Annotated in this window: 88 protein-coding genes, 1 tRNA gene and 1 rRNA gene; 61 read left to right on the top strand and 29 right to left on the bottom strand. The window is 71.5% G+C overall.

What is annotated here, in order from left to right; translation table 11 throughout:
• The 3 genes from rrf to ACIRVH_RS28265 form a co-directional block, all read left to right on the top strand.
• A 5S ribosomal RNA gene (gene rrf, locus ACIRVH_RS28275) occupies positions 1-95 on the top strand; the annotation flags it as partial.
• Between the two features lie 114 nt (positions 96-209).
• Positions 210-872 (top strand): DegT/DnrJ/EryC1/StrS family aminotransferase, encoded by a 663-nt coding sequence (locus tag ACIRVH_RS28270; RefSeq protein ID WP_403958587.1) that lies wholly within the window; start codon positions 210-212, stop codon positions 870-872.
• Between the two features lie 84 nt (positions 873-956).
• A tRNA-Thr gene (locus tag ACIRVH_RS28265) sits at positions 957-1,029 on the top strand.
• A 73-nt stretch (positions 1,030-1,102) separates the two neighbouring features.
• On the opposite strand, the gene ACIRVH_RS28260 is transcribed toward ACIRVH_RS28265, so the two are convergent.
• Positions 1,103-3,859, bottom strand: coding sequence for a SpoIIE family protein phosphatase (locus tag ACIRVH_RS28260; RefSeq protein ID WP_403958562.1), 2,757 nt, complete (start codon positions 3,857-3,859; stop codon positions 1,103-1,105).
• A 410-nt stretch (positions 3,860-4,269) separates the two neighbouring features.
• On the opposite strand from ACIRVH_RS28260, the gene ACIRVH_RS28255 reads away from it, so the two are divergent.
• The 9 genes from ACIRVH_RS28255 (at position 4,270) to ACIRVH_RS28215 (ending at position 18,694) form a co-directional block, all read left to right on the top strand.
• Positions 4,270-9,726, top strand: coding sequence for a HAMP domain-containing protein (locus ACIRVH_RS28255; protein WP_403958559.1), 5,457 nt, complete (start codon positions 4,270-4,272; stop codon positions 9,724-9,726).
• Positions 9,727-9,999: 273 nt separating this feature from the next.
• Positions 10,000-10,680, top strand: coding sequence for a two-component system response regulator (locus ACIRVH_RS28250; RefSeq protein ID WP_403958556.1), 681 nt, complete (start codon positions 10,000-10,002; stop codon positions 10,678-10,680).
• 124 nt (positions 10,681-10,804) lie between these two features.
• Positions 10,805-13,549 (top strand): DNA translocase FtsK, encoded by a 2,745-nt coding sequence (locus tag ACIRVH_RS28245; RefSeq protein WP_403958553.1) that lies wholly within the window; start codon positions 10,805-10,807, stop codon positions 13,547-13,549.
• Positions 13,550-13,827: 278 nt separating this feature from the next.
• The gene (locus ACIRVH_RS28240; protein ID WP_403958550.1) at positions 13,828-14,673 is read left to right on the top strand and encodes a helix-turn-helix domain-containing protein; all 846 of its coding nucleotides are present in this window, start codon (positions 13,828-13,830) and stop codon (positions 14,671-14,673) included.
• 93 nt (positions 14,674-14,766) lie between these two features.
• Positions 14,767-16,239 (top strand): 30S ribosomal protein S12 methylthiotransferase RimO, encoded by a 1,473-nt coding sequence (gene rimO, locus ACIRVH_RS28235; RefSeq protein WP_403958547.1) that lies wholly within the window; start codon positions 14,767-14,769, stop codon positions 16,237-16,239.
• A complete protein-coding gene (gene pgsA, locus ACIRVH_RS28230) occupies positions 16,236-16,997 on the top strand; it encodes a CDP-diacylglycerol--glycerol-3-phosphate 3-phosphatidyltransferase (RefSeq protein WP_403958544.1) in 762 nt (253 codons plus the stop codon). Before rimO ends, pgsA begins: the two co-directional genes overlap by 4 nt.
• A complete protein-coding gene (locus tag ACIRVH_RS28225) occupies positions 16,994-17,539 on the top strand; it encodes a CinA family protein (RefSeq protein WP_403958541.1) in 546 nt (181 codons plus the stop codon). The genes pgsA and ACIRVH_RS28225 overlap by 4 nt, the downstream gene beginning before the upstream one ends.
• A gap of 109 nt (positions 17,540-17,648) precedes the next feature.
• Positions 17,649-18,023, top strand: coding sequence for a helix-turn-helix domain-containing protein (locus ACIRVH_RS28220; protein ID WP_393480823.1), 375 nt, complete (start codon positions 17,649-17,651; stop codon positions 18,021-18,023).
• 200 nt (positions 18,024-18,223) lie between these two features.
• Positions 18,224-18,694: a Dps family protein gene (locus ACIRVH_RS28215; protein ID WP_403958537.1), complete on the top strand. Its 471-nt coding sequence runs from the start codon at positions 18,224-18,226 to the stop codon at positions 18,692-18,694.
• A 321-nt stretch (positions 18,695-19,015) separates the two neighbouring features.
• Here the strand turns inward: ACIRVH_RS28215 and ACIRVH_RS28210 are convergent, their stop codons facing one another.
• The 3 genes from ACIRVH_RS28210 to ACIRVH_RS28200 form a co-directional block, all read right to left on the bottom strand.
• On the bottom strand, positions 19,016-19,780 hold the full coding sequence (locus ACIRVH_RS28210; RefSeq protein ID WP_403958534.1) for an SDR family NAD(P)-dependent oxidoreductase: 765 nt from the start codon (positions 19,778-19,780) through the stop codon (positions 19,016-19,018).
• Positions 19,781-19,812: 32 nt separating this feature from the next.
• Positions 19,813-20,658 (bottom strand): Fpg/Nei family DNA glycosylase, encoded by an 846-nt coding sequence (locus ACIRVH_RS28205; RefSeq protein WP_403958531.1) that lies wholly within the window; start codon positions 20,656-20,658, stop codon positions 19,813-19,815.
• 74 nt (positions 20,659-20,732) lie between these two features.
• Positions 20,733-25,727 carry an ATP-dependent helicase gene (locus tag ACIRVH_RS28200; protein WP_403958528.1) on the bottom strand — a complete coding sequence of 1,665 codons (4,995 nt, stop codon included), beginning with the start codon at positions 25,725-25,727 and terminating at the stop codon, positions 20,733-20,735.
• 104 nt (positions 25,728-25,831) lie between these two features.
• Here ACIRVH_RS28200 and ACIRVH_RS28195 point away from each other — a divergent pair, with 104 nt between their 5' ends.
• Genes ACIRVH_RS28195 through ACIRVH_RS28185 form a run of 3 tightly spaced genes read left to right on the top strand, consistent with a single transcriptional unit; the run spans position 25,832 to position 27,818 of the window.
• Complete coding sequence (locus ACIRVH_RS28195; RefSeq protein ID WP_403958525.1) at positions 25,832-26,671, top strand: AraC family transcriptional regulator; 840 nt, start codon at positions 25,832-25,834, stop codon at positions 26,669-26,671.
• A 23-nt stretch (positions 26,672-26,694) separates the two neighbouring features.
• Entirely contained in the window at positions 26,695-27,513 is an 819-nt protein-coding gene (locus tag ACIRVH_RS28190; protein ID WP_403958523.1) for an AzlC family ABC transporter permease, read from the top strand.
• The gene (locus ACIRVH_RS28185; protein ID WP_393480843.1) at positions 27,510-27,818 is read left to right on the top strand and encodes an AzlD domain-containing protein; all 309 of its coding nucleotides are present in this window, start codon (positions 27,510-27,512) and stop codon (positions 27,816-27,818) included. The genes ACIRVH_RS28190 and ACIRVH_RS28185 overlap by 4 nt, the downstream gene beginning before the upstream one ends.
• Positions 27,819-27,905: 87 nt before the next feature.
• On the opposite strand, the gene ACIRVH_RS28180 is transcribed toward ACIRVH_RS28185, so the two are convergent.
• Positions 27,906-28,850 carry a hypothetical protein gene (locus ACIRVH_RS28180; RefSeq protein ID WP_403958519.1) on the bottom strand — a complete coding sequence of 315 codons (945 nt, stop codon included), beginning with the start codon at positions 28,848-28,850 and terminating at the stop codon, positions 27,906-27,908.
• Between the two features lie 80 nt (positions 28,851-28,930).
• Here ACIRVH_RS28180 and ACIRVH_RS28175 point away from each other — a divergent pair, with 80 nt between their 5' ends.
• Together ACIRVH_RS28175 and ACIRVH_RS28170 are read left to right on the top strand one after the other, a co-directional pair.
• The gene (locus tag ACIRVH_RS28175) at positions 28,931-29,125 is read left to right on the top strand and encodes a DUF3046 domain-containing protein (protein ID WP_403958516.1); all 195 of its coding nucleotides are present in this window, start codon (positions 28,931-28,933) and stop codon (positions 29,123-29,125) included.
• A 60-nt stretch (positions 29,126-29,185) separates the two neighbouring features.
• Positions 29,186-30,430: an AI-2E family transporter gene (locus ACIRVH_RS28170; RefSeq protein WP_403958513.1), complete on the top strand. Its 1,245-nt coding sequence runs from the start codon at positions 29,186-29,188 to the stop codon at positions 30,428-30,430.
• 22 nt (positions 30,431-30,452) lie between these two features.
• Here ACIRVH_RS28170 and ACIRVH_RS28165 read toward each other — a convergent pair whose 3' ends face one another.
• On the bottom strand, positions 30,453-31,196 hold the full coding sequence (locus ACIRVH_RS28165) for a hypothetical protein (protein ID WP_403958510.1): 744 nt from the start codon (positions 31,194-31,196) through the stop codon (positions 30,453-30,455).
• A 314-nt stretch (positions 31,197-31,510) separates the two neighbouring features.
• Between ACIRVH_RS28165 and recA the strand changes: the two genes are divergently transcribed.
• The 3 genes from recA to ACIRVH_RS28150 all read left to right on the top strand — a co-directional run bounded on the left by recA (position 31,511) and on the right by ACIRVH_RS28150 (position 36,084).
• Complete coding sequence (gene recA, locus ACIRVH_RS28160; RefSeq protein ID WP_403958508.1) at positions 31,511-32,626, top strand: recombinase RecA; 1,116 nt, start codon at positions 31,511-31,513, stop codon at positions 32,624-32,626.
• Positions 32,627-32,629: 3 nt separating this feature from the next.
• Positions 32,630-33,382, top strand: coding sequence for a recombination regulator RecX (gene recX, locus ACIRVH_RS28155; protein ID WP_403958504.1), 753 nt, complete (start codon positions 32,630-32,632; stop codon positions 33,380-33,382).
• Positions 33,383-33,555: 173 nt separating this feature from the next.
• Positions 33,556-36,084 (top strand): ABC transporter permease, encoded by a 2,529-nt coding sequence (locus ACIRVH_RS28150; RefSeq protein ID WP_403958501.1) that lies wholly within the window; start codon positions 33,556-33,558, stop codon positions 36,082-36,084.
• A gap of 42 nt (positions 36,085-36,126) precedes the next feature.
• Here the strand turns inward: ACIRVH_RS28150 and ACIRVH_RS28145 are convergent, their stop codons facing one another.
• From ACIRVH_RS28145 to ACIRVH_RS28110, 8 genes are all read right to left on the bottom strand, one after another.
• Entirely contained in the window at positions 36,127-36,540 is a 414-nt protein-coding gene (locus ACIRVH_RS28145; protein WP_403958498.1) for a rhodanese-like domain-containing protein, read from the bottom strand.
• Positions 36,537-37,082, bottom strand: coding sequence for a cysteine dioxygenase (locus ACIRVH_RS28140; RefSeq protein WP_403958495.1), 546 nt, complete (start codon positions 37,080-37,082; stop codon positions 36,537-36,539). The genes ACIRVH_RS28145 and ACIRVH_RS28140 overlap by 4 nt, the downstream gene beginning before the upstream one ends.
• A gap of 71 nt (positions 37,083-37,153) precedes the next feature.
• A complete protein-coding gene (locus ACIRVH_RS28135; protein WP_309506048.1) occupies positions 37,154-37,201 on the bottom strand; it encodes a hypothetical protein in 48 nt (15 codons plus the stop codon).
• 116 nt (positions 37,202-37,317) lie between these two features.
• A complete protein-coding gene (locus ACIRVH_RS28130; RefSeq protein ID WP_403958491.1) occupies positions 37,318-38,937 on the bottom strand; it encodes an FAD-dependent monooxygenase in 1,620 nt (539 codons plus the stop codon).
• A gap of 177 nt (positions 38,938-39,114) precedes the next feature.
• Positions 39,115-40,008, bottom strand: coding sequence for an amino acid ABC transporter permease (locus ACIRVH_RS28125; protein WP_403958489.1), 894 nt, complete (start codon positions 40,006-40,008; stop codon positions 39,115-39,117).
• On the bottom strand, positions 40,005-40,670 hold the full coding sequence (locus ACIRVH_RS28120; RefSeq protein ID WP_403958486.1) for an amino acid ABC transporter permease: 666 nt from the start codon (positions 40,668-40,670) through the stop codon (positions 40,005-40,007). Before ACIRVH_RS28120 ends, ACIRVH_RS28125 begins: the two co-directional genes overlap by 4 nt.
• Before the next feature lie 75 nt (positions 40,671-40,745).
• Positions 40,746-41,582: a glutamate ABC transporter substrate-binding protein gene (locus ACIRVH_RS28115; RefSeq protein ID WP_403958483.1), complete on the bottom strand. Its 837-nt coding sequence runs from the start codon at positions 41,580-41,582 to the stop codon at positions 40,746-40,748.
• A gap of 86 nt (positions 41,583-41,668) precedes the next feature.
• Positions 41,669-42,445 carry an amino acid ABC transporter ATP-binding protein gene (locus tag ACIRVH_RS28110; RefSeq protein ID WP_403958480.1) on the bottom strand — a complete coding sequence of 259 codons (777 nt, stop codon included), beginning with the start codon at positions 42,443-42,445 and terminating at the stop codon, positions 41,669-41,671.
• A 295-nt stretch (positions 42,446-42,740) separates the two neighbouring features.
• Between ACIRVH_RS28110 and ACIRVH_RS28105 the strand changes: the two genes are divergently transcribed.
• Positions 42,741-43,427: a response regulator transcription factor gene (locus tag ACIRVH_RS28105; protein WP_403958584.1), complete on the top strand. Its 687-nt coding sequence runs from the start codon at positions 42,741-42,743 to the stop codon at positions 43,425-43,427.
• A 9-nt stretch (positions 43,428-43,436) separates the two neighbouring features.
• Positions 43,437-44,843, top strand: coding sequence for an ATP-binding protein (locus tag ACIRVH_RS28100; protein WP_403958477.1), 1,407 nt, complete (start codon positions 43,437-43,439; stop codon positions 44,841-44,843).
• A gap of 54 nt (positions 44,844-44,897) precedes the next feature.
• Here ACIRVH_RS28100 and ACIRVH_RS28095 read toward each other — a convergent pair whose 3' ends face one another.
• A complete protein-coding gene (locus tag ACIRVH_RS28095; RefSeq protein WP_403958474.1) occupies positions 44,898-45,896 on the bottom strand; it encodes a TAXI family TRAP transporter solute-binding subunit in 999 nt (332 codons plus the stop codon).
• Between the two features lie 106 nt (positions 45,897-46,002).
• On the opposite strand from ACIRVH_RS28095, the gene ACIRVH_RS28090 reads away from it, so the two are divergent.
• Positions 46,003-46,410: a MazG nucleotide pyrophosphohydrolase domain-containing protein gene (locus tag ACIRVH_RS28090; RefSeq protein WP_403958472.1), complete on the top strand. Its 408-nt coding sequence runs from the start codon at positions 46,003-46,005 to the stop codon at positions 46,408-46,410.
• Positions 46,411-46,413: 3 nt separating this feature from the next.
• Here the strand turns inward: ACIRVH_RS28090 and ACIRVH_RS28085 are convergent, their stop codons facing one another.
• The 3 genes from ACIRVH_RS28085 to ACIRVH_RS28075 form a co-directional block, all read right to left on the bottom strand.
• Positions 46,414-47,844, bottom strand: a complete 1,431-nt coding sequence (locus tag ACIRVH_RS28085; protein WP_403958469.1) for a hypothetical protein — start codon at positions 47,842-47,844, stop codon at positions 46,414-46,416.
• 244 nt (positions 47,845-48,088) lie between these two features.
• Positions 48,089-48,529: a MarR family winged helix-turn-helix transcriptional regulator gene (locus tag ACIRVH_RS28080; RefSeq protein WP_403958466.1), complete on the bottom strand. Its 441-nt coding sequence runs from the start codon at positions 48,527-48,529 to the stop codon at positions 48,089-48,091.
• Between the two features lie 61 nt (positions 48,530-48,590).
• Complete coding sequence (locus ACIRVH_RS28075) at positions 48,591-48,950, bottom strand: DUF6204 family protein (RefSeq protein WP_403958465.1); 360 nt, start codon at positions 48,948-48,950, stop codon at positions 48,591-48,593.
• Between the two features lie 86 nt (positions 48,951-49,036).
• Between ACIRVH_RS28075 and ACIRVH_RS28070 the strand changes: the two genes are divergently transcribed.
• Positions 49,037-49,825 (top strand): PP2C family protein-serine/threonine phosphatase, encoded by a 789-nt coding sequence (locus ACIRVH_RS28070; protein ID WP_403958462.1) that lies wholly within the window; start codon positions 49,037-49,039, stop codon positions 49,823-49,825.
• Here the strand turns inward: ACIRVH_RS28070 and ACIRVH_RS28065 are convergent.
• On the bottom strand, positions 49,752-53,051 hold the full coding sequence (locus ACIRVH_RS28065; RefSeq protein ID WP_403958459.1) for a CHAT domain-containing protein: 3,300 nt from the start codon (positions 53,049-53,051) through the stop codon (positions 49,752-49,754). The genes ACIRVH_RS28070 and ACIRVH_RS28065 overlap by 74 nt on opposite strands.
• 234 nt (positions 53,052-53,285) lie before the next feature.
• On the opposite strand from ACIRVH_RS28065, the gene ACIRVH_RS28060 reads away from it, so the two are divergent.
• The 5 genes from ACIRVH_RS28060 (at position 53,286) to ACIRVH_RS28040 (ending at position 56,993) form a co-directional block, all read left to right on the top strand.
• Positions 53,286-53,828 (top strand): hypothetical protein, encoded by a 543-nt coding sequence (locus tag ACIRVH_RS28060; protein WP_403958456.1) that lies wholly within the window; start codon positions 53,286-53,288, stop codon positions 53,826-53,828.
• A 100-nt stretch (positions 53,829-53,928) separates the two neighbouring features.
• Positions 53,929-54,420 (top strand): hypothetical protein, encoded by a 492-nt coding sequence (locus ACIRVH_RS28055; protein ID WP_403958453.1) that lies wholly within the window; start codon positions 53,929-53,931, stop codon positions 54,418-54,420.
• Complete coding sequence (locus ACIRVH_RS28050; protein ID WP_403958450.1) at positions 54,417-55,118, top strand: hypothetical protein; 702 nt, start codon at positions 54,417-54,419, stop codon at positions 55,116-55,118. Before ACIRVH_RS28055 ends, ACIRVH_RS28050 begins: the two co-directional genes overlap by 4 nt.
• Positions 55,118-55,789, top strand: coding sequence for an RES family NAD+ phosphorylase (locus ACIRVH_RS28045; RefSeq protein ID WP_403958447.1), 672 nt, complete (start codon positions 55,118-55,120; stop codon positions 55,787-55,789). Before ACIRVH_RS28050 ends, ACIRVH_RS28045 begins: the two co-directional genes overlap by 1 nt.
• Before the next feature lie 58 nt (positions 55,790-55,847).
• Positions 55,848-56,993, top strand: coding sequence for a hypothetical protein (locus tag ACIRVH_RS28040; RefSeq protein WP_403958444.1), 1,146 nt, complete (start codon positions 55,848-55,850; stop codon positions 56,991-56,993).
• A 102-nt stretch (positions 56,994-57,095) separates the two neighbouring features.
• Here the strand turns inward: ACIRVH_RS28040 and ACIRVH_RS28035 are convergent, their stop codons facing one another.
• Positions 57,096-57,746 carry a TetR/AcrR family transcriptional regulator gene (locus ACIRVH_RS28035; RefSeq protein WP_403958441.1) on the bottom strand — a complete coding sequence of 217 codons (651 nt, stop codon included), beginning with the start codon at positions 57,744-57,746 and terminating at the stop codon, positions 57,096-57,098.
• 139 nt (positions 57,747-57,885) lie between these two features.
• Here ACIRVH_RS28035 and ACIRVH_RS28030 point away from each other — a divergent pair, with 139 nt between their 5' ends.
• The 8 genes from ACIRVH_RS28030 (at position 57,886) to ACIRVH_RS27995 (ending at position 67,046) form a co-directional block, all read left to right on the top strand.
• Positions 57,886-59,013, top strand: coding sequence for a VOC family protein (locus ACIRVH_RS28030; RefSeq protein ID WP_403958581.1), 1,128 nt, complete (start codon positions 57,886-57,888; stop codon positions 59,011-59,013).
• Complete coding sequence (locus ACIRVH_RS28025; protein WP_403958438.1) at positions 59,010-59,951, top strand: fumarylacetoacetate hydrolase family protein; 942 nt, start codon at positions 59,010-59,012, stop codon at positions 59,949-59,951. Before ACIRVH_RS28030 ends, ACIRVH_RS28025 begins: the two co-directional genes overlap by 4 nt.
• The gene (locus ACIRVH_RS28020; RefSeq protein WP_403958435.1) at positions 59,948-61,810 is read left to right on the top strand and encodes an acyl-CoA synthetase; all 1,863 of its coding nucleotides are present in this window, start codon (positions 59,948-59,950) and stop codon (positions 61,808-61,810) included. Before ACIRVH_RS28025 ends, ACIRVH_RS28020 begins: the two co-directional genes overlap by 4 nt.
• Positions 61,807-63,555, top strand: a complete 1,749-nt coding sequence (locus ACIRVH_RS28015) for an FAD-dependent monooxygenase (RefSeq protein ID WP_403958431.1) — start codon at positions 61,807-61,809, stop codon at positions 63,553-63,555. The genes ACIRVH_RS28020 and ACIRVH_RS28015 overlap by 4 nt, the downstream gene beginning before the upstream one ends.
• Positions 63,556-63,910: 355 nt before the next feature.
• Positions 63,911-64,210, top strand: coding sequence for a hypothetical protein (locus ACIRVH_RS28010; protein WP_403958428.1), 300 nt, complete (start codon positions 63,911-63,913; stop codon positions 64,208-64,210).
• Positions 64,211-64,470: 260 nt separating this feature from the next.
• A complete protein-coding gene (gene miaB, locus ACIRVH_RS28005) occupies positions 64,471-65,997 on the top strand; it encodes a tRNA (N6-isopentenyl adenosine(37)-C2)-methylthiotransferase MiaB (RefSeq protein ID WP_403958424.1) in 1,527 nt (508 codons plus the stop codon).
• 34 nt (positions 65,998-66,031) lie between these two features.
• Positions 66,032-66,322 (top strand): hypothetical protein, encoded by a 291-nt coding sequence (locus ACIRVH_RS28000; protein ID WP_403958421.1) that lies wholly within the window; start codon positions 66,032-66,034, stop codon positions 66,320-66,322.
• Positions 66,323-66,332: 10 nt separating this feature from the next.
• Positions 66,333-67,046 (top strand): class III extradiol dioxygenase subunit B-like domain-containing protein, encoded by a 714-nt coding sequence (locus ACIRVH_RS27995; RefSeq protein WP_403958418.1) that lies wholly within the window; start codon positions 66,333-66,335, stop codon positions 67,044-67,046.
• A gap of 221 nt (positions 67,047-67,267) precedes the next feature.
• Here the strand turns inward: ACIRVH_RS27995 and ACIRVH_RS27990 are convergent, their stop codons facing one another.
• Positions 67,268-67,540 carry an antitoxin gene (locus tag ACIRVH_RS27990; RefSeq protein ID WP_403958415.1) on the bottom strand — a complete coding sequence of 91 codons (273 nt, stop codon included), beginning with the start codon at positions 67,538-67,540 and terminating at the stop codon, positions 67,268-67,270.
• A 25-nt stretch (positions 67,541-67,565) separates the two neighbouring features.
• Positions 67,566-67,841 (bottom strand): hypothetical protein, encoded by a 276-nt coding sequence (locus tag ACIRVH_RS27985; RefSeq protein WP_403958412.1) that lies wholly within the window; start codon positions 67,839-67,841, stop codon positions 67,566-67,568.
• 175 nt (positions 67,842-68,016) lie between these two features.
• Between ACIRVH_RS27985 and miaA the strand changes: the two genes are divergently transcribed.
• From miaA to hflX, 6 genes are all read left to right on the top strand, one after another.
• A complete protein-coding gene (miaA, locus tag ACIRVH_RS27980) occupies positions 68,017-68,955 on the top strand; it encodes a tRNA (adenosine(37)-N6)-dimethylallyltransferase MiaA (protein WP_403958410.1) in 939 nt (312 codons plus the stop codon).
• A gap of 108 nt (positions 68,956-69,063) precedes the next feature.
• On the top strand, positions 69,064-69,576 hold the full coding sequence (locus ACIRVH_RS27975; protein ID WP_403958578.1) for a hypothetical protein: 513 nt from the start codon (positions 69,064-69,066) through the stop codon (positions 69,574-69,576).
• 94 nt (positions 69,577-69,670) lie between these two features.
• Complete coding sequence (gene dapF / locus ACIRVH_RS27970) at positions 69,671-70,570, top strand: diaminopimelate epimerase (RefSeq protein WP_403958407.1); 900 nt, start codon at positions 69,671-69,673, stop codon at positions 70,568-70,570.
• A 282-nt stretch (positions 70,571-70,852) separates the two neighbouring features.
• Entirely contained in the window at positions 70,853-73,084 is a 2,232-nt protein-coding gene (locus ACIRVH_RS27965) for a RelA/SpoT family protein (RefSeq protein ID WP_403958404.1), read from the top strand.
• A 104-nt stretch (positions 73,085-73,188) separates the two neighbouring features.
• On the top strand, positions 73,189-74,718 hold the full coding sequence (locus ACIRVH_RS27960) for a M1 family metallopeptidase (RefSeq protein WP_403958401.1): 1,530 nt from the start codon (positions 73,189-73,191) through the stop codon (positions 74,716-74,718).
• Between the two features lie 132 nt (positions 74,719-74,850).
• Entirely contained in the window at positions 74,851-76,344 is a 1,494-nt protein-coding gene (gene hflX / locus ACIRVH_RS27955; RefSeq protein WP_403958398.1) for a GTPase HflX, read from the top strand.
• 64 nt (positions 76,345-76,408) lie between these two features.
• Here hflX and ACIRVH_RS27950 read toward each other — a convergent pair whose 3' ends face one another.
• Entirely contained in the window at positions 76,409-77,608 is a 1,200-nt protein-coding gene (locus tag ACIRVH_RS27950) for a trypsin-like serine peptidase (protein WP_403958395.1), read from the bottom strand.
• A gap of 136 nt (positions 77,609-77,744) precedes the next feature.
• Complete coding sequence (locus ACIRVH_RS27945) at positions 77,745-78,977, bottom strand: trypsin-like serine peptidase (RefSeq protein ID WP_403958393.1); 1,233 nt, start codon at positions 78,975-78,977, stop codon at positions 77,745-77,747.
• A 290-nt stretch (positions 78,978-79,267) separates the two neighbouring features.
• Between ACIRVH_RS27945 and ACIRVH_RS27940 the strand changes: the two genes are divergently transcribed.
• From ACIRVH_RS27940 to ACIRVH_RS27925, 4 genes are all read left to right on the top strand, one after another.
• Positions 79,268-80,740: a diaminobutyrate--2-oxoglutarate transaminase family protein gene (locus ACIRVH_RS27940; protein WP_403958390.1), complete on the top strand. Its 1,473-nt coding sequence runs from the start codon at positions 79,268-79,270 to the stop codon at positions 80,738-80,740.
• 166 nt (positions 80,741-80,906) lie between these two features.
• A complete protein-coding gene (locus ACIRVH_RS27935; RefSeq protein WP_403958387.1) occupies positions 80,907-82,883 on the top strand; it encodes an IucA/IucC family protein in 1,977 nt (658 codons plus the stop codon).
• A gap of 67 nt (positions 82,884-82,950) precedes the next feature.
• Positions 82,951-83,745: a GNAT family N-acetyltransferase gene (locus tag ACIRVH_RS27930; RefSeq protein WP_403958384.1), complete on the top strand. Its 795-nt coding sequence runs from the start codon at positions 82,951-82,953 to the stop codon at positions 83,743-83,745.
• 209 nt (positions 83,746-83,954) lie between these two features.
• Positions 83,955-85,931 carry an ATP-dependent DNA helicase gene (locus ACIRVH_RS27925; protein WP_403958381.1) on the top strand — a complete coding sequence of 659 codons (1,977 nt, stop codon included), beginning with the start codon at positions 83,955-83,957 and terminating at the stop codon, positions 85,929-85,931.
• A gap of 141 nt (positions 85,932-86,072) precedes the next feature.
• On the opposite strand, the gene lexA is transcribed toward ACIRVH_RS27925, so the two are convergent.
• Positions 86,073-86,852: a transcriptional repressor LexA gene (gene lexA / locus ACIRVH_RS27920; protein ID WP_094216449.1), complete on the bottom strand. Its 780-nt coding sequence runs from the start codon at positions 86,850-86,852 to the stop codon at positions 86,073-86,075.
• A gap of 564 nt (positions 86,853-87,416) precedes the next feature.
• Here lexA and nrdR point away from each other — a divergent pair.
• The 3 genes from nrdR (at position 87,417) to ACIRVH_RS27905 (ending at position 91,915) form a co-directional block, all read left to right on the top strand.
• A complete protein-coding gene (nrdR, locus tag ACIRVH_RS27915; protein WP_403958377.1) occupies positions 87,417-87,968 on the top strand; it encodes a transcriptional regulator NrdR in 552 nt (183 codons plus the stop codon).
• Positions 87,969-88,129: 161 nt separating this feature from the next.
• Entirely contained in the window at positions 88,130-91,024 is a 2,895-nt protein-coding gene (locus ACIRVH_RS27910; RefSeq protein WP_403958374.1) for a vitamin B12-dependent ribonucleotide reductase, read from the top strand.
• A gap of 102 nt (positions 91,025-91,126) precedes the next feature.
• Entirely contained in the window at positions 91,127-91,915 is a 789-nt protein-coding gene (locus ACIRVH_RS27905) for a DUF2785 domain-containing protein (RefSeq protein ID WP_403958371.1), read from the top strand.
• A gap of 3 nt (positions 91,916-91,918) precedes the next feature.
• Here the strand turns inward: ACIRVH_RS27905 and ACIRVH_RS27900 are convergent, their stop codons facing one another.
• Positions 91,919-92,491: a TerD family protein gene (locus tag ACIRVH_RS27900; protein ID WP_403958368.1), complete on the bottom strand. Its 573-nt coding sequence runs from the start codon at positions 92,489-92,491 to the stop codon at positions 91,919-91,921.
• A 114-nt stretch (positions 92,492-92,605) separates the two neighbouring features.
• Here ACIRVH_RS27900 and ACIRVH_RS27895 point away from each other — a divergent pair, with 114 nt between their 5' ends.
• The 3 genes from ACIRVH_RS27895 to ACIRVH_RS27885 all read left to right on the top strand — a co-directional run bounded on the left by ACIRVH_RS27895 (position 92,606) and on the right by ACIRVH_RS27885 (position 94,917).
• Positions 92,606-93,211 (top strand): YdbC family protein, encoded by a 606-nt coding sequence (locus ACIRVH_RS27895; RefSeq protein WP_403958366.1) that lies wholly within the window; start codon positions 92,606-92,608, stop codon positions 93,209-93,211.
• A gap of 128 nt (positions 93,212-93,339) precedes the next feature.
• Complete coding sequence (locus ACIRVH_RS27890) at positions 93,340-93,999, top strand: histidine phosphatase family protein (RefSeq protein WP_403958363.1); 660 nt, start codon at positions 93,340-93,342, stop codon at positions 93,997-93,999.
• Positions 94,000-94,011: 12 nt separating this feature from the next.
• On the top strand, positions 94,012-94,917 hold the full coding sequence (locus tag ACIRVH_RS27885) for an ADP-ribosylglycohydrolase family protein (protein ID WP_403958360.1): 906 nt from the start codon (positions 94,012-94,014) through the stop codon (positions 94,915-94,917).
• A 170-nt stretch (positions 94,918-95,087) separates the two neighbouring features.
• On the opposite strand, the gene ACIRVH_RS27880 is transcribed toward ACIRVH_RS27885, so the two are convergent.
• Complete coding sequence (locus ACIRVH_RS27880) at positions 95,088-96,635, bottom strand: MFS transporter (RefSeq protein ID WP_403958357.1); 1,548 nt, start codon at positions 96,633-96,635, stop codon at positions 95,088-95,090.
• 188 nt (positions 96,636-96,823) lie between these two features.
• Here ACIRVH_RS27880 and ACIRVH_RS27875 point away from each other — a divergent pair, with 188 nt between their 5' ends.
• The 3 genes from ACIRVH_RS27875 (at position 96,824) to ACIRVH_RS27865 (ending at position 98,932) form a co-directional block, all read left to right on the top strand.
• A complete protein-coding gene (locus ACIRVH_RS27875; protein ID WP_403958575.1) occupies positions 96,824-97,447 on the top strand; it encodes a TetR/AcrR family transcriptional regulator in 624 nt (207 codons plus the stop codon).
• Positions 97,448-97,529: 82 nt separating this feature from the next.
• Positions 97,530-98,231 carry a ribonuclease HII gene (locus tag ACIRVH_RS27870; RefSeq protein WP_403958354.1) on the top strand — a complete coding sequence of 234 codons (702 nt, stop codon included), beginning with the start codon at positions 97,530-97,532 and terminating at the stop codon, positions 98,229-98,231.
• A gap of 68 nt (positions 98,232-98,299) precedes the next feature.
• Positions 98,300-98,932, top strand: a complete 633-nt coding sequence (locus ACIRVH_RS27865) for a hypothetical protein (RefSeq protein WP_403958351.1) — start codon at positions 98,300-98,302, stop codon at positions 98,930-98,932.
• A gap of 266 nt (positions 98,933-99,198) precedes the next feature.
• Here the strand turns inward: ACIRVH_RS27865 and ACIRVH_RS27860 are convergent, their stop codons facing one another.
• Positions 99,199-99,819, bottom strand: a complete 621-nt coding sequence (locus tag ACIRVH_RS27860; RefSeq protein WP_403958349.1) for a hypothetical protein — start codon at positions 99,817-99,819, stop codon at positions 99,199-99,201.
• A 289-nt stretch (positions 99,820-100,108) separates the two neighbouring features.
• Positions 100,109-102,274, bottom strand: coding sequence for a RecQ family ATP-dependent DNA helicase (locus ACIRVH_RS27855; RefSeq protein WP_403958346.1), 2,166 nt, complete (start codon positions 102,272-102,274; stop codon positions 100,109-100,111).
• Positions 102,275-102,450: 176 nt separating this feature from the next.
• Here ACIRVH_RS27855 and ACIRVH_RS27850 point away from each other — a divergent pair, with 176 nt between their 5' ends.
• The 5 genes from ACIRVH_RS27850 to ACIRVH_RS27830 all read left to right on the top strand — a co-directional run bounded on the left by ACIRVH_RS27850 (position 102,451) and on the right by ACIRVH_RS27830 (position 110,927).
• Positions 102,451-104,007 (top strand): DUF4192 family protein, encoded by a 1,557-nt coding sequence (locus ACIRVH_RS27850; RefSeq protein ID WP_403958343.1) that lies wholly within the window; start codon positions 102,451-102,453, stop codon positions 104,005-104,007.
• A 248-nt stretch (positions 104,008-104,255) separates the two neighbouring features.
• Complete coding sequence (locus tag ACIRVH_RS27845) at positions 104,256-106,478, top strand: glycogen debranching N-terminal domain-containing protein (RefSeq protein ID WP_403958341.1); 2,223 nt, start codon at positions 104,256-104,258, stop codon at positions 106,476-106,478.
• A 129-nt stretch (positions 106,479-106,607) separates the two neighbouring features.
• A complete protein-coding gene (locus ACIRVH_RS27840) occupies positions 106,608-107,366 on the top strand; it encodes an NUDIX domain-containing protein (RefSeq protein ID WP_145882949.1) in 759 nt (252 codons plus the stop codon).
• A gap of 93 nt (positions 107,367-107,459) precedes the next feature.
• Positions 107,460-109,877 carry an ATP-binding cassette domain-containing protein gene (locus tag ACIRVH_RS27835; protein WP_403958338.1) on the top strand — a complete coding sequence of 806 codons (2,418 nt, stop codon included), beginning with the start codon at positions 107,460-107,462 and terminating at the stop codon, positions 109,875-109,877.
• 162 nt (positions 109,878-110,039) lie between these two features.
• The gene (locus tag ACIRVH_RS27830) at positions 110,040-110,927 is read left to right on the top strand and encodes a FadR/GntR family transcriptional regulator (RefSeq protein ID WP_403958337.1); all 888 of its coding nucleotides are present in this window, start codon (positions 110,040-110,042) and stop codon (positions 110,925-110,927) included.
• The last annotated feature ends 195 nt before the right edge of the window (positions 110,928-111,122 follow it).

Here is a 111,122-nt window from a genome sequence, read left to right as displayed (position 1 = left end):
AAACGCCCGGTTACATTCCGAACCCGGAAGCTAAGCCTCACAGCGCCGATGGTACTGCAGGGGGGACCCTGTGGGAGAGTAGGACACCGCCGAACAAATTTTGAAAAGGTCGGATCCTGAACTTCGGTTCAGGGTCCGACCTTTTTACGTTCTCCTTAACGTGTCGTTCACGTTGCGCACGGAGTATCCAGCACATGGGTACTGCTGCAATGCTCAGGGCCGCCGGCGTCGGAGTCGGTGACGAGGTCGTCGTACCGGCCTTCGGGAACGTCGAAGTGGCCGAGGCTGTGACCCTGGCGGGTGCGCTTCCGGTGTTCGCCGACATAGATCCGGTCACCTACTGCCTCGACCCGTCGGCCGTGGAAGCGGCCGTAACTCCTCGAACCGTCGCGGTCATTGTGGTCCACCGGTTCGGCCGGGGCGCGGACATCACGCGGCTGCACGAGGTCGGACAGCGGCACGGGCTGCTCGTGCTGGAACAGGGTGAGTCCGAGGCGCCGTACGACGAGATGGCGCAGCGCAGGGAGCGGGCCGCCTATCTCGACGCCAAGTTGAAGGGCGTGAGCACCCCGGACGGGGGAGACGGCCACACCTACCAGCAGTACGTGGTGCGGGTGCCGGGCAATGGCCGGCCGGATCGCGATGCCTTCGCCCGGGCCCTGCGGGCCAGGGGAGTTGAGTGCCGCGTTCCCGTGAAGACGCCCGTGCACCGGCTGCCCGAATTCCGGCGCTGTGTGGCGCTGCCGGAGACCGAGCGGGCCGCGGACGAGACGCTGGCGCTGCCCGTGGACGCCTCACTGACGAAGCGTGAGATGCAGCGGATCGTCTCTGCCTGCAACGCCCTTGGGGGTTTGCTCCAGCCCGCCTTCTGAACGGGCACCGAACGAATTTGGGAAACGGCCCTGTTCGGGGTACGCTTTTCTTGTCACCACGAGGGAAACCTCGAAAACGACAAGGCCCCTATAGCTCAGTCGGTAGAGCGTCTCCATGGTAAGGAGAAGGTCAACGGTTCGATTCCGTTTGGGGGCTCGACAAAGAAGGCCTCGCCCTATCGGGCGGGGCCTTCGTCGTTTGTACGGGTGCCCGGGCGGGCCCGGGGGCCTCAGTCCTTGTGAAGCCCCGGGACCCGCATCGCCAGGATCGCCATGTCGTCGGACGGGGCGTCGGACGCGAAGCGTTCCACGGCGCGCATGATGCGCGCCGCGACCGCGCCCGCCGTGAGGCCCGTGCAGGTGGTGAGGACGTCGGCGAGGCCGTCGTCGCCCAGCATGCGCGTGCCCTCGCGGCGTTCGGTGACACCGTCCGTGACGCAGAGGAGGACGTCGCCGGGGTCGAGGGTGACCGTCTCCTCGTACAGTTCCAGGTCCTCGATGACGCCGAGCAGCGGCTGGGGCTCGGCCGCAGGCGTCACCGTGCCGTCCTGGCGCAGCCGCAGCGGAAGGGGGTGGCCGGCGCAGACCACCTTGAGCTCGGCGCTGCCGTCCTCCTGCGGCCGCAACTCGCCGTACAGCAGCGTCAGGAAGCGGCTGCGGTCGCCCTCGTCGAGGATCGCGGAGTTCAGTCGCTCGAGGACTGCCGGGCCGGACAGGCCCTCGCGGGCCAGCAGGCGCAGTGCGTGCCGGGCCAGGCCCGTGACCGCCGCCGCGTTCGGGCCCGTACCGCAGACGTCGCCGATGGCGAAGCCGTAGGCGCCGTTGCCGATCGGGAAGAGGTCGTAGAAGTCGCCGCCGACCTCGTTGCCCTCGCCGGCCGCGCGGTAGATGACCTCGACCTCGACGCCGTCGATGTGCGGCAGGCCGGGCGGGAGCAGGCTGCGCTGGAGGGACTGGCTGATCGCCGTGCGCTCCGAGTACAGGCGGGCGTTGTCCAGGGCGAGTGCGGCCCGGCGGCTCAGGTCCTCGGCCAGTTCGAGGATCTCCTGCCGGAAGTGCTCGTCGGTGGGCTTGCCCAGGGTCAGCATGCCGATGACGCGGTTGCGGGCGACGAGTGGCAGGACGACCGTCTCGCCGCCGACGGCGGAGGCCGTCGCGAGCGTCGGGCCGATACCCGAGGCGACCTGGTGGGTGGGGCCGCCGGACAGGCCGAGGCTGCGCATCGAGGAGCGCAGGGCCGCCTGGTGGGCGACCTCACCGGGGGCGGTCCAGACCCGGGCGCCGGGCGTGGGTACCGGGTCGGGCGGGGGGACCTTCGACAGCAACGACTTGATGCCGTCGATGAGCTCCTCGTCCTCGTGCAGCACGTACGACAGGTACGGCTCGGAGGCCTGGTCGGCGATCGTGTAGACGGCACACCAGGTGGCCAGCGTCGGGACCGTCATCTGGGCCATCAGGGCCAGGGTCTGGTCGCGGTCCAGGGTGCCGGCCAGCAGGTCGGAGGCCTCGACCAGGAAGCTCAGGGAGCCGCGGCGCAGCCGCTCCAGCTCGCCGAGGCGGGCCGACTCCACGGCCAGGGCGATGCGGTCGGCGGCGAACTGCAGGCGCAGCGCCTCCTCGTTGGAGTACCGGCCGGGTGCCTCGGCCGCCACGCCGAGGGAGCCCGTGAGTCGGCCCTCGACCTTCAGCGGGACGGTGACGACCGAGCGCATGCCGGTGCCGGACAGCAGCGGTACGGCGCCGGGTACGGCGGTGAGGTCGTCGTGGACGGCGGGCATGCGCGCGGAGCCGTACCGGCCGGGGCCGGCCTCGACCGGAACGCGGGCGAAGCGCTGGCGGGCGGAGGGCAGGCCGGTGGAGGCCCGGACCTCCAACTCGGTCTCGTCGTCGGTGGCCAGCAGCAGGAACGCGGAGTCGCCGTCGAGCATGTCGCGGGCCCGCTCGACCGTGCGCTGCAGGAGGCCGTCGAGGTCGTCCGGGGCGGGGGAGCCGATGAACACCTCGAAGGGGTCGGCGCTCTGGCCGTCGGAGCCGGTTGTCTGGTCGGTGGTGGGGACGCGCAACGGCGTCTGCAGGACGGCGCGTTCGTGGTCCCTTACCAGCAGGCACACGGTGGAGGGTTCGCCGCCGGTGTCGCGGACCCTGAGGTGGGAGGCGTAGACCGGGGCCACGCGGCCGTCGGAGCCGCGGACGCCGTAACTGCCCTCCCAGCGTGAGAGCTGGAGGGCCTCGGCGATGCCGGTTCCGGTGCCCGGGGTGTGCGGCCAGGCGGCGAGGTCGGTGAGAGGCTTGCCAATGACGTCGAGGGCCGGGTAGCCGAACAGCTCCTCCGCGTCCTCGTTCCAGGCGCTGATGGAGCCCTTCCGGTCGATCTGGAGGACCGCGACGCGCACCCGGCCGTCGGCGAGCGGGAGGAGGTCGGCGGGGAGGGAGGGTCCGGCGGCGCGGGTGCCGACCGGACGCTCGGGCAGATCGAGATGGAACCAGACGTTCTTGTGGGTGGGGGTGTAGTCCACGCCCCAGCGGGCGGCCAGGGCCGCGCACAGCTGCAGACCGCGGCCGCCCTCGCGGTCCGGGCTGCCCATGGAGGCCGGCGAGGCCTGCAGGGGGACCTCGCGCTCCGGGTAGCGGTCCGAGACCTCGATGCGTACGCCGTCCTCGGTGCGCAGGCACAGCACTTCCGCGTGCGTGCCCGCGTGCACCACCGCGTTGGTCACCAACTCGCTGGTGAGGACCACCGCGTCGTCGACGACGTCGGCGAAGCCCCAACCCTGGAGGGTGTCTCGGACGAAGGACCGTGCGGTCGCGACGGATCGCCCGACGGGCTCGAAACTGGCGGCCGCGCGCGCGGTGATCACAGAACTCCTCGGCCGGTTGTCGACGTGCAGGGCAGCGTGGCCGACCGGCTCGCGCCGCTGCTGCGGCATCCGCTCGCCCGTCGGCCGTGGCTCCGGGGTATGTCCCCCGGGGATCAGTCCGGTGGTCATGGTCTGCGGCCGCCCCTCCGATGCCCGCTCGTGCTCGTGCCACCGCCCAGGCCGGTCGGACCGGTGTGGCTGGACAGCCGCATGCAAGGTTACTTACCTTCGCCCTCCGAGCGGATGCCGGTCGCCGGTGTTTACGCCCCCAGGGTGTGCGGACGATGTGCGAAGCTGCCGAACTGTTATGGCCTGGTTCGGCCGGGGTGAAACACTGGGCAAGCTTCTGATGAAGGTCCGGTCATGTTGCGTGTGTTCCGTGTACGGAGGGCAGCAGCCCCTGGTGTGGCCGGATTTCGTCTGGCAGAAATACCGAACAGTAACGAGTACGCGGAAGTATTCGGTAAGCCGGGTGATCGGCCTGCCGGGCCGACGCGGTGAGCACGGCAGTGATGGTCTACCCCTTCGGGAGGGACACAGTGGAGTCTGGCGCAGGGACGCGGGGCACGAAGACGCGCGCGAAGGGCGGACCGTCCCTGGGCAGGAACGGCGGCACCACCGCCGTGGACACGGCTGCCCTGAACCGGCTGCTGGCGGCCCTCGTGTCGATGCGTGACGGCAACTTCCGCAAGCGGCTCACGGTGTCCGGCGACGGTGTGATGTCGGAGATCGCCGCGGTCTTCAACGAGGTCGCCGACCGGAATCTGCATCTGACCGGTGAGCTGTCGCGGGTGCGGCGCATGGTCGGGCGTGAGGGAAAGCTCACGGAACGGCTGGAAACAGGCGCCTGCGAGGGCTCGTGGGCGGCCGCGATCGACAACTCCAACGCGCTGGTCGACGATCTCGTCTGGCCCGTCTCGGAGGTCAGCCGGGTCCTGACGGCGGTCGCCGAGGGTGATCTGTCGCCGCGGATGGACCTGCGCACCCAGGCGCCCGACGGCACGGGGCATCCGCTGCGGGGCGAGTTCCTGAAGGTCGGCCGTACCGTCAACAATCTGGTCGACCAGCTGTCGACGTTCACCGACGAGGTCACGCGCGTGGCCAGCGAGGTCGGCACCGAGGGCAAACTCGGTGGCCAGGCCCGGGTGCGCGGTATGTCCGGTTCGTGGAAGGACCTGACCGAGTCCGTCAACACGATGGCGAACCGGCTCACCGCCCAGGTGCGCGACATCGCCCTGGTGACGACGGCGGTCGCGCGGGGTGACCTGTCACGCAAGGTCACCGTCCATGTCGCCGGCGAGATGCTGGAGCTGAAGAACACCGTCAACACGATGGTGGAGCAGCTGTCCTCCTTCTCTTCCGAGGTGACCCGGGTCGCCCGTGAGGTGGGCACCGAGGGCATCCTGGGCGGTCAGGCGCAGGTGCCCGGGGTGGCCGGCGTGTGGAAGGAGCTGACCGACTCCGTCAATACGATGGCGGGCAACCTGACCGCGCAGGTGCGGGGGATCTCCCAGGTCACGACGGCGGTCGCGAACGGTGACCTGTCGCAGAAGGTGACGGTTCCGGCGCGTGGCGAGGTCGCGCAGCTCGCCGAGACGATCAACCAGATGACGGAGACGCTGCGGATCTTCGCGGACGAGGTCACGCGTGTGGCCAACGAGGTCGGTGGAGAGGGACGGCTCGGCGGGCAGGCGAACGTGCCGGGCGCGGCCGGTACGTGGAAGGACCTGACGGACTCCGTCAACACGGTGTTCCGGAATCTGACCACACAGGTGAGGGACATCGCCGCGGTGACGACCGCCGTGGCCAGTGGCGACCTGTCGCAGAAGGTCACCGTTGACGTGGCCGGCGAGATGCTGGAGCTGAAGAACACCGTCAACGGCATGGTGGACCAGCTGTCGGCGTTCGGTGCCGAGGTGACCCGGGTCGCGCGGGAGATCGGCGTCGAGGGCGAACTGGGCGGCCAGGCGCAGGTGTCGGGTGCGGCCGGTACGTGGAAGGACCTGACGGACTCCGTCAACACGGCGTTCCGCAACCTGACCGGTCAGGTGCGCAACATCGCCCAGGTGACGACGGCGGTGGCCAACGGTGACCTCTCCCAGAAGGTCACCGTCGACGTCTCTGGCGAGATGCTCCAGCTGAAGAACACCGTGAACACGATGGTGGACCAGCTGTCCTCGTTCGCGGACCAGGTCACGCGGATGGCCCGGGACGTGGGTACCGAGGGCCGGCTGGGCGGTCAGGCCCGGGTGGACGGTGTCTCGGGCACCTGGAAGGAGTTGACGGACTCCGTCAACTTCATGGCCGGAAACCTGACTTCGCAGGTGCGCAACATCGCCCAGGTGACGACGGCGGTGGCCAACGGTGACCTCTCGCAGAAGATCGACGTCGACGCGCGCGGGGAGATCCTCGAGCTGAAGAACACCATCAACACGATGGTCGACCAGCTCTCCGCCTTCGCCGACCAGGTGACCCGGGTCGCCCGGGACGTGGGTACCGAGGGGCGGCTCGGCGGTCAGGCGCAGGTGCCGGGCGTGGCCGGTGTGTGGCGGGACCTCACCGACTCCGTGAACGGCATGGCCGGAAACCTCACCGCCCAGGTGCGCAACATCGCCCAGGTCGCCACCGCCGTGGCCCGCGGTGACCTCTCCCAGAAGATCACCGTGGACGCGCGCGGGGAGATCCTGGAGCTGAAGAACACCCTGAACACGATGGTCGACCAGCTGTCGTCGTTCGCCCAGGAGGTCACGCGTGTGGCCCGTGAGGTGGGTACGGAGGGCATCCTCGGCGGTCAGGCCGAGGTCCAGGGAGTCTCCGGCACCTGGAAGGACCTCACGCAGTCCGTGAACTTCATGGCGAACAACCTGACGATCCAGGTGCGCAACATCGCCGAGGTCACGACGGCGGTCGCCAAGGGCGACCTGTCCAAGAAGATCACCGTCGACGCGAAGGGCGAGATCCTCGAGCTCGTCACGACCGTCAACACGATGGTCGACCAGCTGTCCAGCTTCGCCGAGCAGGTGACCCGGGTGGCCCGTGAGGTGGGAACCGAGGGCATCCTGGGCGGCCAGGCGCACGTTCCGGGTGTCACGGGCATCTGGAAGGACCTGAGCAACAACGTCAACCTGATGGCCAACAACCTGACCATGCAGGTGCGGAACATCTCCCAGGTGGCCGCGGCCGTCGCCAACGGTGACCTGACGCGTCAGGTGACGATCGAGGCGAGCGGTGAGGTGGCGCAGCTCGCCGACACCTTCAACACGATGGTGAAGACGCTGAGTTCGTTCGCCGACCAGGTCACCAAGGTGGCCCGTGAGGTGGGCACGGACGGCATCCTGGGCGGTCAGGCGCATGTACCGGGTGTGGCCGGTACGTGGAAGGACCTCACCGAGTCCGTGAACCAGATGGCGTCCAACCTGACCGGTCAGGTGCGCAACATCGCCATGGTGACCACGGCCATCGCCAAGGGTGACCTGACGAAGAAGATCGACATCGACGCCCGGGGTGAGATCCTCGAACTCAAGACGACGATCAACACGATGGTCGACCAGCTGTCCAGCTTCGCCGAGGAGGTCACCCGGGTGGCCCGCGAGGTGGGCACCGAGGGACAGCTGGGCGGTCAGGCACGCGTGCGTGACGTCGACGGCACCTGGCGGGACCTCACCGAGTCGGTGAACGAGATGGCCGGGAACCTGACCCGGCAGGTGCGTGCCATCGCGCGCGTGGCGACCGCGGTGACCCGCGGCGACCTGAACCTGAAGATCGACGTCGACGCGTCCGGCGAGATCCAGGAGCTGCAGGACTACATCAACAAGATGATCGCCAACCTGCGCGACACCACGATCGCCAACAAGGAGCAGGACTGGCTCAAGGGCAACCTCGCCCGCATCTCCGCGCTGATGCAGGGCCGCCGGGACCTGGCGGACGTGGCTTCGCTCATCATGAGCGAGCTGACCCCGGTGGTCTCCGCGCAGCACGGCGCGTTCTTCCTGACGATGCCGCTGATGGACCAGGACCTCAGCGGCGACGCCGAGGACCGCTACGAGCTGCGGATGCTCGGCTCGTACGGCTACTCGATGGGCTCCATGCCGACGTCGTTCCGGCCCGGTGAGGCGCTGATCGGCACGGCTGCCAAGGAGAAGCGCACGATCCTGGTCGAGAACGCGCCGAGCGGCTATCTGAAGATCTCCTCCGGGCTCGGCGAGGCCCCGCCCGCGCAGGTGATCGTGTTGCCGGTCCTCTTCGAGGGCAAGGTGCTCGGTGTGATCGAGCTGGCGTCCTTCACACCGTTCACGCAGATCCAGAAGGACTTCCTCAACCAGATCGCCGAGATGATCGCGACCAGCGTGAACACCATCTCGGTCAACACCAAGACGGAGCTGCTGCTGAAGCAGTCGCAGGAGCTGACCGAGCAACTCCGTGAGCGGTCGGCGGAGTTGGAGAACCGGCAGAAGGCGCTGCAGGCCTCGAACGCCGAACTGGAGGAGAAGGCCGAGCTGCTGGCCCGGCAGAACCGGGACATCGAGGTGAAGAACACCGAGATCGAGGAGGCCCGGCAGGTCCTGGAGGAGCGCGCCGAGCAGCTCGCGGTGTCCATGCGCTACAAGAGCGAGTTCCTCGCCAACATGTCGCACGAGCTGCGTACGCCGCTGAACTCGCTGCTGATTCTGGCCAAGCTGCTCGCCGACAACGCGGACACCAACCTCACCCCGAAGCAGGTGGAGTTCGCCGAGACCATCCACGGCGCGGGATCCGACCTGCTTCAGCTGATCAACGACATCCTCGACCTGTCGAAGGTCGAGGCGGGCAAGATGGACGTCTCCCCGACGCGTATCGCGCTCGTCCAGCTCGTGGACTACGTGGAGGCCACTTTCCGGCCGTTGACCGCGGAGAAGGGCCTGGACCTGTCCGTACGGGTCTCCCCGGAGCTGCCCGCGACCCTGCACACCGACGAGCAGCGGCTGCTGCAGGTGCTGCGGAACCTGCTGTCGAACGCGGTGAAGTTCACCGACTCCGGGTCGGTGGAGCTGGTGATCCGGCCTGCCGGTTCCGGTGTGCCGCAGGTCATCCGGGAGCAGTTGCTGGAGGCCGGCTCGCTCAGCGATCCGGACGCGCCGCTGATCGCGTTCTCGGTGACCGACACCGGCATCGGTATCGCGGCCAGCAAGATGCGGGTGATCTTCGAGGCGTTCAAGCAGGCGGACGGCACGACCAGCCGCAAGTACGGCGGCACGGGCCTCGGCCTGTCGATCTCGCGGGAGATCGCGCAGCTGCTCGGTGGTGAGATCCACGCGCAGAGCGAGCCGGGCCGTGGCTCGACGTTCACGCTGTACCTGCCGCTGCACCCGAGCGAACTGCCGCCGCAGGGCTACCAGCAGTCCGTGACCCCGCTGGAGGCCGGCGAGCTGGTCGCCTCCGCGGCCGAGCTGTCGTTGGAGCTGTCCGCCGTGGAGATCGAGACGCCGGCGGAGGTGAAGTCGTACCAGGAGACGCAGAACGGCGCCGCCGCGCTCTTCCGGCGCCGCCGCCGGAGCCTGCCGCCGGTCGAGCACCGCCCCGAGCAGTGGGCGACGCTCGGCGAGCAGGAGAGGGCGCCGCAGCAGGCCCGCGCGGTGCGGTTCGGCGGTGAGAAGGTGCTGATCGTCGACGACGACATCCGCAACGTGTTCGCGCTCACCAGCGTCCTGGAGCAGCACGGGCTGTCGGTGCTGTACGCCGAGAACGGCCGCGAGGGCATCGAGGTGCTGGAGCAGCACGACGACGTGGCGGTCGTGCTGATGGACATCATGATGCCCGAGATGGACGGGTACGCGACGACCACGGCGATCCGCAGGATGCCGCAGTTCGCCGGGCTGCCGATCATCGCGTTGACCGCGAAGGCGATGAAGGGCGACCGGGAGAAGGCGATCGAGTCGGGTGCCTCCGACTACGTGACGAAGCCGGTCGATCCGGACCATCTGCTGACGGTCATGCGGCAGTGGATGCGTGAGGAGTGACGGGGTGACCGGCGCGAATGTGAACGCTGCGGGAACCTTGGGTGTGCACACGGAGTTGTCGTTCCGAGGGGGCCGGGGACGTGTGGGAATCCTGGATTCCGGGAACTTTCCGGTCTCGCGCGGCGTTTCCGTTGCGTGCACAGTGACATCGCGGTGACAGGGTGTGGCGACGGGCGGGGTGCGGCTACGATGACCGGCACAAGGACGGGCGGCGAAAGGGAGTCGTCCCCTGGGGCGGCGCCCGGTGTACCGCCGGGGCGAGGAGGGCGGGCCATGGTGCAGAAGGCCAAGATCCTCCTGGTCGATGACCGGCCGGAGAATCTGCTGGCGCTGGAGGCCATCCTCTCTGCGCTCGATCAGACGCTGGTGCGGGCATCGTCCGGGGAGGAAGCGCTCAAAGCACTGCTCACGGACGACTTCGCGGTCATTCTGCTGGATGTCCAGATGCCGGGCATGGACGGTTTCGAGACCGCCGCGCACATCAAACGGCGGGAGCGGACCCGGGACATCCCGATCATCTTCCTCACCGCGATCAACCACGGTCCCCACCACACCTTCCGGGGCTATGCGGCGGGCGCGGTCGACTACATCTCCAAGCCGTTCGATCCGTGGGTGCTGCGCGCGAAGGTGTCCGTCTTCGTCGAGCTGTACATGAAGAACTGCCAGCTGCGCGAGCAGGCGGCGCTGCTGCGGCTCCAGTTGGAGGGCGGCGGCAAGGGCGCGGTCGGCGGCAAGGAGTCGGCCGGGCTGCTCGCCGAGCTGTCCGCGCGGCTCGCGGCCGTCGAGGAGCAGGCGGAGGCGCTGTCCAAGCAACTGGACGACGAGTCCGCGGACGCGGCCGCGGTGGCCACGGCCGCTCATCTGGAACGCAAACTCACCGGGTTGCGCCGCGCGCTCGACGCGCTGGAGCCCGGCACGGGCAGCGGGACCGCGTCGGTGCCGACGCAGAACTGACGCTCGCGGGGAGCGCAGTTGCCCATGAGCGTGCGTCAGTTCCGCGCCCCGGCAAGGGCGACACGAACGGGTGAAGCAGTGGGCACGCGTGTCCACTGTCGTCTCCCCCGGTAACCTCACACCCATGGCCTCACGTCCCTCCGCAGCCAAGAAGCAGCCCGCGAAGAAGGCGGCCGCTCCCGCGAAGGCTCCGGCGAGGAAGGCCGCCGCGAAGAAAGCACCGGCCAAGAAGGCGCCCGCCAAGAAGGCGCCGGCGAAGAAGGCCGCGCCTCCCAAGCCGGCACCGAATCCCACGGGGGGCGTGTACCGGCTCGTGCGCGCCGTCTGGCTCGGTCTCGCGCACGCGGTCGGCGCCGTCTTCCGGGGCATAGGGCAGGGTGCGAAGAACCTCGACCCGGCCCACCGCAAGGACGGCGTCGCGCTGCTGCTCTTCGGCATCGCGCTGATCGTCGCCGCCGGTACGTGGGCCGATCTGCGCGGTCCCGTCGGCGACCTGGTGGAGATCCTGGTCACCGGTGCCTTCGGCCGGCTCGACCTGTTGGTGCCGATACTGCTCGCGGTGATCGCCGTACGGTTCATCCGGCACCCGGAGAAGCCGGAGGCCAACGGGCGGATCGTGATCGGTCTGTCCGCGCTCGTCATCGGCGTGCTCGGGCAGGTCCACATCGCCTGCGGCGCGCCCGCCCGCAGCGACGGCATGCAGGCCATAAGGGACGCCGGCGGCCTCATCGGCTGGGCGGCGGCGACCCCGCTGACGTACACCATGAGCGAGGTGCTCGCCGTACCGCTGCTGGTACTGCTGACGATCTTCGGGCTGCTGGTGGTGACCGCCACCCCGGTCAACGCCATCCCGCAGCGGCTGCGCGCGCTCGGCGTGCGCCTGGGCCTGCTGCCCGATCCGGAGGAGTACGAGCCCTCCGAGGACGACACGCGGTACGAGGAACAGTGGCGCGAGGAGCTGCCCCCGCGCCCCCGAAAGCGCCGGAGCGCCCCCCAGGCGTACGACCCCGACGGCGCCGAGGAGGAGGCCCTCTCGGAGCGCCGCGGCCGTCCCAGGCGTTCCGCGGTGCCCCAGCCCGATCTGCAGCGCCAGATGGACGCGGTGGACGTCGCGGCCGCCGCCGCTGCCGCCCTCGACGGTGCCGTCCTGCACGGCATGCCGCCGTCCCCGCTCGTCGCCGACCTCACCCAGGGCGTGAGCGTGGGCGACCGCGAGGAGACCACACCGGTGCCCGCGCCGTCGCAGGAGCCCACTCCGGCGTCGGTTCCCGCGCCCGCCGCGCGCCCCAAGCAGGAGAAGCTGAAGGTCGCGAGCGTCCCCGACCTCACGAAGGCGGCCCCCGACGAGCCCCGTGACCTGCCCGCGCGCGCGGAGCAGCTCCAGCTCTCCGGAGACATCACCTACTCGCTGCCGTCGCTGGACCTCCTCACCCGCGGAGGCCCCGGCAAGGTCCGCAGCGAGGCGAACGACGCGATCGTCCACTCCCTGCGCAACGTCTTCTCCGAGTTCAAGGTGGACGCCGACGTCACCGGGTTCACCCGTGGTCCGACGGTCACCCGCTACGAGGTCCAGCTCGGCCCCGCCGTGAAGGTGGAGCGGATCACCGCGCTGACCAAGAACATCGCGTACGCCGTGGCCAGTCCGGACGTGCGGATCATCAGCCCCATCCCGGGCAAGTCCGCGGTCGGCATCGAGATCCCGAACACCGACCGGGAGATGGTCAACCTCGGCGACGTGCTGCGCCTCGCGGAGTCCGCCGAGGACGACGATCCGATGCTGGTCGCCTTCGGCAAGGACGTCGAGGGCGGGTACGTGATGCACTCGCTGGCGAAGATGCCGCACATGCTCGTCGCCGGTGCGACCGGTTCCGGCAAGTCCTCGTGCATCAACTGCCTGATCACCTCGGTCATGATGCGGGCGACCCCGGAGGACGTCCGGATGATCCTGGTCGACCCCAAGCGCGTCGAGCTGACCGCCTACGAGGGCATCCCGCACCTGATCACGCCGATCATCACCAACCCCAAGCGGGCCGCCGAGGCGCTGCAGTGGGTCGTACGCGAGATGGACCTGCGCTACGACGACCTGGCCGCGTTCGGCTTCCGGCACATCGACGACTTCAACCAGGCCATCCGCGACGGCAAGGTGAAGCTGCCCGAGGGCAGCGAGCGGGAGCTGCACCCGTACCCGTACCTGCTGGTGATCGTGGACGAGCTGGCCGACCTGATGATGGTCGCGCCGCGGGACGTCGAGGACTCGATCGTGCGCATCACGCAGCTCGCGCGCGCGGCCGGCATCCACCTGGTGCTCGCCACCCAGCGCCCGTCGGTCGACGTGGTCACCGGCCTGATCAAGGCCAACGTGCCCTCCCGGCTGGCGTTCGCCACCTCCTCGCTCGCCGACTCCCGGGTCATCCTCGACCAGCCCGGCGCCGAGAAGCTGATCGGCAAGGGTGACGGTCTGTTCCTGCCGATGGGCGCGAACAAGCCGACCCGTATGCAGGGCGCGTTCGTGACAGAGGCCGAGGTCGCGGCCGTCGTGCAGCACTGCAAGGACCAGATGGCGCCGGTCTTCCGGGACGACGTCACCGTGGGCACCAAGCAGAAGAAGGAGATCGACGAGGACATCGGCGACGACCTCGACCTGCTGTGCCAGGCGGCCGAGCTGGTGGTCTCCACCCAGTTCGGGTCGACGTCCATGCTCCAGCGCAAGCTGCGCGTCGGCTTCGCCAAGGCCGGGCGGCTCATGGACCTGATGGAGTCCCGGAACATCGTCGGGCCCAGCGAGGGCTCCAAGGCACGTGACGTTCTTGTGAAACCTGACGAACTGGACGGCGTGCTCGCGCTGATTCGCGGGGAGTCTGACGGGTAGGGCAGCGGGCCGCCCGGCGTGTCGGGTTTACGCCGGGTGGCGGCAGGACCGTGATCCACCCGTTAGAGAGCGACGAGCAACCGTTTCCCTTTGTCGCACGTCAAGTTGAGCGAGAGGACAGGTTCGGGGCTCACTGTGGGCTTTGCGCCTGGCCCGCCGTTGGGATGAGCGGCCCTTCCGATGGCGTACAAATCGCACCGCCCGGTCGCCCCACTCTTTCGTACCCCCCTAGACTGAACCTCCAGCACAGGTGGCTCACACGCTCGAAAGGCGCCCCCGTGTCCATCGGCAACTCCCCTGAAGACGAGCGCCCGTTCCAGGACGCGTCGGAGGAAGTCCGTCCCTCAGTGGGACGCGCCCTGAAGCAGGCGCGCATCGAGGCCGGGCTCACCGTCGACGACGTCAGCAGCGCCACTCGTGTCCGTATCGCCATCGTGCACGCCATCGAGGCGGACGACTTCGCCCCCTGTGGCGGAGACGTGTACGCCCGTGGGCACATCCGCACGCTGGCCAGGGCCGTACACCTAGACCCCGCACCGCTGATCGCGCAGTTCGACGCCGCGCACGGCGGGCGGCCCGCACCCACTCCGGCGGCGCCCCTGTTCGAGGCGGAACGTATCCGCCCCGAGCGGCGCGGGCCCAACTGGACCGCGGCCATGGTCGCCGCGATCGTCGCCGTCGTCGGCTTCGTCGGATTCACCGCCTTCAAGGGCGGAGACGGCGGGAACGACGCCAAGTCACAGGTGGCCGACGGCGCCACCTCGCCCACCCCCAGCAAGGCCGCCTCGCCCACGCCCAAGAAGGACAAGCCGGCCGCACCGACCTCCGAGGCGTCCGACAGCGCCATCGCGGCCGCCCCGCAGGACAAGGTCACCGTCCAGGTCAGCGCGGCGGGCGGGCGCAGCTGGATCTCCGCCAAGGATCACAACGGCCGGATGCTCTTCGACGGGCTGCTGAAGAAGGGCGAGTCCAAGACCTTCCAGGACAGCTCCAAGATCAACCTGATCCTCGGTGACGCCGGCGCGATCCAGCTCTACGTCAACGGAAAGAAGATCGAGGACAACTTCCAGCCGGGCGCTGTGGAGCGCCTCACCTACACGAAGGGCGACCCCGAGGCCGGATGACGGGCCCTTGGGGGAGCGGACGAGAAGGGGTTGGCCAAGATCGGCCAACCCCTTCGACGTGGGGTGTCTGAGAGACGAAGTAGTCTTGAGCCCATGCCTGAACGCCGTACCGTCGCCCTCGTCACTCTTGGCTGCGCCCGTAACGAGGTGGACTCGGAGGAGCTCGCAGGCCGTTTGGAGGCGGACGGCTGGCAGCTCGTCGAGGACGCCGCGGACGCCGACGTCGCCGTGGTCAACACCTGTGGCTTCGTCGAAGCCGCCAAGAAGGACTCCGTCGACGCCCTGCTGGAAGCCAACGACCTCAAGGACCACGGCAGAACCCAGGCCGTCGTGGCGGTGGGCTGCATGGCCGAGCGGTACGGCAAGGAACTCGCCGAGGCGCTGCCCGAGGCCGACGGCGTGCTCGGCTTCGACGACTACGCCGACATCTCCGACCGCCTGCAGACCATCCTGTCCGGCGGCGTCCACGCCTCCCACACCCCGCGTGACCGGCGCAAGCTGCTGCCGATCAGCCCGGCCGAGCGGCAGGAGTCGGCCGCCGCCGTCGCGCTGCCCGGCCACGGCCCGTCCGACCTCCCGGAGGGGGTCGCGCCCGCCTCGGGCCCCCGCGCGCCCCTGCGGCGCCGCCTGGACGGCGCTCCGGTCGCCTCGGTCAAGCTCGCCTCCGGCTGTGACCGGCGCTGCTCCTTCTGCGCCATCCCGTCCTTCCGCGGCTCCTTCATCTCCCGCCGCCCCAGCGACGTGCTGAACGAGACGCGGTGGCTGGCCGAGCAGGGCGCGAAGGAGATCATGCTGGTCTCCGAGAACAACACCTCCTACGGCAAGGACCTGGGCGACATCCGCCTGCTGGAGTCCCTGCTGCCGGAGCTGGCCGAGGTCGACGGCATCGAGCGGGTGCGGGTGAGCTACCTGCAGCCAGCCGAGATGCGCCCGGGCCTGATCGACGTCCTGACGTCCACCCCGAAGGTCGTCCCCTACTTCGACCTCTCCTTCCAGCACTCCGCGCCGGACGTGCTGCGCGCCATGCGCCGCTTCGGCGACACCGACCGCTTCCTGGAGCTGCTGGACACCATCCGCAGCAAGGCCCCCGAGGCCGGTGTGCGCTCCAACTTCATCGTCGGTTTCCCCGGCGAGAGTGAGTCGGATCTGGCCGAGCTGGAGCGCTTCCTGAACGGCGCCCGCCTGGACGCCATCGGTGTCTTCGGCTATTCCGACGAGGAGGGCACGGAGGCGGCGACGTACGAGAACAAGCTCGACGAGGACGTCGTCGCCGAGCGCCTGGCCCACATCTCCCGGCTCGCCGAGGATCTCGTCTCGCAGCGCGCCGAGGAGCGCGTCGGCGAGACCGTGCACGTCCTCGTGGAGTCCCTGGACGAGGAGGAGGGCGTGTACGGCCGTGCCGCGCACCAGGCGCCGGAGACGGACGGACAGGTGCTGCTCACGAGCGGCGAGGGCCTGAGCGTCGGACGTATGGTCGAGGCGAAGGTGGTCGGTACGGAAGGTGTCGACCTGGTGGCCGAGCCGCTGACCGGCTCGCTCGCGTGTAGTGAGGAGGCGGACAGATGACCGGAGTCCCGGCATCCGCCGCGGGCGGCTCCTCCGGCCCGCAGGGCGCGCGGGGTTCCGCCGCCGCTGCCGACGGCGCTGTTTCCGAGGTCTCCGGTTCTGCTTCCGACTCCGCTGCCGAAGACGCGAAGCCCGCGCGCGGCGCGAAGATCGCGGCCGCGGCCGTCAACCAGGCCAGCCTGTGGAACGTCGCCAATCTGCTGACGATGCTCCGGCTGGTGCTGGTGCCCGGTTTCGTGGCGCTGATGCTGGCGGACGGCGGCTACGACCCGGCCTGGCGCGCGCTGGCCTGGGCGGCCTTCGCCGTCGCCATGATCACCGACCTGTTCGACGGGCATCTGGCGCGCACCTACAACCTGGTCACCGACTTCGGGAAGATCGCCGACCCCATCGCCGACAAGGCGATCATGGGGGCGGCGCTCATCTGTCTGTCCGCCCTGGGCGATCTCCCGTGGTGGGTGACGGCCGTGATCCTCGGCCGGGAACTCGGCATCACACTGATGCGTTTTCTGGTCATTCGCTACGGCGTCATCCCCGCGAGCCGCGGCGGCAAGCTCAAGACCCTCACCCAGGGCGTGGCCGTCGGGATGTACGTCCTGGCACTGACGGGGTGGCTGGCCACCCTGAGGTTCTGGGTGATGGCCGTGGCGGTCGTCCTCACCGTCGTCACCGGCCTCGATTACGTGAGACAAGCCATTGTGCTGCGCCGGCAGGGAATCGCCGAGCGCGCGGCCGCGTTGGAGGAGACGGAAGCGTGAGTTCCCCGGCCACCGAACTGGTGCGACTACTGACCGTGAGGGGCGAGAGCCTCGCCGTCGCGGAGTCGCTCACCGGTGGTCTTGTCGCGGCGGAGATCACAGCCGTCCCCGGGGCCTCCAAGGTCTTCCGGGGTTCGGTCACCGCCTACGCCACCGAGCTGAAGCACGAGCTGCTCGGGGTCGACGCCACTCTGCTGGCGGTGCAGGGAGCGGTGGATCCGCAGGTCGCTGCCCAGATGGCCGCCGGGGTGCGCAAAGCCGTGGGAGCCGACTGGGGCATCGCGACGACCGGGGTCGCCGGGCCCGAACCGCAGGACGGCAAGCCCGTCGGGACGGTCTTCGTGGCCGTCGACGGGCCCCTCACCTCCGTCTCCGGTTCTGCCGGTGGCGGAAAAGTGGCGGCCCTGCGGTTGAACGGCGACCGTGCGGAAATTCGTATGGAGAGTGTACGGAGCGTACTCGCACTGCTTCTGAGGGAGCTTGCGGGCGAACAGACCGGGAATGAGCGGGCACAGGATACGGAACGGAACGGGGGGTTTTGATGTTTACAGCCCTGAGTGAACACGACATCGCTCCCCGCACGGCCGCGGCGCGAGGCGGTACGGTGGGGCGAGAAGGATGCGGCTACGCGGTCCGAGGAGGGAGCCACCGATGATTCTGCTCCGTCGCCTGCTTGGTGACGTGCTGCGTCGGCAGCGCCAACGCCAGGGCCGTACTCTGCGCGAAGTCTCCTCGTCCGCCCGAGTCTCACTCGGCTATCTCTCCGAGGTGGAGCGGGGGCAGAAGGAGGCTTCCTCCGAGCTGCTCTCCGCCATCTGCGACGCGCTGGACGTACGGATGTCGGAACTGATGCGAGAGGTGAGCGACGAACTGGCGCTCGCCGAGCTGGCCCAGTCCGCAGCGGCTACCGAGCCCGTGCCCACGCCGGTCCGTCCGGTGCTGGGTTCCGTGTCGGTGGCCGGCGTGCCACCGGAACGGGTGACCATCAAGGCGCCCGCCGGGGCGGTGGACGTGGTCGCCGCGTGACGTCCGTGTGCGCGGCTTAGCGACCCGGAAGGTGTGAAACCTCGGCCGGGCTTCCCCAGGTCTCCCTGGGGAAGCCCGGCCGAGGCTTTTGTGTGCTCCGGGCGTGTGATTCGTGTCTCTTTTGCCTCCATTTGCCGGTATTCGGTGGGGCGGTCATCGTGGAGGGGCATGCCTGCGCCGAAACCACCGGAGGAAAGTGGATGTACGTCGTGAAGAGCCCGTTGCCCGATGACGATCTGAAGACCGTGTCCGAGGCGCTGCACGGCGCCCTGGTCGACCTGGTGGACCTCTCGCTGGTCGCCAAGCAGATCCACTGGAACGTCGTCGGACCCCGCTTCCGGTCCATCCACCTCCAGCTCGACGAGGTCGTCGACTCCGCCCGCACACATTCCGACACGGTGGCCGAGAGGGCGTCCGCCCTCGGTGTCCCGCCCGACGGGCGCGCGGCCACGGTGGCCTCCGCCAGCGGCATCGGGACTGCCCCGGCCGGCTGGATCAAGGACACGGACGCGGTCCGCACGATGGTGGACGCCCTCGGCGCGGTGATCACCGGGATGCGGGAGCGGGTCCAGGCGACCGGAGAGGCGGATCCGGTGTCCCAGGACATCTTCATCGGGATCACGGCGGACCTGGAGAAGCATCACTGGATGTTCCAGGCGGAGAACGCGTGAGCCTGTCGGAGTGCCCGGTGTTGCATCGGTGAGCCCTCGGTGCGCCTCCCGCGCGGGTCGCGAGGCGTTCTAGCTTCCCGCTGGAGGTGGCGGCCATGGTGGGGCGGATACTGCGCTGGGGGGCCGCGCTCGGGCTGGGGGCGGTCTGGTGGTGGGCGGTGCTGCGGATCGCCGTGGGGTCCGGAGCCGGGGTGCTCGAAGGAGCCGTCGCGGTCAGCGGGTGGGGGCTGAGCGTGCTGCCGGTGCACTGTGTGTCCAAGAGGCGTGCGGTGGGAGCCGTGGAAACGGGGCGGTGGGCGGCCGCCTGGCGGGCGGAGGGTGCTACCAGGGCATCGCCACGCCCCCGTTCGGACGCAGGATCTGACCCGTCGTGAACGCCGACGCGTCCGACGCCAGGTACAGCACCGTGTGCGCGACGTCGTCCGGCTCGCCGACCCGGCCCAGCGGGGACATCCGGGCCATCAGGGACTCGGTGTGCGCCTGTGCCTCCCGGTCGTGACGGTCGGTCATGGGCGTCCGGATCCAGCCCGGTGCGACCGCGTTGACCCGGATGCCGTGCCGGCCGACCTCGGTGGCCAGCGTCTTCGTCAGCTGGACCACGGCCGCCTTCGCCGCGCCGTAGCAAAGCAATCCTGGGCCGCCGGTGTCGACCGCGCCCGAGGCCATCGTGACGATGCTGCCCCGGGTGCCGTGGGCGAGCATCAGTCGGGCCGCCTCCTGGCAGGCGTACAGCACGCCCTTGAAGTTGACGTTCAGGACCCGGTCCAGGTCCTCGTCCTGGGTCTCGAGGACCGGGCTGCTGTGCATGATCCCGGCGATCGCGGCCATGACGTCCAGGCGCCCGCAGGAACGGACGGCCGCCGTGAGGGCGGCCCGGTCGGTGACGTCCACGACGTGCGTGCGGGCCGTGCCGCCGCGGTCCTCGATCAGCTTGGCCGTGCCGTGCAGGCCGTCCGTGTCCAGATCGGCGCAGTGCACCGTGGCTCCCGCCGACGCGAGCAGAACGGCGGAGGCCCGGCCGATGCCGCCGGCGGCTCCGGTGACGAACGCGGTGCGTCCGGTGAGGTCGTACGCCTTGAGGGGCATACAGGGACGGTACGAGCGTTTCTGACGGTCCGTCAATTAGTCGGACGGGGATAGCGGTTGCGCCACTGCTGCGCCGTCCCCGGTGCCGGTGCGGGGCCCGTCTGGCAGGTCGGGCACCAGTAGGTGGGGCGCTCCTGGGATCCGTCGCCCTGGTCGGCCACCCTGACCGGCGTGCGACAGCGCAGGCAGGGGCGGGACGCGCGGCCGTACACGAACAGGTCCTGCCGGTGCAGGCCCGTCGTCTGGCGGACCGGGCGGTCGCGGTTGGCCTCCAGGAGCTTCTTGGCGAGGGCGGGCAGCTTGGCGGCGCGGTCCGCGGGCAGGGCGCCGGCCGGCAGCCAGGGCGTCACGCCGAGCAGGAAGCACAGCTCGCTCTTGTAGACGTTGCCGATGCCGGCGAGATTGCGCTGGTCGAGCAGGGCCTCGCCGAGGGGGCGGGCAGGGTCCACGAGGAGGTTGGCGAGGGCGCGCTCGGAGTCCCAGTCCGGGCCGAGCAGGTCGGGGCCGAGGTGGCCGACGACACGCTCCTCCTCGCCGGTGCGCAGGAACTCCAGCACCTGGAGGCGATAGCCGACGGCGGTGCGATCGGTGGTGCCGAGGATCGCCCGGATCTGGTGCGCAGGTCCGCCCCGCCAGCGTTCGTCCGTGCCGTACACCTTCCAGGCGCCCTCCATGCGCAGGTGCGTGTGGAGGGTCAGGTCGCCCTCGAAGCGGGTGAGCAGGTGTTTGCCGCGCGGGATCGTGCCCAGGACCGTACGGCCCGTGAGGTCGACCGTCGCGTATTTCGGCACCCGGAAGTCGCTGCGGGTCAGCACCTTGCCCGCGAGGGCCTCGTGCAGTCGCCTCGCGGCCTGCCAGACCGTGTCACCTTCGGGCATGCGTCAAGGGTGCCACGGTGGGGTGACGCGGGGCGGCCGTGCCCCGGCGCCGGTGCGCCCGGGGATCGCCGTGCTCAGGCTCTCAGGCGCAGACCGCGCGGGGTGGCGATGAAGCCCGCTGCCTCCAGCAGGGTGCCCAGGGGAGAGGTCAGTGCCTGGGCGCCGTTGATCCGCTCCACCGTGACCGTGCCGAGCGAGCCCGCGCCGGCGGCCGTGGCCAGGGCCTCGGCGGCCGTACCCAGCCGTGGATCGTCGGTGGCGGCGGCATCAGGGTCGGAGGGCCAGGCCAGCAGCGTCTTGCCGCCGCGCTCCATGTACAGCGTCAACTCGCCCTCCACCAGCACGACCAGGGAACCCGCCTTGCGGCCCGGCTTGTGCCCGGCTCCGTTCGGCGGCTCGGGCCAGGGGAGTGCCGCGCCGTAGGCGTTGGCGGGGTCGGCCGCGGCGAGGACCACGGCGCGCGGGTCGGGGGACGACGAGCGTGTACGGCGGTCGCCGAAGCCGCGGTTCGCCGGTGAGCCGTACAGGGAGGCGGCGCCGCCGCCACGGGGGCCGCCGTAGCCGGGGGCGGCGAACGGGTCGGTGGGAGCGAGGTCGCGGGGGGAGACGTACTCGTCGGCGCGACGGTTCTCCGGTGGCCAGGTGAAGTCGCCGGGCGTGGCCGGGTGGTCCTCGGGTGGCCAGGTGAAGTCGCCGTCGAGGCCCGGGTGGGCGAGTCCGGTGTCGGCCTGGTCGAAGACGTTCGGGGTGGTGTGGCCGCCGTCGAGGAACGGCGGGTTCCCGCTGCCGAAGCCGTTCGGGACGCCCGGGGCGGGCAGGCCCTCGCCGCGTTCGCGGGCGTTGGACACCGCGCGGAGACGGTCGACCGCACCGTCCATCGCGAACTGGGCGGCCCCCAGGCCCTCGACCACGTAGCCGCGCCGCGCCTGACCGCTCTCCTCGAACGCCGACAGCACGCGGTACACCGCCGAGAAGCCGCCCTCGACGCCCTCCGCGGCGACCGCTCCCCGGGTGACCACGCCGTGCCGGTCGAGGAGGGTGCGGGCCAGCGCGTGGGCGCGCACGGTGGCGTCCGGCTCGGCCGCGGGGAGCAGGGCCCAGCGGCCGGCTACCGTGGGCGGTCCGGTGCGGGAGGCAGGGCGGGCGGCGGCCGTCAGGGAGCCGTAGCGGCCGCGCGGGACGGTGCGCTTGGCGCGGTGCGCCGTCGAGCCCGCCGTACGGCCCGAGCCCAGCAGCGAGCGCATCGGGGCGAGGGTGTCGTTGGTGAGCCGCCCCGACCACGCCAGGTCCCACAGGGCGTCGGCCAGTTGGGGATCCGTGGCGTCGGGGTGCGTGGTGGCGCGGATCTGGTCGGCGATCTGGCGGAAGAACAGGCCGTAGCCGCCGGAGAGCGCGTCCAGGACGGATTGGTGGAGCGCGGTCAGCTCCAGGGGATGCGGCGGCGAGAGAAGCAGCGGGGCCGCGTCCGCCATGTACAGGGAGACCCAGCCGTCCTTGCCGGGCAGGGCGCCCGCTCCGGCCCACACCACCTCGCCGGCGGAGGTGAGCTCGTCGAGCATCGACGGCGTGTAGCTCGCCACGCGGGAGGGCAGGACCAGCTTCTCCAGCGCGGAGGCCGGTACGGAGGCGCCCTGCAACTGCTCGATGGCGCGCACCAGTCCGTCGATGCCGCGCAGCCCGTGCCCCTTGCCGATGTGCTGCCACTGCGGCAGGAACTGCGCCAGGGCGGGCGGCGGCACCGGCTCCAGCTCGTGCCGCAGCGCGGCCAGGGAGCGGCGGCGCAGCCGGCGCAGTACGGCGGCGTCGCACCACTCCTGGCCGATGCCCGCCGGGTGGAACTCGCCCTGTACGACACGGCCGTTCGCGGCCAGCCGCTGCAGGGCGCCCTCGGTGACCGCCACGCCCAGGCCGAAGCGGGCCGCCGCGGTGGCCGACGTGAAGGGGCCGTGGGTGCGGCCGTAGCGTGCGAGGAGGTCGCCGAGCGGGTCCTTCACCGGCTCGGTGAACGCCTCGGGGACACCGACCGGCAGCGCCGTGCCGAGCGCGTCGCGCAGCCGGCCCGCGTCCTCGACGGCCGCCCAGTGGTCCCTGCCCGCGATGCGGACCCGGATGACCCGGCGGGCACCGGTCAGCTCCCGTGCCCACTGCGGCTCGGCGCCCCGCTCGGCCAGCTCTGCGTCGGTCAGCGGGCCGAGCAGGCGCAGCACGTCGGCCACGCCCTCCACGTCCTTGACGCGCCGGTCCTCCGTCAGCCACTGCAGCTCACGCTCCAGTTCGGCCAGCACCTCCGCGTCGAGCAGCTCGCGCAGCTCCGCCTGGCCCAGCAGCTCGGCCAGCAGCCGGGAGTCCAGGGACAGCGCGGCGGCGCGGCGCTCGGCCAGCGGGGAGTCACCCTCGTACAGGAACTGGGCGACGTACCCGAACAGGAGGGAGCGGGCGAAGGGTGACGGCTCCGGGGTGGTGACCTCGACCAGGCGGACCTTGCGGGACTCGATGTCGCCCATCAGCTCCACGAGGCCGGGGACGTCGAAGACGTCCTGAAGGCACTCGCGCACCGCTTCCAGGACGATCGGGAACGAGCCGAACTCGCTCGCCACCTGCAGCAGTTGGGCCGCCCGCTGGCGCTGCTGCCACAAGGGCGTGCGCTTGCCGGGGTTGCGGCGCGGCAGCAGCAGCGCGCGGGCCGCGCACTCCCGGAACCGGGAGGCGAACAGGGCGGAGCTGCCGACCTGGTCGGTGACGATCTGGTCGACCTCGCCCTTGTCGAAGGCGACGTCCGCCGCGCCCAGCGGAGCCTGCTCGCTGTCGTACTCGGTGCCCGCCTTCATGGGCTCCTGGTCGAGCAGGTCAAGGCCCATCAGGTCGGCGTCGGGCAGGCGCAGCACGATGCCGTCGTCGGCGTGCATGACCTGCGCGTCCATGCCGTACCGCTCGGAGAGGCGGGCGCCGAGCGCGAGGGCCCAGGGGGCGTGCACCTGGGCGCCGAAGGGGGAGTGGACGACGACCCGCCAGTCGCCCAGCTCGTCGCGGAAGCGCTCGACCACGATCGTGCGGTCGTCCGGGACATGGCCGCAGGCCTCGCGCTGCTCGTCCAGGTAGGACAGGACGTTGTCCGCCGCCCACGCGTCCAGGCCCGCCGCGAGCAGGCGCAGCCGGGCGTCGCCCTTGGGCAGCGAGCCGACCTCGCGCAGGAACGCTCCCACCGCGCGCCCCAGTTCGAGCGGGCGGCCCAGCTGGTCGCCCTTCCAGAACGGCAGCCTTCCCGGCACGCCCGGCGCGGGGGAGACCAGCACCCGGTCGCGTGTGATGTCCTCGATGCGCCAGGAACTCGTGCCCAGCGTGAAGACGTCCCCCACCCGGGACTCGTACACCATCTCCTCGTCCAGCTCGCCGACCCGGCCGCCGCCCTTCTTGGGGTCGGCACCGGCGAGGAAGACCCCGAAGAGGCCGCGGTCGGGGATCGTGCCGCCGGAGGTGACGGCGAGGCGCTGGGCGCCCGGCCGGCCGGTGATCGTGCCGGCCACGCGGTCCCACACCACGCGCGGACGAAGCTCGGCGAACGCGTCGGACGGGTAGCGGCCCGCGAGCATGTCCAGGGTCGCCGTGAACGCCGACTCGGGCAGTGAGGCGAACGGGGCCGCGCGGCGGACCGCGGCGAGCAGGTCGTCGAACTGCCAGGTGTCCAGTGCCGTCATGGCGACGAGCTGCTGGGCCAGGACGTCCAGCGGGTTCGCGGGGACCTTCAGGGACTCGATGGCACCGGTGCGCATCCGCTCGGTGACCACGGCCGACTGGACCAGGTCGCCCCGGTACTTGGGGAAGACCACGCCCGTGGAGACGGCACCCACCTGGTGCCCGGCGCGGCCGACGCGCTGGAGACCGGAGGCCACCGAGGGCGGGGACTCGACCTGCACGACGAGGTCGACGGCGCCCATGTCGATGCCCAGCTCCAGGCTGGACGTGGCGACCACCGCGGGCAGCCGGCCCGCCTTCAGGTCCTCCTCCACGAGGGCGCGCTGCTCCTTGGAGACCGAGCCGTGGTGCGCGCGGGCGATCACCGGAGGCGCGCCCTGGGCCGCGCCCGAGCCGCCCATCAGCTCGGCCGGGGCGTGATGCTCCTCCAACGTCTCGCCGGTCGCCCGCTCGTAGGCGATCTCGTTGAGCCGGTTGCACAGCCGCTCGGCCAGGCGCCGGGAGTTGGCGAACACGATCGTGGAGCGGTGGGCCTGGACCAGGTCGGCGATCCGCTCCTCCACATGCGGCCAGATCGACGGCTTCTCCGCCCCCTCGTTGCCGTCGGCCGCCGGGGAGCCGCCCAGCTCGCCCATGTCCTCGACCGGGACGACGACGGAGAGGTCGAACTCCTTCCCGGACTCCGGCTGGACGATCTCCACCTTGCGGCGCGGCGAGAGATACCGGGCCACCTCGTCCACCGGGCGCACGGTCGCCGACAGGCCGATCCGGCGGGCGGGCCTCGGCAGCAGCTCGTCCAGCCGCTCCAGGGACAGCGCGAGGTGCGCGCCGCGCTTGGTGCCCGCGACCGCGTGCACCTCGTCCAGGATCACCGTCTCCACGCCCGTCAGCGCGTCCCGCGTGGCCGACGTGAGCATCAGGAACAGCGACTCGGGGGTCGTGATCAGAATGTCCGGCGGACGCGTGGCCAGCGCGCGCCGCTCGGCGGCCGGGGTGTCGCCGGAGCGGATGCCGACCTTCACCTCGGGCTCGGGCAGGCCCAGGCGCACGGACTCCTGGCGGATACCGGTCAGCGGGCTGCGCAGGTTCCGCTCGACGTCGACCGCGAGCGCCTTCAGCGGTGACACGTACAGCACCCGGCAGCGCTTCTTCGGGTCGGCCGGGGGAGGCGTCGAGGCCAGCTGGTCCAGGGCGGCGAGGAACGCGGCCAGCGTCTTGCCCGAGCCGGTGGGGGCCACCACCAGCACGTCCGCGCCCTCGCGGATGGCCTGCCACGCGCCCGCCTGGGCCGCGGTGGGCGCGGAGAACGCCCCCGTGAACCAGCCGCGGGTCGCGGGCGAGAAGCCGTCGAGGGCTCGGTGTGCGGAGCTGACCATGCCACCCATCCTGCACCCGGCCACTGACAATCGTGCTGACCTGCGGAGAACGGGCGGGAACGGGCCGGCGCGGGCGGTCGGCGGGCGGGACGGACAATGGTCGTATGGCGGGGTCACCGGAGCGGGCGCGGCACTGGCGGTACGAGGAACTGCCCGGCGTCGACCTGCTGCGGGCCCACTACATCCGCAAGACCTTCGTCCGGCACACCCACGAGAACTTCGTGATCGCGGCCATCGCCGACGGTGTCGAGGTCTTCCACCACCGCGGCTCCGACGTGTCCGCCGGTGCCGGCGCCCTCGCGCTGGTCAATCCGGACACCCCGCACACGGGCCGGGCCGGCGTTCCCGAGGGCTGGCGGTACGGTGCGGTCTACCCCTCGCCCGAGGTGGTGGCCGGGATCGCGGCCGAGACCACCACCATCCGCGGCACACCCGGCTTCGTCAGCCCGGTCCTCGACGATCCGTACGCCGTCCGCCTGGTCCATCAGGTGCTCCGCGCCGCCGACGAGGGCAACGCGCTGGCCGCGGACACCCTGCTGCGCGTGGCCGTCACCAGACTGCTGCAGCTCAACGGCGGACCGCTGCCGCAGCGGCGGACACGGACCGCCGGAGCGCGGACCGCGGCACGCGCGCGTGCCGTGCTGGAGGAGCGCATGGCCGAGCCGCCGACCCTGGAACGCCTCGCCATCGACCTCGGAACCAGCCCGTTCGCCCTGCTGCGGGCGTTCCGCGACGCCTACGGCATGCCGCCGCACACCTGGCTGACCGACGCCCGGGTGCGCCGCGCCCGGCTGTTGCTGGACGCGGGCACGGCACCCGCCGACGCTGCCGTCGCCGTCGGCTTCACCGACCAGCCGCACCTCAACCGGCACTTCACCCGGATCGTCGGCGTCCCCCCTGGCGCCTACCAGCGCGAGCGCAAGAACGTACAAGACCTGGGCTGACGGCCGCCCGTACCGTCCGGGGCGTGGCACAACAGACAGCACTCGCGGACATGGCCGCCGACGGCGCCGAAAAGCCCGACTCCGCCGTCGTACGGGACGCCCTGGGCGTCGGCGTCGCCGTCGGGCTGTCCGGGGTCGCCTTCGGGGTGACCTCGGTCGGCAGCGGACTCGGACTCCTGCAGACCTGCGCGCTCAGCCTCCTGGTGTTCACCGGTGCCTCCCAGTTCGCCCTGGTGGGCGCGCTCGCCGCCGGCGGCAACCCGTTGACGGCCGCCGCCGGCGCGTTCTTCCTGGGCGTGCGCAACGCCTTCTACGGGCTGCGGCTGTCGCAGCTGCTGGCCCTCCCGCGCGCGGTGCGGCCGTTCGCCGCCCAGTGGGTGATCGACGAGACCACGGCGGTGACCCTGGCCCAGCCGACCCGGCGGGCCGCGCGGATCGGGTTCACCGTCACGGGGCTCAGTCTCTACCTGCTGTGGAACCTCACCACGCTGCTCGGTGCGGTGGGCGCGAAGGCCATCGGGGACAGCGACGCGTGGGGCCTGGACGCGGCCGGGCCGGCGGTCTTCCTGGCCCTGCTCGCGCCGATGCTGAAGACGGCCACCGAGCGCATGGTCGCGGGCCTCGCGATCCTGCTGGGTCCCGGCCTGCTGCCCGTCCTGCCGGCCGGCGTACCGGTCCTGGTGGCCGCGCTGGCGGCACCGGCCGTGCTGTTCGCCGAGGGCCGGCGCAGCGGTCGTACCCGACAGGACGTACCGGACGGAAAGGATGTGTCGGACGGGCAGGATGAACAGGCCGAGCCGGATGGGCAGAGCGTGCCGGGCGGATCGGAGGAGGTCCGATGAACACGTGGATCGCGATCGGTGCGACCGCTCTCGGCTGCTACGCCGTCAAACTCGCCGGACTGCTCGTCCCCGCAGACGTCCTGGAGCGGCCGTTCGTCCGGCGGCTCGCCGCCCTGCTGCCCGTCGCCCTCCTCGCCGCGCTCACGGCCCAGCAGACGTTCGCCGACGGGCATGCGCTCGTGCTGGACGCGAGGGCCGCCGGACTCGGCGCGGCCGCCGTGGCGCTGGTGCTGCGCGCACCGTTCTTGCTGGTCGTCGCGGCGGCCGTGGTGGTGACGGCGGGGGTGCGGGCGATCGGCGGGTGAGCACGGCTGGGGCCAGCGGGCTCACGGGCTCACCCAGGTCGGTCGGGCTCAGCCCGGGGCAGCCGGGCTCAGCGAGATCAGTCGGGCTCAGCCCACGAAGCGGCCGTACGTCTTGAGGGTGCGCAGCGCCTCGATGGTCACCACGGGGCGCGCCTCCAGCGTGGGAGCCGGTGCCCAGTGGCGCCAGCGGACGGGCCAGCCGCCGTCCTCCTCCTGCTCAGCCGCCAGGTGGTCGAGGGAGCGCGCCATCTCCTCGTCGGTGAACCACGTGCGCGCAAGCGATTGCGGGCTCTTCGCGAAGTCGTGCGGGAAGTGGTGCTCGCCCGGGGCGTAGCCGGGAGCGACCGGGAAGGCGTCGAGACGATCCGGGTCCAGGGCCGCCAGTCGCTGCTCGCGCACCAGGCGGCCGAGACGGTCGGCGGCGGCCTCCGCGCGCGAGCGGTCGGGGGCGGAGTCCAGAAAGGCCACGGCGGCCTCCACCTCGTAGGGGTGGGACTTCTCCAGGGACTCCACGGCCTGCCAGCAGAAGTCGGTGGCCCGGAACAGCCAGGCGTGCCAGACCTCGTTGCGGTGCAGCAACCCGACCACGGGGCCGGTGGCGAGCAGTTCGCTCGGAGGATCGTCGACGACCGGGACGAACGGGGCCACCGGGTAGCCGTGCTGGCTGGGATGGATCGCCGGCAGGGCGCCGTCCGCGGTGGAGACGGAGGTCAGATAGCGGCACACCCGCTCCACCCGCTGCCCGCCGCAGCGCCCGACGGCGTCCAGCACGCGCAGCGCGTGACCGGTGTGCAGGGGCTGGCTCACCGGGCCGCGCAGATCGGGTTCCAGCGCGTGGCCGTACCCGCCGTCCTCGTTGCGGTAGGCATCCAGCGCCGCCTCCACCGGATCGGCGGCGCCGTTCAGGAAGTGGTACGCGAAGAGCCGCTGCTCCAGCACGCGCGCGGTGAGCCAGACGAACTGTTCGGCGCGGAAGAGCGGGGAGCGCGCCGGGGGCGTGGGGGGCAGGGAGGAAGCTCCTGTTTCGGCCATGCGACAGACCGTAGGGCGGAAAGCGGTCTCGGCAAGCGGTCCCGGGCGGGCCCCACCCTCAGGGGCGGGATACTGGAGTCATGCGGTTGACGGTCTTCTGGCAGCGGATGGCGGAACACTTCGGTCCGGGGTACGCCGACACCTTCGCGCGCGATCATGTGATGTCGGAGCTGGGCGAGCGCACGGTGCACGAGGCGCTGGACGCCGGCTGGGCGGCCAAGGACGTGTGGCGTGTGGTCTGCTCGGTCATGAACGTGCCCGGGGAGCAGCGCTGACCGGGCGCGAACTTCCCGGGCGGCCATCGGGTTGTCGGCGGCGTGGGCGAGACTTGGCCCGTGGCACCCACTGAAGAGACCGTGCCGGTCGACCGGCACGCAGCATCCCCGACCGCTACGACGACGCCCGACCGGCCCCCGGCCGACGCCGCCGCGCCGGGCGGCCGCATGCCGCGCTGGCTGCCGCGTGCCATGGTGCTCGCGCTCGCGCTCATAGCCTCCTTCCAGCTGGGCAGCTGGGCGTTCCACCAGCTGACCGGGCTGTTGATCAACATATTGATCGCGTTCTTCCTGGCCCTCGCCATCGAGCCCGCGGTGAGCTGGATGGCCGGCCGCGGCATGCGCAGGGGACTCGCCACCTTCCTGGTCTTCCTCGGCCTGGTGATCGTCACCGCCGGCTTCATCACGTTGCTCGGCTCGATGCTGGCCGGCCAGATCATCAAGATGGTCGAGGGCTTCCCCGACTACCTGGACTCGGTCATCAACTGGATCAACGAGACGTTCCACACGGACCTGAGGCGCGTGGACGTCCAGGAGGGCCTGCTGCACTCCGACTGGCTGCGCAAGTACGCGCAGAACAGCGCGGCCGGAGTGCTCGACGTGTCCGCCCAGGTGCTCGGCGGCCTCTTCCAGCTGCTGACGGTCACGCTGTTCTCGTTCTACTTCGCCGCCGACGGCCCCCGGCTGCGCCGCGCGCTCTGCTCCGTCCTGCCGCCCGCGCGCCAGGCGGAGGTGCTGCGGGCCTGGGAGATCGCCGTCGACAAGACGGGCGGCTACCTCTACTCGCGCGGTCTGATGGCGCTCATCTCCGGGATAGCGCACTACATCCTGTTCCAGGCCCTGGGCGTGCCGTACGCGCCCGTGCTCGGTGTCTGGGTGGGTCTCGTCTCGCAGTTCATCCCGACCATCGGCACCTACCTCGCGGGTGCGCTGCCGATGCTGATCGCGTTCACCGTGAACCCCTGGTACGCGGTGTGGGTGCTGGTCTTCGTCGTGGTCTACCAGCAGTTCGAGAACTACATGCTGCAGCCCAAGCTGACCGCCAAGACCGTCGACATCCACCCGGCCGTCGCCTTCGGCTCGGTGATCGCGGGCACCGCGCTGCTGGGTGCGGTCGGCGCGCTGATCGCCATCCCGGCGGTCGCCACGCTGCAGGCCTTCCTGGGCGCGTACGTGAAGCGGTACGCCGTCACGGACGATCCCCGGGTGCACGGACACCGCACGCGGGGGCCCGGCCGCCCAGGGGGGCGCACCCGCATACGACAGCTGTGGGAACGGCGGCCCAGCACGGAGGAGTCCTCGTAGGGGCCTCCGCCCGGGGCCGTGGTCAGTACGTCAGGACCGCCCACACCCCTGCGGCTGCGACGGCCGCCGCGTAACAGCCCACCGCGATGGCCACGACGCGCCGTCGCGCACGCTCGCTCCAGGACGTGCGGGACAGCAGCCGGGCCAGCAGCGGCAGGACCAGGACGGCGTGCAGGCTCACTCCGTGCAGCGGCTTGAGCGGGGCCGTCGAGTGATAGGCGGCCTCCTGGTGGCCGGTCCGGGTGAGCACGACCCCGCGCGCGATCATCGCCGCGCCCGAGGCCAGCGCCACGAGCAGGATCGCGAACCCCGAGCGCACCGCGAGCGGCATGCCGGCGGGGCCCGTCGGCCGGTGCCGGAAGGACGCGACGGCGAAGACGGTGAGCAGCGCCACCAGGACACCACCGCCCACCGCGAGCGTCATGGACACCGCGGTGTCGAAGGGCGTCTCCATGTTCAGGTGCGAGGGCACCCGGCGCCACGCCTGAAGGGTGATGCCGCCGACCTCCACCACACAGTCCGCGGCGAGGACGACGAGCAGGACGGTGCGCAGCCGCGCCCCGATGCGCAGGTACGACGTGACCCAGGTGATCGCGATCAGCGTCACCCCGAAGGAGAGCCCGAACGTGACGGGCTTGCGCCAGGAGACGGGACCGTCCCAGGGGCCGCCGTCGACCGCGAACACCACCAGGTGGGCGAGACCGGAGAGGACGAGGAGCAGACCGGTCACGTGACACAGGCGCTCGGCGGGGCGCGGATTCTTCATGGCCCCAGGCTTCCGGGAGCGAGCCGCGTGGTCGTCGTCCGGCCGAAGACACCCGCTCTACGACGCCGGGAGTAGCGGTGTGCGCCGCGGCGCGGAAGAGGGCTGCGGGCACCGCGCGGTGCGCTTGACACGAAAATCGAACATCCATTCTCATGGAGGCACAGGCGAGGCTCCAGGCGGGGATTTCAATACGTTTCGTGTTGAGATGTCCCCTTGTTATCCACAGGCCGGGCCGACGTCGGGGCGCATTGTCAGTGGCAGGCGTTAGCGTCTTTGACGTGAAGCGATCGACTCAAGCAAACCGGGTGGAACCCATGGCAGGAACCGACCGCGAGAAGGCGCTCGACGCCGCGCTCGCACAGATTGAACGGCAATTCGGCAAGGGCGCGGTCATGCGCATGGGCGAGCGGTCGAGGGAGCCCATCGAGGTCATCCCGACCGGGTCGACCGCGCTCGACGTGGCCCTGGGTGTCGGTGGTCTGCCGCGCGGCCGTGTCGTGGAGATCTACGGCCCGGAGTCCTCCGGTAAGACGACCCTGACCCTGCACGCCGTGGCCAACGCCCAGAAGGCGGGCGGCCAGGTCGCCTTCGTGGACGCCGAGCACGCCCTCGACCCCGAGTACGCGCGCAAGCTCGGCGTCGACATCGACAACCTGATCCTCTCCCAGCCCGACAACGGCGAGCAGGCCCTGGAGATCGTGGACATGCTCGTCCGCTCCGGCGCCCTCGACCTCATCGTCATCGACTCCGTCGCCGCGCTCGTCCCGCGTGCGGAGATCGAGGGCGAGATGGGTGACAGCCACGTCGGTCTGCAGGCCCGACTGATGAGCCAGGCCCTGCGGAAGATCACCAGTGCGCTCAACCAGTCCAAGACCACCGCGATCTTCATCAACCAGCTGCGCGAGAAGATCGGCGTGATGTTCGGCTCCCCGGAGACCACGACCGGTGGCCGGGCGCTGAAGTTCTACGCCTCGGTGCGCATCGACATCCGCCGCATCGAGACCCTGAAGGACGGCACGGAGGCGGTCGGCAACCGCACCCGCTGCAAGGTCGTCAAGAACAAGGTCGCCCCGCCCTTCAAGCAGGCCGAGTTCGACATCCTCTACGGCCAGGGCATCAGCCGCGAGGGCGGCCTGATCGACATGGGCGTGGAGCACGGCTTCGTCCGCAAGGCCGGCGCCTGGTACACGTACGAGGGCGACCAGCTCGGCCAGGGCAAGGAGAACGCGCGCAACTTCCTCAAGGACAACCCGGACCTGGCCAACGAGATCGAGAAGAAGATCAAGGAGAAGCTGGGCGTGGGTGTCCGGCCGGAGGAGCCCTCCGCCGAGCCGGGCGCGGACGCGGCGGTGACCGCCCCGGCCGCGGAAGACGCCAAGGCGGCGCCCGCCAAGGCCACCAAGCCCAAGGCCGCCACTGCCAAGAGCTGACCCGTGACACGACGAACCGACTGGGCCGAGTACGAGCACGCCACACCCGGTACCCCGAGGGGGAGGGGCAGCGGCGGCGACTCGGGCTCCGCCACGGCCGGCGACGACGGGTACGGCGACGCTGAGCACGGCGGGGCCGGGTCACGGGGCGGTCGGGGGCGTGGCCGTGGCCGTCGGCGGGGCGGCTTCGGGGAGCCGCCCGGTGAGGACGAAGGCACCCCCACCTCGTCGAGGGCCGAGCGGGGGGAGTCTTCAGGGGACCCGGTTGAGCGGGCGCGGGCGATCTGTCTGCGCCTGCTCACCGGGACCCCGCGCACCCGCAAGCAGCTCGCGGACGCCCTGCGCAAGCGGGAGATCCCCGAGGACGTGGCGGAGGAGGTGCTGTCCCGGTTCGAGGAGGTCGGGCTCATCGACGACAGCGCGTTCGCGGACGCCTGGGTGGAGTCCCGGCACCACGGCCGGGGGCTCGCCCGCCGCGCACTCGCCCGGGAACTGCGCACCAAGGGCGTCGACTCCGCGCTGATCGACGAGGCCGTGGGCCGGCTCGACTCCGAGCAGGAGGAGGCGACCGCCCGCGAGCTGGTCGCCCGCAAGCTGCGGGCCACCCGTGGCCTCGACCGCGACAAACGGCTCCGGCGCCTCGCCGGCATGCTCGCCCGCAAAGGCTACCCCGAGGGAATGGCCCTCCGCGTGGTCCGCCAGGCTCTGGAGGAAGAGGGCGAGGACACGGAGTTTCTCGAGGGCGAGTCCTTCTGACAGCCGGGTGCCCCGTGTGGCGGTGGGGTTAACCCCCGCCCAAGACGCCGGGCCACCGCAGTGCTTCCGGACCCGTGCACGCGCGAGTGTGTATCCATGCCCCGGACCACGGCCCACGCCGAGGCCGGCCGGCGCACGGACCCCCGAGTCGCACAGCAGAAGACGAGGCCGCGATGATGCTGCGTTACGCCCTCCAGACCGTCCGCGCCCGAAAGGCGGGCTTTCTCGGCGCCTTCCTCGCCCTGATGTGCGCGGCCGCTCTGATCACCGCCTGCGGCACCCTCCTCGACACCGGCCTGCGCGGCACGATCCGCACCGAGCGCTATGCCGCCGCTCCCGTCGTGGTCTCCGCCGACCAGTACGTCCACCAGACCACCGTGAAGCACAAGAAGGGCAAGACCAAGGTCAAGCACAAGGCGAAACCCGTCGCCGAACGCGCCTGGCTCTCGGCGGACCTGGGCGACACTCTCGCCCGCACCCCCGGCGTAGCCCGTGTGGTCCCCGAACTGACCTTCCTCGCACAGCCGTTGACTCCGGCCGGCACCGGCGGCCGTACCGCCTACGGGCATGCCTGGGACTCCGCGGGGCTGACGCCGTACCGGCTGACCGCGGGCAGCGCGCCCAAGGCCGTCGGCGACCTCGTCATCGACGACGACCTCGCGGCACGCGCCCGCCTCCACCCCGGCGACCGCCTCACCGTGCAGTCGACGCAGTCCCCGCGCAGCTACCGGATCACCGGTATCGCCACACCGGCCACCGCCGTTCGCCACCAGACGTCACTGTTCTTCGCCACGGCGGAGGCCGAGCGACTGGCCGCGCACCCCGGGCAGGTCACCGCGTTCGGCGTGCTCCCGGCCAAGGGCGCCGACCCGGAGACGGTGCGGCAGGCCGTGGTGCGGGCACTGCACGGCACCACCGCGCAGGTCAGCGCCGGCGACGCCCGCGGGCCCGTCGAGTTCCTGGACGCGGCCGCCGCCCGCACCCGGCTGGTGAGCATGGGCGGCGCGATGGGCGGCACCTCGCTGCTGGTGGCGGTGCTCGTGGTCGTCGGCACCTTCGCGCTCTCCGTCCAGCAGCGCCACCGCGAACTCGCCCTGCTCCGCGCCATCGCCGCCACGCCCGGACAGATCCGCACGCTGCTGGGCCGGGAGGCACTGATCGTCGGCGCGGCGGCGGGCAGCGCCGGCGCCCTGCTCGGGCTGCCGCTGGGCGACTGGCTGCACTCCAGGTTCGTCGCCCTGGGCGCCGTACCCGTCACGCTCCAGCACACCGTCAGCGTCTTCCCGCCGCTCGCCGCCCTCGCCGCCACCCTGCTCGGTGCCTGGGCGGCGGCCCGGATCGCCTCCCGCAGGATCGCCGGGATCCGCCCGGCGGAAGCCCTGGCGGAGGCCAGGACCGAGCGCACCCGCCCGGCCTGGGGGCGTATCGCCGCCGGTCTGCTGCTCCTCGCCGGCGGGGTCGTCCTCGTCGCCGTCCTCAGCTCTCTGCGCACCGAGCCCGCCTCGACTCCCGTCACCTTCCTCGCCGTCGTCGTCCTGTCCACCTCCGTGGCCCTGCTCGGCCCGCTGCTGGTCAAGGCGGCCGCGCTGCTGCTGGCCGGTCCCCTGCGGCTCACCGGCCACGGCGGCCGCCTCGCCACCGCCAACCTGCGCGGCAACGCCACCCGGATGGCCTCCGTCGTCACCCCCCTCACCCTGCTCATCGGCATGACCTGCACCGTCCTGTTCGTCCAGTCGACTCTCGGCGACGCCGCCCGGAGCCAGGCGCGCGAGGGTGTCACGGCCGACTGGGTCGTCGCCGCCCAGGGTCCCGGCGTTCCGGGCGAGGCCGCACGGCTGCTGCGTGCGCAGCACGACACCGTCACCGAGGTGGTCCGCACGACCGTCCGCATCGGCCTCGACAAGTACCCGGCCCAGGGCGTCACGCCGACCGGTCTGACCCGCACCTGGGACCCGAAGGTCACCGCCGGCTCCCTCCGCGATCTCGCCCCCGGCACCGTCGCCGTCAGTGAACTGGCCGCGGACCAGCACCACTTGAAGCCCGGAAGCACGCTGAAGCTCACGCTCGGCGACGGCACGCCCGCCACGCTCACCGTCGCCGCCGTCTACGACCGGGGTCTCGGCTTCGGCGACCTCACCTTCGCCCACGACCTCGTGGCCCGCCACATCGACAACCCGCTCGCCTCCTCCGTCCTGGTCGGCACGACCCGTACACAGACACAACTCGCGACTACGCTGCGTGAGTTCCCGGGTTTGCGGGTTCTCTCGCCGGCCGCCGCGGATTCCCTCCAGGCCGACCGGCAGCAGGCGAACGCCGAGGTCAACTACCTGGCCATGGGGCTCGTGCTGGCCTTCACCGCCATCGCGGTCGTCAACACCCTCGCCATGTCGGTCGCTGAGCGTGTCCGGGAGTTCGCCCTGCTCCGCCTCGCCGGAGCGACCCGCCGTCAGGTGCTGCGCGTGCTGCGCACCGAGGTACTGTCCGTGCTGCTCCTCGCCACCGCGCTCGGCAGTGGCATCGCGCTCGCCGTACTCACCGCGTTCAGCGTCGGCATGACCGGCCGGGCGGCCCCCACGGTCACACCCCTGCTCTACGTCGGCGTGGTCGCGGTCGCCGCCCTGCTCGCGCTCGTCTCCAGCGCCCTTCCGGGACGCGCGGCGCTGCGCGTCCCGGCGGTGACGGTGGCCACGGCGAAGGAGTGAGGAGGAGGGACAGGCCCTGGCCGCGGCCCCGCCGAGCCCGGGTCAGCCGGTCACCGGCTCCACCGGCAGCCCCTGCGTCCGCCACTCCTGGAAGCCGCCCACCAGGTCCGTCGCCCGGTGCAGGCCCAGCTGGTGGAGGGAGGCGGCTGCCAGGCTGGAGGCGTAACCCTCGTTGCAGATGACGACGACGCGCAGGCCGTGGCCGGTGGCCTCGGGGACCCGGTGGCTGCCTCGGGGGTCGAGCCGCCACTCCAGTTCGTTGCGCTCGATGACGAGCGCGCCGGGAATCACCCCGTCCCGCTCACGCAGGGCCGCGTACCGGATGTCGACCAGCAGGGCCTCACCGCGGCCTGCCGCCTCGTGCGCCTTCCGTGCCTCGATGCGCTGGTAGCCCGCGCGGACCCGCTCCAGCAGGTCGTCGATGCCGACCGGCCCTATCTCCGTAACGTCGCTCACTGCCAGTCCTCCGGGCGCTCGACCTGCTCCAGGCGCAGCACCTGACCCGTGCGACTGTAGCGACGGATCCGCGGCAGCGGCGGGTAGTAGGCGTGGACGGAGACCGCATGCCGGTCCGGGGACTCGTTCAGCACCTCGTGCACGTGGTGGCGGCCGAAGGAGCGGCCCTGGCCGGCGGGCAGTCGGCGCTCGCGGTCGACGCCCTCGGTGAGTTCCAGGGTCTTCCAGCCGTCGGTGGGCAGCCTCGCGGCCAGCGAGTACTCCTTGAGTGCACCGGCCGCGGTGACGAAGGCGCCGACCGAGTCGGCGTGGTCGTGCCAGCCGGTGCCGCTGCCGGGCGGCCAGCCGATCAGCCAGGCCTCGCTGCCGCCGGGGCCTTCGAGGCGCACCCAGGTGCGGCCCTCCGGGTCGAGCGGCAGCGAGGCGATCAGCTCGGTGTCGGCGGCCGTGCGCCGCGCGAAGTCGAGGAGGTCCGTCCGGGTCGGCGCCGAGCCGGCGGCACCGCCGGCGGCAGCGGGGGAGACGGAGGGGGATAGGGACACGTGCACCGTCCTGAAGAAGGTTCGCCGAACGGGCGCACAACGGCGCCCGGAGAAAGGAGGGGGGAGCGAATTCAGCAGGACGGGCGACACACGCAGCCCGCATAGCGGACGAGGTCCATATGGACCCTCCGCCACAGGCGCACACAGGTGTCGGTCACGATCCGGAGTACAGCACGCTGCTGCACCCCGGTCAACTCACCGTCACCATGTGGACAGAGGGTGACCGGGCGCACGGTCAGCGCGCGCCGGAGCCGGCCTCCGCCTCCTCCTTCTCCTCCGTCTCCTCCTGCACGGCGCCGCCGAGGGTTGCCTCGGCCGCCGCGTACAGGTCGGCCGGACGCACCCCGTTCAGTGCGGTGACCAGGTGGCCGTCGGGGCGCACGAGCAGCACGCTGTGCGCCGGCGCACCCGGGTAGTCCTCGGCGACCAGCAGTTCGGCCGGGTGCGGAAGCGCCGTCACCGCGGCGGCGAGGCGGGGCATGACCCCGGCGGACACCCAGTGCTTGCGGTCCCACACGCCCGTGCCCGGTGCGATCAGCACGACGAGCAGCGCGCCACGGCCCAGCCGGTCGCGCAGCTGTACGAAGGAACCGTCCTCCGCGGTGACCCGCACATCGGCGACCGGTGAGCCGAACGGGGTGTCGACCTGGATCTCCCCCTCCAGGTGCCTGGGCGTCAGCGGCGAGTCGGCGTACCCTCCCGGCGCACCCACCGGGCCGCGCCCCAGATGACCGTCCGTGAGCAGCGCGTCATGGCCCCGGGCGGCGCCGGGGACGTAGTGCCGCAGCCCGCCTCCGCCGCGCAGCACCGGCAGCAGCTGGTCGGCGGCGCGCAGCCGGGCGGCGACCACCGCGCGCCGCTCGGCCTGGTAGCTGTCGAGCAGTGCCTCGTGGTGCCCGTGGTGCCAGGCCGGGGCCAGCTTCCAGGCCAGGTTGTCGGCGTCCCTGAGACCCTCGTCGAGCCCCTGAGTGCCGAGCGCGCCGAGCAGATGGGCCGCGTCCCCGGCGAGGAAGACCCGGCCGGCCCGCCAGCGCCGGGCCAGCCGGTGGTGCACCGTGTGGACACCGGTGTCGAGGAGGTCGTACGCCGGTGTGGTGCCGTCCGTCCAGCCCGCGAGGGTCTCGCGGATCCGGGCCACCAGGATGTCGGGGGTGACCAGGTCCTTGCCCGGCAGCAGCCAGTCCAGACGCCACACGCCGTCGGGGAGGGGGCGGGCGGTCACCTCCCCGGCCGAGGGCCCGGACGACCGCCACGGCGGCATCCGGTGGAGCAACGCCTGGCCCTCCCACGGAAGTTCCACGTGCAGGGCCGCGACCGCGTGCCGCTCGACGGCCGTGCGGCCCGGAAAGCGGATGTCCTGCAGCTTGCGCACGGTCGAGCGGGGGCCGTCGCAGCCGACCAGGTAACTGCCCCGCCACCAGGTGCCCTTGGGGCCGCGGGTGTGGGCGGAGATGCCGGAACGCTCCTGCTCGATCGAGTCGAGCCGGCTGTCCGCGGCGATCTCGACCAGTGGCTCGTGCGCCACGGCCGCACGCAGGGTACCCGTGAGGACGTGCTGGGCGAGGTGCAGCGGGGCCGCGGGATCATCCTCGTCGAAGGTGATCTCGTTCAGCACCTGCCGGCGCCTGACCGACCGCCATCCGGTCCATCTCACGCCGTGGTCGTCGAACGCGACTCCGGTCAGCCGCTCCAGCAGGGCGGCCGTGTCCTCGCGCAGCACGACGGTGCGCGCCGGGCGTGGTTCGTCCTTGCCGGGGCCCTCGTCGAGGACGACGGAGGGCACCTCGTGACGGGCCAGCGCCAGGGCGAGCGTGAGCCCCACGGGGCCCGCTCCGACGATGATCACCGGGTCCACGGTGCGGCGCCCCCTGTCCGCAGCGGTGCCCTGACGGACATGGAGGAACAGGAAGGTGGAGCGGGGTGCACGATCACAGAACGTATGCAACCCATTGGCAGAGTTTGCGTCAAGTGACCAGAGGCAGTGGCGATCATGCCACTGCCTCTGGGTGACGCATTCGGGTTCGACCTGACGTCAGGCCGCGGTTCCCGTGCCCGCCGCACCCGCGATGTTGACGGTGTCGTCGACACCGAGCACCGCGCCGCTCGACTTCTTGCGCCGCCGCAGCCGTCCCTCCAGCCAGCTCGCGAACGAGGTCAGGGAGAAGTTGATGATCACGTAGATCGCGGACACGATGGTGAGGGACGCGATGATGTTGGCGCCGTAGTAGCCGCTCATCGTGTTGGCCGAGGCGAGCAGTTCGGGGAAGGTGAGGACCGCGCCGCCGAGCGCTGTGTCCTTCACGATCACGACGAGCTGGCTGACGATCGCCGGAAGCATCGCCGTGACCGACTGCGGCAGCAGGATGAGCCGCATCACCTGGTTCTTGCGCATACCGATCGCCATGGCCGCCTCGGACTGGCCCTTCGGCAGGGCGAGGATGCCCGCGCGGACGATCTCCGCCAGCACCGAAGCGTTGTACAGCACCAGACCGGTCACGACTGCGTAGAACGGACGGTCGTCGGAGGGGACGTTGGTGTACTGGGCGAACAGGGCGAGCCCGAAGATCATCAGGACCAGCACCGGGATCGCGCGGAAGAACTCCACGACCATCGCGGCCGGGACACGTATCCATACGTGGTCCGAGAGGCGGGCGATGCCGAGCACGGCGCCGAGCGGGAGCGCGATGACCATGGACAGGGCCGCAGCCTTCAGGGTGTTCTGCAGACCCGGCCAGATGTAGGTCGAGTAGGCCTCGGTGCCGCTGAAGAACGGCTTCCAGAGCACCCACTCCAACTGGCCCTTGTCGTCGAGCCCCTTGTACACCCACCACAGGACGGCCGCGAGGACGACGAGGAAGCCCGCCGTGTAGAGGATGTTGCGCCGCTTGGCCTGGGGGCCCTGGGCGTCGTACAAGACCGAACTCATCGCTTCACCGCCACCTTCTTGCCCACCCAGCCGAGGATCAGACCGGTCGGCAGGGTCAGACAGCAGAACCCGAAGGCGATGATCGCGGAGATCAGCAGCAGCTGCGCCTCGTTCTCCACCATCTCCTTCATCAGGAGTGCCGCTTCCGCCACGCCGATCGCGGCCGCCACAGTCGTGTTCTTCGTCAGCGCGATCAGCACGTTGGTCAGCGGGCCGACGGCCGCGCGGAAGGCCTGCGGCAGCACGATCAGGCCCAGCACCTGCGTGAAGCTCAGGCCGATGGCCCGGGCCGCCTCTGCCTGGCCGACCGGAACCGTGTTGATGCCGGCGCGGATCGCTTCGCAGACGAAGGCCGACGTGTAGACGGTCAGCCCGAGCACCGCCAGCCGGAAGCTGCTCGTGTCGACCTGGTCCGACCCCAGGGTGATGTTCAGCGTGTCCTTCAGGCCGAGCGAGGCGAACAGGATGATCACCGTGAGCGGGATGTTCCGCACGATGTTCACGTAGGCGGTGCCGAAACCGCGCATCAGCGGCACCGGGCCCACCCGCATGCCGGCCAGCAGAGTGCCCCAGATCAGGGAGCCCACGGCCGACAGCAGCGTGAGCTGCACTGTCGTCCAGAACGCGCCCAGCACGTCGTACTTGTCAAGAAAGTCGAACACGATCTCCCGCGCTTCCGCGTGTAGGGATGCCCGGGCGCGCCGCCGTCAGGAGCGGCGCACCCGTCGGGCGTTGCCTCAGCTCTTGATGTCGCCGATCTTCGGAGCGGGCTCGTTCTTGTAGCCGGCCGGGCCGAAGTTCTTGTCCACGGCCTTCTGCCAGGAACCGTCGGACACCATCTCCTCCAGGGCCTTGTTGATCTTGGCCTTGAGGTCGCTGCCCTTCTTGACGCCGATGCCGTAGTTCTCGTTGGTCATCTTGAAGCCGCCGAGCTTGAACTTGCCCTTGAACTGGGACTGGGCGGCGTAGCCGGCGAGGATCGAGTCGTCCGTGGTCAGGGCGTCGATCGCCTTGCTCTGCAGACCGGTCAGACAGGCCGAGTACGTCGGGTACTGCTGGAGCTGCGCCTTGGGAGCCAGCTTGTCCTTGACGTTCTGCGCCGACGTCGAGCCGGTCACCGAGCACAGCTTCTTCTTGTTCAGGTCCGCCGGCGACTTGATGGTGTTGTCGTCCGCGCGGATCAGCACGTCCTGGTGGGCCAGCAGGTACGGGCCGGCGAAGTCGACCTTCTGCTGACGCTCCGGGGTGATCGAGTAGGAGGCCGCGATGAAGTCGACGTCACCGCGCTGCAGCATGGTCTCGCGGTCGGCGCTCTTCGACTCCTTCCACTCGATCTGGTCGGGCTTGTAGCCGAGCTTGCCGGCCACGTAGGTCGCCACGTCGACGTCGAAGCCCGCGTAGCCCTGCGGGGTCTTCTGGCCGATGCCGGGCTGGTCGAACTTGATGCCGACGGTGATCTTCTTGCCGCCGCCGGAGGAGCCGTTGTCGTCCTTCTTGTCGCCGCCGCACGCGGTGGCGGACACGGTGAGGGCGAGTACGACGGCCGAGGCGGCGGTGACCTTGCGGAGCTTCATCGTGAACATCCTTTGAGTGGTGAGGTACGCGGTCCGTGAGGGACGGGTGGCCCCGGGGTCGTCCGGGGCGCATGGGCTCGGTGCCGTCAGTGGTGCAGGATCTTCGAGAGGAAGTCCTTGGCCCGGTCACTGCGCGGATTGCTGAAGAACTGGTCGGGCGCAGCCTCTTCGACGATGCGGCCGTCCGCCATGAAGACCACCCGGTTTGCAGCCGATCGTGCGAAACCCATCTCGTGGGTGACGACGATCATGGTCATGCCCTCCCGGGCGAGCTGTTGCATGACCTCGAGGACCTCGTTGATCATCTCGGGGTCGAGGGCCGAGGTCGGCTCGTCGAAGAGCATGACCTTCGGGTCCATCGCCAGCGCCCGGGCGATGGCGACGCGCTGCTGCTGGCCGCCGGACAGCTGGGCCGGGTACTTGTCGGCCTGGGCGCCGACACCGACGCGGTCGAGCAGGGCGCGGGCCTTCTCCGCGGCCTGCTTCTTGTCCGCCTTGCGGACCTTGACCTGCCCGAGCATCACGTTCTCGAGCACGGTCTTGTGCGCGAAGAGGTTGAAGGACTGGAAGACCATCCCGACGTCGGCGCGCAGCCGGGCCAGTTCCCTGCCCTCGTGGGGCAGCGGCTTCCCGTCGATCGTGATGGTGCCCGAGTCGATCGTCTCCAGGCGGTTGATGGTGCGGCACAGGGTCGACTTTCCGGACCCGGAGGGCCCGATGACCACGACGACCTCACCGCGGGCGATCGTCAGGTCGATGTCCTGGAGTACGTGCAACGCGCCGAAGTGCTTGTTGACGCTCTTCAGGACGACCAGTTCGCCGGACGCGGCCACGTCTTCCTTGGCCGCCGATACTTTGGTCATCGCTCTCAGGCTCCGTCCTCCTCGGTTTCGGTGGACAGTAGTGATGGCCGGTGACCAGCGTCATCACATCTGAGGGGAATCTGAGCATCACGATCCGATAGCAATCGGACACGTGTCGTAGCACTTGAGACCCGTGCGCATATCGGGGGGATAACGGAAGCGGCAGGCAACCGGAACCCTCTTGACGCCGTCCTTCTCCATCGGCGTGACTTCCATGGTGCACGCACGCGTGCGCGCGATCTACAAGCCGAACGAGAACCGTGACCGTATGACCGCTGAACCGGAGGGGGCCGGGATGAGACTGCTGCTCGTCGAGGACGACAACCATGTCGCGGCCGCGCTGTCCGCGGTCCTCGCGCGGCACGGATTCGACGTCACCCACGCGCGCAGCGGCGAGGAGGCCCTCCAGGCACTCGTCCCCGAGGGCGCCGGATTCGGCGTGGTCCTGCTCGACCTGGGCCTGCCCGACCAGGACGGCTACGAGGTCTGCGGCAAGATCCGCAAGCGCACCAGCACCCCGGTGATCATGGTCACCGCGCGCTCCGACGTCCGCTCCCGCATCCACGGGCTCAACCTGGGCGCCGACGACTACGTGGTGAAGCCGTACGACACCGGGGAACTGCTCGCCCGGATTCACGCGGTCAGCCGGCGCACCGCCCACGAGGACGCGGCACCGGGCGCCGAGACCTCGCTGCGTCTGGGTTCCGTCCTCATCGAACTGCCCAACCGCCAGGTCAGCGTGGACGGTTCGGTGATCCAGCTGACCCGCAAGGAGTTCGATCTGCTCGCGCTGCTCGCCCAGCGGCCGGGCGTCGTCTTCCGGCGGGAGCAGATCATCAGCGAGGTCTGGCGCACCAGCTGGGAGGGCACCGGCCGCACCCTGGAGGTGCACGTCGCCTCCCTGCGCGCCAAGCTGCGCATGCCCGCGCTGATCGAGACCGTACGCGGGGTCGGCTACCGGCTCGTCGCGCCGGCCGCCTAGCGGGCCCGAGTGCGCACACGGCTCCTGCCGCTGCTCATCGTCCTGATGGCGGCCGTACTCCTCGCGCTGGGCCTCCCGCTCGCCATCAGCGTGGCCGCGGCCCAGCAGCAGAAGGTGGTCGTCGACCGGATCGACGACACCGCACGCTTCGCCGCGCTCGCGCAGTTCGTCACCGATGCGCCGAGCGGATCCCGCCGTGCCGTCCCGGACGAGCGGCAGGAGACGCTCCGCCGCGAACTGGACAGCTACTACGGCGTCTACGGCATCCGCGTGGGCGTCTTCTACGGCAACGGCTCAGTCATGGCCAACGCCCCGGACGACTGGATCGTCCCGCAGACGGGGGAGGTCCGGGAGGCTTTCGGCGAGGCGCTGCTGAGCCGCCGCAGCCACGACCCCCGGCAGGTGTGGCCCTGGCAGCGCAGCCGGCTGATCGTCGCCTCGCCGGTGATCCGGGACGGGGACGTCGTGGCGGTCGTCGTCACCGACTCGCCCACCGGGCAGATGCGTTCGCGGATCCTGCGCGGCTGGCTGTTCATCGGGGCCGGCGAGATCGCCGCGATGCTGCTCGCCGTGGGTGCCGCGCTGCGGCTGACCGGCTGGGTGCTCCGGCCGGTACGGGTCCTGGACGCCACCACCCATGACATCGCCACCGGGCGCCTCAAGTCCCGGGTGGCGGTCGCGGGCGGGCCGCCGGAACTCAGACGGCTGGCCCGGTCGTTCAACGAGATGGCGGACAACGTCGAGGACGTGCTGGAGCAGCAGCGTGCCTTCGTCGCGGACGCCTCGCACCAGCTGCGCAACCCGCTCTCGGCGCTGCTGCTGCGCATCGAGCTGCTCGCCCTGGAACTCCCGCAGGGCAACGAGGAGATCGCTTCGGTCCGCACCGAGGGCAAGCGCCTCGCGCAGGTCCTGGACGACCTGCTCGACCTGGCGCTGGCCGAGCACGCCGAGGCCGACCTCAGGCTGACCGACGTCGGAGCCCTGGCCGGGGAGCGGGTGGCCGCCTGGTCACCGGCCGCCGCAGCCAAGGGCGTCCGGCTGGTCGGCGACTGCCCGCCCATCACTGCCTGGGCCGACTCGATCACCCTCTCCAGTGCGCTGGACGCGGTGATCGACAACGCCGTGAAGTTCACCCCCGAGGGAGGCACGGTCGAGATCGTGGTCGCCTCCAACGGGGACACCTCGACGGTCGTGGTCACCGACACCGGGCCCGGCCTCACCGACGAGGAGATCGCGCGCGTGGGCGACCGCTTCTGGCGCAGCGGCCGCCACCAGAACGTCAAGGGCTCGGGCCTGGGATTGTCCATCAGCCGCGCCCTGCTCGCGGCGGGCGGCGGCTCGATCACCTACGCGCGCCACGAGCCGCGGGGGCTCCGGGTGACCGTGGCGGTGCCGAGGAACCCGGACGGCCTCTGAGGCCTCACCGAACAGGGCCTCACGGCCAGGCCCGTACGACCAGGCCCTGACCGGCTAGGGCTTCATCGACCGGTAGTACCGCCGGGCGCCCTCCTGCAGAGGCAGTGGGTCGGTGTAGATCGCCGTACGAAGGTCGACGAGCTGGGCCGAGTGGACATGGGCGCCGATCCCGTCGCGGCTCTTGATCACCGTGCGGGTCAGCCACTCGGTCAGCCGGGGATCCATGTCCTTGCGGGTCATCAGCACGTTGGACACCGCGATCGTCGGCACCGCGGTGCCGTGCTGCACGGACGAGTACGCCGTCTCGGGCATGTTGGTGGCCCGGTAGTAGCGGGCGGCGTCCCCGCCGGCGTGCAGCTTGGTGACGAGGTCGCCGTCGATCGGTACGAACCGGAAGGAGAACTTCCTGGCCAGCTCGACCAGCCCCTTGGTGGGCAGCCCGCCCGACCAGAAGAAGGCGTCGATCTTGCCGTGCCGCAACCGGTCCGGCCCGGTGTCTATGCCCTCCGACATCGGCGTGATGTCCTTGTGCGGGTCGATGCCCGCGGCCCTGAGCACCCGGTTCGCGATCAGCCGCACCCCGGAGTCGGGCAGCCCGGTGGCCACCCGCTTGTGCCGCAGGTCCGCGACGCTGTCCACCGTCGAGTCACTCGGGACGATCAGCTGCACGTAGTCGTCGTAGAGCCGGGCCACACCGCGCAGCCGGTCCGCGCCGCTGCGGTGCTGCAGCTCGTACGTCTCCACCGCGTCGGCCGCCGCGATCGTGAAGTCGGCCTTCCCGGTCGCCACCCGCTCGACGTTCTCCTGTGAGCCGGCGCTGTTCAGCAGCTTCACCTGCAGCCCGGGCATGTCCCTGGCCAGCTCGGTGCGCAGCCGCTCGCCGTACTCCTGGTAGACCCCGCGGGGTGTGCCGGTGCTGAAGACGATCGTCCCGCTCGGCGGGGTCTCGCCCAGCGGCAGCAGCCACCACAGCAGCAGCCCGAGGGCCACGACGCCGACGGTCGCGCCCTGGAGCGCCCGGCGCCTGCTGATAAGGGGGAACACCTTGGACATGCGGGCGATCCTGCCAGGCCGTGCGCGGAGCTGACCAGGGCCGGGGTCACTCCGGGCCCTCGGGAGGCGCGGGGGGAGTGTCGGTGGCGGCCGTTAGAGTCGCCGTATGAGCTCTTCGCCCGCCCGTCTCGTCCGTGAGTTCCACCGCGCCTTCGGCCTCGATGCCCGCCCCACGCCGACGGAGGTGGGACCCGAACTGGCCGCGCACCGCGGGGAACTGCTCGCCGAGGAGGCCGCTGAGGTCGCCGAGGTGTCGGTCGAGGGCCCGCTGGACAGGCTCGCGCACGAACTGGCGGACGTGGTGTACGTGGCGTACGGCACCGCGCTGGTGCACGGGATCGATCTCGACGAGGTGATCGGCGAGATCCACCGCGCCAACATGAGCAAGCTGGGCCCTGACGGCCAGGTCGCCCGCCGCTCCGACGGCAAGGTCCTCAAGGGCGAGCACTACCGGGCGCCGGACGTGTCGGCCGTGCTGCGCCGCCAGGGCTGGACACCCGGCGGCGCAGCCTGACGTCTACGACGACAGGGAGCCGCCCGCCAGCTTCCACTCGCGGTGCAGGGAGCCCAGCGGAACGCTCCGCTGCAGCACCGGCGTGCCGAAGATGGAGAGCTGGATGCGCAGGGTGCCCGACAGGTCGACGCCGCCGTACACCGCCCAGGTGCCCTCGGCCTTCACCTCGGGCTTGTCGGAGGAGGCGGTGACGGTCCCGGAGGCCTCGCCGCGCAGGTACGGAGCCAGGTCGGCGGAGACGCCGACGGTGCCGTAGAGGCCGACGGTCGCCTCGGCGCCGAGGGCCGTCTGCACGCTTCCGGCGGTGCTCAGGGAGGCCCGGACGGGCGTGCTCTTCATGTCCGACGAGCTGACCGGCGTCCACCCCTTGCCCACCCCGAAGGTGCCGCCCGCCTTGAAGTCGCCCTTGAGGCTCTGCTCGACGTCGACGGTCACGTGTCCGTCGGCGCTGATCTGGAAGTAGCAGGTCAGGTCGAGGTTGACGACGACGGGGACCGGGCCGACCTGCAGAACGGGGTCGGCGTGCAGCTTGGCGAACGGGATCCGCAGCGGGGTGCCGGTGGTCGCGGCGGCCCGGCCCTTCACGGCCCACCCGGAGGTCCAGTCGCCGGAGACGCCGAGGTAGGCCGAGCCGGGCGCCGCGTCGGTCCCGGTGCCGCCGTAGCTGAAGTCGACCTGCGGGGCCACCTGGACGAAGCCGGACACCGAGGCACCGGCCGACACCGGGGCGCCCTCGGCCGTCTGCACCTTGGCGCCGACGTCGAGCCGGAGGCTGCCGAGCGGCACGGTTCCGCCCTTGGGGCCGACGTGCACGTCACCGGTCTTGGACCAGGAGACCTTGACGTCGGGCAGCAGCTTGTCGACGGCGAAGGACGACGGGTCGACCGGCACGGTGCCCTTGGCCGTGTCGTCGCCGAGCAGCGCGTTGAGCGCCGCCGGTTCGGTCTGCACCTCGGTGCCCCGGTCGCTCTCGCCGATCACCTTGGTGACCTTGGCGAGCAGGCCGTGCGGGGCCCCGGGCGCCGGGGCGCTGGCGATGACGTCACCCACGGCGGCCCGGTGCGGCGCCGCCGAGGAGGTGGGCGAGGGGCTCGTGGGGGACGGTGAAGTCCCGCTCCTCGCCGGTGCCTTGGAGATGACGGCGCGTCGGGTCCGGCTGTCGTACGAGCTGACGGTGAGCGCGGTCTTGTGTGCCCGCCGGTCGGTGCCGGAGGTACCGGCCGTGGCGGTCGCGGTGGCGGCGGGGGCCGCCGCGACGGTGAGCGAGTGGCCGGTGTCGCCGGTGGGGCCGTCGCCGGCCCGGACGTCCTGGCTCTGGCCTGCCGCAGGTGGTGCGGCGTGCGGCGAGGGCGAGGAGCAGCCGGCGGCGAGGAAGAGGGCGGTCACGGCGAAGGCGGGCAGGAGGGCACGGCGGTGCCTCGTGCGTCTGCGCAAGGTCGGTCCTGGGGTGAAGTGGGGGGTGGTGAAAAAGGGCAGCACCGGCGGCCGGCTACCTATGGGTAGAACCGGCCGGTAACTCGGTGGTGAGCCATGAGCATGCCATGGCTGCGCGCACAGACCGCGCACAATTCGGCCACATCCCAACGTGACCTGGCACACGGCGAGTTCAGGCCGTGCGATGGCCGGATCCCGGCCAGGGTGCGGGTCCGCCGACCCGCACCCTCCCGCAGGGCGGAGGTCAGCCCGTGAGCCCCGTGCCGCCGAGCCGGGTCAGCAGGCCGGAGAGCAGGGCGATGTCCTCCTTGCTCCAGGCGGGACCGGAGAAGATCTCGGCGGCCGCCTCCTCGGCCGTGGCCAGCATCTCCGTCAGCCGCTCCCGGCCGGTCCCGGTCAGCGACGCGTAGGCCACGCGCGCGTCACGGGCGTCCGGCTCGCGGGTCACCAGCCCGATCCGCTCCAGGGGAGCCAGCCCGCGGGTCACGCCGGAGGCGGTCAGCCCCAGCGCCTCGGCCAGATCGACCCGGCGCATCCGGCCGCCGGGCGCCTGCCCCAGGCGCAGCAGCAGCGTGAAGTCGGCCAGGCTCACCCCGTGCAGCCCGCCGAGCCGGGCGTCGAAGCGCCGCACGAGCGCCGTCTGCGCCCGCACCAGCCGCAGCGAGGCGTCCAGGGCGTCACTCATCACTCACCGGCATCCCGCTCGCTGCCTTCCTGTTGATTGCCATCTCCTTGACTACTCAAGTTTATGTGCCGCTGGAACGCGCGGCACGTCGCTGCCGCTTTCCCAAGGGTGCCTGGGAGAGGTCCTCCGCGCTGGACCGGAGGTTCTTGAAGCCGTAGCCGCGCTCCGTCAGCCACGCCTTCGCCGCCTCCTCGGCCCGCTCGGTCGCCTCAAGGATGTCCTCCTCTTCCTCCCCGGTGTCCGAGAAGCGGAAGACGAAGGCGGGCCGGGCGGCGATGTCGTAACTGAGGTGCCCCTCGGGCGTGTAGGCGGCGTGCAGCACGTCGTGCCGGGCGGCGTCGGCGAGCAGTTCGGCCCGCTGGGCCTCGCCGAGCCCGTCGAAGGTGCCACGGACGGTGATACGGAAGGTTCGGGTACTCATTGCGCGACCTTAGGCACAGCGGGCGATACGCCTCCACCTGGTTTCCGGCACGAAACTAGACTTTGGAGGGAAGGCGGTGGCGTTCCATGCCGTACGTGACTGTGACCGCGCTGAGCCATCCCGGGCTGCTCCGCGAGCGGAACGAGGACAGTCTCGTGGTAGGCCCGTGGACCCTGTGCGCCACCGTGACCGAGAGCCCGCAGACCCTGTACTTCCCGCTCGGGACGCCCCTGGTCATCGCCGTCGCGGACGGACTCGGCGGGCATCCCGGCGGTGACGTGGCCAGCGCGCTGGCCGTCCGCCGGATCGCGTCCGTCGGCTCCTCCCTGAGCGGCGAGGACGCCGTCCGCGACGCCCTCAGCGCCTGCAACCGCGCGGTCTACCTGGCCGCAGGCGGCGACGAGGCGAGCGAGCTGGCCGCCATGGGGACGACGATCGCCGGCATCGTCGTACAGCCCGGCTCGCTCATGGTGTTCAACGTGGGCGACAGCCGGGTCCTCGCCGCCTCCGAGGACGGCCTGCGCCAGCTGAGCGTCGACGACAGCCCACCCCTCGAACCCGGGCAGCGCACCACCTCCCTCGTCACCCAGTGCCTCGGCGGCAGCCCCGGCTACCGCCCCATCCGCCCCCACGTGGCGACCGCGCCCCGGACGCCCGGCGACCGCTACCTCATCTGCACCGACGGGCTGACCGACCCGGTGCCGCCGGAGGTCCTGGACGACGTCATGCGGGAGCGGGAGGACAACCGGGCGGCCTTCGAGCTGTGGAAGGCCGCCATCGCGGCGGGCGGCCCCGACAACATCACGCTGGCGGTCGCGCGCGTCGTGGACGAGCAGCCCAGTCCCGGCCCGGACCGGGATGGCCCTGGTGGATGAAGGCGGCCCAGGCCGCCGGGTGGTCCAGCCGCGGTCCCTTGGCCAGCTCGTCGCGAAGGCTGCCGCCGAGCGCCCTCGGGGCGCGGCGATCGGGGTCGAGCATCCAGTTCTGGGCACACCAGAGGGCGTCGACCGGGCTGTGGCCCTCGACGGACAGGTAGTGGTGGAAGACGGCCATCATCAGGGCCGAGGCGGAGTCCTCGGTGGCCCACCGCGACCCCACCACATCGCGCGCGCCGCCCGCCAGGAAGGCGGTCGTCAGCGTGAGCGCCTCGTCGTGGTCCCGGTTGCTCAGGTCCGTCTCGCAGGCACTCAGCACGACCAACGGCCCCTCGGCGGCGTCCTGTTCGACCGACGGGCGGTCGAGCAGACGGGCCACGGTCAGCCTTCCGGGATCCGGCCGTCCCGGCCCGTCCGGTGGCGGGTCCACCGGGCCGCCGGGGTGCGCCAGTTGGAGCGCGGACTCCGTCGGGCTGGTGCCGGCCGAGCCGTGGCAGGCCACGTGGAGCAGGGACGGGCTGCCGGCGAGCACGTCGAGAAGGTCGTCCGGGGTGCCGGGCGCTGCCGGCTCGACGGGCGGCTCGTACAGGTCGCCGTACAGCCGCGCCTGCGGGTAGAACGCCCGGTGGAGCGCCGTCACCTCCAGCTCCGCGTGCGTCAGGGTCAGCGTGGGGTCCGCCACCAGAACCGGGTCGGCGGCCGGGGTGGGCCGGGCGCGCCGCACCGCGTCGAGGAACTGGCGGCCGGACGCCGCGTAGCTGATCACCATGATCTGGCAGACGTGGTCCCGGGGCGCCTCGGCCGGCAGGCGGGCCGCGTGCCAGGGGACGATGCCGAGGCGGCCGCACGGCACCAGCACGATCCGCGGCGGTCCGGGCCGGTCCCTGCGCCGGTTCTCGTTGGCCTGGAGCCGTTCGGCGATGCCGGTCATGAGAGGGGCGATGACCGCGTCCGTCGCCCAGTCGCACAGCTCCGAGAGGGCCTCCTCCCAGGACTGCGCGGCAGTGGCGGAACCGGGACTTCGCTGGCGCCGCGCGGCCGCGTCGAGGTAGCGCTCCAGTGGGCCGCTCCGCTCGCGGGACAGCAGCGGCAGCGCCCGTACTCCGGTGCCGGTGTCGGGGCCCACCACGATCCCCATGCCGGGCAGGGTGCCCTCGCCTGCGATGAGGTACACCAGCGCGTCCGCGTCGCCCTGCGCGACCCCCGCCCGCAGCTCGTCCACCGTGGGCGTGTCGAACAACGTGCCGCCCGGCGCCAGGTGGCCGAGGGCCTCCAGGGCCCGGCGGCGCAGGGAGCTGGGCAGCTCGCGGGGGAGCGCATCGGCCTGCCCGGCGCCGTCGACGCTCGCGTCCCGCCATGCCTGCGCGAGTTCCCGGTGCCCGCGCGCCTCCAGCAGCTCGGGAACGGCCCGCGAGGTGGACGCCGCCCGCAGCACCAGCGCGCGGCCGAGTTCGAGCGCCGCCACGGCCTCCTCGACCCGGCCCTCGGACGCCGCCCAGATGGCGGCCCGCATCCCGCGGTCGGCTCCGGACCGGGCGGCCCGCAGCCCGTGGTCGGGGCCGGTCTGCAGGACGACGTCCCCGGCGAGCGCGTGCAGGGACTCCATCGCCGCGTCCGTGGCGGCCTCCCGGTCCGCCGGGTCCTGGGTGTGCGACAGGCGCTCGCGGTAGTCCTCCGCGAGCGTCCAGAGGGCGTGGGCGGCGATGTGGGGAGACTGGCCCCGGCGGACTCGCTCGCGGACCTGCTCCAGTTCGCCGATGGCCACGTTCAGGTCGGCCGGATCCCGGGTGGCGGAGTACCGCACACTGGCCGTCATCGCGGAGAGGTAGAGGGAGTAGGCGGGGGCGTCCGTCGGCGCGGGGGTGTGCTCGGGCATCAGGTCGGGGGCCTCGTCCACGATGGCCCGGGCCGTCCGCAGGCCGTCCTTGAGCGACGTGAACACCGCCCCGAGAGCGCCGAGACGTTCGAGGGACGTGTCGGCCAGCGCCGTCTCCTGATGAGTGAGACCCCGGACGAGCAGCGCACGGTCGCCGGTGCGCGCGCCGAGCATGGCCAGCGCGTTGCCGAGCGCGATCAGCACCACCGAGTGGAGGGAGTGGTCGGCGGGGGTGGCCCGCTCCAGGGACTCCAGCTCGCCCACCAGCTTCGCCAGCTCCTGGTCGGACTCGGCCTCCATCGCCTCGCGCGCCTTGGCGAGCAAGGCCATCGCCCGCCCCGCGAGGGCGAGTTCGGCGGCTGCCGGATCGGAGGCCGACACCTGCTCGTAGTGGTCGTTCACCGGATGCATGTGGTCGCGGGCGACGGACGCGTCCAGGTGGCTTCCGCCGAGCGGCTGGCCCGCCTGCAGCACGAGACGCATCATGTTCTGGATCTCGGCTGCCCGGTCATGGCCCTCCGGCAGCCGGTCCAGGTCCGTGCCCATCCGGTGCAGGAGACGGCTGAGAGCCTCCGGGTCCCCGGTGCGCACGGCCTCGGAGAGGCCGAGCATCGCGGCGAGCCCCGCGGTGGCGGCCGTGGTGTCGGCCCCGCTGTCCGAGTCGGAGCCGGTGGGCCGGGCCGGCGGTGAGTCGGGCAGGTCGGCCGTCGCGTACAGCGTCGTACGCAGTTCATCGGTGAACGGAAACCCCTCGGGCAGCATGTCCAGCAGCGTCTCCGGCTCGGAGAGGTCGGTTCGCACCATGTGGGACAACACGTCGCGCATCCGGTCCAACTGTCCCCGTATCTCCGGGGGAACCGGTAACTGGTCGGCCTCCTCGGCCAGTGCCAGGAGCTCTGTGGCCAGGGCGGGCCCTTCGTCGGGCTTCGTCTGCCGGGCCTGGTCGAAGACGGACCAGAAGTCCGGGGTCGCGGAGGGACCCTGCACCATCAGCAGGAGCAGCGCCGCCCACCGTCTGTCCTCCGCGGTCGCCGCCTCCCCGGCCGCCGTCGCCGGATCCCGTACCTCGCTCAGCAGACGGTGGGCCCGCTCGCGGTCCTCCGGCGTGCCGAGCCCGGCCCCGTGCCGCATGGTGAGCAGGGCGCCGAGCCGTACGGAGACCACGGCGAGCAGGGGGCGGTCATGGTCCAAGAGGTCGCGCAGTGCGCGGAGTTCGGCGACCGGGCCGTCGAACTCCGCGGAGGACACCGACCCGGATCCCACCCGGCTGATCAACTCGGCCACCCGCTCGGTCGCATCGGTCACCCAGGCCCGCAGCCCCTGGACGCCGCCGCTCTCCTCGTCGCTCACCGTTCCCCCGTCCGCTCACCTCGTCCCGTGGCCCATGAATACCCCGAGGCGGCTCCTCCACCGCCGTCTGGGCCGCAACTCCCCCACGACAACCGGAATTTGCCCGGCGGACGCCCGGATCGATCATGTGGTCGGCGACCGGGCGAACACCGGGCGACGTCCGGGCCGGGTGTTCACCGCACCCGGGTTCCACTGCTTCGCTGGGGTCGGGACGGAACGACGGACGGAGGAGGCGTGGACGTCGGGGGAGCGACCGCGCTCGTGGTCGCGATCGTCGGAGTCGTCGGGACGCTGCTGTCCGCGCTGCTGACCCAGCGCGCGGCCGACCGCAGCCGCCGACGCGAGCAGGAGCACGCCGAGGAACTGCAGGAGCGGCGCAAGCAGGCCCAGGAGCTGCGGTCGTGCTACGTGGCGCTGAACACCTCCGCCCGGCATTATCTGGCCGCGCTCACCGACCAGCTGCACGCGCTGGGCCGGACCGAGGACGTGCGGGTCGTACGGCAGCGGCTCACCGAAGCCCGTGACCAGTACCGGGACGTGTACGCGGAGGCGCAGCTGCGGGTGCCGGAGCGCGTGCTCGACCTCGCGGGCGACTTCAGCCGTGACCTGGGCACGGTCTACGGCATGGTCCGGCGCCTGGACGAGGGCGCCCCGCGTGCCGGGGACTCGCCGGGCGCCGTGCAGCAGGGCATCGACGCGCTGTGGGGTGGGCTGCGGCGGATACGGCGGGCGATGAGGGTCGAACTGGGCGCCTCCTGGGTGGATTTCGGGCGATGAGCACCCGAAGCGCGGGATCTTGTCGCCACCGGTCCGGTGGATCGGCATAGTGGCGTTCAGGCCAAGGGCGGTCGAGGACCCGGAAGGGCAGGACGCACCGGTGAGCGACGAGGAGAGCGGTGGCGTACGGGGGCTGCGCGCGTGGGCCGCGGACGCCGCGGAGCGGGTCAGACGGCTGGTCCCCGCCTTGGGGGCCGGTGCGGTGGCGCCGCGTGACTTCGACGCGACGGTCACCGAACTCGACCAGCTCGAAAGGCTGCTGGGCCACGACCCCGCCCTGTGCAGCACGGTGAGCGTGTGGCCGGCGGGCGCGCTGACCCAGCGGCACCTCGCCGGGGGCGGCGTGCCGGCGGACCGGGAGCGTGCGGAGAGCTTGCTGAGCCCCGGTACGGCGCTGGGGGCGACGGCGACCGAGGAGGACCGGCGCTGGGCGGCGCTGTTCCTGCTGCCGCTCGTCACGCACCTGACCGTCGAGGGGCTCAGCCCCGTCGACGCGCTCTGGGCCGCCTGCATCCACCAGGGGCGTCCGGGAGCGGCGAGACCCGGAAGCCGTGGAGAGACAGAAGCAGGTACCGAAGGGGGGAACGCATGAACGACGGTGGTACGAGCGACGGCCCCGGCGGCTCGACGGAGCGGCTGCTCGTCCTGATCGGCGAGCACCGGGACACCATCCGCGAGGCGCTCGACGACGAGCAGTACGCGCTGCTGCTGGCCCGGCTGGAGGCCCTCGCGGCCACGGACGCGTCCGACGACAGGGCGGTGCGCAAGGCGTCCCAGGGGGTTCGGCTGGCCCTGCTGCCCCTGCCGCTGGACCATCCCGTGCGCAGGGTGCTGGACTCCGTACGACTCGTCGCGGCGCCCCCCGGGCCGACGACCGTGGTGGGGGCGCGCGAGCTGATGGCGCTGCTGACATCCCTGTCGACCGCCCCCGAACCGGCGTACGGCACCGCGTCCGAAGAGGACCGGATGCTGCTCGGGGCGCCGGCCCTCTCGGCCGACGAGGCGCGGGTCCGTTGCGGCGGCGCGCCACCCCCCGAGCTGATCAGACTGACGGATCCCCGGGACGGCGACCGCTACCCGGAGTTCCAGTTCGGCGCGGGCGGCGGCACCCCGCGCGAGGTCGTCCTCCGGGTCAACCGGCTGCTCCTCGCCGACATCGACCCCTGGGGAGCCGCGGCCTGGTGGCTCAGCGGCAACACCTGGCTGGGCGGGACACCCGCGTCGCTGCTCGGCCGGCTGCCGGACCAGCGGCTGGTCGGCGCTGCCACCGCACTGGTGGAGGGGGACTGATGAGCGACTTCTTCCCGATGATCGAGTTGGAGTTGCGCCCCAACCGTCTGGTGATCCCGGCCGGCACCGAGCTGTGGCGGGTGCACCAGTCCAAGTACGCGCCGGACCAGTTCAGCCCGAAGCTCGCGGACATCCACTTCGGCGGCGGCCGCTTCGAGGGCACGGTGCTGGATCCGTACCACAGCCTGTACCTGGCGGACACCCGGCTCACCGCCCTCGCGGAGAGCGTGCTGCGCTCGCGGCCCTTCGAACTGCCGGCCGGTACGCGGCGGATCCCTTACAGCGCCGTCCGGCGGCGGTCGCTGAGCGGCCTGCGTACCCGGTGCGAGCTGAACCTGGTCTCCCTGGTCGACGGGCAGGATCTGGCCGCCGTCTGCCAGGACTCCACGCTCCTGGAGGACGAGAGCAACTACGCGGTCGCGCGGCGCTGGTCGAGCGAGATCCGGGCGCAGGCACCCGATGCGATGGGGCTGATCTGGGAGTCCCGGCGCAACCGGGCCCAGCGCGCCCTGGTGCTCTTCCACGACCGCTTCGAACACTGCGACGGCAGGCCGCTGGAGGTGCTGCAGGACGGCGGGATCCCGGACCTCGGCTCCCAGGAGGGCATGAAGAAGGCCAACGAGATCCTCGAACCGCTGCGCGCGGTCGTCTCGGAGCCGGTGTGGCAGTGATGTGGGGACCACTCCGTCCCGCTTGTCGGTCGCCGAGACGTGATGCCATCGTGGGCGCATGGCATCGTCCCTCCCTGACCATGCGTCACTTCTCCATGAACTCAAGGAGGTCAGGCGCGCCGGACTGGTGAGGCTGCGCGGGCGCGCACTGCCCGGCCTGGAGTCGGCGGCGCGGGCGGTGCCCGCGACCGGCGCCCGGACTCCCGGTGCGGCCGTCGAGACGCTGTTGCGGCTCGCCGTGTCGCGCCTGGACGCCGGGACCCTGCGCACCGCCGCCGAGTACACCCTGGGGCTGGCCCAGGGCACCCGGGACTGGCCCGCCTCCTCCCGCCGGGCCCGAGCGGCCTCGGTGTACGGGGTGAGCGTCGAGCGGTTCCGCAAGGACCACGAGGTGATGGTCCTCGGACAGGTCGCCGAGCACGTGCTGCGGCTGGCGGCGGAGACGGCCGCGGCGCCCGCAGCGGCCGCCGTGGCCGAGGAGGGGGTCGGCACCCACCGGACCGTGCGGGTCCGGGTCGGCGAGCGGCCGGTGACGCTCACCCTCCATGTGCACCCGGTGGACCTGCTGCGCGACGTGGACGTGGTCGTCTCCCCGTCCAACGTCCACTTCGCGCTGCCCGAGCCGTACAAGTCGTCGGTCGCCGCCTCGCTGCGCCGGGCGGCCTCGGTGCGCGGCGTGACCGGTGACGTCCTGGACGACCCGGTCCACGGCGAGCTGAACAAGTGGGCCTGCCGGAACGGCACTTCGGGGCGCGCCGTGCTGCCAGGCACCGTGGCCGCCACCGGTACGGGGGCCCTGGCCGCACAGGGCGTACGACGGGTCTACCACGCTGCGGTCGCCGTTCCCCGGGCCGGGACCAACGACTACGACGTGCTGCCGTCCGACATCACCCGGGCCGCCTCCCGCGCGCTCGCGCTCCTGGCGGAGGAACACGACCGTTTCGACCCGCCGCTGCGCTCGGTGTGCTTCCCGTTGCTCGGCTCGGGCCGCGGCGGACTGGCGTACGACGTCAGCCTGGCCGCCGTATGGGCCGCCGTGGAGGCGGAGTTGGCCCGTGGGGCCGGATGGGACGTCCACTTCCTGGTGCGGACGCCCGAGGCGGCGGCACTCGTGGAGCGCATCCCCGCCGGGATCCGCCCACCGTACGACCGACGGCCGCCCGGTCGCCCCGATGGAATGGGAGAAGACCCCCGCTCCGCATGAGGGGCGCGCGGGTCGGGCGAGCGGGCGCGAGGGGGGAACCCGCTCGCCCTGGGCGCTTCAGCGGCCTGCGGGGCCGAGTGCAGACCTTGCTGCGGGGCGGGCTCACCGCGCCAGGGTGTCGGCGACCTCCAGGTCCGGCAGGTCGAGCGAGCAGATCCGTTCGGCCTCGTCGGCGGGGATGCCGAACTGACGCAGGAGGCCACGGACCACCAGGTCCGCGGACGTGGCGTCGTCGCGGTCGGGCTGCGAGTGCAGCAGCGCGCCCAGTGCCAGCGCGGCGCCCGCCGTTACCGCCAGCGCGAGGTCCAGGTCCTCCACCTCGAACCGGCCCGCGTCCACCGCGGCACGGATGTCGTGGAACGCGCGGGGCGCCAACCCGCGTTCGGACTGGGCCAGTTCGAGTCCGTGGTGCAGCAGGATCCGGCTCAGCTCCGGGTGCCGGCGGTGCAGCCGGCCGGTCATGCGGAAGCTCTGGGCGAACGCGACCGCGGGGTCGTCGACGTCCGCGGTGAGGCGGTCCATCACCGAGCCCCACCACTCCAGCGCCTCCTCGACAGCGACCCGGAAGAGGTCCTCCTTGCTGTCGAAGTGGTTGTAGAACGATCCGACCCCGATGTCGGCGAGTTCGGTGATCTCGAGGATGGGGACGTCGGTCCGCCTCTCGGCCAGCAACCGCTGTGCCGCACACACCAGCGCGGTGCGCGTCCGTGCCTTCCGCCGGTCGACGCGCCGCTGTGCGGTCTTCTCGGCCATCGCATCCTCCCCGTCCCGCCGGTACTGGCTTCCCCCGCACTCTAGTCGCTGTTCCCTGTTTCTTGAATATTTCTTCAGTTCTATTGACTGACGTCAACTTCGAAAGTGAAGCTTTCTTCAGGAGGTGGTGACCGTGGCTGTGCACGGGACGCACAACGACCTGCACTCCGAGCAGGGCGCACTCCCCGGAGAGCATCCGGGCCGGGCCGCGAACCCGGTGATCAAGGTTCACGACATCGCATGGCTGGAGTTCCTCAAGCCCGACCTGGCCCGCGCCGAGGCCTTCGCCCGGGCGTTCGGCTTCGTCACGTCGTACCGCGACACCCGCGAGCTGCACCTGCGGGGAACGCAGGCGGGAGCGCCGTGCGTGATCATCCGCAGGGGCCGCAGATCGCGGTTCCTCGGCCCGGCCTTCCGGGCCGCCGACACCCGTGACCTGCTGCGACTGGCCGACACCGTCGGCACCCGGGTGCACCCGCTGCCCCAGACCCTCGGCGGGTCCGTCGTCGACCTGGCCGATCCGGGCGGGCTGCGGGTCCGCGTCGTCGCCGACGTGGACGAGCTGCCCGCCCGGCCGGGACAGCGGCCGCAGCGGCTCAATGTCGGCGGCGGCCTCGACCGGGCCAACGACACCCAGCGACCGCCCCGGGAGCCGGCCGGCGTACGGCGCCTGGGACACGTGGTCCTCCAGAGCACCACCTACCTGCGCACCCTGAACTGGTACCTGGAGCACCTCGGCCTGATCGTCAGCGACTTCCTCTTCTACGAGGGCCAGCGCGAGCGGGGCCCGACCATGAGCTTCATCCGCTGCGACCGTGGCCGGACGCCGACCGACCACCACACCCTGGCCCTGACGCTCGGACCCTCCGACCGGTACGTGCACTCGGCGTACGAGGTGACCGACCTCGACGCGATGGCCGCCGGCGGCGAGCACCTGCTCGACGAGGGCTACCGCCGCTCCTGGGGCATCGGCCGGCACATCCTCGGCAGCCAGATCTTCGACTACTGGCGCGACCCCGACGGCTTCCTGGTCGAGCACTTCGCCGACAGCGACATGTTCGACGCCACCCTGGAGCCCGGCTGGGCCCCCATGACGGCCTCGGGCCTCGCACAGTGGGGCCCGCCGGCCACCAAGGACTTCCTCGGCATGGCCCCCGGCCGCGATGCGCTGGCCGAGCTGCGCTCGATCCTCACCGCCCTCCGATCCGACGACAACGAGTTCGACCTCGAACGCCTGCGCGGCCTGTTGAAAGTGGCAACCTCATGAGCATCTCCGTCCTCCGTACGGCCGAGGCGTGGTGGGTCGCGCTCGACGAACACCGCGCCGTCCGGGTCGAGACCGGCGCGACCACGACCGCCGAACTGCTCGCCGACCTCCCCGCGGTCCACGCGGCCCGCACGGCGACGGACGAGCCCCGCACCATCGCCGAACTCCCGCTGGTCTCCCCGGTCACCGCGCCGTGCCGGGTGGTCGCGCAGATGACCAACTTCGTCTCCCACGTGCGCGACTCGGGGATGGACCCGGCCACCGTCCCGCTGACCTTCTTCCGCAAGACGTCCGGCTCGATCAGCGGCCCGTACGACGAGATCGTCAAACCCGGCCATGTCCGCTTCCTCGACTACGAGATCGAGCTGGGCCTGGTCGTCGGACGTCCCCTGCCCGTCGGCACGCGCGTGACGGAGGCCGACTGGAAGGACCACATCGCCGGCCTGGTCATCACCAACGACGTCTCCGCACGCGACGTACAGCTTCCCAAGACCCAGTTCTACGAGGCGAAGTCCTATCCGACCTTCACCCCGGTCGGCCCCGCCCTGGTGCTCCTCGACGCCGACGAGCTGGACCGCCTCGCCGACCTCAGGCTGGTCCTCAGGGTCAACGGCGAGATCCGCCAGAACAGCGACCTGACCGACATGATCTACACCCCGCTGCAGGCCCTGCGGGAGCTCTCCCGCTTCCAGGCCCTCGCCCCCGGCGACCTCGTCCTCACCGGCACCCCCGGCGGCACCGCCCTCAAGGCCCCGCCCAAGGCCGTGGCGCTGATCGCCGCGCTCCTGCCGCCGGCCGTGAAGTGGAAGACGTTCTTCAACTCCCAGGAGAAGAACGAGAAGTACCTCCACGACGGCGACGTCCTCGAGCTGTCCATCCGCACCCCCGACGGCGCCGTCGACCTCGGTACCCAGCAGAACAAGGTGAGGTACGCGTGAGCACCGACCCGCGTACGGGGTGGCCGCGCTACGACCACCCCGACGACCTGGCAGCCATCGAGGCCACCCCGCTGGCCCAGCGCGGGCTGCCCGCCACCTCGTACGAGCTGCTGCGACGCGCGGCCGAGCAGTGGCCCGAGCGGACCGCGCTCACCGTCCTTCCGGACGCCGCGTCCTGGCGCTCGCCCAGGTCCCGCACGTACGCGGAGCTGCTCGCCGACGTGCACCGGACGGCCAACGCCCTGCACCGGCTCGGCGTCCGTCGCCACGACACCGTCGCCCTGCTCTCGCCGAACTGCGACGAGCTGATCACCGCGCTCCTGGCCGCCCAGCTCGCCGGCATCGCGACACCCGTCAACCCGGCGCTCGCCCGGGACCATGTCACCGAGCTGGTCCGCCGGGCCGGCGCCCGAGTGATCATCACCGCCTCCGAGGAGCTGGACCCCGAGGCGTACGAGACCGGCGCCGAACTGGCCGAGCAGGGCCTGGTGGACCATGTGCTGGTGCTACGGCCCACCGGTGCCGCGGACCGGAGCGCGGCCGTGGCCGACCGCCCGGACGACCGCTTCCTGGGTGAGCCGCCCACCAGCAGCGACCTGGCCTCCTTCTTCCACACCGGCGGCACCACCGGAGCCCCGAAACTCGCGGCCCACACGCACGCGAACGAGATCAGCGACGCCTGGATGATCGCTGCCAACTCCGTACTGGACCAGGACTCGGTCGTCTTCGCCGCGCTGCCCCTCTTCCACGTCAACGCGCTGGTGGTGACCCTGCTCGCGCCGCTGCTGCGCGGCCAGCAGGTCGTGTGGGCGGGCCCGTTGGGCTACCGGGACCCCGCGCTCCACGGGGACTTCTGGCGCATCGTCGAGCACTACAGGATCGCCACGATGAGCGCTGTACCGACCGTGTACGCGGTGCTGGCCGCCTGTCCGGTCGACGGGGCGGACATCGGCTCGATGCGCTGCGCGATGGTCGGCGCGTCCGCGCTGCCCGAGGGCGTGCGCGCCGGCTTCGAGCAGGCGACCGGGATTCCGCTGCTCGAGGGGTACGGACTCACCGAGGCGACCTGCGCCAGCGTGCGCGGATTCCTGGAGGTCCGCCGGCCCGGCTCGGTCGGGCAGCGGCTGCCGTACCAGAACATCAGGATCGCCGACGGTGAGCGGGACCTGCCCCCGGGCGCGGTCGGCTCCGTGCTCATCAGCGGCCCCACCGTCTTTCCGGGCTACGTCGAGGGCCGCGACGCCGACGGCCACCGGATCAGCGGCCAGGGCAAGGTGGTCGACGGCTGGCTGGACACCGGCGACCTCGGCTACCTCGACGAGGACGGCTTCCTCTACCTCACCGGGCGCGCGAAGGACCTCATCATCCGCGGAGGCCACAACATCGACCCCCGGGTCGTCGAGGACGCGCTGCTCGCGCACCCCGCGGTGACCGGCGCCCAGGCCGTCGGACAGCCGGACCGGCGGGCGGGCGAGGTCCCGGTGGCGTACGTGACCCTCGCCGACGGCACGGTCACCGAGGACGACCTGCGCGCCTGGGCCGCGGCGCACGTGAGCGAGGCCGCCGCCGCGCCCAGGGCCGTCCGTGTCCTCGACGCGCTCCCGGTCACCGCGGTCGGCAAGCCGTCCAAGCTCCCGCTGCGCGCCGACGCCACGCGCCGCGTGCTGACCGACGTCCTCGGCGACATCGACGACGTCGACGAGATCCGCGCCGACGCAGACTCCGGGACGGTGACGGTCACCGTGACACTGCGCGCCCGGGCTACGGCGGCCACGACGGCCGAAGTGGAGCGCAGGGTGGCCGACTTCGCCGTGCCCTGCCGGGTGACATCGCCGTACGAGAAGAGGGCCACGAGATGAGCGAGCCGGCACCCCCGGCACCGGGAGCCGCGACGGTGGAGACCGTGCCCGTGCTGGTGGTGGGCGCGGGGCCGGTCGGTCTGACGCTGGCCATGGAGCTGGAGCACCAGGGCGTCCGGGCCCTGGTCGTGGAGCGCAACACCTCGACCACCCGGCACCCGAAGATGGACGTCACCAACGGGCGCAGCATGGAGCTGTACCGCCGCCTCGGCGTCGCCGACGAGCTGCGCAAGGTCGCCGTCCCGTCCGATCACCCCACCAAGGTGACGTGGGCGACCAGCGCGGTCGGCTGGGAGCTGGCCTCGTTCGACTACCCCAGCGTCGACGAGACGCGCGAGACGATCCGTGACCGCGATGACGGCACCCTCCCGCTCGAACCGTGGATGCGGGTGTCCCAGGTGATCCTCGAACCGGCGCTGCGCGACCTCCTGGAGGCCCGGTCCCAGCACGTGAGCGTGCAGTACGGCTGGGCGCTGGAGAGCTTCGCGCAGGACACCGAGGGCGTCACCGCCCGTCTCGTGTCGGCGAACGGCGACAGGCGGCGCACGATCCGCGCGCAGTACCTCATCGGCTGCGACGGCGCCGGCAGCCGCACCCGCAGACAGCTGGGCACAGACCTGCACGAGATCGACCTGCGCCGGATGCTCGTCAAGGAGCTGGGACTTCCCCGTACGGCGGCGATGCTGGCCCGCGCCTACCGGGCGACCGGGGAACGCCCCATGGACGGCCGTATCTACCTCGTCCACTTCTCCACGCCGGACCGGAAGATCTTCCAGCGCTTCGGCGGCCACGTCTGGCACCTCCAGTCCCCGGAGGGCTGGACGCTGATCTCCCAGAACGACGGCGACACCTTCACCCTCCACGCCCCGCTGGGCGCCGGCACCGACGCCGACCGCATCGACCCGCGCGCGTTCGTCCACGAGCGCGTCGGCCGCAGGTTCGAGATGGACGTCCTGGTCGCCAACGCCTGGACCCCACGCCTGACCGTCGCCGACTCCTACGGCCACGGCCGGGTCTGGCTCGCCGGGGACGCCGTGCACCAGGTGCCTCCCACCGGTGGCTACGGCATGAACACCGGCGTCGGTGACGCCGTCGGACTCGGCTGGGCCCTCGCAGCGGTCCTGCAGGGCTGGGGCACCCCCGGCCTGCTGCGCGCCTACGAGCACGAGCGCCGCGCCGTGGCCCTGCGCAACCGCGGGGCCGCCGCCCGGCACAGCGTCGTCCGGGCAGCGGTCAAGGCCGCCCACCGGACCACCGCCCACAGCGAACGCTGGTCCGGAGCACGCGCCCGCCGACGGCTCGGCCGCGAGATCAGCGACCTGGGAAACCTGGAGAACGAGGCACTCGGCATCGAGCTCGGCTACCGCTACGACACCTCACCCGTCGTCTGCCCCGACCCCCACGGCCGGGCCCCGCGCCAGACCATGGACGAGTACACGCCCAGCACCTGGCCGGGCGCCCGGCCGCCGAGCCTGCTCCTCCAGGACGGCCGGGCCCTGTTCGACCTCTTCCACCACGGCTTCACCCTGCTGCGCTTCGCCGACCACGACGTCACCGCGTTCACCGACGCCGCCGAGCGCGCCATGCCTCTTGAGGTCGTCGACGTCCGTGACGCCCACGCGCGGGGCCTCTACGAGCGCGACCTCGTCCTCGTCCGCCCGGACCAGCACGTGGCCTGGCGCGGAGACACCCCGCCCGCGGACCCGCTGTACGTCATCGACCGCGTCCGGGGCGCTCACCACTGAACAGGAAACAGCGGGCCCCCGCCGCTCCACCGGGAGCGACGGGGGCCCGTGTCCGCGGTGCGGGTCAGTGCAGGGCGCCGACCTCGGTCGCCGACAGCGTCCGCGGGTAGACGTGGACCCAGGAGGCCGAGGCGATGGCGGAAGCGGAGGCGATGGCCGCCGAAGAGGGCTAGCGCGCGGTGCCGCCGGAGGCGCCCGGCGCGCTACCGGCGGCCGGCCCGCGGATAGGCTGCCACCCGCCCACGGCCCCGTGAGGGTCCGTGGGCGGGTGGCCCCGTCGCGGCCGGCAGTGAAGGAGATCCTCGGGGTGGCCGTCCGGCGCCCTGGAGCAGTGTTCGAGGCTGGAAGGCCCGAGATGTCCGACGAGAGGAAGAGCGCCGCGATCACGGTGTTCCTGGGGCGGGGCGAGTCGCCCTTCCCGCAGCGGGACGAGGCCGCGGTGCTCGCCCGCTTCGGCCCGGACGACGGTCCCGGGCTGGCGGCCTACGCGAAGGAGATCGTCAGCGAGGCCGCGGCGTTCGACATCGAATGGGGGGACCAAAGCCTCTCCTCCGGGACCGCCCATTTCCGTGAAGAAATGCGCAGGCGCCACCCGGAGCTGACGGGCGAGGCCGCCGCGGCGCTCGGCTGGTTTTTCAGTTACATGTGGCGCTGACGTACATGTGGCGCTGACGCAGGCGCGGGCGCCGGTTCTCGGAAAAACTGCTGATGTGTTTCGGAAACAGCAACGAGTGCCGAGGTGAGGGAAGCGGCAGAGGGGGAAATTCCGCCTTCCTGCTCCAGGGAATTCCGCTTCCGCTGCAAGAGGCCGGAGCACGGGCGGAGCGGCACCCGCGCAAGGCGCGCTGACCGCGTGCATCCCGGCGGACACGAGCACCGCGGCACCGGCTCTCCGGGACCGCCTACCCTTGACCCATGACCATCAGCAGCGACCGGAGCCCCGCAGTGGACGTAGCAGCACCCAAGACCTACGAAGTCCGTACCTACGGGTGCCAGATGAACGTCCACGATTCCGAGCGATTGTCCGGGCTGCTCGAAGACGCCGGGTACGTGCGCGCCCCCGAGGGGTCGGACGGGGACGCGGACGTCGTCGTCTTCAACACGTGCGCGGTGCGCGAGAACGCCGACAACCGGCTCTACGGCAACCTCGGCCGCCTCGCGTCCAAGAAGGCGGGCCACCCCGGTATGCAGATCGCGGTCGGCGGCTGCCTCGCGCAGAAGGACCGCGACACCATCGTGCAGAAGGCGCCCTGGGTGGACGTCGTCTTCGGCACGCACAACATCGGCAAGCTGCCCGTCCTGCTGGAGCGCGCCCGCGTCCAGGAAGAGGCGCAGGTCGAGATCGCCGAGTCCCTGGAGGCGTTCCCCTCCACGCTGCCGACCCGGCGCGAGAGCGCCTACGCGGCCTGGGTCTCGATCTCCGTCGGCTGCAACAACACCTGCACCTTCTGTATCGTCCCGGCCCTGCGCGGCAAGGAGAAGGACCGCCGCCCCGGCGACATCCTCGCCGAGGTCGAGGCGCTGGTCGCCGAGGGCGTCTCCGAGATCACGCTGCTCGGGCAGAACGTCAACGCCTACGGCTCCGACATCGGTGACCGCGAGGCCTTCAGCAAGCTGCTGCGCGCCTGCGGCAAGATCGAGGGCCTGGAGCGGATCCGCTTCACCTCCCCGCACCCGCGCGACTTCACCGACGACGTCATCGCCGCCATGGCCGAGACGCCGAATGTCATGCCGCAGCTGCACATGCCGCTCCAGTCCGGCTCGGACACCGTCCTGAAGGCGATGCGCCGCTCCTACCGGCAGGATCGCTACCTCGGGATCATCGAGAAGGTGCGGGCCTCCATCCCGCACGCCGCGATCACCACCGACATCATCGTGGGCTTCCCGGGGGAGACGGAGGAGGACTTCGAGCAGACCCTCCACGTCGTCCGCGAGGCCCGCTTCACGCAGGCGTTCACCTTCCAGTACTCCAAGCGGCCCGGCACCCCCGCCGCCACCATGGACGACCAGATCCCCAAGGAGGTCGTCCAGGCGCGCTACGAGCGACTCGTCGCCCTCCAGGAGGAGATCTCCTGGGAGGAGAACAAGAAGCAGGTCGGCCGCACCCTGGAGCTGATGGTCGCCGAGGGCGAGGGCCGCAAGGACGGCGCCACCCACCGCCTGTCCGGCCGCGCCCACGACAACCGGCTGGTCCACTTCACCAAGCCGGAGCAGGACGTCCGCCCCGGCGACGTGGTCACCGTCGAGATCACGTACGCCGCCCCGCACCACCTCCTCGCCGAGGGCTCCGTCCTCGACGTGCGCCGCACGCGCGCGGGCGACGCGTGGGAGAAGCGCAACGCCGCGGAGGCTGCCAAGCCGGCCGGCGTGATGCTGGGGCTGCCGACGATCGGGGTGCCGGCGCCGCTGCCGGCCGCCACGAGCGGCTGCGCGCTGGACTGAGCACACCCGGAACCGAGGGGCAGGGGGGCGGCACATGGCGCACTGGACGGTTCTCGCACAGTTCGGTTACGGGGAGCAGTACCGCAGCGAGGAGGCGGCGCGCTTCGAGGGCACCCCGGAGGAGGCCCGCGCCCGCCTCTACGAGCTCGCCTGCACCCATCGCCCCCGCCCCGGGCTGCGCCAGAAGCGCCGTGACGTCTACCGGATCGGGGACGGGGACGCCTACTGCACGAACATCGAGGGTCTGGTCTCCACGTTCCGCGTGGTCTACCGGCTTGCCGAGCTGGTGTGGAGCTCCGACCCGGTGCCACCCCCCTGGCAGTAGGCTCCCGATCATGCTTGTCGCCGCAGCCGTCTGCCCCTGCCCGCCGCTGCTCGTGCCCGAGGTCGCCGCGGGTGCCGCACCCGAACTGGACACCGTGCGGGCGGCGTGCACCGACGCGCTCGGCGTGCTCGCCGCCGCCCGCCCCGATCTGCTGGTGGTCGTCGGGCCCGCCGAGCAGAGCGGGCGGGGCCGGCACCCGCAGGGCACCCCGGGCTCCTTCCGGGGCTTCGGCGTCGACGTGGACGTACGCCTCGGCGTGGCCACGGTCGCCGCCACAGAGCGTGAGCTGCCCACGTCACTGGCCGTCGGCGCCTGGCTGCTGGAGCGCACCGGCTGGGCGGACGCCCCGATCGAGGGGCTCGGCGTCGGGGAACCGTTCGCGCCCGAGCGGTGCGTCGAGACCGGGCGGGACATCGCCGCCCGAGCCGGGCGGGTGGCGCTGCTGGTGATGGGCGATGCCAGCGCGTGCCGCACGCTCAAGGCACCGGGATACCTGGACGAGCGGGCGGCGCCCTTCGACGCCGAGGTCGCCCGTGCGCTGGGGACGGCGGACGTGGCGGCCGTCGAGGCGCTGGACGCCGAGCTGGCGTACGAGCTGAAGGCCTCCGGCCGCGCGCCCTGGCAGGTCCTCGCCGGAGCGGCCGAGGGGGCGGGCCTGAGCGGGGCACTGCTCTACGACGACGCGCCGTACGGCGTCGGGTACCTGGTCGCCACCTGGTCCTAGGCGTCGTCCGGCGGCGGAGAAGTGCTGGGCGTCGTCCGGCGGCGGAGAAGTGCTGGGCGTCGTCCGGCGGCGGAGAAGTGCTGGGCGTCGTCCGGCGGTGAAGGAGCCCCAGGCATCGCCCGGCGGCGAAGAAGCCCGAGGCGTTGCCCCGAGGCGGAGACGAAACGGCGGACGGCCGGGAGCGTTGGCGCTCCACGGCCGTCCGCCGATCCGCGTGTCGTTCAGGAAGCCGGTGGCGGGCCCTCCGGCCGGGTGGGGGTCGCGGCGTCGCCGGCCTTTGGACCCTCCTTGTGCGCCAGGCGGTCCATCGCCCCCTTCGCCTTGTCCGTACCGGCATGGATCTTGTCGCTGTACTTGCCCTTGGTCCGCTCGTCCACGGCCTTGGCGGCCTTGTCGAGGCTGTGCTGGACCTTGCCCCCGTGCTTCTGGGCGAGATCCGACACCTTGTCCTTGGCCGGGGCGAGCTTGGCCTTCACGTTGTCCATCAGACCCATGGTCCACCTTCCCTCACGGGGACAGTCATGTGCGGGCGCCCTCACCGGCCTCGCTGTCGGCGGCCTCGTCCGCGGACTGCTGCTTGGGGATCTCGGCGCTCTCGGCCGCGCCGGAATCGGCGGCCTTCGCCTCCGCCGCCTCGATCTCGCGCCCGTCCTCGGCCGGCCCCTTCGCCTCCGCTGCCCGATCCGCTTCCGCCACCGCCTCGGCCGCTCCCGACTCGGTGTCGGTCTGCACCTCGTCGGGCGCCGCCTCCTGCGTCGCCTTCGACCTGCCGAGGAGCCGTGCAAAAACGCCCATATCCACTCCTTACGTTACTCGTGCGGGCGAAATCCCGCGTCACACGGTGCGTCCGTTTGCGCCACCCGGGTCACCATGTCCGGCGACCGGCGGGCACCTCGGTGCAACGACGTGGGATGCGTACCGTCACGTAACCCGTTCGAGGCGTGGTCGTGAGGTTTGCGAGACTGGTGCGGTGAGCAGTGCATCTTCAGCCCCCCGCGTCATCGCCGTCGTCGGACCCACAGCGGCCGGAAAGTCCGATCTGGGCGTTTTCCTGGCCCAACGACTCGGTGGCGAGGTCGTCAACGCCGACTCCATGCAGCTCTATCGAGGGATGGACATCGGCACCGCCAAGCTGACGCGCGAGGAGCGCGGCGGCATCCCCCACCACCTGCTGGACATCTGGGACGTGACGGTCACCGCCTCCGTCGCCGAGTACCAGAAGCTGGCCCGCGCCCGGATCGACGCCCTGCTCGCCGAGGGCCGCTGGCCGATCCTGGTCGGCGGCTCCGGCCTCTACGTCCGCGGAGCCGTCGACAACCTGGAGTTCCCCGGCACCGACCCCGTGGTCAGGGCCCGCCTGGAGGAGGAGCTGGCGCTGCGTGGCTCCGGGGCGCTGCACGCCCGCCTGGCCGCCGCCGACCCCGAGGCCGCCCGCGCGATCCTGCCCAGCAACGGCCGCCGGATCGTCCGCGCCCTGGAAGTGATCGAGATCACCGGGCAGCCCTTCACGGCCAACCTTCCCGGCCACGACTCCGTCTACGACACCGTCCAGATCGGTGTCGACGTCGCGCGTCCCGAACTCGACGAGCGCATCGCGCGCCGTGTCGACCGGATGTGGGACGCGGGCCTCGTCGACGAGGTGCGCGCCCTGGAGGCGCAGGGGCTGCGCGAGGGCGTCACGGCCTCGCGCGCGCTGGGCTACCAGCAGGTACTCGCTGCGCTCGCCGGGGACTGCACCGAAGCGGAAGCGCGGGACGAGACCGTACGCGCCACCAAGCGCTTCGCGCGCCGTCAGGATTCATGGTTCAGGCGCGATCCGCGCGTGCACTGGCTGAGTGGGGCCGCGGCGGACCGCGGGGAACTTCCGCGGCAGGCCCTGGCGTTGGTCGAACGACCGGTCACAGCCTGATCACGTCATGGCATCGGGATGCGCCGCCGGTCAACGGGGCGCGCGGCGCCGTGCCATCATCGTGCTTCGATCGACCAAGTGGAGTCCTAGTTGGGAGGGCGCGTGGCGATGGAGGCCGGCCCTCGCGACACCGCACAAAGTGCCGAGCACGTCACCACAGACGGTGACGAGCCGGACCGGCGCGAGGACTCTCTGGGCGACCTGACCGACGACGGGCCCGACGAGACCCCGGGCGGCGTGACCGCCGACGGGCCGGCGCCCGAGGAGATGTACGCGAGCGGTCCGGAGGTCGAGGTCGAGCTGCGCCCGCAGCGGCGACTGCGCATCTGGCAGCTCGCGCCCATCGTGGCCCTGGCCGCCGGCGGCTCCCTGATGTTCGCCTTCCCGCTCGCCTTCGACTTCGGCGACAGCGGCGCGGTGATCGCCATGCTGGGCCTGCTGATCTGCTCCTGCGCCGCGGGCTGGGGCATGATGGCCGCCCGCCGGGTGGGCTACACCTGGCCGGGCCTGCCGGCCCGCGGCTCGGGCCGCCGCCCGGACTGGCGGGTGGTGCTCGGGTACGTCCTGCTGGTCGCCGTCGTGGTCACCCTTGCCGTCTGGCGCGTGGCAAGGCTCCGCTGAGGCGCCCCGACCCGCACCGTCGCACCGGCCTGCCCCGTCCCGTCGGTCCTCACCGACCCGCAGTTCGACAGCGCCCTTCCCTTACGATCGAGGCATGAGCACGCGCACGCGGATCCCCTTCCTCAAGGGCCACGGCACCGAGAACGACTTCGTGATCGTCCCGGACCCCGAGAACACCCTCGACCTCACGCCGGAGGCCGTCGCCGCCCTGTGCGACCGCCGCGCCGGCATCGGCGGCGACGGCGTGCTGCACGTCGTACGGTCCGCCGCGCACCCGGAGGCCCGGGAGATGGCCGGCGCGGCGGAGTGGTTCATGGACTACCGCAACGGTGACGGCTCGATCGCGGAGATGTGCGGCAACGGCACTCGGGTGTTCGCCCGCTACCTCCAGCACGCCGGACTCGTGGGCGAGGGCGACCTCGCGATCGCCACGCGCGCGGGCGTGAAGAATGTGCACATCGCGAAGACTGCTCCCCATAGCGGCTCCGCCGCGGGGGACGTCACCATCGGCATGGGCAGGGCCCGCCTGCCCGAGGGCGAGGTCTTCGTGAGCGTCGGCGAGCGCAGCTGGCCCGCGCGCAACGTGAACATGGGAAACCCGCACGCGGTCGCCTTCGTCGATGACCTCGCGCACGCCGGCAACCTGTACGCACCGCCGCCGGTCAGCCCGGCCGCCGCCTACCCGGACGGGGTCAACGTCGAGTTCGTCGTCGACCGCGGTCCCCGTCACGTCGCGATGCGCGTGCACGAGCGCGGCTCCGGCGAGACCCGCTCCTGCGGCACCGGCGCGTGCGCGGTCGCCGTGGCCACCGCCCGGCGTGACGGCGCCGACCCGGCCGTCACCGGCACGCCGGTGACGTACACCGTGGACGTGCCCGGCGGGCGCCTCGTCATCACCGAACGGCCCGACGGCGAGATCGAGATGACCGGCCCCGCCGTGATCGTCGCCGAGGGCGAGATCGACTCCGAGTGGCTGGAAAACGCGCTCCGCTGACCTGGGGAAACCGTGCAACGAGCGGCTTCGGACGCCGGGTTCGGTGATTTTCGGCGGCCGGGACCATTCGAAATCGCGGCCGAGTACAGGGCAGGTGGCGCAAACTCTAAACCTCCTCGTCGTCGCTCGATTGGGTGATCCGTTTCACGCTCGGCGAGAGGCGGTCAGTCGCACGTGGTGGGCTCGGTAGCATCAAGCACCGGCACGGACGGGGGAACGTCGCCATCCCTGAGCCGCGCATGTCCTGGGCTCCGTCCGCCGGTCGACGAGCCGGAGGTGCCCATGAGTGCGGAGGCCACGAACCCTGCGACCCCTGGCCCGGTAGCGCCCACGGCGCCCACAGTGGCCCGCAGGAAGTCCCGGGCCCGGATCGACCTGCGCAGGCTCGGCCGGGCCGCGCTGCTCGGCCCCGCCGTGCGCGGCCGGCTGCCCGACGCGATCAGCCACGTCGTGGAGGCGCACCGCGCCCACCACCCCGACGCGGACCTCGAACCCCTGCGCCGCGCCTACGTCCTGGCCGAGTCCTCGCACCGCGGCCAGATGCGCAAGAGCGGCGAGCCGTACATCACGCACCCGCTCGCCGTGACCCTGATCCTCGCCGAACTCGGGGCCGAGACCACCACCTTGACGGCCTCTCTGCTCCACGACACCGTCGAAGACACCGATGTGACGCTGGACCAGGTGCGGGAGCAGTTCGGGGAGGAGGTGCGTTACCTGGTCGACGGCGTCACGAAGCTGGAGAAGGTCGACTACGGAGCGGCGGCCGAGCCCGAGACCTTCCGCAAGATGCTCGTCGCCACGGGCAGCGACGTGCGCGTGATGTCGATCAAACTCGCCGACCGCCTGCACAACATGCGCACCCTCGGCGTGATGCGCCCCGAGAAACAGGCCCGGATCGCCAAGGTCACCCGCGACGTCCTCATCCCGCTCGCCGAACGCCTCGGCGTGCAGGCCCTGAAGACCGAACTGGAAGACCTCGTCTTCGCCATCCTCCACCCCGAGGAGTACGAACACACCCGGGAGCTGATCGCCGTGAACGCGGCTCGCTCCGACGACCCCCTCGCGGAGATCGCCGACGAGGTCCGCGGAGTGCTGCGCGAGGCCGACATTCCGGCCGAAGTCCTCATCCGCCCCCGCCATTTCGTCTCGGTCCACCGCGTGGCCCGCAAACGCGGAGAACTGCGCGGCGCCGACTTCGGCCGCCTCCTGGTGCTCGTGAACGAGGACGCGGACTGTTACGGCGTCCTCGGCGAACTGCACACCTGCATGACCCCGGTCGTCTCGGAGTTCAAGGACTTCATCGCCGTACCGAAGTTCAACCTCTACCAGTCCCTGCACACCGCGGTCGCCCGCGCGGACGGCCAGGTCGCCGAAGTCCTCATCCGCACCCACCAGATGCACAAGGTCGCCGAGGCCGGCGTGGTCGCCCTCGGCAACCCGTACGCACCCGGCTCCGACGACCCGGCCGACGGCGAGCGCGCCGACCCCACCCGTCCCGGCTGGCTCTCCCGCCTCCTCGACTGGCAGCAGGGCGCGCCCGACCCGGACACCTTCTGGTCCACCCTGCGCGAGGACCTCGCCCAGGACCGCGAGATCACCGTGTTCCGGCCCGACGGCGGCACCCTGGGCCTGCCCGAGGGCGCCACCTGTGTGGACGCCGCCTACGCGCAGTACGGCGAGGACGCCCACGCCTGCATCGGCGCCCGCGTCAATGGCCGCCTGGCGACGCTCAGCACGGTGCTGAGGGACGGCGACACGGTCCAGCTCCTCATGGGCCAGGACCCGGCCTCCGAGCCCTCCCGCGAGTGGCTGGAGCACGCCCACACCCCGGCCGCCCGCATCGCCATCCAGCGGTGGCTGGCCACGCATCCGGCCGGGGACGCGGAGGGCGGGACCGAGGGAGCGGGAGGCGGGACCATCGCGGCCGCGGCGAGCGGTGCGGAGGGCGCTTCCGCCAGATCCGGCGGAAGCGGCGCGGGCACGGGAGGCGGCGCGGCCGGGGCGAGCGGTACGGCCGCCCGGTCCGCCGGGACCGACAGCGCCCCCGCGGGCCGCCCGCGCGGCGCCGACGTCCTGGCGGACCGCCCCGGGGCCACCGTGCGTCTGGCCGGGTGCTGTACGCCCGTACCGCCCGACGAGATCACCGGCTTCGCCGTGCGCGGGGGAGTGGTGACCGTGCACCGCGCGGGGTGCGCGGCGGTGGAGCACATGAAGAGCCGGGGGCGCGCGGAGATCGGCGTGCGCTGGGGAGACACCACCGCATGCCGGGTCACCCTGGTCGCTGAATCGTTCGGTCGCCCCCACCTCCTCGCCGACCTCACCGAGGCGATCGCCCTGCAGGGCGCCGAGATCGTCTCCGCGACCGTGGAACCCCCCAGCCAGCAGCGGGTGCGCCACACCTACACCCTGGAGCTGCCCGACGCGGCCCACCTGCCGGCCCTCATGCGCGCGATGCGCGACGTGGCCGGGGTGTACGACGTGAGCAGGGCCCAGCACCAGGCGCCGGCCTCCTGAAGCGACGCCGGGCTTCCTGAGAAAGGCGCTCCGGACCAACCCGTTCGAGTGGGCCGGGCGCGCGTCGCCGCCGTGACACACGCGCGCGCTGGTAGCGGTGTTGCATGCCGCTCACCCCCCGCCCGCGCGCGAACCACCGGCCCCTGCGCCGCCGGACGGCGGCCCTGCTCGCCTCCGCCGTCTCCGTCTGCCTCCTCGCCGCCGCCGCACCCGCCCAGCCCCTGGGCGTCGGCGACCGCCTCTACCCGTACCTGGGCAACCCGGGATACGACGTGGCGTCGTACGACCTGTCCTTCACCTATCCCGGCTCCAACGACAAGCCGCTCCAGGCCGTCACCACCATCGACGCCTGGGCGACCACCGACCTGGACCGCGTCAACCTCGACTTCGCGCACGGCAAGGTCGAATCCGTCGAGGTCGACGGCCGCCGCGCCGGCTTCACCGGCGCCGGCGAGGACCTGGTCGTCACGCCGGACCGCCCCCTGCACAAGGGGCACTGGACCCGGATCATCGTGAAGCACACCAGCGATCCCGTCGCCGGCAAGGACGAGGACGGCGGCTGGGTGCGCACCACCGACGGCCTCGCCATGGCCAACCAGGCCGACGCCGCCCACCTGGTCTTCCCCTGCAACGACCACCCGTCCGACAAGGCGATGTTCACCATCCACGTCACCGCCCCGAACGGTTACACCGCCGTCGCCAACGGTGTACCCACCGGAGCGAACCGGGTCGGCGGCACCACCACCTGGACCTACCGCACCGAGCACCCCATGGCCACCGAACTCACCCAGGTGTCCATCGGCCGCTCCGCCGTCCTGCACCGCGAGGGACCGCACGGGCTGCCGGTCCGGGACGTCGTGCCCAGCGCCGACCGCAAGGAACTCGAACCCTGGCTCGCGAAGACGCCCGACCAGATCGCCTGGCTGGAGAGCAAGGTCGGCACGTTCCCGTTCGAGACGTACGGCGTGCTCATGGCGCAGGCCTCCACCGGATTCGAACTGGAGACGCAGACCCTCTCGCTCTTCGAGAAGCGCCTGTTCACCGAGCCCGACTACCCCAAGTGGTACCTCGAGTCGATCATGGTGCACGAGCTGTCCCACCAGTGGTTCGGCGACAGCGTCAGCCCCCGCACCTGGTCCGACGTCTGGCTGAACGAGGGCCACGCCACCTGGTACGAGTCCCTCTACGCGGAGGAGAAGGCGCACAAGCCCATGAAGGACCGGATGAAGGCCGCCTACAGCGCCTCCGACAGCTGGCGCGCCTCCGGCGGCCCGCCCGCCCGGCCCAAGCCGCCCGCGCCCGGCCAGAAGATCGGCATCTTCCGTCCCAACATCTACGACGGCGCCGCGCTGGCCCTCTACGCCCTGCGCCAGGAGATCGGCGTACGGGCCTTCGAGCGCCTGGAGAAGCTGTGGGTCAAACAGCACCGGGACTCCACCGCCACCACCGCCGACTTCGTCCGCCTCGCCTCGGCCGTCGCCGGGCGCGACCTGAGCGGATTCCTGAAGGACTGGCTGTACGGCGAGAAGACCCCGCCGATGCCCGGCCACCCGGACTGGAAGAGCATGGAGCCGGCCAAGGGCGCCAAGAACACCGAAGACGCCAGGCATGCCAAGGGTCCGGCCCGGAAATAAGGCGGTGACGAGACGGGCCGTACCGTGCGACCATCTTCAGGTCGGCGCGGCACGGACACGGGAATCTCCCGGGGCTCCCACGCGTTCTCACTAAGACCGCCGAATCGGCATTCGCATCGACGTAAGGATCCAATGACCTCCTCTTCTTCCCCTTCCCAGGACACCAAGCGCCTCGCGCACGACTATCCCGAAGGTCTTCGGGCCGATGCCCTGATGGAAGAGGACGTCGCCTGGAGCCACGAGATCGACGGCGAGCGCGACGGCGACCAGTTCGACCGCTCCGAACGCGCGGCACTGCGCCGTGTGGCGGGCCTCTCCACCGAGCTCGAGGACGTCACCGAGGTCGAGTACCGACAGCTCCGCCTGGAGCGGGTCGTGCTCGTCGGGGTGTGGACCACGGGAACGGCGCAGGACGCGGACAACTCCCTCGCGGAGCTGGCCGCCCTCGCCGAGACCGCGGGCGCGCTCGTGCTCGACGGCGTGATCCAGCGCCGCGACAAGCCCGACGCGGCCACCTACATCGGCTCCGGCAAGGCGTTGGAGCTGCGCGACATCGTCCTCGAAACGGGCGCCGACACCGTCATCTGCGACGGTGAGCTGAGCCCGGGCCAGCTGATCCAGCTCGAGGACGTCGTCAAGGTCAAGGTCGTCGACCGTACGGCCCTGATCCTCGACATCTTCGCCCAGCACGCCAAGTCCCGAGAGGGCAAGGCGCAGGTCGCGCTCGCGCAGATGCAGTACATGCTGCCGAGGCTCCGGGGCTGGGGTCAGTCGCTGTCCCGCCAGATGGGCGGCGGCAAGGGCGGCGGCCTCGCCACCCGTGGCCCCGGTGAGACCAAGATCGAGACGGACCGGCGACGGATCCGCGAGAAGATGGCGAAGATGCGCCGGGAGATCGCGGAGATGAAGACCGGCCGCGAGATCAAGCGCCAGGAGCGCAAGCGCAACAAGGTGCCGTCCGTCGCCATCGCGGGCTACACCAACGCCGGCAAGTCCTCCCTGCTCAACCGCCTCACCGGCGCGGGCGTCCTGGTCGAGAACGCCCTGTTCGCGACGCTGGACCCGACCGTCCGCCGCGCGGAGACCCCGAGCGGCCGCCTGTACACCCTGGCCGACACCGTCGGCTTCGTCCGGCACCTGCCGCACCACCTGGTCGAGGCGTTCCGCTCCACCATGGAGGAGGTCGGCGAGTCCGACCTGATCCTGCACGTGGTGGACGGCTCGCACCCGGTTCCGGAGGAGCAGCTCGCCGCCGTGCGCGAGGTGATCCGGGACGTCGGCGCCACCGACGTACCCGAGATCGTCGTGATCAACAAGGCGGACGCGGCCGACCCGCTGGTCCTTCAGCGGCTGATGCGGATCGAGAAGCGCTCCATCGCGGTCTCGGCCCGCAGCGGCCAGGGCATCGAGGAGCTGCTCGCGCTGATCGACCGCGACCTGCCGCGGCCGTCGGTCGAGGTCGAGGCGCTCGTGCCGTACACGCACGGCAAGCTCGTCGCCCGCGCCCACACCGAGGGCGAGGTGATCTCCGAGGAGCACACCGCGGAGGGCACCCTGCTCAAGGTCCGGGTGCACGAGGAACTCGCGGCCGACCTCGCGCCGTACGTTTTGGCACAGCTCGCCTGAGACACGCAGGACGACCAGAAGGCCCGCCCCTTTCGCGAGGGGCGGGCCTTCTGCGGTGTGCCGGTCAGCGACCGCCGTAGGTCTTGCTCATGTTCTCGTAGAGGGCCTGCGCCTTCCGGCCCAGCTGCGGGCCGGCGAGCCAGGTGTTGTCCGTCGGGCCGATCGAGGTGTTCGAGACCAGCTCCGTCTTGCCGTTCACCACACGGAACCAGCCGCCGCCGGAGGAACCGCCGGTCATGGTGCAGCCGATCCGGTACATCGTCGGCAGCGACGAGCTCAGCGACAGCCGGCCGGGCCGGTCGAGGCACTTGAACATCTTCAGGCCGTTGAACGGCGGCGCCGCCGGGTAGCCCCAGGCGCCCATGGTCGCCACCTCGGTCGCGGACGGCGCCGAGAAGTCGACGTCGAGGGCCGCCCCGACCGTCTCCTCCAGCGACTTCGCCCCGGACTCGGGCTTCACGTGCAGCACCGCGTAGTCGTACGCCGCACCCGAGCCGCCCGTCTCCGATCCGCCCTGGATCCACTCGTTCGAGGTCGAGGCCCAGTCCGCCCACCAGGTGCCGTACGGGGCGACCTCCGAGGTCGTCGCATTCGCCAGCTGCGACTCCGGCTTGCCGAGGTCGTTGTACGACGGCACGAAGGCGATGTTGCGGTACCAGCCGCCCTCCTTGCCGGCGTGCACGCAGTGGCCCGCCGTCCACACCAGGTTGGACTTGCCCGGGTGGTTGACGTCCTTGATCACCGTGCCGGAGCAGACCATGTGGCCCTCGGGCGAGTCGAAGAAGACCTTGCCCACGGGGGCCGCGTTCCGGTGGTACGGCGTCTTCTCCGCCACGGCCTTGACCGGCTGCGGCTCCGGGTCGCTGACGCCCTGGTCGGCGGCGGCGTCCTTGGTGGACAGCGTCTTGTTGGCCTCCTTGGCGGACTTCATCCGCTCCGGCTTCCACAGCCCCTGGATCACCGGGTTGACGAAGTCCTTGGCCTCACTGAGCCACTTGTCCTTGTCCCAGTTCTTCCAGCCGCCGTTCTGCCACTGGTCGACATCGATGCCGTGCTTCTTGAGCTTGTCCTTGATGTCGTCCGGGATGTGGACCTTGCCACCGCCGTCGGCGGCCTGGGAAGCGCCGGCGCCGGCCTGGCCGCCCGCCTTGGCGTCGTCGGAGCCGTTGCAGGCCGTGGCGGTGAGCGCCAGGGCGGCGACCAGACCGGTCGCGGCGAGGACGGTACGGCGACGGCCCGTCGAGGACCTACGTGCGGAACGCATTGGTGCGATAACCCCCGTTGAAGCTTGTGATGACATCCCACTATGCCCGTGGGACTGGGGACGGACGGCGGCGAGACGGTGAAGGTTCCTGTGAGACGCCTCGCCGCCGTCCATGCCCGGGCTGTGCCCGCGGGCTCTACCGCCCGGCGAACTTCTTGCTGACCGAGTCGTACACGCCCTTGGCCACCTCGCCCAGACGGGGACCCGCCAGCCAGCCCGAAGTCACCGGGCCGATGGACGTGTTGGACACGAGCGCCGGCTTGCCGTCCGCACCCGTCTCCACCCAGCCGCCGCCGGAGGAGCCACCGGTCATCGTGCAGCCGATGCGGTACATCGTCGGGTCCGACTTGTTGATCGACAGCCGGCCCGGCTTGTCCTGGCACTGGTACGCCAGCTGACCGTCGTACGGAGCCGCCGCCGGGTAGCCGGTCGCCGTGATGCTGCGCACCTTCGGCACCGCAGGGGCGTTGAAGTTCACCGGAAGTGCGCCGCCGACCGTCTCCTCCAGCGACTTGCCGGCGTTGCCCTGCTCCGGCGTCACATGGATCACGGAGAAGTCGTAGGAGGCACCGTTGCCGCCGGTCTCACCACCCTGATCGATCCACTGCTGCGACGTCTTGGCCCCGTCGGCCCACCAGACGCCGTACGGCGCGACCTCGTCCCTGGCGGCGTTCTGCAGCTGGTCGGCCGACTTGGCCGCGTTGTTGTACGACGGCACGAAGGCGATGTTGCGGTACCAGCCGCCGTTCTTGCCGGCGTGCACGCAGTGACCCGCCGTCCAGATGAGGTTGGACTTGCCCGGGTGCGCCGGGTCCTGCACGACCGTCGCCGAGCAGACCATGGTGCCCTCGGGGGAGTCGAAGAACACCTTCCCCGACGGGGCCGCGTTGGTGTGGTACGGCGGCCGGACCGCCTGAGCCTTCACCGGCGCCGGCGTCGGGTCCGTCACACCTTGGTCACCGGAGATGTCGTTGTCGTCGACACCCTTGTCCTTGTCCGGGTCGTTGGCGCGCCGCATCCGGTCCGGGTCCCACAGGCCCTTGATGATCGGGTTGACGAAGTCGTTGGCCTCGCGCAGCCAGTCGTCCCTGTCCCAGTTCTTCCAGGCGCCGTTCTTCCACTTGTCGATGTCGATCCCGTGCTCTTTGAGCTTGTTCTTGATGTCGTCCGGGATCTGGATCTTTCCGTCGCCGGTCCCGTTCGCCGTCGCGCTGGCGGTCGGCTTGCCGTCGGCGTGGTCGTCGCCGTTGCAGGCGGTGGCGGTCAGCGCCAGCGCCGAAGCGAGGGCGACCGCCGCCAGCACGGGGGAGGTTCTGCGGGAAGCGCCCCTCCCGCGGCGAACGGTGAACGACGGCCGTATGGATCGCATGCTCTTGACTCCCCCTGCTGTAAAGGAACTCGGCGCTTCGGCCGCGGCACCGGCCATGAACTCATGGGGAGTTCACGCCGGTCTCACGGCCTTGTGGGAACGGGACCACACACTATGCGCTCGCTGTGGGTGACTTCCGACGGAAGCGCAACAGTTCCGTCACGGCAAGGATCTTGAGGCAACCCGTAACCCGCAGGCCTGTGAGCTGTTGGTAGCGGTGGGGGTCCTGCTGCCTGTGCCCGGTCCCCGTGGATCAACTTGCCTCTGAACAGCGGGGAGGACAGCGAGCAGTGGCCGTGACCGAATCGGTGGCTGAAGGGGCGCACGGGGGAGCGCGTGCCGTGCACGAGGGGATCCTCAGGCGCCAGTCGGCGCGCGAGTCCGCAGCGCGCACCTATGCACGGGCCCTGCCCATCGTGCCCGTGCGGGCCCGGGGGCTGACCATCGAGGGCGCCGACGGCCGCCGCTACCTGGACTGCCTCTCCGGCGCCGGAACCCTCGCCCTCGGCCACAACCACCCGGTCGTGCTGGAAGCCATCCGCCGCGTCCTCGAATCCGGCGCCCCGCTCTCCGTCCTCGACCTGGCGACCCCCGTCAAGGACGCCTTCATCACCGAGCTGTTCCGCACCCTGCCGCCCGGGCTCGCCGACCGCGCCCGCGTCCAGTTCTGCGGACCGGCCGGCACCGACGCGGTCGAGGCCGCCTTCAAACTGGTCCGGGCCGCGACCGGGCGCACCGGCATGCTCGCCTTCACCGGCGCCTACCACGGCATGACCTCCGGAGCCCTGGCCGCCTCCGGCGGCGCGGGCGACGTACGGGTCGCCCGCCTGCCCTACCCGCAGGACTACCGCTGCCCCTTCGGTGTCGGCGGCCCGCCCGGTGCCGAACTCGCCGCCCGCTGGACCGAGTCCCTCCTCGACGACCCCAAGTCGGGCGTGCCGCTGCCCGCCGGGATGATCCTCGAACCCGTCCAGGGCGAGGGCGGGGTGATCCCGGCGCCGGACGACTGGCTGCGACGCATGCGGCAGATCACGGCCGACCGGTCCGTCCCACTGATCGCCGACGAGATCCAGACCGGCGTCGGCCGCACCGGCGCCTTCTGGGGCGTCGGGCACAGCGGTGTCACGCCCGACGTCATGGTCCTGTCCAAGGCCATCGGCGGCAGCCTCCCGCTGGCCGTGGTCGTCTACCGCGACGACCTCGACGTCTGGCAGCCCGGCGCCCACGCGGGCACCTTCCGCGGCAACCAGCTCGCCATGGCCGCCGGCACCGCCACCCTGGCCCATGTCCGTGAGAACGGCCTCGCCGAGCGAGCCGCCGCCCTGGGCTCCCGGATGCTGTCCCAACTGCGCGGGCTGCAGACGGATTTCCCCTGCGTCGGGGACGTCCGGGGCCGCGGCCTGATGATCGGCGTCGAACTGGTGGACCCGGAGGGTGAGGCGACCGGGCCGGGTGAAACCCCTTCCGCCGACGGCCACCACGCCACGACGAGCGGACTGGAACCCACCCGCACGCCTCGCCCCGCCGCCCCCGAACTCGCCGCGGCCGTCCAGCGGGAGTGCCTCGACCGCGGCCTCATCGTGGAGCTGGGCGGCCGCCACGACAGTGTCGTACGGCTCCTTCCGCCGCTGACCATCAGCGACGAGCAGGCGGCAGCCGTGCTGGACCGCCTCGCCGACGCGGTGGCCGCCGCGACCCGCCATCAGCAGGACCGCGGCCGCCGTCAGAGCCGGCCGGGCGGCCCTGCCCAGGGCACCGGCTAGAACCCGCACACCGGCGCCCGCACCGCCGAAGCCGGACAGCCCGACACGGCCTGCACCCCACCCCCTCGCCACCAGGACGCCCCACCGACCACGGCACGACGACCGAGCGGGCCCGACCGAACGAGAACAGCCCTGCCCCACCCCCGACCAGCCCCGAGGAGCCGTCTTGAACGCCACCCCCACACCCGACGGCAGGTCCGGCGGCCCCGACGACCAGGGGGACCCCGGCTCCCAGCCCTCTCCGGTGCCGCTCGCCGAGTCGGTTCCCCCGCAGAAGAGGCGAACCCCGGACGGCACGCGTGCGGGAGAGCCGGGCGCCGATCCGCTGGACGACCCCGACCCGCGCACCGCGGCCCAGGCCGCCGCCGTGGAGAGCCTCCTGCGCTGCTGGGTACGGGAGACGAACCTCGCCGCCCCCGCGACCAACACCCTGCGCATCCCGCTGCCCAGCAGCGGCACCGCCCTGATCGCACCGATCCGCCACTGGTCCCCGACGGGCTGGCACCGCTTCGCGCCACCCCGTCTCGCCGGCGCCCCCGAGGCGGCCCCACCGGTCGACGCGGTCACCCTCGCAGCGCTGCTCGCCAGGGAGACACCCGGGGACAGGGAGGGCAGGAGTACCTCGAAGCCCACGGCCTTCGACGACGGCGCGGACCTGGTCGCCAGGGTGGCCGACTCCCTGCGCCGCACCGCGATCTTCATCCGCGACCGCCGCGCACACCCGGCGGACGGCCCCGACCTGTTCCTCAGCGCCGAGCAGGCCCTTCTCCTCGGACACCCCCTGCACCCGACCCCGAAGAGCCGGGAGGGCCTGACCGAGGCCGAGGCCCGGCTGTACTCGCCGGAGGTGCGCGGCTCCTTCCCCCTGCACTGGATGGCTGTCGCCCCCTCCCTGCTCGCGACCGACTCGGCCTGGACCGAGCGCGGCCGTCCCGTCCCCGCCGACCACCTCACACAACGACTCGCCGGGACCGCCCTGCCGCTGCCCGACGGATGCTGCGCCCTGCCCCTGCACCCCTGGCAGGCGCGCGAGATCCGGCACCGCGAACCGGTCGCCGCCCTGCTCGACTCCGGCGCCCTCCGCGACCTCGGTCCACTCGGCCCCGACTGGCACCCCACCTCTTCCGTACGCACTGTCCACCAGTCCGGCGCCCCGGCGATGCTCAAGCTGTCGCTGGGCCTGCGCATCACCAACTCCCGTCGCGAGAACCTGCGCAAGGAACTCCACCGCGGAGTCGAGGTGCACCGGCTGCTGCGCAGCGGCCTGTTCAAGCAGTGGCAGGCCGTGCATCCCGGGTTCGACATCGTCCGCGACCCGGCCTGGCTCGCCGTCGACGACCCGGACGGCCGCCCCGTGCCCGGCCTCGACGTCGTGATCAGGCACAACCCGTTCGCCCCGGCCGACGACGTCGGCTGCGTCGCCGGTCTCGTCTCGCCCCGGCCCCTCGCCGAACCCGGCACCAACGCCACACCGATGCACGGCCCGTGGCCCCACCGGTCCCGACTGGCCCAGCTCGTCGCACGGCTGTCCGCACGCACCGGCCGGCCCGTCGGAGCCGTCGCCGCGGAGTGGTTCCTGCGCTACCTCGAACAGGTCGTCCGGCCCGTGCTGTGGCTGGACAGCGAGGCCGGCATCGCCCTCGAGGCCCACCAGCAGAACACGCTGCTCCTGCTCGACCGCGACGGCTGGCCCTCCGGCGGCCGCTACCGCGACAACCAGGGCTACTACTTCCGCGAGTCCCGGCGAGCCGACCTCGATGCCCGGCTGCCCGGCATCGGCGAGCGCAGCGACACGTTCGTCTCGGACGAGGTCACCGACGAACGCTTCGCGTACTACCTCGCCATCAACAACGTGCTCGGCCTGATCGGCGCGTTCGGCTCCCAGCGCCTCGCCGACGAGCGACTGCTCCTCGCGGCGTTCCGCCGCTTCCTCACCGACGTCGCCTCGGGCCCCGTCGCCTCGGGCCCCGTCGCCTCGGGCCCCGTCGCCCCGCGCTCCTCGCTGCCCGGCCTCCTGCTCGACTCACCCGTCCTGCGCTGCAAGGCCAACCTGCTGACCAGGCTGCACGGTCTCGACGAGCTCGTCGGCCCGGTCGACACCCAGTCCGTCTACGTCACCATCGCCAACCCCCTTCACTCCTGAACGAACCGCACCGTCTACCGCCATCTCCGAGGGCCATGCCCCCTTCGTCTCCCGAGAGGAGCGCTCCGTGCCTCCCACCGACGCGAGTGCCGGCACCGGCCCCGGCTCCGTCCCCCTCCACCCGGGCGTGGCCCGCACCTGGGACATCCAGGGCACCGGGGACCAGGGCGCCTGGGACGAGGGCGCCGGGGACACCGCGTCCTTCGGGGACGGCGAGGACACGCTGGACCTGCGCCTGCCCGACGAGTTCCTCGCCCAGTTCGCCGCGCCGCGCCTCGCCGACGGCCTGGACGACCTGCTAGACCACATCCCCACCTGGGGGCCGACCCCCACACCCGTGGGCATGTTCCAGCTGGTGCCGGTCCGTCTCGAACACGACCTGCCGCTCGTCCGGAGCTGGATGAACGACCCCGCCGTCGCCCCGTTCTGGGAGCTGGCCGGGTCCCACAACCGGACGGAGAGCCACCTGCGCGCCCAGATCGACGGCGACGGACGCAGCACTCCCTGTCTGGGCATGCTGGACGGCACCCCCATGAGCTACTGGGAGATCTACCGGGCGGACCTGGATCCACTGGCCCGCCACTACCCGGCCCGTCCGCACGACACCGGGATCCACCTCCTCATCGGCGACGCCGCCGACCGAGGGCGCGGACTGGGATCCGCTCTGCTCAGAGCCGTGGCCGATCTGGTCCTCGACCGTCGCCCCACGTGCGCTCGCGTCGTCGCGGAGCCCGATCTTCGCAACACCCCCTCCGTGGCCGCCTTCCTGAGCGCAGGCTTTCGGTTCGCGGCCGAGGTCGACCTGCCCGGCAAGCGGGCCGCCCTCATGATCCGGGACCGAGTCCTGCGCGGCCTGATGTAACGCCACGTGACGGCGCGTTCACATGTTGTACGTCCGGCGGGTCGCCGTGGTTCCCGCTCGCCCGGAGCGAATTTCGGAGCCCGCCGAACGCGGCGTACGCGCCCCCCGCCCCGATCCCGTCCCGCCCCAGGAGCCCCGGCTGTGATCCCACCCCTCGTACCCGCCTTGATCACCCGTTTGTCAGTGCCGGGCCGTAGGGTGGTCGGGCTATGACGAAGCCCTCACTCCCCGAACTCCTGCATGCCGCTGTCGCAGCCGTCGGCGGCACGGAGCGCCCCGGCCAGGTGTCCATGGCCGAATCGGTCGCCGAGGCGATCGACGACGGATCCCATCTGCTGGTCCAGGCCGGCACCGGCACCGGAAAGTCGCTGGGCTATCTCGTGCCCGCGCTCGCGCACGGGGAGCGTGTGGTCGTCGCCACGGCCACACTCGCGCTGCAACGCCAGCTCGTGGAACGGGACCTGCCCCGCACCGTCGACGCCCTGCACCCGCTGCTGCGCCGTCGCCCGGAGTTCGCCATGCTCAAGGGCAGGTCGAACTACCTGTGCCTGCACCGCCTGCACGAGGGCGTGCCGCAGGACGAGGAGGACGGACTCTTCGACCAGTTCGAGGCCGCCGCGCCCACCAGCAAGCTGGGCCAGGACCTGCTGCGCCTGCGGGACTGGGCCGACGAGACCGAGACCGGCGACCGGGACGACCTCACGCCGGGCGTCTCCGACCGTGCCTGGTCGCAGGTGTCGGTGTCCTCGCGGGAGTGCCTGGGCGCGTCGAAGTGTGCCTACGGCGCCGAGTGCTTCGCGGAGATGGCCCGCGAGCGTGCCAAGCTCGCCGAGGTCGTCGTCACGAACCACGCACTCTTGGCCATCGACGCCATCGAGGGCGCCCCGGTACTCCCGCAGCACGAGGTGCTGATCGTCGACGAGGCGCACGAGCTGGTCTCCCGCGTCACCGGCGTCGCCACCGGCGAACTCACGCCCGGCCAGGTCAACCGTGCCGTGCGCCGAGCCGCCAAGCTCGTCAACGAGAAGGCCGCCGACCAGCTCCAGACCGCCGCCGAGGGCTTCGAGCGGCTGATGGAGCTGGCCCTGCCGGGCCGTCTGGAGGAGATCCCGGAAGACCTCGGCTATGCCCTGATGGCGCTGCGGGACGCGGCCCGCACGGTCATCTCCGCGATCGGCGCGACCCGCGACAAGTCCGTCCAGGACGAGGACGCGGTCCGCAAGCAGGCACTGGCCTCGGTGGAGACGGTCCACGACGTGGCGGAGCGGGTCGTGAACGGCTCCGAGTGGGACGTCGTCTGGTACGAGCGCCACGAACGGTTCGGCGCCTCCCTGTGCGTCGCCCCCATGTCGGTCTCCGGGCTGCTCAGGGAGAAGCTCTTCGCGGACCGCAGCGTCGTCCTCGCTTCGGCGACCCTCAAGCTGGGCGGCGACTTCAACGGCGTGGGCGCATCCCTGGGGCTGGGTCCCGAGGGTGTGGAGGGCGAGGATCTGCCGGCCTGGAAGGGCATCGACGTCGGCTCGCCCTTCGACTACCGCAAGCAGGGCATCCTCTATGTCGCCAAGCACCTCGCCCGTCCCGCACGGGACGGTGAGCGCACCGACATGCTCGACGAGCTGACCGAGCTCATCCAGGCGGCCGGCGGCCGCACCCTCGGACTGTTCTCGTCGATGCGGGCCGCCCAGCTCGCCGCCGAGGAGCTGCGCTCCCGGATCCCCGAGTTCCCGATCCTGCTCCAGGGCGAGGAGACCCTCGGCGAGCTGATCAAGAACTTCGCGGCCGACCCCAAGACCTGCCTGTTCGGCACGCTGTCGCTGTGGCAGGGCGTCGACGTCCCTGGCCCCAGCTGTCAGCTGGTCGTCATGGACAAGATTCCGTTCCCGCGCCCCGACGACCCGCTGATGAGCGCCCGCCAGAAGGCGGTGGAGGAGGCCGGCGGCAACGGCTTCATGGCGGTGGCCGCGACGCATGCGGCCCTGCTCATGGCCCAGGGCGCCGGCCGCCTCGTGCGGGCCTCCGGGGACCGTGGTGTGGTCGCCGTACTTGACCAGCGGCTCGCCACCGCGCGGTACGGCGGCTACCTCAAGGCGTCACTGCCCGACTTCTGGTACACCACGGACCGCAACCAGGTGCGCAGGTCGCTCGCGGCGATCGACGCGGCCGCGAAGCAGACGGAAGCCCAGTGAACCTCGCCCACCTGGACCAATAGGACCAGGTGGGCTGTACGGCGGCTCTGGGCGGAGCCGAACGCACAGGGCCCCGGAACCGGCGCAGGGGTCCCGGGGCCCGGTCAGGGAGCGGGCCGCCCGGCCCGTCCGCCGCAGCGCTCAAACGCGCCGCAGCACGGCGACGACCTTGCCGAGGATGGTCGCGTCGTCGCCGGGGATCGGCTCGTAGGCCGAGTTGTGCGGGAGGAGCCAGACGTGGCCGTCCTCGCGCTTGAAACGCTTGACGGTGGCTTCGCCCTCCAGCATGGCCGCCACGATGTCGCCGTTCTCGGCGACGGGCTGGCGGCGGACGGTGACCCAGTCGCCGTCACAGATCGCGGCCTCGATCATGGAGTCGCCGACGACCTTGAGGACGAACAGTTCGCCGTCGCCGACGAGCTGCCGGGGGAGGGGGAACACGTCCTCGACCGACTCCTCCGCGAGGATCGGGCCACCGGCGGCGATACGGCCGACCAGCGGGACGTAGGACGCCGCGGGCTTGCCGGCGGTGTCCGTGGGCTGCACGGTCACGGCCTGGTCGGAGCCGCGCACCTCGTAGGCGCGCGGGCGGTGCGGGTCACGGCGCAGGAAGCCCTTGCGCTCCAGTGCCATCAGCTGGTGCGCCACCGAGGACGTGCTGGAGAGGCCGACGGCCTGGCCGATCTCGCGCATCGACGGCGGGTAGCCGCGCCGCTGCACGGAGTCCCTGATGACCTCGATCACCCGGCGCTGCCGGTCGGTCAGTCCGGAGCTGTCCGCCCGGATGCCTGGAGGTCGGCCCGGCAGGGAGCGCTTGTGCCCCTCAGGATTCGTGGCTTCGTTCATCGCATGTACCGGCTCGACTCGGCCCTGGGAGCGGTCCTGGGCAGTGATGGTGGCACTGTCTGCGGTGGTGGTCACGTCGGCCCCTCTCGATGGTCTCCCTGCTGGACAACGGTAGTTGCTTTCGAAAGGTTGCGCCAAACACACGTTCGAGTGAAAAAGTGCGATTCGCCTGACGTGATCATGTGTCCAGGTGTATGGCTAACGCGACCTCTGGCGGACAAAAGCGCCCATTGTTGTACGCTGCACCGCCGGGGTGGATCACCTCGTGGGTTGCTTCCCCAGTCTGCCACCCGGAACCCCGTCAACCGGGATCCGGGGCCCTTCTGTGCCGGAGCCCTACGCGTCCTCCGTGCGGCGCCCACGCTATCTCCGCAAGTGTCCTGGCGGTACGTCCGCGCGCGCGTGTTTTCACAGGTGGCGGGGTGACTGGGCCGTACGGGCGTGTGTCCCTGCGACACGCGCGAGCTGTCGGTGTATCAGCCAATCCCCACATCTAGTGGTTGGATTGCTACAGCAGCCCACAAGTTGTGGTCCCCCGGGTCTGAGAGACCTCCGCGATCGCCTATGCTTGGGGCTGCTTCGAGAGGCCCCTGAGGCCTCTGGGGGCTGTTTAGTCTGCTGTGAGGAGGGTTGGAGATCATGCACTGCCCCTTCTGCAGGCACCCCGACAGCCGCGTGGTCGACAGTCGTACGACCGACGACGGCACGTCGATCCGGAGACGCCGCCAGTGCCCGGACTGCTCCCGTCGTTTCACGACCGTGGAGACGTGTTCGCTCATGGTGGTCAAGCGGTCCGGAGTCACCGAGCCATTCAGCCGTACCAAGGTCATCAACGGCGTGCGCAAGGCATGCCAGGGGCGGCCTGTCACCGAGGACGCACTCGCCCAGCTGGGTCAGCGGGTCGAGGAGGCGGTGCGGGCCACCGGAAGTGCCGAGCTGACCACCCACGACGTGGGTCTGGCCATACTCGGCCCGTTGCAGGAGCTCGACCTCGTCGCCTATCTGCGATTCGCCTCCGTCTACCGGGCGTTCGACTCGCTCGAGGACTTCGAGGCCGCCATCGCGGAGCTGAGGGAAGCGACGCGAGGCCCCGCCGCGGACGACGAAGACACGGGGGCGGGGAGCCAGGAAGACGATCGCGGGCCCGGAGGGACCACCCAGGTCCCCGTGCCCGCCCACGCCGCCGACTGACCGGCGGCCGGAACCGGACGGAGGCCCGGGTTCCGGCCGGGAGGCGGCGATCCAAGACCTGTTGTGGGTGGATCTGAGGGTGCCCGCAACACAAGACAGAACACCGTGTCACGGGAACATCGTGGCACTTCAGGGCGTTTTAGCCCGTAGAGGGAGGCGGCATGACAGAGACGGCGAGCGGTCCGGCACGAGGTGCCCGAGCGAAGGGCACCAAGGCCACCAAGGGGCTGCGTATCGAGCGCATCCACACCACCCCCGGCGTACACCCGTACGACGAGGTCGAGTGGGCGCGCCGTGACGTCGTCATGACCAACTGGCGCGACGGCTCGGTCAACTTCGAGCAGCGTGGCGTCGAGTTCCCCGACTTCTGGTCGGTGAACGCGGTCAACATCGTCACCAGCAAGTACTTCCGTGGTGCCGTCGGCACCCCGCAGCGCGAGGTCAGCCTCAAGCAGCTGATCGACCGCATCGTGAAGACGTACCGGAAGGCCGGTGAGGACCACAAGTACTTCGCCTCGCCCGCCGACGCCGAGATCTTCGAGCACGAGCTGGCGTACGCCCTCCTGCACCAGATCTTCAGCTTCAACAGCCCCGTCTGGTTCAACGTCGGAACCCCGCAGCCCCAGCAGGTCTCCGCCTGCTTCATCCTGTCCGTCGACGACTCCATGGAGTCGATCCTCGACTGGTACAAGGAAGAGGGCATGATCTTCAAGGGCGGCTCCGGCGCCGGCCTGAACCTCTCCCGCATCCGCTCCTCCAAGGAGCTGCTGTCCTCCGGCGGCAACGCCTCCGGCCCGGTCTCCTTCATGCGTGGCGCCGACGCCTCCGCCGGCACCATCAAGTCCGGTGGCGCCACCCGCCGGGCCGCCAAGATGGTCATCCTGGACGTCGACCACCCCGACGTCGAGGACTTCATCGAGACCAAGGTGAAGGAAGAGGAGAAGATCCGCGCCCTGCGTGACGCGGGCTTCGACATGGACCTCGGTGGCGACGACATCACCTCCGTCCAGTACCAGAACGCCAACAACTCGGTCCGTGTGAACGACGAGTTCATGAAGGCGGTCGAGCAGAGCGGCAAGTTCGGTCTGCGTGCGCGCATGACCGGCGAGGTCATCGAGGAGGTCGACGCCAAGTCCCTCTTCCGGAAGATGGCCGAGGCCGCCTGGGCCTGTGCCGACCCGGGCATCCAGTACGACGACACCATCAACCACTGGCACACCTGCCCGGAGTCCGGCCGGATCAACGGCTCGAACCCCTGCAGCGAGTACATGCACCTGGACAACACGTCCTGCAACCTGGCCTCGCTGAACCTGATGAAGTTCCTCAAGGACGACGGCAAGGGCAGCCAGTCCTTCGACACCGAGCGCTTCCAGAAGGTCGTCGAGCTGGTCATCACCGCGATGGACATCTCGATCTGCTTCGCGGACTTCCCGACCCAGAAGATCGGCGAGAACACCCGCGCCTTCCGCCAGCTCGGCATCGGCTACGCCAACCTCGGCGCCCTGCTGATGGCGACCGGCCACGCGTACGACTCGGACGGCGGCCGCGCCCTGGCCGGCGCCATCACCTCCCTGATGACGGGTACGGCCTACCGCCGCTCCTCCGAGCTGGCCGCGGTCGTCGGCCCGTACGACGGCTATGCCCGCAACGCCGGCGCCCACAAGCGCGTCATGAAGCAGCACGCCGACGCCAACGGCACGGCCGTCCGCATGGACGACCTGGACACCCCGGTGTGGGCCGCCGCCACGGAGGCCTGGCAGGACGTGCTGCGCCTCGGTGAGCAGAACGGTTTCCGTAACTCCCAGGCGTCCGTCCTCGCCCCGACCGGCACCATCGGTCTGGCGATGTCCTGCGACACCACCGGTGTCGAGCCCGACCTCGCGCTGGTGAAGTTCAAGAAGCTCGTCGGCGGCGGCTCGATGCAGATCGTCAACGGCACCGTTCCGCAGGCCCTGCGCCGCCTGGGTTACCAGGAGGAGCAGATCGAGGCGATCGTCGCCCACATCGCCGAGCACGGCAACGTGATCGACGCCCCCGGCCTCAAGCACCAGCACTACGAGGTCTTCGACTGCGCCATGGGCGAGCGCGCCATCTCCCCGATGGGCCACGTCCGCATGATGGCCGCGATCCAGCCCTGGATCTCCGGCGCCATCTCCAAGACGGTCAACATGCCGGAGACGGCGACCGTCGAGGAGGTCGAGGAGATCTACTACGAGGCCTGGAAGCTCGGCGTCAAGGCGCTCGCGATCTACCGCGACAACTGCAAGGTCGGCCAGCCGCTCTCCGCCAAGAAGAAGGAGGACACGAAGGCCGAGATCACCGCGAAGGCCGAGGACACGATCCGTACCGCGGTCGAGAAGGTGGTCGAGTACCGCCCGGTCCGCAAGCGCCTCCCCAAGGGCCGCCCGGGTATCACCACGTCCTTCACGGTCGGTGGCGCCGAGGGCTACATGACCGCCAACTCCTACCCGGACGACGGTCTCGGCGAGGTCTTCCTGAAGATGTCCAAGCAGGGCTCGACTCTCGCGGGCATGATGGACGCCTTCTCCATCGCGGTCTCCGTCGGCCTCCAGTACGGCGTGCCGCTGGAGACGTACGTCTCGAAGTTCACGAACATGCGCTTCGAGCCGGCCGGTATGACGGACGACCCGGACGTGCGGATGGCGCAGTCGATCGTCGACTACATCTTCCGCCGCCTGGCGCTGGACTTCCTGCCCTTCGAGACACGCTCCGCGCTCGGCATCCACTCCGCCGAGGAGCGTCAGCGTCACCTGGAGACCGGCTCCTACGAGCAGTCCATCGAGGACGACGAGGTCGACGTCGAGGGTCTGGCGCAGTCGGCGCCGCGCGCCCAGGAGCTGAAGGCCGTCGCCGCCCCGAAGGCCGAGGTGGCCAAGCCGGACCCGAAGCAGGCGCACACCAGCGCCGAGCTGGTGGAGATGCAGCTGGGCATCCAGGCCGACGCCCCGCTGTGCTTCTCCTGCGGTACGAAGATGCAGCGCGCCGGCTCCTGCTACATCTGCGAGGGCTGCGGCTCGACCAGCGGCTGCAGCTGATGACACGCGGTTCCTGAGGTAAGGGGCGCCGGCCAATGGTCGGCGCCCCTTACTTTTGCGGTTGCTTCCCCGGGGGTGCGCGGGGCGCCGTAGCCTCCGATCATGAACACACCCCGGTGGTACGACGCCGACATCCGCGACCTCTCCGAGGCGGACCGGGCCACCGCCCTCGACACCCTGGCCGAGGACCTTCGTTCACCCGATCCCGTGGTGCGCGACGACGGCGCCTACCTCGCGGCCGTCCGCTGGACACCCGCGCTCCGCCCGGGGGAGCGAGGCCGGCTCGGCGACCGTATGACCGTTCATCTGAAGGACCCGGCCGTGCAGGCGCGCAGCTTCGCGCCGCTCGTCCTCGCCCGGATCGTGGAGGCCGGCGACTGGCAGCCGCAGTGGTGGGACGCCTTCGCGGACTGGTACCCCGCGGAGACGGATCTGCGCGGCCATGACCCGGACCTGGGCTGGGTGCACGCCGTCGCCCACGGAGCGGATCTCCTGGCGGTACTCGCCCGGCACCCCGGCCAGCCGCCCCAGCAGCTCGCCGAGTTGGCCACCGCCCGCTTGCTGGCGCCCACGGATCACCTCTTCGACGCGCAGGAGGACGACCGTCTCGCCTACGCGCTCGCGCAGATCCTCGGCCACCCTGCCCTCACCGAGGCCGACTCGGTGTGCTGGCTGGCCCCGGTCGCGGCGGCCTTCCGGACCGGCGAGCCCGGCCCGGTGCCGGCCTGGGCCTCCAACGCCATGCGCACCCTGCGGATGCTCTACGTCCTGACCGACCGGGGGCTGAGCAGGCGCAACACGAACGAGCCGCCGCGCTCGCCCACCCACCGCGAGGCCGTCCTGGAAGAACTGGCCCGGACGCTCGCGATCGTGGCTCCGTACACGGCCTGAGCGTCAGGGCCGGTTCGCCCTGCCCATGACCCTGGTGAAGGTTGACGGATCCTCGTCGAAGCCGTGGACACCGGCGCGGAAGATCCACCCGCCGGACTCGTCCCGCACGAACTCGGCGATCGTGGCCGCCGTGGCCCCGAGGACCGAGCCGAAGCTGTCCTCGGCGAGCACGGTGTAGCCCTCACGCACACGCATGGCCGGATTGAGCACGTTGACGAACGTCCTGGGCCCGGACTGCTGTTGGATGACGACACCGATCACCACGCGCGCGTACCGGCTGTCGAGCCGGTCCAGTTCGAGCGTCATGACCTCGTCCCAGCCGAATCCCTTGCCGTCCGTGCTGTCCCGGTTGAGGAAGATCGTGCCGTCCGGCGAGCGGCTGTCGTAGTGCACCAGATAGGCCGGAGTTCCGTACGGGTCACCGGACACGAAGGTCGCGGCGACGACGTCGAGGTCTGTGGGCGGTTGACCCGCAGGACTGGGGTCCCACTTGAGGGCGACCTCGATCTTGCGGTTTCCCTTGCTGAAGCCGGTCACCGGGCTTCCCCTTCCCCCCTGAAGATCTTTCTTCCCCAACTGCCTTGGAGCCGGGGTTCCTTGTTCATCGTGCCACGCGCGCGGGGGCGTATGCGCGGGCGATCTCCGCCGGAGCGTGACCGACGCCACGCCCTGTGGCCTTACGATGGCGCGGTGCTGGTCAAGTGGATTCGCTGCACCGTGGTGGACCGCCGCGGCTTCGAGCGGGGGCAGCGGAAATGGGCGGGGCTTCTGGGGGAGCCGGGGTTTCGGGGGCAGGGTGGCGGCTGGAGCCGGCAGCGGCCGGGAGTGGCGCACATCTTCGCCTTCTGGGAGAGCCGTGCCTTCTACGACTCCTTCATGGCCCGCTCGCACGACCGTCTGGCGGCCGCCCAGTCCGGCACGTTCAAGGACGCCCAGGTCAAACTGTTCGAGTACCGCTTCGACGTGAAGACGGGCTTCGAGCCCCGCTTCACCGACTCGGATCTGATCCGTGTGGCCCTGTGCCGAGTGCACGAGGAGCGCGTCGAACACTTCACCCTCATGCAGGAGAAGGTCTGGAACCCCGCGATGGCCGGATCGCCCGGCATGATCCGGGGTATGTTCGCCGAGGCACCCGAGCACGAGTTCCTGGTCCTGTCCATGTGGCGGTCGGCGGCGGAGCACGGCAAGTACCGCACCGAGCGGGTGGAGCGCCTCGCCCTGCGCGCCCAGACGGAAGCGGACATCGCCGCTCTCTCCGGTGACATCGTGGAGCTGGAACCGTCCTGGACGGTCTGAGACGGTTGGAAAATCCAACGCTCGAATTGCCTGTCGGGAGCGGTTCCATACGCGGAATTCGTGTGACCTACGCCGTAAGGGGTCCGTTCGAGTGCTCGACCGCCCCCGGCACGATCTAGGGTTTTGGCATGGCACGACCACGGCGCATCGTCCTTGTCCGGCACGGCGAGTCAACGGGCAATGTTGATGACTCCGTGTACGAGCGGGAGCCCGACCATGCTCTCGCGCTGACCGAACGCGGCTGGCAGCAGGCCGAGGAGACCGGCAAGACGCTCCGGGAGCTCTTCGGCCGGGAACGCGTGAGCGTGTACGTCTCCCCGTACCGCCGTACGCTCGAGACCCTGCGCGCCTTCCACCTCGACCCCGACCTCATACGCGTGCGGGAGGAACCCAGACTGCGCGAGCAGGACTGGGGCAACTGGCAGGACCGCGACGACGTACGCCTCCAGAAGGCGTACCGGGACGCGTACGGCCACTTCTTCTTCCGTTTCCCCCAAGGGGAGTCCGGCGCCGACGTGTACGACCGGGTCGGCGGCTTCCTGGAGAGCCTGTTCCGCAGCTTCGAGGCCCCTGACCATCCGCCGAACGTGCTCCTGGTGACCCATGGACTCGCGATGCGGCTGTTCTGCATGCGCTGGTTCCACTGGACGGTCGCGGAATTCGAGTCGCTGTCGAACCCCGGGAACGCCGAGATGCGGATGCTCGTTCTCGGTGATGATGACAAGTACACCCTCGACCGGCCTTTCGAGCGCTGGCGGGACCCAGTGCCGTACTGGGTCACCGGATAGAGTGGCAGGGCGATGACCGCTGACTCCTCTTCCCTCCGGCGCCTGGAGCGCGCCCTGGCCAGCCTGCGCGGACTGGCGGTGGGGGACGCGCTGGGCTCGCAGTTCTTCGTCCCGGTGAACTACCCCCTGCTCAAGAGCCGCGAGACGCCCGTGGGCCCCTGGCAGTGGACCGACGACACGGAGATGGCCTGCTCCGTGGTGGCCGTCCTGGCCGCCCACCAGCGCCTCGACCAGGACGCACTGGCCCGCTCCTTCGCCGAGCACCACGACTTCGACCGCGGCTACGGCCCCGCCGTCAACCGGCTGCTCCGCCTCGTCCGGGAGGGTCAGGACTGGCGTGAGCTGGCCGCCGGCCTCTTCAACGGCCAGGGCTCCTGGGGCAACGGCGCGGCGATGCGTATCGCGCCCCTGGGTGCCTGGTACGCGGACGATCCGGAGCAGGCGACCCACCAGGCGGAGATCTCGGCCTATCCCACGCATCAGCACCGTGAGGCCGTGGTCGGCGCGATGGCCGTCGCGGCTGCCGCCTCGCTGGCCGCCTCGCCGGACGGCCCGCCCAGCCCCGAGGCGCTCCTCGACGGCGTCATCGCGCTCGTGCCGAAGAGCGCCGTCGGCGCCGGGCTGCGCCGTGCCCGGGACATGCTCGACTACGGTGACGCGGGCACGGTCGCGGCCGTTCTGGGGTGCGGACGCCGTACGAGCGCCCATGACACCGTCCCCTTCGCGCTCTGGTCCGCGGCGCGGTCCCTCGCCGACTTCGAGACGGCGTTCTGGACGACCGCCCAGGTGGGCGGGGACGTGGACACCACCTGCGCGATCGTGGGTGGTGTGCTCGCGTCCGGCAAGGTGGGCACCCCACCCGCGGAGTGGGTGGAGCGGACCGAGGCGCTGCCGGACTGGGTGCCCGCAGGCCTCTGAGAGCCGCTCCGGCCTCTACGACTCTCCGTGTCCGTCGGGAACTCTGCGTGATTGCCGCCCGTTGTCCCGGTATCCGCCGCCCGCGTCGAGTCGAACGAGGACTCGGCTCGGGCAGGCGGCGGACCAGGGGCAGGAGGGTGTGGGCGGTGTCGGGCGTCGTTGTGCCGGGGTCAGCCCATTCCCGGGCCCGCCGTCCCGGCGAGGGCTTCGAGGTCGCTCTTGCGGACCTTGATCGCGATCCAGGCGGTGAGGAACGCGAGTCCGGCCATCGCCACGGCCGGGATGAAGGCGATCGAGATGCCGTGGGCGAGCACCTCGCTTCCCCAGGGCGCGGGCAGCTGGTGCGTCTTGGCGAACTGCGCCTTCTGCTCCGGCGTGCCCTGTGCGAGGAACTTCGGCAGCTGCTTCTTCGCCTCGTCCGTGCTCGCCGAGCCGAAGACGGTGGTCAGGATGGACAGTCCCAGCGAGCCGCCGACCTGCTGCGTGGCGTTGAGCAGCCCGGAGGCCGCACCCGCCTCGTGCTGGGCGACACCGGAGACCGCCGTGACAGTGACCGTCACGAAGTTCAGGCCCATGCCGAAGCCGAAGACCAGCATCGGGCCCAGGATCCCGCTGACGTAGGAGCTGTCGGGAGTGATGAAGGTCTGCCAGAACAGCCCGATGGCCACGAGCGCCGAGCCGGTCATCATGAACGGCTTGGGGCCGAGCGTGGGCAGGAACCGCTGCGACAGACCCGCGCCGACCGCGATGGCGACCGTCACGGGGAGGAAGGCCAGACCGGCCTTGATCGGGCTGTAGCCGAGCACGTTCTGGACGAACAGCACGATGTAGAAGAACATGCCGAACATCGCCGCTGCCAGGCTCAGCATGACCACGTAGGTGCCCGAGCGGTTGCGGTCGCGGAACATCTTGAGCGGGGTGATCGGTTCCTTCGCCCGCAGCTCGGTGAAGACGAAGGCCAGCAGAAGCACCACCGCCGCGGCGAACGAGCCGAGGGTGAGCCCGTCCCGCCAGCCGTCCTCCGAGGCGCGGATGAACCCGTACACCAGCGAGGCCATGCCCGCCGTGGAGGTCAGCGCACCCGCGATGTCGAACCGCCCCGGGTGCCGCTGGGACTCGCTGATGTACAGCGGCGCGAGTGCGGCGATCAGCACGCCGATGGGCACGTTGACGAAGAGCACCCACCGCCAGTCGAGCCAGTCGGTCAGCATGCCGCCCGCGAGCAGGCCGATGGCACCGCCGCCCGCCGACACCGCGGCGAACACACCGAACGCCCGGTTGCGCTCGGGGCCTTCGGGGAAGGTGGTGGTGATCAACGCGAGCGACGTGGGCGATGCGATCGCGCCTCCCACACCCTGCAGGGCGCGTGCGGCCAGCAGCTGCCAGGGTTCCTGGGCCAGGCCGCCCAGCAGCGAGGCGAAGGTGAACAGCAGGATGCCAGTCATGAACACCCGGCGCCGGCCGAGGATGTCACCGGCCCGTGCGCCGAGGAGCAGCAGACCACCGAAGGTGAGCGTGTAGGCGCTGACCACCCAAGTGAGGTCCGTGGTGCTGAACTTGAGTGCGTCTTGAATGTGCGGGAGCGCGATGTTCACAATCGTCGCGTCGAGCACCACCATGAGTTGGCAGGCCGCGATGACGGTGAGCGCTATGCCGGGATGCCCCTCCCGGCGGGCCGCTCCTGGTTTCTGTTCCTGGATGAGCTGAGAGGTTGTCACTATGGGTCCCCCACAAAGGCTTTAGTGAACGCTCGCGTTCACTGTCCCGTCAACGGTAGTGAGTCCCCAACAGTGAACGCAAGCGTTCACTTAAACCTGTGTCGCGCATCGCGTCCCCCGTGCTGCGGCGCGACACGGTCCCGCCCCGGAACCCCCCCCGCTTCCCCTTGCCTGCTGGAGAAACACAGATGGTTACCTCGCGCTGGACGGCCGCCCCTGCTCAGGCGGCTTCCCCTCGTCGGCGCGGTGCGGTGCTCGAGCGCGCGATCCTGGACGCCGCTCTGGAGCAGCTCAGCACGGTCGGCTGGAACGGCCTGACGATGGAAGGTGTCGCCGCCGGCGCCCAGACCGGCAAGGCCGCGGTCTACCGTCGCTGGCCCTCCAAGGAGGACCTGGTCGCCGACGCGCTGGAGGCCGGACTGCCCCGCTTCGAGGAGGTACCCGACCTCGGCAGTGTGCGCGAGGACCTGCTGGCCCTGTGCCGGCGAGCGCGGGACGCGATGTTCTCGCGCCCCGGTTTCGCGTTGCGCGCAGTGATTCACGAATGCGATCCGGCGCAGGCCGAGCGTTTCCATGGCGTGATCTTCGAAGGGGTGGTCGAGCCGACCATCAAGCTGCTGCGCGAGGTTGTCACCCGAGGAATAGGGCGGGGAGAGGTGCGGTCCGACGCGGCCAACGGCTACGTCTTCGACGTCATCCCGGCGATGATGATGTACCGCTCGAAGATGTGCGGCAGCGAATGGAGTGAGCAGGATCTGGAAGAGATGATCGACCAGCTGATGCTTCCGCTGCTGCGGCCGCACGGCGCCTGATCCCGGCCGCCGGCGACCTCCGTGCCGACCGGGGGACCTGGGGTGTCGCGCGATGATCCCGGCGGCGTACGCTAAGGGCGCCATGCCGTACGAACCACCCACTCATACCGTCGAGCGCTCCCTGCGCGCCACGACCGGAGCGAAGGTCATTGCCGGCGTCGACGAGGTGGGGCGGGGGGCTTGGGCAGGGCCCGTCACCGTCTGCGCGGCGATCACCGGACTCCGTCGGCCCCCCGAGGGTCTGACCGACTCCAAGCTGCTGACCGTCAAACGGCGCACGGAACTGGCCGAGATACTGCGGTCGTGGGTGACGGCCTATGCCCTGGGGCATGCTTCCCCCGAGGAGATCGACGACTTGGGGATGACCGCCGCACTGCGGCTCGCAGCGGTCCGTGCCCTGGACGCTCTGCCGGTCCGCCCCGACGCCGTGATCCTCGACGGGAAGCACGACTACCTCGGTGCCCCGTGGAAGGTGCGCACGGTGATCAAGGGCGACCGGTCGTGCGTGGCCGTTGCGGCGGCGTCGGTGATCGCCAAGGTCCAGCGCGACAAAATGATGGCCGAACTGGGTATCGACCATGCAGACTTCGGATTTGCGGACAACGCCGGGTATCCGTCGCCCGTGCACAAGGCCGCACTGGAGGTACGGGGACCCACTCCGTACCACCGCTTGTCGTGGGCGTATCTTGATGCGCTGCCTCAGTGGCGGCACCTCAAGAAGGTCCGCAGCTGGGCGGACGGAAGCGCTCCGGAAATCGAGGGTCAGCTCGGCTTCGATTTCTGACGGTTCCGGTCGCACTGATGTGCCACCCGGTCACCCGCGCCGCACCAACGTTTGATAAATATCAGCTCATGCCTCTCATTCCCGAGGAGCCTCAGATTCACGAGAGTGCCCAGGGTCCCCGCGCCACGCCCGCCAGCGGCCGTACCGCGCCGACCCCTCGCCCCGTACCCGGCCCCCGCCCCGCGGCTCCGTCGCGCCCCGGTCGTCCCGGCCCTCTGCGGCCCACGCCGCCGGTGCAGCGGACGCAGCGTGACGTGGCTCCGGCCAAGCCAGGCCCGTCGGGCCCGGCCGCTCCCGCCGCTCCGGCGGCTACCCCGCAGATCCAGCTGATCCCGGCCTCGGCCGAGGGTGCGCTCGACGCAGCCGACGAGGCCGTGGACCTGCTCCTGGACTCGGGCCGTGCTCCCGCGGACGTGCTGGTGATCACCACCGGTTCCCAGCACCCGTGGGCCGAGCACGAACTGTCCTTCGGTGAAGCCTCCTACTGGGCGCAGCATGACGCCGGTGACGACGTGTTCTACACGGACGCCGCCATCGCCTCCCGTGCCGTGTCCCGCCCCGTGGTGGTTGTGGCCGTCAACGACGGTTCCGCCGCCGCTGCCGCCACCGTCCTTCCGCTGGCCCACTCCCGGGCCGGTGCGCTGCTGATCGTCTGCGGTGACCCGCAGCAGATCAACTCGGTGCTGGGCGCGGGCGTCTGAGTCCCGCCCGGCACCTCGGGGTGCCGGGGCGACGAAGGCAGTTCCGAGGGCTTCCGCACGGTGCTGCTTTCGGTATGCCCGGATGACTGGCGGTGGCCGTTCCTCCTCCGGGGACGGCCGCCTGTCGGACGTCTGGGCGGCCGTGTGAAGAAGGCTGTGCGTCCGGGTACCGGGCGGACCGCGCGGGTGTCGTGCGGACCGTGCCGCACCGCGTACGAGCCTTGGTGTCGCGTGACTCGTACGCGGCCGCACCCGGAGCGGAGCCTTCAGCGAGCCGCCGCGCGGCGCAGCACCTCGGAGACCGGGCCGCCGGTGCGAGGTGGCAGGGCCGGGACTTCCGACATGGCGAAGGGCTCCGGCTGCGAGTGGGTACTGGGCCGGCGACCGCCGCGCCCATCGCCGAGCACCTGCCAGCCGTCACCGGTCAGTGTGATGTACGCCCCGCAGCGCAGCCCGTGCAGTGTGCAGGCGTCGCGCAGCCCCCACATCCAGGCGCCGTCCTCCTCGGTCCAACGCGCGTCGCCCTCGCGGCAGTAGAGCAGCACGGCGGTGCGCACCGGGGTGCGGCGGCGCAGGTCGTGCGGAATGACCCGGCGCAGCTGGGCGAGCAGCGCGTTGCGGAACATCCAGCCGTCGGCCGGCGCCGGGCGGCGCAGGAAAGAGGCGCTGGCACACAGCCGTTCGTCGGGATCCAGCACGGCCACGATCGCCATGGACGGCTTGGGGCGATGGCGGGCGTGCAGCCCGCTGACGACCTCACGGGGATTGCGCAGCAGGGGGATTCCGGCGGCTGCCCACTCCGCGGGCTCGAGCAGGCGGCTGGCGGAAGCGGCGGACGCGGACGTCGACAACGAGGCCGCCGAGGACGAGGCGAATCCGAAGGTCACGTTCCTCCCTTCGGCTACGCGCCCACACTGCGGGCGAGGTCGGATTTCGGGGGACCGCGCACCGCAGCAAAGCCCAGCCGGATCACGGACGAACCGTGCGGGGAGCGGACTTCAATTCTTCCTGTCGAACTTGGATGCGGCAACGAGCAATTGGGGCCACCGACTGTTATCTGGCGGTGCGTGGCTTATATCCCTACCCACGAGTGCCCCTGATGACCCCTGTGGCGTTCGACCACGGCACGTGCGTGCGTCGGTCCGGGGGGGGCGAAGCACCACGCGCCACGGCCGGTCAGCCCTGGACGGCCAGCACCAGGGGCAACACCCCGTCGGCGCCGGCCCTTCTGAGTAGACGTGCCCCGACCGCGAGGGTCCAACCCGTCTCCGTGAAGTCGTCCACCAGCAGGACCGGACCACGGGCCTCGGCGAGCGCGGAGGCGAGAGCGGGCGGGACGGTCAGCGAGCCGTCGAGGGCCTTCAGGCGCTGGGCACTGTTGCTGCGTGACACCCGCGACGTGTCACCGGCGTACTCCACGGAGCCCAGCAGAGGCAGCCGGCCGATCTCGGCGATACGGGTGCCCAGGGAGTGGATCAGGGTCGGCCGGGTGCGGGAGGCGACAGTGACCACACCCACGGGCCGGGACTGCGCGCCGGCTGCCCCGGAGGCCCAGCCGCCGGGCCCCTTCGCCCAGTCCGCCAGCACCTCCACCACGGCTCGCGCCACGTCGTCCGGCACGGGCGCGTCCGGGGCCTGGGGTGCCAGCAGGGGCCGCAGCCGGTTGCCCCAGCCGATGTCCGACAACCGCCCCAGAGCCCGCCCGGACGAGGCCTGTTCACCGACCGGAATACGCCCCTTGAGATCGATGCCGATCGCGGGGAGGCCGGTCGGCCACATGCGGCGCGGCTCCACCTCGACCCCGGCACGGTCGAGGTCGACACGTGCTGCGTCCAGGGCCGACGTGGACGTGTCGGCGGTGAAGCGCGGCCCCGCGCAGTTGTCGCACCGGCCGCAGGGCTTGGCGCCCTCGTCGTCGAGCTGGCGCTGGAGGTACTCCATCCGGCAGTCCGTGGTGGAGGCGTACTCGCGCATCGCCTGCTGTTCCGCCTTGCGCTGCCGTGCCACCCAGTCGTATCGCTCGGCGTCGTACGACCATGACTGCCCGGTCGCGGTCCAGCCGCCCTTGACGCGGTTCACCGCTCCGTCCACGTCGAGGACCTTCAGCATCGTCTCCAGCCGGGAACGACGCAGTTCCACCAGGGGTTCGAGCGCCGGCAGCGACAGCGGCCTGTCCGCCCGGGCGAGGACGTCCAGAGTGCGGCGCACCAGATCCTCGGAGGGGAAGGCGAGCGACGCGAAGTACTCCCAGATCGCCTCGTCCTCCCGGCCCGGCAGCAGCAGCACCTCGGCGTGCTCGACGCCACGGCCCGCGCGGCCGACCTGCTGGTAGTAGGCGATGGGGGAGGAGGGCGAGCCCAGGTGAACGACGAATCCGAGGTCCGGCTTGTCGAAGCCCATACCGAGGGCGGAGGTGGCGACCAGCGCCTTGACCCGGTTGGCGAGCAGATCGTCCTCGGCCTGCTGCCGGTCGGCGTTCTCCGTCCGGCCCGTGTACGAGGCGACGGCGTGCCCGCGCTGTCGCAGGAAGGCGGTGACCTCCTCGGCGGCGGCCACGGTGAGGGTGTAGATGATGCCGGAGCCCGGCAGGTCGTCGAGGTGGTCGGCGAGCCAGGCCATCCGGTGCGCGGCGTCGGGCAGCCGCAGCACACCGAGGCTCAGGCTCTCCCGGTCCAGCGGCCCGCGCAGCACCAAGGCATCCGAGGAGCCGCCGGTGCCGAGCTGCTCGGCGACGTCGGCGGTCACGCGCGCGTTGGCCGTGGCGGTGGTGGCCAGCACCGGGACACCTGGCGGAAGTTCACTGAGCATGGTGCGCAGCCGGCGGTAGTCCGGGCGGAAGTCGTGGCCCCAGTCGGAGATGCAGTGGGCCTCGTCCACCACGAGCAGTCCGGTCGCCGCGGAGAGCTTGGGCAGGACCTGGTCGCGGAAGTCGGGGTTGTTCAGCCGCTCGGGGCTGACGAGCAGCACGTCGACCTCGCCGGCCTCGATCTCGGTCTGGACGGCGTCCCACTCCTCGGTGTTGGAGGAGTTGATGGTCCGGGCGTGGATACCGGCGCGGGCCGCGGCATCCACCTGGTTGCGCATGAGCGCGAGCAGCGGGGAGACGATCACCGTGGGTCCGCCGCCTCTGGCCCGCAGCAGCGAGGTCGCCACGAAGTACACCGCGGACTTGCCCCATCCCGTGCGCTGCACGACCAGGGCCCGGCGCCGGTCGGCGACCAGCGCCTCGATCGCCCGCCACTGATCCTCGCGCAGCCGGGCCGTGCCCGTGGTGTCCCCGACGAGCCGGGCGAGGACGGCGTCGGCCTGTGCCCGGAGGTCCGCGTTGCTCGTGTGCTCCATGCGCCCCATACAACAGGACGCGACTGACAATCGGGCGGGCGCCGGTCGCGAGCGGACGACCACGACGGTCCAGCCGTGGAGGGAGCAGCCACGACCGGGACCGACCTTGTCGTGTCCCTGATTCGAGTTATCCACAGGCTCAACCGGAATCTCATGATCCGCGAGATCGTCTGCGCATGACGAATCACAGCGAAACGACCGGACCCTTCGAAAACGGCGACACCGCGGGACGAGAGTCGCTGAACGAGCAGTCCGCGCACGACACCCAGGTCACCCTGCGCACCCCGGCCGAGCTGGCCGACGCCCTGCCCTACTTGCTCGGCTACCGGCCCGAGGACAGCATCGTGCTGGTCGCCCTGCACGACCGGGAAGGCCGCGGCAGGTTCGGCGGCCGGGCCCGGCTGGGCATCCCCGCGAGCACCGAGGACTGGGAGGATGCCGTGCAGCAATTGGTCCGGGGGCTGGTGACCAGCAGCGAGCGACGCGGCAGGCGGCCCGAGCAGATGGTCGCCTACGTCTGCCAGGAACCGGGCCAGGGCGAGACCGGCCGGGACGTGATGCTCCGGCTCGAGCCCCTGATCGCCCAGCTGCGCACCGAATGCGGCGACCTCGAAGCGCCCGTGGTCGAGGCACTGTGCATCTCGGACGGCCGCTTCTGGTCCTACAGCTGCGCGGTAGAGGGATGCTGTCCTGACGACGGAACGCCGATGGGCCTGCCCGGCACCTCGGTGCTGGCCGCCGCGGCCACCTACGCGGGGATCCAGGTGCGTGGCACGCTCCGTGAGCTGCGGGCCAGGCTGCTGCCCTGGGAGACCAGCGCCGCCCTGGAGCAGGAGGTCGCCCTGGACGCGGCCGGGATGTCCCTGGTGCCCCGCATCCTGGACGAAACGGCCCGGCAGAACGTGGCGGCGGAAACCCTCGATCTCGCCGAGCGGATCATTCACCGGTTCGCCGCGGCAGCGCCGGTGCCCGGCACGCACCCGGCCGACCTCCGTGACGACGAACTGCTCACCCACGACGAGGCGGCCACGCTGATCCTCGGGCTCCAGGACCGCACGACCCGCGACCGGGCGGCCGCCTGGATGGAGGGCGACGAGGCTGGTCCGGCTCTGCGGCTCTGGCGCACACTCGCCCGCCGCTGTGTCGGGCCGTACGGTGAGCACGCCGCCGCCCCGCTCACCCTGGCGGGCTGGGTCGCCTGGTCCACCGGCGACGAGCTGGAGGCCCGGGAAGCCCTCGCCATGGCACTGGGCGCGGACCCCGACTACCTCTTCGCCCGCCTGCTCCACCAGGCCTGCAACGAAGGACTCGACCCCGAGTCGGTCCGCCGCTGCCTGCGTGCGGAACGCACGGGGCGTGCCGGGACGGACACCGTGGAGCAGGCACACGCGGCAGTGGAAGCGGCCCCGGGCGCGCCTTCGGAAACGGTCGTCGCAGGCCCTGGAGCAGCTGCCCGGACGGACGGCCCCCGCGATGAGCGTGCCTCGCGGACCGGGGGTTCTCGGCGCCGTCGCCGACCGCGGGCCGCGGAAGGCGGCGACCGCGGCCCTCGTCCACCCCGAGGGGAGGACGCACGGCGGCGGTCGACCGGCTCCCACCCCGAATCGCCGGCCGGCGGACCTTCGCGTCCGGGCAGCACGAAGCCGGGCGTCATGCGCGCGCGTTCCGGTGAGGGGCCGAGCCGCGACACGGCGGCGGCGGGCGGCCAGCGGGAGGCCGAGGGGGACGGATGAGCACCGAGATACAGCGGCGCAGGATGAGCCCCTTCTTTCGCGCAGGTGCCCTGCCGGGCTTCCGCGCGACACGCCGCCATTCGGTCGGCTTCCCCCACGCGAGGCGTGACCAGGAGGAGTCCCTCTCCGTTCACCTGGGTGGCGGAACGCCTGGACAGGCCGTGCCGCCGTACGACCCTTGCATCTCCGGGCGCAGCACCCAGCGCGCAGCGCGCCCGAGGCGCACCGAGTGCAGAAGAAGCCACCGCATGCATCAGCAGTCGACTCGGCTCTCCACCATCGACGAGAGCCACCCGCTCGAGGTCGGGCACACGCCCTTCCCACAGCCCGGTGCCGGGATCACTGCACCGGACATCATCGGTGTCCCAAGGCCACCGTCGCCCCCGGGCTCGTCTCCGATCCCCCGAGCAGTCGACGGCCGGCCCCTGGGCTCGGCCCAGCGCACGAGCCAGCCGCGCCGCCCCACCACCGCACCGGCTCCCGGCGCTTCCCCGCGCAGGCCGTACGCGACGCCCCGGCCGGCTCCCGACCTGCCGCCCACGCACACCGCCCTGATCTGCGTCGCCCTGCCGGGCCTCGCCATCTCCGGCGAACAGGGACAACTGGCCGGACGGGGACTGGAGGGGTTCTACCGGGGCGGCCGACGCCTGCTCTCGCGGTGCCAGGTCCACGTCGCCGGGCGGGAACCGCTCGCGGTGCAGGCCAGGATGACCGGGGCGGACCGGGCTCGCTTCGTCGGGACGCTGCGTGTCTCCCCGGGGGCGGGTCCGGATCCCGACGTCGTCGTCGAGCGGACCCGCAGCGCCGACGGAACCGAGCGCATCACACTCCAGAACGCCTCCCCACGTCCCCTCCGCCTCCCGCTCGAGGTCGCCCTCGGCACGGACCTGGCGGACCTCGGCGCCATCGCCTCAGGCAGGACAGGCCCCGAACTCCCTGCCAGCGTCCATGACTCGGGCCTGCGCTGGTCCTCGGCCGGTGGCGGCGCCAGTGTCACCGCGCACCCCGCGCCCGCCGACGCAGTGGCCTCCGCCGGACTGCTGCGCTGGGAGCTGGAACTGCCTGCGGGCGGAACGACGAGCGTGGAACTGCGAGTACGCCTGGACGGTGCCGGACCGTTGCGCGCGGTGGGCCAGGCCGCGACGAGCTCCTTCGCGCCCGCCCGGGCGGCAGGCGACGACCCGCGAGTGGCCACCCTCCTCCGGGCGGCCGTCGACGACCTCCAGGCCCTGCTGCTGCGCGACCCCGCACACCCCGCTGACGCCTACCTCGCGGCGGGCGCGCCCTGGCGCTGCGGCATGGCCCCGGCCGAGGCGCTCGCCGCGGCCCGGATGGCGCTGCCCCTCGGCACCCGGCTCGCCGCAGGCACGCTGCGCACCCTCGCCCGCACCCAGCTTCCGGGCCGGGGCCCACAGGCCGGCCTGATCCCCGGTCCGCGACGCGACGCCGGGGCTCTCCTCCCGCCGGCGTGCACAGGCACCGAGGCCACGCTTCTCCTCCCCGTCCTGCTCGCCGAGGCCCGCCGCTGGGGACTCCCCGAGCAGGAGACGCAGGAACTGCTGCCCGCCGCCGAGCGCTGTCTGACCTGGCTGCGGACCATCGTCCGTGACGGCACCTACCTCCCCGACCCTCAGCCGGGAGGCCCGGTCCGCTGCGAGACGCAGGCCCACGCCCACCGTGCCGCTGTCCTCGGCGCCGATCTTCTCGACGCGTACGGCAGGCCAGGGGGCTCGGAGTTAAGAGAGTGGGCCCAGGCCGCGCGGAACGCGTTCCGCACCGACTTCTGGGTGGAGGACCGTGGCGGCGGACGCCCGGCTGCGGCCCTGGCGCCGGACGGCCGGCCCGTTGCGCACCTCGGCTCCGCCGCCGTGCACCTCCTCGACACCGGTCTGCTCGGCGGCGGCCGGCTCGCCCCCGGTCTGCTCGACAAGGTGCAGACCGAACAGCTCGCCCGGCTGCTCGGCAGCCCCGCGATGGACACGGGCTGGGGGCTAGGCGGCCTCGGGACCAAGGAGGCCGGACACAATCCGTTCGGCCACCGGACCGGAGCCGTGCGGGTCCACGAGACCGCGCTCGCCGTCGCCGGACTGGCCGCCGCCGGCTACGAGAAGGAGTCGAGCGGCCTGCTGAAGGGGCTGCTGGATGCAGCGGAGCTCTTCGGCCACCGACTGCCGGAGATGTTCGCGGGGGAGCAGCGCTCCGCCGGGAGTGCTCCCGTCCCGCACCCGGCGGCCTGCCGCCCGGCGGCCACCGCCGCGGCCTCCGCGGTCCTGGTCCTCACCACGCTCGCGGGCATCCGGCCCGACGCCCCCGCCCGCACCGTCACTCTGCGCCCGATGCAGAGCGCTCCTGTGGGTGAGATCGGTCTGACAGGGCTGCGCGTCGCGGGCACTCCCTTCGCCGTGCGGGTCAGCCGACTGGGCCTCGCCATGGTCGAGGAGGCGGCGGACGGTCTGCAATTGGGGGTGTGACCTCGTACGACGCGACCGGCACGGCGACCGGGAGCCCACCCCGCGCCCCATACCGGAACGAAGCGGACCGCTGCCTGCGCGGTGGACGAAGGGAGTGTTTATCGTCAGGCAGACGACTATGATCGCCGCATGCCCTACGACCCGTCAGCCTTTCCGCCCTTCGCCGTCACCGTGGACCTGGTCGTGCTGACCGTGCGCCGCCATGCCCTGTGCGCGTTGGCGGTACGCAGGGGCGAGCCGCCGTTCCAGGGGCGCTGGGCGCTGCCCGGCGGATTCGTGCGGGCTGACGAGGATCTGTCCCAGGCGGCAGCGCGGGAGCTGGTCGAGGAGACCGGACTGCGCGCCCACGACCCCTCGGCTCCGGCCCAGGACAACGGCGCCCACCTGGAGCAGCTGGCCACCTACGGCGACCCGAAGCGGGACCCCCGGATGCGGGTCGTCAGCGTCGCGCACCTCGCCCTCGCCCCGGACCTGCCCGCACCGCGGGCCGGCGGCGACGCGAGCAACGCGCGCTGGGCGCCGGTCGAGGAGCTGCTCCAGCAGGGCGGGTACGGCCGCGACGGTGAACCGGTGGCGCCGCTCGCCTTCGATCACGCCCAGATCCTCGCCGACGGGGTCGAGCGGGCCCGGTCCAAGATCGAGTACTCGTCGTTGGCCACCGCGTTCTGTCCGCCCGAGTTCACCGTCGGCGAGCTGCGCCGGGTCTACGAGGCGGTGTGGGGCGTGGCCCTCGACCCGCGCAACTTTCACCGCAAGGTCACCGGAACGCCGGGTTTCCTGGTTCCGACGGGCGGTACGACCACCCGCCAGGGCGGCCGGCCGGCCCAGCTCTTCCGGGCCGGTGGCGCCACACTGCTCAACCCTCCGATGCTCCGTCCCGAGGTCTGATCCATCGAACGGCGGACAAAAGTCCCCTCCGACTTGCGCGCCACCGAAGAACAGATCAGGTGATACCCGAAAAACCGGACACTCCGCGCTATCTTGCTGCAGGTGATCCAGGCTTTCGGACTGACCAGCAACCCCCGCAAGGGTCACCCGCCTGCCGTCGACGACGTCTCCTTCGAGGCGCCCGCCGGCCGTGTCACCGTGCTCCTCGGGGCGGAGGGTGCCGGCAAGACGACCGTGCTCAGACTGATGCTCGAACTCCAACAGGGGCGCGGCATCACCTACTTCAGGGGTCGGCCCCTGCATCAGATCGCCCACCCGGCACGGGAGGTCGGCGTGCTTCTCGGCGACGTGCCCGGTCATCCGACCCGCTCGGTGCGCGGGCATCTGCGCATGCTGTGTGCGGCGGCGGGAGTTCCCGCCCGGCGTGCCGACGAGGTCCTCGAGGTCGTGGGCCTCGTCAGCTTCCGCGAGGAACGCCTCGGCACCCTGTCGCGGGGCATGGACCGCAGACTGGGACTGGCCTGCGCCCTCCTGCCCGACCCGCACACGCTCGTGCTGGACGACCCCGCCGACGGCCTCTCCGCCCGCGAGGCGCGCTGGCTGCACGGCATGCTGCGCGCACACGCGACCCAGGGCGGCACGGTGCTGTTCACGACTGCAGACTCCAAGGAGGCCGCACGCGAGGCCGACCGGGTCGTCACCCTCGACGACGGCAGGATCGTCGCCGACCTGGAGGCCAAGGAGTTCGCCCGCACCCGGCTTCGTCCGCGCGTGGCCGTCCGCAGCCCTCACGCCGCCCGCCTCGCGGCCCTGCTCGCCAAGGAGGCCCGCACCGACCAGCGGTCCGTCGAGGTCGTGCGGGAGGGAGGCAACCGTCTCTCCGTGTACGGCAGTACGACCGCGGACATCGGCGAGACCGCCTTCCGGCACGGCATTCTCGTCCACCAACTCGCCGACGAGGTGGGGGACATGGGGCCGGGCACGGATGCGGGAACCGAGGGTGGGGCGAGAGCGGCCGAGGAGGCGGTGGCGGCCGAGCCGGAACGCGCAGAAACGGTCCACTCGCCGGAGGGACCGGCGCAAGCCGCGTCCGGCTCATCGCAGGAGGAGCGGGTCGCTCCACCTGCGCAGGCAGTGTCCGGTCGCGCGTCCGGGGACCAGGAACTGGCGGCGTCCAGTGTCTCGACGCCGGAGTGGGAGCCTGAGGCGGAGCAGGGCGTCGGCGACGAGTGGCCTCCGCTCGGGGGCGTTCATGGCCGCGGCTCCGTGCCGAGCCACACGAGGATCGCCGACGGTGCCCCGGCCAAGGGGGCGTCGCAGGCCGACACCGTCTCCGGAACCGGCCGTACGTCCCTCGACGCTGCTCCTGGAGCCGACCGTACGTCCCCGAGTGTGGCCCCCGCGGCCGCGGCCCAAGTGGCCGGCGGTGCAGAGGCGGCCGCTCCCACCGGTGGGCCTGCGATCGCCGCCGACATCCGCTCCCTCGCAGCCGCACTCGAGGTCGACCCCCCGGAGGTGTCCACGGAGCCGGGGGCAGAAGCCGACACCGCGAGCACCACCGCGGTCGGCACGCTGGCGGTCGGCACAACCGTCCCCGGCGCGCGGAATCCGGACACCCGGAGACCCGGCAGCCCCCAGCCCCGGACCGGGCAGGCCGGGCAACCGGCACGCTCGCGCGCCGACGCCGTCCCTGCCCTCGACGCCCTGTCCTCCCTCCCACCCTCCATCTCGGTCCGGCCCGCCCACAGCCCGCTGCGCCCCCTGCGCTACGAACTCCGGCGCGCCACCGGAATCGGCACCGGATTCCTCACCTGCGGAGTCGTGCTGGTGGTGTCCACGCTCACCGCCGTACTCCTGGCGAGGCTCGGCCACACCCCGCAGGCGCGGCTCTTCGCGGCGTGGCCGCGGGAGCTTCCCCTGCCGCCCACGGCGCTCGCGGCGGGGCTGCTCGGTGCGCTGGCCTTCGGAGACGAGTTCCGCCACCCCGCGCTGGCGGCGGACCGCGGGACCGTGCCCCGTCGGCTGGGGCTGCTCACCGCGAAACTCCTCGTCTCCGGAGCCACCGCCCTGATGCTGGCCTTCCTCACCGTGGGCTGCGACGCCGAAGCGCTCTATCTCGTCTACGGGCGGGAGCTGACACGAGTTCCCTCGGACTGGCTCTCACTCAGTGCGAGTTGGCTCGGTCTGGTCGTCGGCTGCGCGTGGGCCGGTGTCCTGGCGTCCGGCGTCTTCCGGTCCACGGCGGCGGGCCTCGCCGCTGTTCTCGCCGTACCCGTCGTCGTCGTGCCCGCCGTGCACCAGGCGCTGCAGGGCCCCACCGTGCCGGCCGCGGCCGGCTTCCCGATGCGGATGCGGGAGGTCTTCCTGTTGCAGTGGCCCTTCGGAGGGGAGCGGTATGCGCTCGCCATGGCCCGGATCGTCACCCAACCCGTGGGTGGCGCACTGACGTTGTCGCTGGCGGCGCTGCTGTGTGCGTATCTGGTCACGACGCTGCGCGCCAGGGCCCGATGACGACCGTCCGTACGTTTGCGGTCCTGCTGTGCGCACAACTCCCCGGAGAAAGCCCGTTTCTTTCCGATAAGGCGTCAATTGCGGCGCGGTGAGCGATCACCCTTTCGTGTGCTTTTCACCAAAGACCTCAAGGGAGTTGGAGGCGGCGCCGACAAAGGATCCGTGAGTACCCTTGCGCACACCATGATGACCGCCGCCCGCTCCGCAGACTCTGGTCTGACCGGCCCGGGCGATCTCGACCGCTACCCCTACACCGAGGCCCCGGTGACCGACCGTGTCGGAGCACCCGCCTGGGACGGAGCGGACCCCGAGCTGGGCCGCGTGGGCCGGCGCGCCGCGGGCAGCCGCGGACGCGGACTGCACGGCCAACTCGTCCAGCAGCTGGGTCAGATGATCGTCTCCGGCGACCTCGGGGCGGACCGCCCGCTGGTGCCCGAGGAGATCGGCCAGCGGTTCGAGGTCTCCCGCACCGTCGTCCGCGAGTCCCTCCGTGTCCTGGAGGCCAAGGGCCTCGTCAGCGCCCGCCCGAACGTCGGCACGCGCGTGCGTCCCGTCAGTGACTGGAACCTCCTGGATCCGGACATCATCGAATGGCGGGCCTTCGGGCCCCAGCGCGACGACCAGCGCCGCGAGCTGAGCGAGCTGCGCTGGACGATCGAGCCGCTCGCCGCCCGCCTCGCCGCCGGGCACGGCCGTGAGGAGGTGCAGCAGCGCCTGTCCGACATGGTCGAGATCATGAGCCATGCCATGGCCCAGGGCGACGCGCTGACCTTCTCGCGCGCCGACACGGAGTTCCATGCGCTGCTCATCCAGATCGCGGGCAACCGCATGCTGGAGCACCTCTCCGGGATCGTCTCGGCCGCCCTCCAGGTCTCCGGCGGACCGGTCACGGGCTGCGACCGGCCGAACGAGGCCTCCCTCGCCCTGCACGCGCGGATCGTCGACGCGCTCGGCACCGGCGACGGTACGGCGGCGGAGTCGGCCATGCGGCAACTGCTCACCGTCCACCCCGAGGTGGAGCGCGTGGTTCCTGCCCCGCGCGAGCACTGACCCGTACCGAAGACGGTGCGGTCGCCAGTGTGCCGCGTTCTCGTGGTTCTCGTGGCGGCGCCGGGCCTGGGAACCGGCCGTGGGGGGGGGGGCGCCCCCCCCCCCCGGTGTACGCGCACCGCGCCCGCACACCCCCCCCCCCCCCCCACCCGAGGCGGTGCCGGCGGCCCCACCAACCAAAACTCGAAAAACACA

The organism is Streptomyces sp. NPDC101165 (genome assembly GCF_044768135.1).
GTDB lineage: Bacteria > Actinomycetota > Actinomycetes > Streptomycetales > Streptomycetaceae > Streptomyces.
Note: the sequence above shows the minus strand (reverse complement) of the source record. Positions and strands in the feature narration are given on the sequence as shown.

Excerpts from the sequence above, each read along its gene's own strand:
- ACIRVH_RS28270 (WP_403958587.1), top strand. The coding sequence starts at position 210 with ATGCTCAGGGCCGCCGGCGTCGGAGTCGGTGACGAGGTCGTCGTACCG.
- ACIRVH_RS28260 (WP_403958562.1), bottom strand. The coding sequence starts at position 3,859 with ATGACCACCGGACTGATCCCCGGGGGACATACCCCGGAGCCACGGCCG.
- ACIRVH_RS28250 (WP_403958556.1), top strand. The coding sequence starts at position 10,000 with ATGGTGCAGAAGGCCAAGATCCTCCTGGTCGATGACCGGCCGGAGAAT.
- ACIRVH_RS28245 (WP_403958553.1), top strand. The coding sequence starts at position 10,805 with ATGGCCTCACGTCCCTCCGCAGCCAAGAAGCAGCCCGCGAAGAAGGCG.
- rimO (WP_403958547.1), top strand. The coding sequence starts at position 14,767 with ATGCCTGAACGCCGTACCGTCGCCCTCGTCACTCTTGGCTGCGCCCGT.
- pgsA (WP_403958544.1), top strand. The coding sequence starts at position 16,236 with ATGACCGGAGTCCCGGCATCCGCCGCGGGCGGCTCCTCCGGCCCGCAG.
- ACIRVH_RS28220 (WP_393480823.1), top strand. The coding sequence starts at position 17,649 with ATGATTCTGCTCCGTCGCCTGCTTGGTGACGTGCTGCGTCGGCAGCGC.
- ACIRVH_RS28215 (WP_403958537.1), top strand. The coding sequence starts at position 18,224 with ATGTACGTCGTGAAGAGCCCGTTGCCCGATGACGATCTGAAGACCGTG.
- ACIRVH_RS28210 (WP_403958534.1), bottom strand. The coding sequence starts at position 19,780 with ATGCCCCTCAAGGCGTACGACCTCACCGGACGCACCGCGTTCGTCACC.
- ACIRVH_RS28205 (WP_403958531.1), bottom strand. The coding sequence starts at position 20,658 with ATGCCCGAAGGTGACACGGTCTGGCAGGCCGCGAGGCGACTGCACGAG.
- ACIRVH_RS28200 (WP_403958528.1), bottom strand. The coding sequence starts at position 25,727 with ATGGTCAGCTCCGCACACCGAGCCCTCGACGGCTTCTCGCCCGCGACC.
- ACIRVH_RS28195 (WP_403958525.1), top strand. The coding sequence starts at position 25,832 with ATGGCGGGGTCACCGGAGCGGGCGCGGCACTGGCGGTACGAGGAACTG.
- ACIRVH_RS28185 (WP_393480843.1), top strand. The coding sequence starts at position 27,510 with ATGAACACGTGGATCGCGATCGGTGCGACCGCTCTCGGCTGCTACGCC.
- ACIRVH_RS28180 (WP_403958519.1), bottom strand. The coding sequence starts at position 28,850 with ATGGCCGAAACAGGAGCTTCCTCCCTGCCCCCCACGCCCCCGGCGCGC.
- ACIRVH_RS28175 (WP_403958516.1), top strand. The coding sequence starts at position 28,931 with ATGCGGTTGACGGTCTTCTGGCAGCGGATGGCGGAACACTTCGGTCCG.
- ACIRVH_RS28165 (WP_403958510.1), bottom strand. The coding sequence starts at position 31,196 with ATGAAGAATCCGCGCCCCGCCGAGCGCCTGTGTCACGTGACCGGTCTG.
- recA (WP_403958508.1), top strand. The coding sequence starts at position 31,511 with ATGGCAGGAACCGACCGCGAGAAGGCGCTCGACGCCGCGCTCGCACAG.
- ACIRVH_RS28150 (WP_403958501.1), top strand. The coding sequence starts at position 33,556 with ATGATGCTGCGTTACGCCCTCCAGACCGTCCGCGCCCGAAAGGCGGGC.
- ACIRVH_RS28125 (WP_403958489.1), bottom strand. The coding sequence starts at position 40,008 with ATGAGTTCGGTCTTGTACGACGCCCAGGGCCCCCAGGCCAAGCGGCGC.
- ACIRVH_RS28115 (WP_403958483.1), bottom strand. The coding sequence starts at position 41,582 with ATGAAGCTCCGCAAGGTCACCGCCGCCTCGGCCGTCGTACTCGCCCTC.
- ACIRVH_RS28110 (WP_403958480.1), bottom strand. The coding sequence starts at position 42,445 with ATGACCAAAGTATCGGCGGCCAAGGAAGACGTGGCCGCGTCCGGCGAA.
- ACIRVH_RS28105 (WP_403958584.1), top strand. The coding sequence starts at position 42,741 with ATGAGACTGCTGCTCGTCGAGGACGACAACCATGTCGCGGCCGCGCTG.
- ACIRVH_RS28095 (WP_403958474.1), bottom strand. The coding sequence starts at position 45,896 with ATGTCCAAGGTGTTCCCCCTTATCAGCAGGCGCCGGGCGCTCCAGGGC.
- ACIRVH_RS28090 (WP_403958472.1), top strand. The coding sequence starts at position 46,003 with ATGAGCTCTTCGCCCGCCCGTCTCGTCCGTGAGTTCCACCGCGCCTTC.
- ACIRVH_RS28080 (WP_403958466.1), bottom strand. The coding sequence starts at position 48,529 with ATGAGTGACGCCCTGGACGCCTCGCTGCGGCTGGTGCGGGCGCAGACG.
- ACIRVH_RS28075 (WP_403958465.1), bottom strand. The coding sequence starts at position 48,950 with ATGAGTACCCGAACCTTCCGTATCACCGTCCGTGGCACCTTCGACGGG.
- ACIRVH_RS28070 (WP_403958462.1), top strand. The coding sequence starts at position 49,037 with ATGCCGTACGTGACTGTGACCGCGCTGAGCCATCCCGGGCTGCTCCGC.
- ACIRVH_RS28050 (WP_403958450.1), top strand. The coding sequence starts at position 54,417 with ATGAACGACGGTGGTACGAGCGACGGCCCCGGCGGCTCGACGGAGCGG.
- ACIRVH_RS28045 (WP_403958447.1), top strand. The coding sequence starts at position 55,118 with ATGAGCGACTTCTTCCCGATGATCGAGTTGGAGTTGCGCCCCAACCGT.
- ACIRVH_RS28040 (WP_403958444.1), top strand. The coding sequence starts at position 55,848 with ATGGCATCGTCCCTCCCTGACCATGCGTCACTTCTCCATGAACTCAAG.
- ACIRVH_RS28035 (WP_403958441.1), bottom strand. The coding sequence starts at position 57,746 with ATGGCCGAGAAGACCGCACAGCGGCGCGTCGACCGGCGGAAGGCACGG.
- ACIRVH_RS28025 (WP_403958438.1), top strand. The coding sequence starts at position 59,010 with ATGAGCATCTCCGTCCTCCGTACGGCCGAGGCGTGGTGGGTCGCGCTC.
- ACIRVH_RS28015 (WP_403958431.1), top strand. The coding sequence starts at position 61,807 with ATGAGCGAGCCGGCACCCCCGGCACCGGGAGCCGCGACGGTGGAGACC.
- ACIRVH_RS28010 (WP_403958428.1), top strand. The coding sequence starts at position 63,911 with ATGTCCGACGAGAGGAAGAGCGCCGCGATCACGGTGTTCCTGGGGCGG.
- miaB (WP_403958424.1), top strand. The coding sequence starts at position 64,471 with ATGACCATCAGCAGCGACCGGAGCCCCGCAGTGGACGTAGCAGCACCC.
- ACIRVH_RS28000 (WP_403958421.1), top strand. The coding sequence starts at position 66,032 with ATGGCGCACTGGACGGTTCTCGCACAGTTCGGTTACGGGGAGCAGTAC.
- ACIRVH_RS27995 (WP_403958418.1), top strand. The coding sequence starts at position 66,333 with ATGCTTGTCGCCGCAGCCGTCTGCCCCTGCCCGCCGCTGCTCGTGCCC.
- ACIRVH_RS27990 (WP_403958415.1), bottom strand. The coding sequence starts at position 67,540 with ATGGGTCTGATGGACAACGTGAAGGCCAAGCTCGCCCCGGCCAAGGAC.
- ACIRVH_RS27985 (WP_403958412.1), bottom strand. The coding sequence starts at position 67,841 with ATGGGCGTTTTTGCACGGCTCCTCGGCAGGTCGAAGGCGACGCAGGAG.
- ACIRVH_RS27975 (WP_403958578.1), top strand. The coding sequence starts at position 69,064 with ATGGAGGCCGGCCCTCGCGACACCGCACAAAGTGCCGAGCACGTCACC.
- dapF (WP_403958407.1), top strand. The coding sequence starts at position 69,671 with ATGAGCACGCGCACGCGGATCCCCTTCCTCAAGGGCCACGGCACCGAG.
- ACIRVH_RS27965 (WP_403958404.1), top strand. The coding sequence starts at position 70,853 with ATGAGTGCGGAGGCCACGAACCCTGCGACCCCTGGCCCGGTAGCGCCC.
- ACIRVH_RS27960 (WP_403958401.1), top strand. The coding sequence starts at position 73,189 with ATGCCGCTCACCCCCCGCCCGCGCGCGAACCACCGGCCCCTGCGCCGC.
- hflX (WP_403958398.1), top strand. The coding sequence starts at position 74,851 with ATGACCTCCTCTTCTTCCCCTTCCCAGGACACCAAGCGCCTCGCGCAC.
- ACIRVH_RS27950 (WP_403958395.1), bottom strand. The coding sequence starts at position 77,608 with ATGCGTTCCGCACGTAGGTCCTCGACGGGCCGTCGCCGTACCGTCCTC.
- ACIRVH_RS27945 (WP_403958393.1), bottom strand. The coding sequence starts at position 78,977 with ATGCGATCCATACGGCCGTCGTTCACCGTTCGCCGCGGGAGGGGCGCT.
- ACIRVH_RS27925 (WP_403958381.1), top strand. The coding sequence starts at position 83,955 with ATGACGAAGCCCTCACTCCCCGAACTCCTGCATGCCGCTGTCGCAGCC.
- nrdR (WP_403958377.1), top strand. The coding sequence starts at position 87,417 with ATGCACTGCCCCTTCTGCAGGCACCCCGACAGCCGCGTGGTCGACAGT.
- ACIRVH_RS27910 (WP_403958374.1), top strand. The coding sequence starts at position 88,130 with ATGACAGAGACGGCGAGCGGTCCGGCACGAGGTGCCCGAGCGAAGGGC.
- ACIRVH_RS27905 (WP_403958371.1), top strand. The coding sequence starts at position 91,127 with ATGAACACACCCCGGTGGTACGACGCCGACATCCGCGACCTCTCCGAG.
- ACIRVH_RS27890 (WP_403958363.1), top strand. The coding sequence starts at position 93,340 with ATGGCACGACCACGGCGCATCGTCCTTGTCCGGCACGGCGAGTCAACG.
- ACIRVH_RS27885 (WP_403958360.1), top strand. The coding sequence starts at position 94,012 with ATGACCGCTGACTCCTCTTCCCTCCGGCGCCTGGAGCGCGCCCTGGCC.
- ACIRVH_RS27875 (WP_403958575.1), top strand. The coding sequence starts at position 96,824 with ATGGTTACCTCGCGCTGGACGGCCGCCCCTGCTCAGGCGGCTTCCCCT.
- ACIRVH_RS27870 (WP_403958354.1), top strand. The coding sequence starts at position 97,530 with ATGCCGTACGAACCACCCACTCATACCGTCGAGCGCTCCCTGCGCGCC.
- ACIRVH_RS27865 (WP_403958351.1), top strand. The coding sequence starts at position 98,300 with ATGCCTCTCATTCCCGAGGAGCCTCAGATTCACGAGAGTGCCCAGGGT.
- ACIRVH_RS27855 (WP_403958346.1), bottom strand. The coding sequence starts at position 102,274 with ATGGAGCACACGAGCAACGCGGACCTCCGGGCACAGGCCGACGCCGTC.
- ACIRVH_RS27850 (WP_403958343.1), top strand. The coding sequence starts at position 102,451 with ATGACGAATCACAGCGAAACGACCGGACCCTTCGAAAACGGCGACACC.
- ACIRVH_RS27845 (WP_403958341.1), top strand. The coding sequence starts at position 104,256 with ATGCATCAGCAGTCGACTCGGCTCTCCACCATCGACGAGAGCCACCCG.
- ACIRVH_RS27840 (WP_145882949.1), top strand. The coding sequence starts at position 106,608 with ATGCCCTACGACCCGTCAGCCTTTCCGCCCTTCGCCGTCACCGTGGAC.